Source organism: Streptomyces sp. NPDC090088 (genome assembly GCF_044747345.1).
Taxonomy (GTDB): Bacteria; Actinomycetota; Actinomycetes; order Streptomycetales; family Streptomycetaceae; genus Streptomyces.
Window position 1 is genome coordinate 841930 of the sequence record NZ_JBIVDZ010000002.1, and the last position, 113765, is coordinate 955694.

The 113765-nt window shown below is 71.6% G+C and carries 101 protein-coding genes and 2 tRNA genes (2 of these 103 only partly in view); 68 read left to right on the plus strand and 35 right to left on the minus strand.

The features are described from left to right. From ACIPSJ_RS12535 to ACIPSJ_RS12545, 3 genes are all read right to left on the minus strand, one after another. Positions 1–112 carry the start of an ABC transporter permease gene (locus ACIPSJ_RS12535; protein WP_401345439.1) on the minus strand. 869 nt of this gene lie to the left of the window's left edge, so the window shows 112 of its 981 coding nt (coding positions 1–112); it begins with the start codon at positions 110–112; its stop codon lies beyond the left edge, outside the window. Positions 113–233: 121 nt separating this feature from the next. Then, a complete protein-coding gene (locus ACIPSJ_RS12540) occupies positions 234–2000 on the minus strand; it encodes an ABC transporter substrate-binding protein (RefSeq protein ID WP_401345441.1) in 1767 nt (588 codons plus the stop codon). A gap of 81 nt (positions 2001–2081) precedes the next feature. Then, a complete protein-coding gene (locus ACIPSJ_RS12545) occupies positions 2082–3071 on the minus strand; it encodes an ABC transporter permease (RefSeq protein WP_401345443.1) in 990 nt (329 codons plus the stop codon). A 535-nt stretch (positions 3072–3606) separates the two neighbouring features. Between ACIPSJ_RS12545 and ACIPSJ_RS12550 the strand changes: the two genes are divergently transcribed. From ACIPSJ_RS12550 to ACIPSJ_RS12570, 5 genes are read left to right on the plus strand one after another with little or no spacing between them, the layout of a single operon-like run. Further along, on the plus strand, positions 3607–5235 hold the full coding sequence (locus ACIPSJ_RS12550) for an ABC transporter substrate-binding protein (RefSeq protein ID WP_401345444.1): 1629 nt from the start codon (positions 3607–3609) through the stop codon (positions 5233–5235). Positions 5236–5241: 6 nt separating this feature from the next. Further along, entirely contained in the window at positions 5242–6165 is a 924-nt protein-coding gene (locus tag ACIPSJ_RS12555; RefSeq protein WP_359222797.1) for an ABC transporter permease, read from the plus strand. Beyond that, the gene (locus tag ACIPSJ_RS12560) at positions 6158–7138 is read left to right on the plus strand and encodes an ABC transporter permease (RefSeq protein ID WP_393794918.1); all 981 of its coding nucleotides are present in this window, start codon (positions 6158–6160) and stop codon (positions 7136–7138) included. The genes ACIPSJ_RS12555 and ACIPSJ_RS12560 overlap by 8 nt, the downstream gene beginning before the upstream one ends. 8 nt (positions 7139–7146) lie before the next feature. Beyond that, complete coding sequence (locus ACIPSJ_RS12565; protein ID WP_355724718.1) at positions 7147–8121, plus strand: ABC transporter ATP-binding protein; 975 nt, start codon at positions 7147–7149, stop codon at positions 8119–8121. Next, positions 8114–9199 (plus strand): ABC transporter ATP-binding protein, encoded by a 1086-nt coding sequence (locus ACIPSJ_RS12570; RefSeq protein WP_401345447.1) that lies wholly within the window; start codon positions 8114–8116, stop codon positions 9197–9199. The genes ACIPSJ_RS12565 and ACIPSJ_RS12570 overlap by 8 nt, the downstream gene beginning before the upstream one ends. Positions 9200–9364: 165 nt before the next feature. Here ACIPSJ_RS12570 and ACIPSJ_RS12575 read toward each other — a convergent pair whose 3' ends face one another. Then, complete coding sequence (locus ACIPSJ_RS12575; RefSeq protein WP_401345449.1) at positions 9365–11488, minus strand: prolyl oligopeptidase family serine peptidase; 2124 nt, start codon at positions 11486–11488, stop codon at positions 9365–9367. A gap of 189 nt (positions 11489–11677) precedes the next feature. Between ACIPSJ_RS12575 and ACIPSJ_RS12580 the strand changes: the two genes are divergently transcribed. The 8 genes from ACIPSJ_RS12580 (at position 11678) to ACIPSJ_RS12615 (ending at position 19389) form a co-directional block, all read left to right on the plus strand. Then, positions 11678–11872 (plus strand): hypothetical protein, encoded by a 195-nt coding sequence (locus tag ACIPSJ_RS12580; RefSeq protein ID WP_351745642.1) that lies wholly within the window; start codon positions 11678–11680, stop codon positions 11870–11872. Positions 11873–11934: 62 nt separating this feature from the next. Beyond that, the gene (gene mshB, locus ACIPSJ_RS12585) at positions 11935–12801 is read left to right on the plus strand and encodes an N-acetyl-1-D-myo-inositol-2-amino-2-deoxy-alpha-D-glucopyranoside deacetylase (RefSeq protein WP_401345451.1); all 867 of its coding nucleotides are present in this window, start codon (positions 11935–11937) and stop codon (positions 12799–12801) included. Beyond that, positions 12798–13214 (plus strand): DUF6113 family protein, encoded by a 417-nt coding sequence (locus tag ACIPSJ_RS12590; RefSeq protein WP_401345453.1) that lies wholly within the window; start codon positions 12798–12800, stop codon positions 13212–13214. Before mshB ends, ACIPSJ_RS12590 begins: the two co-directional genes overlap by 4 nt. Before the next feature lie 156 nt (positions 13215–13370). Next, on the plus strand, positions 13371–15644 hold the full coding sequence (locus ACIPSJ_RS12595) for a hypothetical protein (RefSeq protein WP_401345454.1): 2274 nt from the start codon (positions 13371–13373) through the stop codon (positions 15642–15644). Positions 15645–15891: 247 nt separating this feature from the next. After that, positions 15892–16836, plus strand: coding sequence for an ABC transporter ATP-binding protein (locus tag ACIPSJ_RS12600; RefSeq protein ID WP_401345456.1), 945 nt, complete (start codon positions 15892–15894; stop codon positions 16834–16836). Beyond that, positions 16833–17573 carry an ABC transporter permease gene (locus ACIPSJ_RS12605; RefSeq protein ID WP_355722769.1) on the plus strand — a complete coding sequence of 247 codons (741 nt, stop codon included), beginning with the start codon at positions 16833–16835 and terminating at the stop codon, positions 17571–17573. The genes ACIPSJ_RS12600 and ACIPSJ_RS12605 overlap by 4 nt, the downstream gene beginning before the upstream one ends. 5 nt (positions 17574–17578) lie before the next feature. Continuing rightward, entirely contained in the window at positions 17579–18778 is a 1200-nt protein-coding gene (locus ACIPSJ_RS12610) for a sensor histidine kinase (RefSeq protein WP_401346236.1), read from the plus strand. After that, positions 18775–19389: a response regulator transcription factor gene (locus ACIPSJ_RS12615; RefSeq protein WP_359226437.1), complete on the plus strand. Its 615-nt coding sequence runs from the start codon at positions 18775–18777 to the stop codon at positions 19387–19389. Before ACIPSJ_RS12610 ends, ACIPSJ_RS12615 begins: the two co-directional genes overlap by 4 nt. A 251-nt stretch (positions 19390–19640) precedes the next feature. Here the strand turns inward: ACIPSJ_RS12615 and ACIPSJ_RS12620 are convergent, their stop codons facing one another. After that, positions 19641–20504 carry a transglutaminase-like domain-containing protein gene (locus ACIPSJ_RS12620; RefSeq protein ID WP_359226439.1) on the minus strand — a complete coding sequence of 288 codons (864 nt, stop codon included), beginning with the start codon at positions 20502–20504 and terminating at the stop codon, positions 19641–19643. A 50-nt stretch (positions 20505–20554) separates the two neighbouring features. Beyond that, positions 20555–21565, minus strand: a complete 1011-nt coding sequence (locus ACIPSJ_RS12625) for a GNAT family N-acetyltransferase (protein WP_401345458.1) — start codon at positions 21563–21565, stop codon at positions 20555–20557. 140 nt (positions 21566–21705) lie between these two features. Between ACIPSJ_RS12625 and fdxA the strand changes: the two genes are divergently transcribed. Continuing rightward, on the plus strand, positions 21706–22026 hold the full coding sequence (gene fdxA / locus ACIPSJ_RS12630) for a ferredoxin (RefSeq protein WP_079659886.1): 321 nt from the start codon (positions 21706–21708) through the stop codon (positions 22024–22026). Positions 22027–22174: 148 nt separating this feature from the next. After that, positions 22175–23269 carry a bifunctional succinyldiaminopimelate transaminase/glutamate-prephenate aminotransferase gene (locus ACIPSJ_RS12635; protein WP_401345460.1) on the plus strand — a complete coding sequence of 365 codons (1095 nt, stop codon included), beginning with the start codon at positions 22175–22177 and terminating at the stop codon, positions 23267–23269. A gap of 185 nt (positions 23270–23454) precedes the next feature. Here ACIPSJ_RS12635 and ACIPSJ_RS12640 read toward each other — a convergent pair whose 3' ends face one another. Together ACIPSJ_RS12640 and ACIPSJ_RS12645 are read right to left on the minus strand one after the other, a co-directional pair. Then, complete coding sequence (locus tag ACIPSJ_RS12640; protein ID WP_401345462.1) at positions 23455–23892, minus strand: ATP-binding protein; 438 nt, start codon at positions 23890–23892, stop codon at positions 23455–23457. A gap of 271 nt (positions 23893–24163) precedes the next feature. Beyond that, positions 24164–25174, minus strand: a complete 1011-nt coding sequence (locus ACIPSJ_RS12645; protein WP_401345464.1) for a heavy metal transporter — start codon at positions 25172–25174, stop codon at positions 24164–24166. 93 nt (positions 25175–25267) lie between these two features. On the opposite strand from ACIPSJ_RS12645, the gene dapE reads away from it, so the two are divergent. After that, positions 25268–26347 carry a succinyl-diaminopimelate desuccinylase gene (gene dapE, locus ACIPSJ_RS12650; RefSeq protein WP_401345466.1) on the plus strand — a complete coding sequence of 360 codons (1080 nt, stop codon included), beginning with the start codon at positions 25268–25270 and terminating at the stop codon, positions 26345–26347. 104 nt (positions 26348–26451) lie between these two features. Next, positions 26452–27210: a TIGR00730 family Rossman fold protein gene (locus ACIPSJ_RS12655; protein ID WP_355722791.1), complete on the plus strand. Its 759-nt coding sequence runs from the start codon at positions 26452–26454 to the stop codon at positions 27208–27210. A 45-nt stretch (positions 27211–27255) separates the two neighbouring features. Here the strand turns inward: ACIPSJ_RS12655 and folP are convergent, their stop codons facing one another. Next, positions 27256–28116, minus strand: a complete 861-nt coding sequence (gene folP / locus ACIPSJ_RS12660) for a dihydropteroate synthase (RefSeq protein WP_359226452.1) — start codon at positions 28114–28116, stop codon at positions 27256–27258. A 122-nt stretch (positions 28117–28238) separates the two neighbouring features. Here folP and ACIPSJ_RS12665 point away from each other — a divergent pair, with 122 nt between their 5' ends. Then, entirely contained in the window at positions 28239–28607 is a 369-nt protein-coding gene (locus ACIPSJ_RS12665; protein WP_393542632.1) for a DivIVA domain-containing protein, read from the plus strand. Further along, a complete protein-coding gene (locus tag ACIPSJ_RS12670) occupies positions 28604–29191 on the plus strand; it encodes a DNA-3-methyladenine glycosylase I (protein WP_359226456.1) in 588 nt (195 codons plus the stop codon). The genes ACIPSJ_RS12665 and ACIPSJ_RS12670 overlap by 4 nt, the downstream gene beginning before the upstream one ends. 99 nt (positions 29192–29290) lie before the next feature. Here ACIPSJ_RS12670 and ACIPSJ_RS12675 read toward each other — a convergent pair whose 3' ends face one another. After that, positions 29291–30094: an enoyl-CoA hydratase/isomerase family protein gene (locus ACIPSJ_RS12675; protein WP_401345469.1), complete on the minus strand. Its 804-nt coding sequence runs from the start codon at positions 30092–30094 to the stop codon at positions 29291–29293. 379 nt (positions 30095–30473) lie between these two features. On the opposite strand from ACIPSJ_RS12675, the gene ACIPSJ_RS12680 reads away from it, so the two are divergent. Next, positions 30474–30641: a DUF3117 domain-containing protein gene (locus ACIPSJ_RS12680; protein ID WP_069751535.1), complete on the plus strand. Its 168-nt coding sequence runs from the start codon at positions 30474–30476 to the stop codon at positions 30639–30641. Positions 30642–30752: 111 nt separating this feature from the next. Here ACIPSJ_RS12680 and ACIPSJ_RS12685 read toward each other — a convergent pair whose 3' ends face one another. Further along, the gene (locus tag ACIPSJ_RS12685) at positions 30753–31436 is read right to left on the minus strand and encodes an O-methyltransferase (protein WP_359226459.1); all 684 of its coding nucleotides are present in this window, start codon (positions 31434–31436) and stop codon (positions 30753–30755) included. Between the two features lie 250 nt (positions 31437–31686). Between ACIPSJ_RS12685 and sigE the strand changes: the two genes are divergently transcribed. From sigE to ACIPSJ_RS12710, 5 genes are all read left to right on the plus strand, one after another. Beyond that, a complete protein-coding gene (gene sigE / locus ACIPSJ_RS12690; protein ID WP_355722805.1) occupies positions 31687–32403 on the plus strand; it encodes an RNA polymerase sigma factor SigE in 717 nt (238 codons plus the stop codon). Then, positions 32400–33371 (plus strand): zf-HC2 domain-containing protein, encoded by a 972-nt coding sequence (locus tag ACIPSJ_RS12695; RefSeq protein WP_401345472.1) that lies wholly within the window; start codon positions 32400–32402, stop codon positions 33369–33371. Before sigE ends, ACIPSJ_RS12695 begins: the two co-directional genes overlap by 4 nt. A gap of 156 nt (positions 33372–33527) precedes the next feature. Next, positions 33528–35027 (plus strand): S1C family serine protease, encoded by a 1500-nt coding sequence (locus ACIPSJ_RS12700; RefSeq protein WP_401345474.1) that lies wholly within the window; start codon positions 33528–33530, stop codon positions 35025–35027. 201 nt (positions 35028–35228) lie between these two features. After that, a complete protein-coding gene (locus ACIPSJ_RS12705) occupies positions 35229–35654 on the plus strand; it encodes a sec-independent translocase (protein WP_359226465.1) in 426 nt (141 codons plus the stop codon). A 237-nt stretch (positions 35655–35891) separates the two neighbouring features. Then, positions 35892–36563, plus strand: a complete 672-nt coding sequence (locus ACIPSJ_RS12710; protein ID WP_359226467.1) for a hypothetical protein — start codon at positions 35892–35894, stop codon at positions 36561–36563. Between the two features lie 45 nt (positions 36564–36608). Here ACIPSJ_RS12710 and ACIPSJ_RS12715 read toward each other — a convergent pair whose 3' ends face one another. Continuing rightward, entirely contained in the window at positions 36609–39167 is a 2559-nt protein-coding gene (locus ACIPSJ_RS12715; RefSeq protein ID WP_401345477.1) for a DUF6185 family protein, read from the minus strand. 224 nt (positions 39168–39391) lie between these two features. Here ACIPSJ_RS12715 and ACIPSJ_RS12720 point away from each other — a divergent pair, with 224 nt between their 5' ends. Then, positions 39392–39772: a hypothetical protein gene (locus tag ACIPSJ_RS12720; protein ID WP_401345479.1), complete on the plus strand. Its 381-nt coding sequence runs from the start codon at positions 39392–39394 to the stop codon at positions 39770–39772. A gap of 64 nt (positions 39773–39836) precedes the next feature. Here the strand turns inward: ACIPSJ_RS12720 and ACIPSJ_RS12725 are convergent, their stop codons facing one another. The 3 genes from ACIPSJ_RS12725 to ACIPSJ_RS12735 are packed head-to-tail and all read right to left on the minus strand — an operon-like array spanning position 39837 to position 42919. Continuing rightward, on the minus strand, positions 39837–40970 hold the full coding sequence (locus tag ACIPSJ_RS12725) for an Mrp/NBP35 family ATP-binding protein (RefSeq protein WP_401345481.1): 1134 nt from the start codon (positions 40968–40970) through the stop codon (positions 39837–39839). Between the two features lie 43 nt (positions 40971–41013). Next, positions 41014–41610: a DUF1003 domain-containing protein gene (locus ACIPSJ_RS12730; RefSeq protein ID WP_359226475.1), complete on the minus strand. Its 597-nt coding sequence runs from the start codon at positions 41608–41610 to the stop codon at positions 41014–41016. Next, a complete protein-coding gene (locus tag ACIPSJ_RS12735; RefSeq protein WP_359226477.1) occupies positions 41600–42919 on the minus strand; it encodes a magnesium transporter MgtE N-terminal domain-containing protein in 1320 nt (439 codons plus the stop codon). Before ACIPSJ_RS12735 ends, ACIPSJ_RS12730 begins: the two co-directional genes overlap by 11 nt. Before the next feature lie 199 nt (positions 42920–43118). Between ACIPSJ_RS12735 and ACIPSJ_RS12740 the strand changes: the two genes are divergently transcribed. Then, complete coding sequence (locus ACIPSJ_RS12740) at positions 43119–43844, plus strand: hypothetical protein (protein WP_359226479.1); 726 nt, start codon at positions 43119–43121, stop codon at positions 43842–43844. A 288-nt stretch (positions 43845–44132) separates the two neighbouring features. Here the strand turns inward: ACIPSJ_RS12740 and ACIPSJ_RS12745 are convergent, their stop codons facing one another. Further along, on the minus strand, positions 44133–44645 hold the full coding sequence (locus ACIPSJ_RS12745) for a hypothetical protein (RefSeq protein WP_401345483.1): 513 nt from the start codon (positions 44643–44645) through the stop codon (positions 44133–44135). 10 nt (positions 44646–44655) lie between these two features. Then, on the minus strand, positions 44656–45786 hold the full coding sequence (locus tag ACIPSJ_RS12750; RefSeq protein ID WP_401345485.1) for a magnesium and cobalt transport protein CorA: 1131 nt from the start codon (positions 45784–45786) through the stop codon (positions 44656–44658). A gap of 484 nt (positions 45787–46270) precedes the next feature. Here ACIPSJ_RS12750 and ACIPSJ_RS12755 point away from each other — a divergent pair, with 484 nt between their 5' ends. After that, positions 46271–46867 (plus strand): suppressor of fused domain protein, encoded by a 597-nt coding sequence (locus ACIPSJ_RS12755; RefSeq protein ID WP_401345487.1) that lies wholly within the window; start codon positions 46271–46273, stop codon positions 46865–46867. 68 nt (positions 46868–46935) lie between these two features. Here the strand turns inward: ACIPSJ_RS12755 and ACIPSJ_RS12760 are convergent, their stop codons facing one another. Next, positions 46936–48162 (minus strand): MFS transporter, encoded by a 1227-nt coding sequence (locus tag ACIPSJ_RS12760; protein ID WP_401345489.1) that lies wholly within the window; start codon positions 48160–48162, stop codon positions 46936–46938. Positions 48163–48329: 167 nt separating this feature from the next. Here ACIPSJ_RS12760 and ACIPSJ_RS12765 point away from each other — a divergent pair, with 167 nt between their 5' ends. From ACIPSJ_RS12765 to ACIPSJ_RS12775, 3 genes are all read left to right on the plus strand, one after another. Further along, positions 48330–48971: a DUF6758 family protein gene (locus ACIPSJ_RS12765; RefSeq protein WP_189267666.1), complete on the plus strand. Its 642-nt coding sequence runs from the start codon at positions 48330–48332 to the stop codon at positions 48969–48971. A 133-nt stretch (positions 48972–49104) separates the two neighbouring features. Then, entirely contained in the window at positions 49105–49962 is an 858-nt protein-coding gene (locus tag ACIPSJ_RS12770) for a PHP domain-containing protein (protein WP_359226490.1), read from the plus strand. A 54-nt stretch (positions 49963–50016) separates the two neighbouring features. Next, positions 50017–50622 (plus strand): MarC family protein, encoded by a 606-nt coding sequence (locus tag ACIPSJ_RS12775; RefSeq protein WP_355722849.1) that lies wholly within the window; start codon positions 50017–50019, stop codon positions 50620–50622. Positions 50623–50734: 112 nt separating this feature from the next. Here ACIPSJ_RS12775 and ACIPSJ_RS12780 read toward each other — a convergent pair whose 3' ends face one another. Beyond that, positions 50735–50887 (minus strand): hypothetical protein, encoded by a 153-nt coding sequence (locus tag ACIPSJ_RS12780; RefSeq protein WP_351704745.1) that lies wholly within the window; start codon positions 50885–50887, stop codon positions 50735–50737. Positions 50888–51057: 170 nt separating this feature from the next. On the opposite strand from ACIPSJ_RS12780, the gene ACIPSJ_RS12785 reads away from it, so the two are divergent. Continuing rightward, positions 51058–51951 (plus strand): NYN domain-containing protein, encoded by an 894-nt coding sequence (locus ACIPSJ_RS12785; protein WP_355722853.1) that lies wholly within the window; start codon positions 51058–51060, stop codon positions 51949–51951. A gap of 4 nt (positions 51952–51955) precedes the next feature. On the opposite strand, the gene ACIPSJ_RS12790 is transcribed toward ACIPSJ_RS12785, so the two are convergent. Both ACIPSJ_RS12790 and ACIPSJ_RS12795 read right to left on the minus strand, forming a co-directional pair. Then, entirely contained in the window at positions 51956–52882 is a 927-nt protein-coding gene (locus tag ACIPSJ_RS12790; RefSeq protein ID WP_401345493.1) for an alpha/beta fold hydrolase, read from the minus strand. Positions 52883–53010: 128 nt separating this feature from the next. Next, a complete protein-coding gene (locus tag ACIPSJ_RS12795) occupies positions 53011–55617 on the minus strand; it encodes a DEAD/DEAH box helicase (protein WP_401345495.1) in 2607 nt (868 codons plus the stop codon). Between the two features lie 551 nt (positions 55618–56168). Between ACIPSJ_RS12795 and ACIPSJ_RS12800 the strand changes: the two genes are divergently transcribed. Beyond that, complete coding sequence (locus ACIPSJ_RS12800) at positions 56169–56915, plus strand: ferritin-like fold-containing protein (protein ID WP_401345497.1); 747 nt, start codon at positions 56169–56171, stop codon at positions 56913–56915. Between the two features lie 36 nt (positions 56916–56951). Here ACIPSJ_RS12800 and ACIPSJ_RS12805 read toward each other — a convergent pair whose 3' ends face one another. The 4 genes from ACIPSJ_RS12805 to ACIPSJ_RS12820 all read right to left on the minus strand — a co-directional run bounded on the left by ACIPSJ_RS12805 (position 56952) and on the right by ACIPSJ_RS12820 (position 58895). Beyond that, positions 56952–57224: a hypothetical protein gene (locus ACIPSJ_RS12805; protein WP_359220055.1), complete on the minus strand. Its 273-nt coding sequence runs from the start codon at positions 57222–57224 to the stop codon at positions 56952–56954. A gap of 221 nt (positions 57225–57445) precedes the next feature. Then, positions 57446–57673, minus strand: coding sequence for a DUF3107 domain-containing protein (locus ACIPSJ_RS12810; RefSeq protein WP_046730492.1), 228 nt, complete (start codon positions 57671–57673; stop codon positions 57446–57448). Positions 57674–57846: 173 nt separating this feature from the next. Further along, complete coding sequence (locus tag ACIPSJ_RS12815) at positions 57847–58491, minus strand: TetR/AcrR family transcriptional regulator (RefSeq protein WP_359220058.1); 645 nt, start codon at positions 58489–58491, stop codon at positions 57847–57849. 179 nt (positions 58492–58670) lie between these two features. Next, positions 58671–58895, minus strand: a complete 225-nt coding sequence (locus ACIPSJ_RS12820) for a hypothetical protein (RefSeq protein WP_359220060.1) — start codon at positions 58893–58895, stop codon at positions 58671–58673. Between the two features lie 199 nt (positions 58896–59094). Here ACIPSJ_RS12820 and ACIPSJ_RS12825 point away from each other — a divergent pair, with 199 nt between their 5' ends. From ACIPSJ_RS12825 to moeZ, 12 genes are all read left to right on the plus strand, one after another. Then, complete coding sequence (locus ACIPSJ_RS12825; protein WP_359220062.1) at positions 59095–60087, plus strand: alpha/beta hydrolase; 993 nt, start codon at positions 59095–59097, stop codon at positions 60085–60087. Positions 60088–60094: 7 nt separating this feature from the next. Further along, the gene (locus tag ACIPSJ_RS12830; RefSeq protein ID WP_401345501.1) at positions 60095–61681 is read left to right on the plus strand and encodes a DUF3152 domain-containing protein; all 1587 of its coding nucleotides are present in this window, start codon (positions 60095–60097) and stop codon (positions 61679–61681) included. Positions 61682–61737: 56 nt separating this feature from the next. After that, the gene (locus tag ACIPSJ_RS12835) at positions 61738–61830 is read left to right on the plus strand and encodes an Ms4533A family Cys-rich leader peptide (protein ID WP_351321593.1); all 93 of its coding nucleotides are present in this window, start codon (positions 61738–61740) and stop codon (positions 61828–61830) included. Positions 61831–61996: 166 nt separating this feature from the next. Next, entirely contained in the window at positions 61997–63715 is a 1719-nt protein-coding gene (locus ACIPSJ_RS12840) for an ABC transporter substrate-binding protein (protein WP_359220067.1), read from the plus strand. Positions 63716–63719: 4 nt separating this feature from the next. Beyond that, complete coding sequence (locus ACIPSJ_RS12845) at positions 63720–64811, plus strand: ABC transporter permease (RefSeq protein WP_401345504.1); 1092 nt, start codon at positions 63720–63722, stop codon at positions 64809–64811. Then, a complete protein-coding gene (locus tag ACIPSJ_RS12850) occupies positions 64808–65806 on the plus strand; it encodes an ABC transporter permease (RefSeq protein ID WP_359220074.1) in 999 nt (332 codons plus the stop codon). The genes ACIPSJ_RS12845 and ACIPSJ_RS12850 overlap by 4 nt, the downstream gene beginning before the upstream one ends. Next, positions 65803–67395 (plus strand): dipeptide ABC transporter ATP-binding protein, encoded by a 1593-nt coding sequence (locus ACIPSJ_RS12855; RefSeq protein WP_401345506.1) that lies wholly within the window; start codon positions 65803–65805, stop codon positions 67393–67395. The genes ACIPSJ_RS12850 and ACIPSJ_RS12855 overlap by 4 nt, the downstream gene beginning before the upstream one ends. Positions 67396–67651: 256 nt before the next feature. Continuing rightward, complete coding sequence (locus ACIPSJ_RS12860; RefSeq protein WP_401345508.1) at positions 67652–69406, plus strand: glycosyltransferase; 1755 nt, start codon at positions 67652–67654, stop codon at positions 69404–69406. Further along, a complete protein-coding gene (locus ACIPSJ_RS12865) occupies positions 69403–70737 on the plus strand; it encodes a hypothetical protein (RefSeq protein ID WP_401345510.1) in 1335 nt (444 codons plus the stop codon). The genes ACIPSJ_RS12860 and ACIPSJ_RS12865 overlap by 4 nt, the downstream gene beginning before the upstream one ends. A 181-nt stretch (positions 70738–70918) precedes the next feature. Next, on the plus strand, positions 70919–71878 hold the full coding sequence (locus ACIPSJ_RS12870; protein ID WP_355715770.1) for an NAD-dependent epimerase/dehydratase family protein: 960 nt from the start codon (positions 70919–70921) through the stop codon (positions 71876–71878). Beyond that, a complete protein-coding gene (locus ACIPSJ_RS12875; RefSeq protein WP_401345512.1) occupies positions 71866–72615 on the plus strand; it encodes a spherulation-specific family 4 protein in 750 nt (249 codons plus the stop codon). The genes ACIPSJ_RS12870 and ACIPSJ_RS12875 overlap by 13 nt, the downstream gene beginning before the upstream one ends. Before the next feature lie 63 nt (positions 72616–72678). Next, positions 72679–73857 (plus strand): adenylyltransferase/sulfurtransferase MoeZ, encoded by a 1179-nt coding sequence (gene moeZ, locus ACIPSJ_RS12880; protein ID WP_181805304.1) that lies wholly within the window; start codon positions 72679–72681, stop codon positions 73855–73857. Positions 73858–73919: 62 nt separating this feature from the next. Here moeZ and ACIPSJ_RS12885 read toward each other — a convergent pair whose 3' ends face one another. From ACIPSJ_RS12885 to ACIPSJ_RS12895, 3 genes are all read right to left on the minus strand, one after another. Next, the gene (locus ACIPSJ_RS12885) at positions 73920–75476 is read right to left on the minus strand and encodes an alpha/beta hydrolase (protein WP_401345514.1); all 1557 of its coding nucleotides are present in this window, start codon (positions 75474–75476) and stop codon (positions 73920–73922) included. A 155-nt stretch (positions 75477–75631) separates the two neighbouring features. Further along, on the minus strand, positions 75632–77173 hold the full coding sequence (locus tag ACIPSJ_RS12890) for an alpha/beta hydrolase (RefSeq protein ID WP_359220093.1): 1542 nt from the start codon (positions 77171–77173) through the stop codon (positions 75632–75634). 62 nt (positions 77174–77235) lie between these two features. Beyond that, positions 77236–79983 carry a lysylphosphatidylglycerol synthase domain-containing protein gene (locus ACIPSJ_RS12895; RefSeq protein ID WP_401345516.1) on the minus strand — a complete coding sequence of 916 codons (2748 nt, stop codon included), beginning with the start codon at positions 79981–79983 and terminating at the stop codon, positions 77236–77238. A gap of 200 nt (positions 79984–80183) precedes the next feature. Here ACIPSJ_RS12895 and ACIPSJ_RS12900 point away from each other — a divergent pair, with 200 nt between their 5' ends. The 6 genes from ACIPSJ_RS12900 (at position 80184) to ACIPSJ_RS12925 (ending at position 90892) form a co-directional block, all read left to right on the plus strand. Further along, positions 80184–80570 (plus strand): MGMT family protein, encoded by a 387-nt coding sequence (locus tag ACIPSJ_RS12900; protein ID WP_401345518.1) that lies wholly within the window; start codon positions 80184–80186, stop codon positions 80568–80570. 275 nt (positions 80571–80845) lie between these two features. Continuing rightward, positions 80846–84139 (plus strand): ATP-dependent helicase, encoded by a 3294-nt coding sequence (locus ACIPSJ_RS12905; protein ID WP_401345520.1) that lies wholly within the window; start codon positions 80846–80848, stop codon positions 84137–84139. A 46-nt stretch (positions 84140–84185) separates the two neighbouring features. Then, complete coding sequence (locus tag ACIPSJ_RS12910; RefSeq protein WP_401345522.1) at positions 84186–87764, plus strand: UvrD-helicase domain-containing protein; 3579 nt, start codon at positions 84186–84188, stop codon at positions 87762–87764. A gap of 10 nt (positions 87765–87774) precedes the next feature. After that, a complete protein-coding gene (locus ACIPSJ_RS12915) occupies positions 87775–89178 on the plus strand; it encodes a dipeptidase (RefSeq protein ID WP_401345524.1) in 1404 nt (467 codons plus the stop codon). A 155-nt stretch (positions 89179–89333) separates the two neighbouring features. After that, the gene (gene nudC / locus ACIPSJ_RS12920; protein WP_355715795.1) at positions 89334–90278 is read left to right on the plus strand and encodes an NAD(+) diphosphatase; all 945 of its coding nucleotides are present in this window, start codon (positions 89334–89336) and stop codon (positions 90276–90278) included. A gap of 11 nt (positions 90279–90289) precedes the next feature. Further along, positions 90290–90892, plus strand: a complete 603-nt coding sequence (locus tag ACIPSJ_RS12925; protein WP_401345526.1) for a class I SAM-dependent methyltransferase — start codon at positions 90290–90292, stop codon at positions 90890–90892. 65 nt (positions 90893–90957) lie between these two features. Here ACIPSJ_RS12925 and ACIPSJ_RS12930 read toward each other — a convergent pair whose 3' ends face one another. Next, positions 90958–91200: a mycoredoxin gene (locus ACIPSJ_RS12930; RefSeq protein WP_355715799.1), complete on the minus strand. Its 243-nt coding sequence runs from the start codon at positions 91198–91200 to the stop codon at positions 90958–90960. A gap of 177 nt (positions 91201–91377) precedes the next feature. Between ACIPSJ_RS12930 and ACIPSJ_RS12935 the strand changes: the two genes are divergently transcribed. From ACIPSJ_RS12935 to ACIPSJ_RS12955, 5 genes are all read left to right on the plus strand, one after another. Then, positions 91378–93576: an ATP-dependent DNA helicase UvrD2 gene (locus ACIPSJ_RS12935; protein WP_401345528.1), complete on the plus strand. Its 2199-nt coding sequence runs from the start codon at positions 91378–91380 to the stop codon at positions 93574–93576. 163 nt (positions 93577–93739) lie between these two features. Beyond that, positions 93740–94057 (plus strand): hypothetical protein, encoded by a 318-nt coding sequence (locus tag ACIPSJ_RS12940; protein WP_359220114.1) that lies wholly within the window; start codon positions 93740–93742, stop codon positions 94055–94057. Positions 94058–94230: 173 nt separating this feature from the next. Continuing rightward, positions 94231–94599, plus strand: a complete 369-nt coding sequence (locus ACIPSJ_RS12945) for a WhiB family transcriptional regulator (RefSeq protein WP_355715805.1) — start codon at positions 94231–94233, stop codon at positions 94597–94599. Next, entirely contained in the window at positions 94596–94922 is a 327-nt protein-coding gene (locus tag ACIPSJ_RS12950) for a hypothetical protein (protein WP_355715807.1), read from the plus strand. The genes ACIPSJ_RS12945 and ACIPSJ_RS12950 overlap by 4 nt, the downstream gene beginning before the upstream one ends. Positions 94923–95056: 134 nt before the next feature. After that, positions 95057–95269 carry a hypothetical protein gene (locus tag ACIPSJ_RS12955; RefSeq protein ID WP_359220117.1) on the plus strand — a complete coding sequence of 71 codons (213 nt, stop codon included), beginning with the start codon at positions 95057–95059 and terminating at the stop codon, positions 95267–95269. Between the two features lie 9 nt (positions 95270–95278). Here the strand turns inward: ACIPSJ_RS12955 and ACIPSJ_RS12960 are convergent, their stop codons facing one another. Both ACIPSJ_RS12960 and ACIPSJ_RS12965 read right to left on the minus strand, forming a co-directional pair. After that, complete coding sequence (locus ACIPSJ_RS12960; RefSeq protein WP_401345531.1) at positions 95279–96712, minus strand: ABC1 kinase family protein; 1434 nt, start codon at positions 96710–96712, stop codon at positions 95279–95281. Further along, positions 96705–97910 carry a TOMM precursor leader peptide-binding protein gene (locus tag ACIPSJ_RS12965; RefSeq protein WP_359220122.1) on the minus strand — a complete coding sequence of 402 codons (1206 nt, stop codon included), beginning with the start codon at positions 97908–97910 and terminating at the stop codon, positions 96705–96707. Before ACIPSJ_RS12965 ends, ACIPSJ_RS12960 begins: the two co-directional genes overlap by 8 nt. A 226-nt stretch (positions 97911–98136) precedes the next feature. Here ACIPSJ_RS12965 and ACIPSJ_RS12970 point away from each other — a divergent pair, with 226 nt between their 5' ends. The 4 genes from ACIPSJ_RS12970 to ACIPSJ_RS12985 all read left to right on the plus strand — a co-directional run bounded on the left by ACIPSJ_RS12970 (position 98137) and on the right by ACIPSJ_RS12985 (position 101982). Continuing rightward, positions 98137–98733 carry a M48 family metallopeptidase gene (locus tag ACIPSJ_RS12970; RefSeq protein ID WP_359220124.1) on the plus strand — a complete coding sequence of 199 codons (597 nt, stop codon included), beginning with the start codon at positions 98137–98139 and terminating at the stop codon, positions 98731–98733. 137 nt (positions 98734–98870) lie between these two features. Further along, the gene (locus ACIPSJ_RS12975; protein WP_401345533.1) at positions 98871–100517 is read left to right on the plus strand and encodes a TerD family protein; all 1647 of its coding nucleotides are present in this window, start codon (positions 98871–98873) and stop codon (positions 100515–100517) included. Positions 100518–100528: 11 nt separating this feature from the next. After that, entirely contained in the window at positions 100529–101209 is a 681-nt protein-coding gene (locus ACIPSJ_RS12980; protein ID WP_355715823.1) for an AIM24 family protein, read from the plus strand. Between the two features lie 17 nt (positions 101210–101226). Then, positions 101227–101982 carry an AIM24 family protein gene (locus ACIPSJ_RS12985; protein ID WP_355715826.1) on the plus strand — a complete coding sequence of 252 codons (756 nt, stop codon included), beginning with the start codon at positions 101227–101229 and terminating at the stop codon, positions 101980–101982. Between the two features lie 55 nt (positions 101983–102037). Here ACIPSJ_RS12985 and ACIPSJ_RS12990 read toward each other — a convergent pair whose 3' ends face one another. Together ACIPSJ_RS12990 and ACIPSJ_RS12995 are read right to left on the minus strand one after the other, a co-directional pair. Beyond that, positions 102038–102559 (minus strand): NUDIX hydrolase, encoded by a 522-nt coding sequence (locus ACIPSJ_RS12990; protein ID WP_359220130.1) that lies wholly within the window; start codon positions 102557–102559, stop codon positions 102038–102040. Then, positions 102556–103983: a zinc-dependent metalloprotease gene (locus tag ACIPSJ_RS12995; RefSeq protein ID WP_355715831.1), complete on the minus strand. Its 1428-nt coding sequence runs from the start codon at positions 103981–103983 to the stop codon at positions 102556–102558. Before ACIPSJ_RS12995 ends, ACIPSJ_RS12990 begins: the two co-directional genes overlap by 4 nt. A gap of 192 nt (positions 103984–104175) precedes the next feature. Here ACIPSJ_RS12995 and ACIPSJ_RS13000 point away from each other — a divergent pair, with 192 nt between their 5' ends. The 4 genes from ACIPSJ_RS13000 (at position 104176) to ACIPSJ_RS13015 (ending at position 107357) form a co-directional block, all read left to right on the plus strand. Beyond that, complete coding sequence (locus tag ACIPSJ_RS13000) at positions 104176–105288, plus strand: SDR family oxidoreductase (protein ID WP_401345535.1); 1113 nt, start codon at positions 104176–104178, stop codon at positions 105286–105288. A 168-nt stretch (positions 105289–105456) separates the two neighbouring features. After that, complete coding sequence (locus ACIPSJ_RS13005) at positions 105457–105918, plus strand: molybdenum cofactor biosynthesis protein MoaE (protein WP_359220134.1); 462 nt, start codon at positions 105457–105459, stop codon at positions 105916–105918. Positions 105919–106034: 116 nt separating this feature from the next. Beyond that, positions 106035–106199, plus strand: a complete 165-nt coding sequence (locus tag ACIPSJ_RS13010; protein WP_355715838.1) for a hypothetical protein — start codon at positions 106035–106037, stop codon at positions 106197–106199. A 60-nt stretch (positions 106200–106259) separates the two neighbouring features. Beyond that, a complete protein-coding gene (locus tag ACIPSJ_RS13015) occupies positions 106260–107357 on the plus strand; it encodes a PDZ domain-containing protein (protein WP_359220136.1) in 1098 nt (365 codons plus the stop codon). Between the two features lie 81 nt (positions 107358–107438). On the opposite strand, the gene ACIPSJ_RS13020 is transcribed toward ACIPSJ_RS13015, so the two are convergent. Then, complete coding sequence (locus tag ACIPSJ_RS13020) at positions 107439–107981, minus strand: PPA1309 family protein (protein ID WP_355715843.1); 543 nt, start codon at positions 107979–107981, stop codon at positions 107439–107441. Between the two features lie 189 nt (positions 107982–108170). Here ACIPSJ_RS13020 and ACIPSJ_RS13025 point away from each other — a divergent pair, with 189 nt between their 5' ends. The 4 genes from ACIPSJ_RS13025 to ACIPSJ_RS13040 all read left to right on the plus strand — a co-directional run bounded on the left by ACIPSJ_RS13025 (position 108171) and on the right by ACIPSJ_RS13040 (position 113494). Further along, positions 108171–111152 (plus strand): UPF0182 family protein, encoded by a 2982-nt coding sequence (locus tag ACIPSJ_RS13025; protein ID WP_401346239.1) that lies wholly within the window; start codon positions 108171–108173, stop codon positions 111150–111152. A 54-nt stretch (positions 111153–111206) separates the two neighbouring features. After that, positions 111207–111280 (plus strand) — tRNA-Met (locus ACIPSJ_RS13030). A 216-nt stretch (positions 111281–111496) separates the two neighbouring features. Continuing rightward, entirely contained in the window at positions 111497–113335 is a 1839-nt protein-coding gene (locus ACIPSJ_RS13035; RefSeq protein WP_401345537.1) for a sel1 repeat family protein, read from the plus strand. 85 nt (positions 113336–113420) lie between these two features. Continuing rightward, a tRNA-Met gene (locus ACIPSJ_RS13040) sits at positions 113421–113494 on the plus strand. Between the two features lie 80 nt (positions 113495–113574). Here the strand turns inward: ACIPSJ_RS13040 and ACIPSJ_RS13045 are convergent. Further along, positions 113575–113765: the 3' portion of an ABC transporter substrate-binding protein gene (locus tag ACIPSJ_RS13045; protein ID WP_401345539.1), read on the minus strand. It continues 940 nt past the right edge of the window; only the last 191 of its 1131 coding nucleotides appear in the window; its start codon lies off the right edge, out of view; its stop codon occupies positions 113575–113577.

Below are 113765 nucleotides of genomic sequence, written 5' to 3' on the forward strand. Positions count from 1 at the left end.
CGATCCGGGCCGGGTCGCGCGGCACCGCGTAGAAGAGCAGGAACGTGATCGCGCTGATGATCAGCAGCGTGATCACGGCGCCGAGGAGCCGGCGGACGAGGAAGCGAAGCATGGGGGTGGCTTTCCTGGGAGGGCCGTCGTGTGGAGCGGGCCCGACCGGGGGTGACCCGGGGGGTCCGGTGGACGAGCCGAGGGTGGGGCGGCCGGAGCCGCCCCACCTCTCAGGTGATGGATCAGGCCTTGACGTACATCTTGTAGAGCATGCAACCGTCGAAGTTCGGGTCCATCTTCACGTTGCCGAGCTTGGAGCCGTGCAGGTACAGACGGCGCATGTAGACGTCCGGGATGAACGCGCCGGTCTCGGTGACCTGCTTGTCCAGGGCGGCCCACATGGCGTTCGCCTTGTCGTTGTCGGTCTCGGCGGTGGCGGCCTTGATGGCGGCGTCCACGGCCGAGTCCTTCAGGTGCGAGTAGTTCGAGCCGCCGTCGGTGATGTTGGAGCTGTCGAACAGCGGCTGGAAGACCGAGTAACCGGTCGGCCAGTCGGAGGACCAGCCACCCCAGTAGATGTCGTACGGGTTGGCGACCTTGCCGGTCTGGTCGTACCAGGTGGTCGAGTCGATGCCCTTGGTGACGACGTCGAAGCCGGCCGCCTTGAGGGCGTTCTCGATGACGACCTTGATCTTCGCCTGGGTGTCGTCCTGCTGGTACGCGTAGACGATCTTGGCGCCGGTCTTGCCGGCCTTCTCCAGGATCTTCTTCGCGGCCGCCGGGTCGCCCGCCGGGTTCTTCAGCTTGCCCCAGACGTCCTGCGACTTGTAGCCGGCGACGAGCGGGCTCATGATGCCGGTCGCGTAGTCACCGCGGACCGAGCCACCCTGCAGCTGACGGATCGCGGCGGTCGGCCAGGCCTTGATGATGGCCTCGCGGACGTCCTTGTCGGCGACCCGGGTGGTGTTGATCCAGTACACGCTGACGCCGCTGCTCAGACCCTGGAAGATGCGGTCCTTGGCGTCGGTCTGCGCCTTCTGGACGCGCTCCTGGGGGATGGTGCGCCAGGAGACGGCGTACTGGTCGTTGCCGGAGTCGGCCAGCAGCCGGTCGATCGCGGTGAGCTGCTCGATACCGAAGGTGAAGTCGAACTCGTCCGGGTAGGCGTTGCGGATCGGGTCCGTGTCCGCGTCCCAGTGCTCGTTGCGGACGAGGACCATCGACTTGTCGGTGACGTGCGACTTGACCCGGTAGGGGCCGTTGGAGAACGGCTTCTTGTCGTAGTCCTGCTTGGTGTCGTGCTTGACCGGGGTCGGCGCGTACGTCTGCATCGCGAGGACGTAGTTGAAGTCGGGGCGGGCCTCGGCGAGGTGGAAGGTGATGGTCTTCCCGCTCGTCGTGATCGACTTCAGGTGCTTGTTCGAGTACGGGCCCGAGTAGGACTTGCGGTAGTCCGTGGAGCCGGTCAGCCACGACTGGACGTACATGGCGCCCTCGGTGATGTAGCTGGCGAAGGCGCGCTCGAAGCCGTGGCGGACGTCGTCGACGGTGACGTCGGAGCCGTCCTCCCACTTGACGCCGTCCTTCAGGGTGAAGGACCAGGTCTTGCCGCCGTCCTTCATGGTGCCCGTGTCGGTGGCGAGGTCGCCGACGAGGGTCTGGGAACCGTCGTCCGCGATCTTGTAACCGGTCAGGGTGCGGTTGATGACGATGACCGCGAGGGAGTTCCAGGCGTAGTAGACGCGCTGCGGGTCCAGGTGCGAGAAGTCGTCGTCGTTCAGGAGGGAGACCTTGCCGCCCTTCTTCGCGCCGGTGACCTCGGGAGCCGGGCCCTTGGAGTCCTCCGCCGTGCCGATCTTGACCGTCGTGGTCTGCGCCTTGGCGGCCTCCTGCTTGCCACCGCTGCTGCCACCGCTGCTGGAGTCACCGCTGCTGCACGCGGTCAGCACGGAGCCAGCCGCCGCAGCGACACCGGTGGCTATCAGGAAGTTTCTGCGCGAGAAGGACATCGCAATCCTGCCTAGGTGAGAGTTGATGAGAGAAGTCCGGCACCCGGCGTCTTTGCCGTGGTCCTGAAGAGAGCCGGACGGTCAGCGCTTGGTCTTCGGGTCGAGGGCGTCACGCACCGAGTCGCCGAGGAGGTTGAACGCCAGCACGAAGATCACCATCGCGAGGCCCGGGAAGAGCAGGAAGGTGATGTCGTCCTGGTAGTACTTGGTGGCGTTGCTGATCATGACGCCCCAGTCGGGGGTGGGGTCCTGGATGCCGACGCCGAGGAACGCGAGTCCTGCCTCCGTGGTGACCATCAGCGGCAGGTTGAGGGTCGCCTGGATGAGGATCGGGGTCCACAGGTTGGGCAGCAGTTCCTTGAAGATGATGCGTGCCGGCGACGCGCCCGTGACCTTGGCCGCCTCGACGAACTCCCGCTCGCGCAGCGCCAGTACCTGGCCGCGCAGCAGGCGGGCGATGGAGGCCCAGCCGAAGACCGTGAGCAGGCCGATGAGGCAGGCGACGATGAGCCAGGTCGGCGTGTTCTCCTCGGGCGTCACGAACAGGGCGAGCACCACGGGCGTGAAGGCCACGAAGAACAGCTGGGAGGGGAACGCCAGCAGGATGTCGATCACACGGCCGATGAACCAGTCCGTCTTGCCGCCCGCGTAACCGGCCGTGATGCCGATGACCACGCCGAGGACCACCACGAGCAGCGTGATGGCCGTGGCGATCAGCAGGGAGTTGCGGATCCCGTACAGCAGGAACGTGAAGATGTCGCGGCCGAGCTGCGGCTCGATGCCGAACCAGAAGTCGCTGCTGATGCCGCCGTTCGGCTTGATGGGGAAGCTGTTGTCCCCGAGCAGGCCGGGCGTGTTCAGCCCGTACGTCGTGTACGGATCCTTGCCGTACAGCTTGGCGATGAGCGGGGCGGCCAGCGCGATCACGAAGAAGAAGATCACGATGATCGCCGATATGACGCCCGTGCGGTCCCGCTTGAAGCGGCGCCACGCGAGCTGTCCCGGGGACCTGCTCTCGTTGCCCTTCGAGCCGTCCGAAGTGATCGACTTCTTCTCGGTCTCGTCGGTCACCTCGAGCGGGGCAGCCGCGGATGGAGTTGGGGGGGTCATGGTGCTCCTGGCCCAAGGGAGGGTCTGATGACTCCGCAGGGCACACTCCCCTACGGGCTACGCCGGACTTTTTCAACGCAATTCATTCAAGGTCAATAAATTCTCGGTCGACTTGGGCTTCTCTTTACTTTCTTTGCCTGGTCTTGACCGTTCCGTAGCTACGCGGGTAGCGCCTCGTAATCGCACCGTGCTTTAGTTCGGGCGAACTGGGCGAAACGGGCAAGGAGTTCGTTATGCGGACGCCTGGGTGCCGAAATGCGTACATGGGCGGGTCGCAATCCAACGTTTCGGCATCGTTACGCGGAGATCCATTGCGCCGCCGTTTCAAGATCCCCGGAGGGCTCCGGAGGGCCCGTCTGCAATCGGGTGACGTGTCCCTCTAAAGGTCGTCATGGGGTCCCCGGAAGGCCTCCGTTCGGCGCACCGGGTGAGCGGTATCAGCCGATTGTGTCGATATTGACCGGTAACGGATCACCCTTCACGGAGGAGGCACGCCATGCGTTCAGCCACGCCCGCCCGATGGGCGGCCTGCGCGGTGGTGACGGCGCTCGCCGCCACGGCCTGCGGGGGCGGCGGCAGCAGTGGTGGCGGAGGCGGCAGCGGTGTGCTCAGCTCCTCCTGGGGCGACCCGCAGAACCCCCTGGAGCCGGCCAACACCAACGAGGTCCAGGGCGGCAAGGTCCTCGACATGATCTTCCGCGGCCTGAAGAAGTACGACCCGAAGACCGGCCAGGCCCAGAACATGCTCGCCGACAAGATCGACACGAGCGACTCGCAGAACTTCACGATCACCCTCAAGGACGGCTGGACCTTCTCCAACGGCGAGAAGGTCACCGCCAAGTCCTTCGTCGACGCCTGGAACTACGGCGCGAGCCTCAAGAACAACCAGAAGAACGCCTACTTCTTCGGCTACATCCAGGGCTACGACAAGGTCCACCCGGACACCGGCTCCCAGACCGCCACCACGTTGAGCGGACTCAAGGTCGTCGACGACAAGACCTTCACCGTCCAGCTGAGCCAGAAGTTCTCCAGCTTCCCCGACACCCTCGGCTACGCGGCCTTCGCCCCGCTGCCCCAGTCCTTCTTCACCGACCACGCCGGCTGGCTGAAGCAACCGGTCGGTGACGGGCCGTACAGCATCGACTCGTACACCAAGGGCTCACAGATGGCCCTGAAGAAGTGGGACGGCTACCCCGGTGCCGACAAGGCGCAGAACGACGGGGTGACCCTCAAGGTCTACACGGACACCGACACCGCCTACACCGACCTGATCGCCGGCAACCTCGACCTCGTCGACGACGTGCCCGCCTCGCAGCTGAAGAACGTCAAGAACGACCTCGGTGGTCGTTACATCAACACTCCGGCCGGGATCATCCAGACGCTCGCCTTCCCCTACTACGACAGCGCCTGGAACCAGAGCGGATCGGCGAAGGTCCGCACCGGCCTCTCCATGGCCATCAACCGGAAGCAGATCACCGACACCATCTTCCAGAACACCCGCACCCCGGCCACCGACTGGACCTCGCCCGTGCTCGGCGCCGAGGGCGGCTTCAAGGAAGGGCTGTGCGGGAGCGCCTGCGACTACGACCCGGCCCAGGCCAAGAAGCTCATCCAGGAGGGCGGGGGACTGCCCGGCGGCCAGCTCAAGATCACGTACAACGCCGACACCGGCTCGCACAGGATGTGGGTGGACGCCGTGTGCAACTCCATCAACAACGCGCTCGGCAACGACAAGGCGTGCGTCGGGAACCCGGTGGGCACCTTCGCCGACTTCCGCAACCAGATCGGCCAGCACAAGATGACCGGCCCGTTCCGCGCGGGCTGGCAGATGGACTACCCGCTCATCCAGAACTTCCTCCAGCCGCTCTACTACACCAACGCCTCCTCCAACGACGGCAAGTGGTCCGACAAGGACTTCGACAAGCTCGTCGACCAGGCCAACGCCGAGACCGACACCGCCAAGGCCGTGTCCACCTTCCAGCAGGCCGAGGGGGTCGTCCGCGACAACATGGCGGCCATCCCGCTCTGGTACCAGAACGGCAGCGCGGGGTACTCGGAGCGGCTGTCCGACGTGGCGCTCAATCCGTTCAGCGTCCCCGTCTACAACGAGATCAAGGTGAGCTGAGCCGGCATGGGGCGCTATGTCGTCCGGCGGCTGCTCCAGATGATCCCGGTGTTCGTCGGGGCCACGCTGCTGATCTTCCTGATGGTCAACGTCATGGGCGACCCGATCGCCGGGCTGTGCGGCGAGCGCGCCTGCGACCCGGCGACCGCCGCCCAGCTGAAGAAGGAGTTCGGCCTCGACAAGCCGGTGTGGCAGCAATACCTCACCTATATGGGGAACGTCTTCACCGGCGACTTCGGTACGGCGTTCAACGGGCAGCCGGTCACCGAGCTGATGGCCACCGCGTTCCCCGTCACCATCCGGCTGACGATCGTGGCGATCCTCTTCGAGATCGTCATCGGCATCACGCTCGGCGTGCTCACCGGTCTCAAGCGCGGCCGGCCGGTCGACACCGGGGTGCTGCTGGCCACCCTGGTCGTCATCTCCGTACCGACCTTCGTCACCGGTCTGCTGCTGCAACTCCTGCTCGGCGTGGAGTGGGGCTGGATCAAACCGTCCGTCTCCCCGGAGGCCACCTTCGGCGAGCTGATCGTGCCGGGACTGGTGCTCGCCTCCGTGTCCCTCGCGTACGTGACGCGACTGACCCGCACCTCCATCGCGGAGAACAAGCGGAGCGACTACGTCCGTACGGCCGTCGCCAAGGGGCTGCCGCGCCACCGGGTCATCACCCGGCATCTGCTGCGCAACTCCCTCATCCCCGTGGTCACCTTCATCGGCACCGACATCGGCGCGCTGATGGGCGGTGCCATCGTCACCGAGCGGATCTTCAACATCCACGGCGTCGGCTACCAGCTCTACCAGGGGATCCTGCGGCAGAACACCCAGACGGTGGTCGGCTTCGTGACCGTCCTCGTCCTCGTCTTCCTGGTGGCCAACCTCCTCGTCGACCTCCTCTACGCCGTACTCGACCCGAGGATCCGCTATGCCTGAGCAGCCGTTCGAGCCCGACCGGGCGATCGCGGGCACCGGCGCGGGCGGGGCGATGGACCTCGCGACGAGCGAGGCCGCGACGCTGGAGAAGACCCCAGGCGGGCCGCTCGGCACGGGGCCGGCCGCCAAACCGCGCTCGCTCTGGTCCGACGCCTGGCGGGACCTGCGCCGCAACCCGGTCTTCATCGTCTCCGCGCTCGTCATCCTCTTCCTGGTCGTCATCTCCCTGTGGCCCTCGCTCATCGCCTCGGGCAGCCCCCTCAAGTGCGACCTCGCCAAGGCCCAGGAGGGCTCCCAGCCGGGCGCGCCCTTCGGATACGACGGACAGGGCTGCAACGTCTACACCCGGACCGTCTACGGGGCCCGTACGTCCGTCACGGTGGGCGTCTGCGCCACGCTCGGGGTCGCGCTGCTCGGGTCGGTGCTCGGCGGGCTCGCCGGGTTCTTCGGCGGGGGCTGGGACGCGATCCTGTCCCGGATCACCGACGTGTTCTTCGCGATCCCGGTCGTCCTCGGCGGTCTCGTCCTCCTCTCCGTGGTGACCAGCAATACGGTCTGGCCGGTCATCGGGTTCATGGTGCTGCTCGGCTGGCCGCAGATCTGCCGGATCGCCCGCGGCTCGGTGATCACCGCGAAACAGAACGACTACGTCCAGGCCGCCCGCGCCCTCGGCGCCTCCAACTCCCGGATCCTGCTGCGGCACATCGCGCCCAACGCGGTGGCCCCGGTGATCGTCGTGGCGACCATCGCGCTCGGCACCTACATCGCGCTGGAGGCGACCCTGTCGTACCTCGGCGTCGGCCTGAAGCCGCCCAGCGTCTCCTGGGGCATCGACATCTCCGCCGCCTCCCCGTACATCCGCAACGCCCCGCACGCGCTGCTGTGGCCCTCCGGGGCCCTCGCGCTCACCGTCCTGGCCTTCATCATGCTCGGCGACGCGGTGCGCGACGCCCTCGACCCGAAGCTGAGGTGAGCGCCGCCGTGCTGCTCGAAGTGCGCGACCTGCACGTGGAGTTCCGGACCCGGGACGGCGTCGCCCACGCCGTGAACGGCGTCTCCTACGCCGTCGACGAGGGGGAGACGCTGGCCGTGCTGGGCGAGTCGGGGTCCGGCAAGTCGGTGACCGCCCAGGCGGTGATGGGGATCCTGGACGTGCCGCCGGGGCGGATCGGCGGGGGCGAGATCCTCTTCCAGGGGCGGGACCTGCTGAAACTGAAGGAAGAGGAGCGACGGAGGATCCGGGGCGCCGGGATGGCGATGATCTTCCAGGACGCGCTGTCGGCGCTGAACCCGGTGCTGAGCGTGGGCGACCAGCTCGGCGAGATGTTCGTCGTGCACCGGGGGATGTCGAAGAAGGACGCCCGGGCCAGGGCCGTCGAACTGATGGAGCGGGTGCGGATCCCGGCCGCCGCCCAGCGGGTGCGGGACTATCCGCACCAGTTCTCCGGGGGCATGCGCCAGCGCATCATGATCGCCATGGCGCTGGCCCTGGAACCGGCGCTCATCATCGCCGACGAGCCGACGACGGCCCTGGACGTGACCGTCCAGGCCCAGGTCATGGACCTGCTGGCGGAGTTGCAGCGCGAGTACCGCATGGGCCTGATCCTCATCACCCACGACCTCGGCGTGGTCGCGGACGTCGCCGACCGGATCGCCGTGATGTACGCGGGACGGATCGTGGAGTCGGCACCCGTGCACGACATCTACAAGGCGCCGGCGCACCCCTACACACGCGGGCTGCTCGACTCCATCCCGCGCCTCGACCAGAAGGGCCAGGAGCTCTACGCCATCAAGGGCCTGCCGCCCAACCTCCTGCACATCCCTCCGGGGTGCGCCTTCAACCCGCGCTGCCCCATGGCCCAGGACGTGTGCCGCACCGACGAACCACCGCTGTACGAGGTGGATCAACACCGGGGCAGCGCCTGCCATTTCTGGAGGGAGTGCCTCAATGGTTGACGCCGTGGTTGAGCCGATCCTGGAAGTGAGTGGACTGGTCAAGTACTACCCGTTGACCCAGGGCATCTTGATCAAGAAACAGGTCGGTGCCGTCAAGGCCGTTGACGGTGTGGACTTCACGCTCGACAAAGGGGAGACCCTCGGCATCGTCGGGGAGTCGGGCTGCGGCAAGTCGACCGTGGCCAAGATGCTCGTCAACCTCGAACGGCCGACGGCGGGGTCGATCAGGTACAAGGGCGAGGACATCACCAAGCTGAGCGGCCGGGCGCTGAAGGCGGTCCGCCGCAACATCCAGATGGTGTTCCAGGACCCGTACACCTCGCTCAACCCCCGCATGACCGTGGGCGACATCATCGGCGAGCCGTACGAGATCCACCCGGAGGCCGCCCCCAAGGGCGACCGGCGGGGGCGGGTCCAGGACCTGCTGGACGTCGTCGGTCTCAACCCCGAGTACATCAACCGCTATCCGCACCAGTTCTCCGGCGGCCAGCGGCAACGCATCGGCATCGCACGCGGGTTGGCGCTGCGCCCCGAGGTGATCGTCGCCGACGAGCCGGTCTCCGCGCTCGACGTGTCCGTGCAGGCCCAGGTGATCAACCTGCTGGACCGGCTCCAGAAGGACTTCGAGCTGTCGTACGTCTTCATCGCGCACGACCTGTCGATCGTGCGGCACATCTCGGACCGGGTCGGGGTGATGTACCTCGGACGGATCGTGGAGATCGGCAAGGACGAGGAGATCTACGACCACCCGACCCACCCCTACACCCAGGCCCTGCTCTCCGCGGTGCCGGTACCGGACCCGGAGGCGCGGGAGCACCGGGAGCGGATCATCCTGAGCGGGGACGTGCCGTCGCCGACGAACATCCCGTCCGGGTGCCGGTTCCGGACCCGGTGCTGGAAGGCGCGGGAGCGGTGCGCCGTGGAGGTGCCGCTGCTGGCGGTCCCGGAGGAGTTCCGGCTCGCGTCGGGTCCGGCGGCCCATGACTCCGCCTGCCATTTCGCGGAGGAGAAGCAGGTGGTGCCCCCGGAGGAGCCGGCCAAGGAGGTGCCGGACGATCTTGGTGACGGGGGTGTATAACGGGGCATATCCGGGCCAATCGCGTTAACACGCAGGCAACTTCTCCGACCCGGTCTCGATATACGGACGCGGCACTCTAATGAGCGTACGGCCGTGCGGGTGCCGTAAACGGGCCGGGGCGCGCCATGTCGCCCCGGCCCGTTGCCGTACCTCTGGTCGACGCCTCTAGTCGACGAGCCCCAGGGACCTCTTCAGGAAGTCCAGCTGGAGCAGCAGAAGGTTCTCCGCCACCTGTTCCTGCGGGGTCATGTGCGTGACGCCCGAGAGGGGCAGCACCTCGTGCGCGCGGCCCGCCGCGAGCAGGGCCGAGGAGAGCCGGAGCGAGTGGGCCACCACCACGTTGTCGTCCGCCAGGCCGTGGATGATCATCATCGGGCGGTGCGGGTCGGCCGCGTCGACCAGGCCCTCGTCGTCGATCACGGAGTTGCGGCGGTAGACCTCCGGCTGCTCGCCCGGGTGGCCGAGGTAGCGCTCCTGGTAGTGGGTGTCGTACAGGCGCAGGTCGGTCACCGGGGCGCCGACCACCGCCGCGTGGAAGACGTCCGGGCGGCGCAGGGCCGCGAGGGCGGCGAGGTAGCCGCCGAAGGACCAGCCGCGGATGGCCACCTTGGTGAGGTCGAGGGGAAAGTCGGCGGCGAGCGACTGGAGCGCGTCGACCTGGTCCGCCAGGACGGTCGCCGCGACCTCGTCCTTGATGGACTTCTCCCAGGCCGGGGAGTGGCCCGGGGTGCCCCGCCCGTCGGCCACGATCACCGCGAAGCCCTGGTCGGCGAACCACTGAGAGGTGAGGTGGGCGTTGTGCGCGGCGACCACCCGCTGGCCGTGCGGACCGCCGTAGGGGTCGAGCAAAACCGGAAGGGGAGTGTTCCCGTCGTAGTCCTGTGGCATAAGCACGGCGCACGGAATTCGGCGTGCGCCCCCCTCGGTGAGCGTCACGCGCGGGGACAGACCGGGATCATCGGCGTAAGACGGGACAGTGGCGACGACTTTTCCGTCACTCAGCACCTGGACGCGGGCGCCCGGACGGTCCAGGGTGGCGGACACCAATACGGTCACGCCCCCGGCACGCACCGCCGTGTGCACGCCGGGCTCCTGCGACACGCGCTCCACGCCGAGTTCGTTGACCCGGTACACGTGCACCTCGCCGATCTCGGAGGACTCGGCCTCCTCGCCGGCGGACGCGGAAACCAGCACGTCATCGGCGGTCACGTCGAGCACCGCACGGATGTGCAACTGGGCTCCCGTGAGCGGTCGTTCACCCACCGCGAGCACCCGGGCGCCGCCCTCGTCGGCGATCCGCACCAGCTGTCCGGAGGGGCTCCAGCAGGGCACTCCACCGAACAATTCAAGCCATGTTGGATCTTCGTCGGCGTGCACCATCCGGGTCGCCCCCGAGGCCGGGTCCACGGCGAGGAACAGCTGGCTGCGCTGGTCGCGCGCCTGTACGAGCAACAGCGGTGCACCCGCCTCTGACCAGTGCACATGCGCCACATACGGATAGCGCGCCCGGTCCCAGGAGACCTCCGTGCGCTCCCCGTCGAGGCCCTGGACGAACAGCCGTACCTCCGCGTTGGCGGTGCCCGCCGCCGGGTAGGCGACATGATGTGGCTCACGCCCGGGGTGGGCGGGGTCGGCGATCCACCACCGCTGCACCGGCGTGTCGTCCACGCGCGCCACGAGCAGCCGGTCGGACCGGGGGGACCACCAGAAGCCGCGCGAACGGCCCATCTCCTCGGCCGCGATGAACTCGGCCAATCCATAGGTGACCTGTTCCGACTCCGGCTCCGCCAGCGCCCGGTCGCCCTCGCCCTCGGCGCCCACCACCCGCAGGGCGCCCTCCGCGACGTACGCGACATGGCGGCCGTCGGGGGACGGGCGGGGGTCGATCACCGGTCCTGGGACGGTGAGTTCGCGTGCGGTGCCGGCCCTGAGCTCCGCCGTGAAAAGCCGCCCTGACAAGGCGAAAGACGCCAGCTCCAGGGCCGCGTCGGTGGCGTAGCCGACGATGCCGGCACCGCCCTCGCGGCTGCGTTCACGGCGGGCCCGCTCCTGCGGCGAGAGGTGCTCCTCGGTGCCGTCGAGCAGGGCGCGGGGGTCCGCCGCGAGGCGCTCCCGGCCGCCCGGAACATCGAGAACCCACAGGGAGTTGGCCCGGTCCGTACCGGAACCCGAGCGCAGAAACGCCACGCGGGAGCCGTCGGGGGCCACGGTGAACGCGCGCGGCGCGCCGAGCGTGAAACGCTGGGTGCGGGCGTGGCGGCGGGGGAATGAGACAGCCTCGGTCGTCATCCCCCGACCATATTGGCCATGCGCCCCCTTGTGCGGCCGTGCGCCGAGCGATGCGCGAGCACGCATAGTTATGATCACTACCGCTGAGTGGGTATGAACCTGCTGGCTTGAGCATGGAATTGCTGTACCGATCTACAACCCCCATACCCGAACCCCCCGCGTCCCTGGGATCTTTGGAGGTGAGCCGCCGTGGCACTCTCGATTTCGGCGGTGGTGCTGCTGGCGATCATCGTCTTCTTGTTGATCAAGAAGTCAGGTCTGAAGGGCGGCCATGCGGTTGTCTGTGTCCTACTCGGCTTCTATCTCGCCTCGTCGACGATCGCGCCGACGATCAGCGATCTGACGACCAACGTGGCCAGCATGATCGGCAGCATCAAGTTCTGACCCCGGCCGCTCGGGCGCCGGGGCTGCGCGGCACTGTCGGTGTCGTTTCGTAGGGTGGGGTCATGACGGAAGACCCTGCCCGGCGCCTGCTGCTCGTGCACGCACACCCGGACGACGAGTCGATCAACAACGGCGCCACCATGGCCCGCTACGCGGACCAGGGCGTCCATGTGACGCTGGTCACCTGCACGCTCGGCGAGGGCGGCGAGGTCATCCCGCCCGGGCTGCGGCATCTGACCGGCCCCGCACTGGGCGAGTACCGGCTGGGCGAGCTCACCGCCGCCATGCGCGCACTCGGCGTCGGCGACTTCCGGCTGCTCGGCGGCCCCGGCCGCTACCGCGACTCCGGGATGATGGGCCTGCCCGACAACGACGTGCCCGGCTGCTTCTGGCGGGCCGACCTCGACGAGGCCGCCGGACATCTGGTCGAGGTCATCCTGGAGACCCGTCCCCAGGTTCTCGTCACCTATGACGACAACGGCGGATACGGCCACCCGGACCACATCCAGGCCCACCGGGTCGCCATGCGGGCCGTCGCCCTGGCCGCCGAGGCCGGCCACCGCGTCCCCAAGGTCTACTGGAACCGCGTGCCGCGCTCGGTCGCCGAGGCCGCCTTCGCCCGGCTCCAGGACGAACTGCCGGGGCTGCCCTTCGACAAGCCCGCCGCCGTCGAGGACGTACCGGGCGTGGTCGACGACCACCGGATCACCGCCGAGATCGACGGCACCGCGTACGCCACCGCGAAGACCGCCGCGATGGCCGCCCACGCCACCCAGATCGAGGTGGCGCCCGGCGCGGCCCCCTGGTTCGCGCTGAGCAATGAGCTGGCCCAGCCCGTATTCACCACCGAGTACTACGAGTTGGCGGTCGGCGAGCCGGGCGCGGCGCGCGAGACCGATCTCTTCGCCGGTATCGGGGAGGCGTCATGAGTTCCGCCGGACGTGGATCGATGCTCGCGCAACCGTTGCGGGCGCCCTCCGCCGGACGGGTCGCCGCCCTGATCGGGCTGACCGTGCTCGGTGCCGTGGTCGGCTTCGCCGGAGCCCTGGTGCAGGCCGGCTGGTTCCCGGGCGGGCTGCTGCTCGCCCTGGCCGGTGCCGCCGGGCTCTTCCTCGGTGGCTCCCGGGTCACGGGCAGCCGTGGCGGGGCCGTGGCGCCCGCCGCCGGCTGGGTCGTCGCCGTCATCTTCCTCACCGCCAGCCGGCCCGAAGGAGACTTCCTGTTCGGCGCGGGAGCGGGGTCGTACCTCTTCCTGCTCGGCGGCATGGCGCTGGCTGTGATCTGCGCCACAATAGGTTTGGGGCGGCAACCCGACGCCGACGACGCCCGACTTGGCAAGTGACGTACCACTTCGCCATGGGGCGCACGTGCGAGTCCGGTGTGGGTTTCCCCAGCGGTCATGGGATAAGCGCCAGATGTGGCCAGTATGGTGGTGCGCGCCGCCGAGCCGCCCTCGCAAGGTCGTCACGGGCGGTGGAGCCAACCGGGAGAACCTGCCTTGAGTCGTGAAACTGACACTCCGTCCTCCGGGCCCAACGGGCGCGGCGGAGCCGCATACCCCTCGGGCACGCCGCCGTACGGGACCCCCATGGCTTCCGACGACGGTACGGACGCGGGCCGTTCGGCCGCGCAGCCGGAGGAGCGCAAGACCGAGACCACGCTGACGACCCGGATCCGGATCAACATCCCCGGATCCCGGCCGATTCCGCCCGTGGTCGTCCGCACTCCCGTCACGGACACGGCCGAGGCCGGCGTGAGCGAGGAGACGGGCACGCACGCGATGCCGGCCGCCCCCGCCATGGCCACCGGCACCACCGAGCCGCCCGCCGCCGATCCGGCGCCCGCGCCCGCCCCCGACGAGAAGGCCAGCGACTGGTTCGCGCCCCGCAAGTCCGGCCCCGCCAAGGGCCCTCAGCGCGGCGGCGCCACCAACGGCGCCGGTACGCCCGGCGCTTCGCCCGCCGCCCCGCCGAGCGGCCCGGCGGCCCCGGGCGGTCCGGCGGCCCCGGGCGGTGCGCGTCCGGGCGGCGGCCGTCCCGGCGGTGTCGTCGGCTCCATGAGCGTGCGGCCCGGTGCCACGAACGGCGCGGGGCTGCCCACCGGCGCGACCGGCGGCCCGGTGGCCCCGGGGCACGGCGGCGGCACCGGTTCCTTCGACGTGACCGAGGCGCTCGCCGCGGGCCCGCTCGGCGGCTCCCGGGGCGGCGCGAAGGGCGGCGGCGAGACCCGCCGCGACGAACTCCCGTACTTCTCCGACAACGGCGGCCAGAACGGCGGCCCGGCCGGTCCCGGCGCGCCCGGCGGCGGCCCGGCCGGTCCCGGCGGCCCCAGCGGCTTCAACGGCCCCGGCCTGCCCGGCGGCCCCGGCGGTCCGCAGGGCCCGGCGGGCCCCACCGGCGGCCCGGTCACCGGCGACGGCCCGTTCGTCCCGCCGGTCAACGGCGGTGAGCCCTTCGGCGCGCCGAACGGCACCGGCCGCCCGGGCGCAGGCCCCGCCGCCCGCCCGGGCGCTCATGCCGGACCCGGCGCGCGCACCGCCCCCGCCGGTGCCGGCCTCGGCCCCGGCGGCGGCCTGAGCGACGACACCGCGATCCTCACCCCGCAGAAGCCCGCGCCCGAACCGGGCATGCCCGGCTACGGCGCACCGGCGGACAACGTCTCCGGCCACACCGTCACCAGCGGCATCCCGGTCGTCCCGCCGGGCTCCGGCTCCCCGTTCGCGCCGGGCACGCCCGCCGACGGGCCGCTGCCGCACACGCCCCCGAAGCTGCCCGAGCCGGTCTCGCCGCCGCCCGCCGGGTCCAAGGGGAAGGGCAAGGCCAAGGCCAAGAAGAAGCGGAGCAAGCTGCCGCTGCTCGTCGGTGTCGTGGTGGTCGCTGGTCTCGGTGTGTATGGCGCCGGGCTGCTCATGAACCACTCCGACGTGCCCAAGGGCACCACCGTGCTCGGCGTCGACATCGGCGGCGGCACCCGCGACGACGCCGTCAAGAAGCTCGACGACGCCTTCGGCAAGCGGGTCAACCAGCCGCTGAAGCTGTCCGTCGACGGCAAGACCGTCTCGCTGCCGCCGGACCAGGCGGGCCTGCAGTTCGACATGCAGAACACGGTCGAGGCCGCCGCCAAGAGCGACTACAACCCGGTCTCCGTGATCGGCTCCCTCTTCGGCCAGAAGCGGGTCGTCGCCCCCGTCATGCCGGTCGACGAGGAGAAGCTCCAGGCCGCCCTCAAGGACCTCGGCGGCAGCTCCGGCTCCGTCACCGAGGGCACCATCAAGTTCACCTCCGGCAAGGCCGTCGCGGTCTACGGCAAGGCGGGCAAGGGCATCGACGCGGCCGCGTCGATGACAGCGGTCAAACAGGCCTACGAGACGATGGTCGAGACCGACTCGGCCTCACCGGTGACGGTGTCCACGACCACCCAGCAGCCGGCGATCACCAAGGCCGAGGTCGACCGCGAGATGAAGGCGTTCGCCGAGCCGGCGATGTCGGCCTTCGTCACGGTGAAGACCGACACCGGCGTCCAGCTGCAGTTCAGCCCGCAGAACTCCCTGTGGAAGTTCCTCCGGGTCAAGGCCGTCGACGGCAAGCTGGTCGACAGCCCCGACCTGAACGCGCTCAAGGGGCTCTACGGCAACACCTTCGACAACGTCAAGATCACTCGCGCCTCCGGGGACAAGACGGCCGTCACCCCGCAGGACGTCTACGTAGCCCTGCGCCAGGCGCTGTTGAGCAAGAGCAACCGGGTCGGGGTCATCGACACCAACCCCAGCTGACGTCGCCTTCCAGAGGGGGGGGGGGGGGGGGGGGGGGGGGGGGGGGCGGCCGGCCCGGGGGGGGGGGCGCCCCCCCCGCCCGGGGGGGGGGCGGCGCGGGGGGGGGGGGGGGGCCGGCCCCCCCCCCCCCCCCCCCCCCCCCCCCCCCCCCTCTCGTCGTGTCACCCCCCGCCCATGACATCTGTCATGCCGCTCTCCGGACGGTCGGCACTGCCCCCGGCCCCGGCCCCGCCGCCAGCATGGACGCATGACAACGACAGCGGCGACGACGGGCACCGGTACCCCGGTGGTGGTCGGGTTCGAGCGAGTGAGCAAGATCTACGGGAATGTGCGGGCCGTCGACGGGCTCTCGCTGCGGCTGCACCCGGGGGAGACCGTGGCCCTGCTCGGGCCCAACGGCGCGGGCAAGTCGACCACGCTCGACCTGTTGCTCGGCCTCAAGCAGGCCGACGGCGGCACGGTCAGCGTCTTCGGCACGAGCCCGCGCGAGGCCATCGTCGCCGGACGGGTGGGCGCGATGCTGCAGAGCGGCGGCCTGATGGACGAGGTCACCGTGCGCGAACTGGTCAAGCTCGCCTGCGACCTGCACCCGAAGCCGTACAAGGTCACCGACGTCCTCGCCCGCGCGGGCATCTCGCAGATCGCCGACCGCAAGGTCAACAAGCTCTCCGGCGGCCAGTCCCAGCGCGTCCGCTTCGCCCTCGCCACCGCCGGCGACAGCGACCTGATCGTCCTGGACGAGCCGACCACCGGCATGGACGTCTCCGCCCGCCAGGCCTTCTGGGCGACCATGCGCGAGCAGGCCGACCAGGGCCGTACGGTCCTCTTCGCCACCCACTACCTCGAAGAGGCCGACGCCATCGCCGACCGGGTGCTGGTGCTGCACCGGGGCCGGCTGCTCGCCGACGGGACGGCCGCCGAGATCAAGGCCAAGGCGGGGGCCCGGCGGATCTCCTTCGACCTGGAGGGCGAGATCGACGAGACGCCGCTGCGGGCGCTGCCCTTCCTGACCGTCATGGACGTCTCCGGCCAGACCGTCCGCATGCAGTCGTCCGACGCCGACGCGACCGTCCACGCGCTGTACGGACTCGGCGTCTACCCCCGCAACCTCGAAGTCGCCGGGCTCGGCCTGGAGCAGGCGTTCGTCGCCATCACGGAGGCCGAAGAGGCCAAGGAGGCCCCGCAGTCATGAACGCGCTCATCAAGCTGGAACTCGCCCGCGCCCTGCGCAACCGCAAGTTCCTGTTCTTCTCGGTGATCTACCCGTCGATCATCTTCCTGCTGGTCGCCGGCCAGGGCGGCACCGGCGACACCGTCGACAACTCCGGCCTGTCCGTCGCCGCCTACGTCATGGTCTCCATGGCCTCCTTCGGCGCCCTCACCGCCGTCCTGATGGGCAACAGCGAGCGCATCGCCAAGGAACGCGAGAGCGGCTGGGTACGGCAGCTGCGGCTGACGACCCTGCCCGGCCGCGGCTATGTGCTGGCGAAGACGGCGAGCGCGGCCGTGGTCAGCCTGCCGTCGATCGTCGTCGTCTTCCTGGTCGCCGCGACCGTGAAGGACGTACGACTGGACGCCTGGCAGTGGCTGGCGCTCACCGGCGCGATCTGGGCCGGCAGCCTGGTCTTCGCCGCGCTCGGCGTCGCCATCGGGTACCTGGCGAGCGGCGACGCGGTCCGGCCGATCACGATGATCACCTACTTCGGCCTGTCGATCCTCGGCGGCCTGTGGTGGCCGTCCTCCTCCTTCCCGACCTGGCTCCAGGACATCGCGAAGTGGCTGCCCACGCACGCGTACGCTGCCCTGGGACGGGCCATCGAACAGAGCCAGGCCCCGAAAGCCCAGGACATCGCCATCCTCGTCGTCTTCTTCGCCCTCTTCGTCGGCGGCGCGGCCTGGCTGTACCGGAAGGACACGCTGAAGGCGTGAGCGCCATGACGGAAGACCTGCGGTCCGAGGACGAAGCCCGGGCGGACCGGCTGGTGCGGATCGGCCAGCCGCCCCGCAGCCGGAGCGAGGCGATGCGCAAACTGGTGTGGATCCTGCCCTGGCTGTTCTTCCTGGCCTCCCCGGCGCAGGACCTGGCCTCCGGCCACCACTCCACCGGGGCCACGGCGGCCGGCTGGGCGGGTCTGACGGCCTTCGTCGGGATCTACCTGACCATCGTCTTCCGCTCCATGGGCAGGCCCTTCCGGGGCGGGATCGTCACCGCCGCGATCGCCGTGGAGTGGACGCTCGCGGTCACCCTGGCCTTCAGTCTCGGCGGCTCCTGGTTCGGCCTGTTCGTGTACGTCTCCGTGATGTGCGGAGTGACCTTCCCGCTGCGGGTCGCCTACTGGACGATCCCGCTGACCACCGTCGCCATGATGGGGGCGGGCTGGTACCACCACGACATGGACGAGGCCTGGGGCCTGTTCCTCGTGGTGCTCCTGGTCGGTTTCTCCATGACCGGGGTACGGCAACTCGTGGCCACCACCATCGAGTTGCGCAAGGCCCGCGCCCGGGTCGCCCAACTGGCCGCCAACGAGGAGCGGTTGCGCCTCGCCCGCGACCTGCACGACCTGCTCGGCCACTCGCTCTCCCTCATCACCCTGAAGAGCGAGCTGGCCGGCCGGATGCTCCCCGACCACCCCGACAAGGCGGCCCAGCAGGTCTCCGACATCGAACAGGTCAGCCGCCAGGCCCTGGTGGACGTCCGGGAGGCCGTCACCGGCTACCGGCGGCCCCGGCTCGCCGCCGAACTGGCCGGTGCCCAGGTCGCCCTGACCGCCGCGGCGGTCACCGCCGAGGTCCCGGTCGACCCCGACCTCACCGGCGTACCCGAGGAGTGCGAGGCGGCGCTCGCCTGGGCGTTGCGCGAGGCGATCACCAACGTCGTACGGCACAGCGGCGCGAGCGTCTGCACGGTCGAGCTGCTGCGCCGTCAGACCCTGGACGGGCCGGTCCTCGAACTCACCGTCGAGGACAACGGATCCGGCGGTTCGGGCAAGGGTCCCGGCAACGGTCTCACCGGGCTCACCGAACGCCTGGAGAAGACGGGCGGCACGCTGGAGGCGGGCCGGGTGAAGCGCGGTTTCCGGCTGGTCGCCCGGGTGCCCCTCGGCTCCGGCCTGGCCGTAGGATCCGGTGCATGAGCAGCACGATCAAGGTCCTCCTCGCCGAGGACCAGTCGATGGTCCGCGAGGCGCTGGCGGCCCTGCTGGGACTTGAGGACGACATCGAGGTCGTGGCCCAGGTCGCGCGCGGTGACGAGGTGCTGGCCGCGGCCCGGGCGAACGACATCGACGTCGCCCTGCTCGACATCGAGATGCCGGGCTGTACCGGCATCGAGGCGGCGGCCCGGCTCCACGAGGCGCTGCCCGCGGTGAAGCTGGTCGTCCTCACCACCTTCGGCCGCCCCGGCTACCTGCGCAGCGCGATGGAAGCGGGCGCCGACGCGTTCCTCGTCAAGGACGCCCCCGCCGCCCAACTCGCCCAGGCCGTCCGCAAGGTCCTCGCCGGCGAACGCGTCATCGACCCCACCCTCGCGGCAGCGGCCCTCGCCGAGGGCGCCAACCCCTTGACCGACCGCGAGCGCGAGGTCCTCCGCGCGGCGGCCGACGGCTCCACCAACGCGGAGTTGGCAGCGGCGCTCCACCTCTCCCAGGGCACGGTACGCAACTACCTCTCGACGGCCATCCAGAAACTGGCGGTCCGCAACAGAGCCGAAGCGGTCCGCATCGCACGGGAGAAGGGCTGGCTGTAGGCCGGTTCAGAGGGTTGCGGCCGACCGGGCACCGCCGACCACGCCGTCGTGGCCGAGCGCCGTCGCGGCGGATCGAAGAGACCGGTGGAGGCCATGGTGACGGACGCGAGTGAGGCTGACAGGCAGCGGTGACATGTCGGCGCCGGGCAGTGCAGCCAACCAAGGGGCGCGGGGAACTGCGCGACCAGCCCCCACGCACCCGCAGCCGCGCACGCACCGCCACCCTCACGGCGAACAGGCCCCCAACCCCCTCAGTTGAGACGGGCCCGAGCCGCCCGGGCCTCCCCCCGCACCTTCTCCGCCGCCCCCTCGTCGACGACGTCGATCAACCCCGCGTACTGGTCCAACTCCTCGGCCCCGTCGACGAAGTCACCCCGCTCGACCAGCAACCGCGCCCGCTCGTACCGCAGTCGCGCGGGATGCGACGGCAGCAGCAGCGAGAGGTCCACCGCCCACAGCCCCACGTCCGACCGCTCGGGACGGGCCGCCGCCCAGGCCCGTACGTTGTTGAGGATCCGGCGCACGACGTCCAGGGGATCGGCCGGCTCCAGCATCGCCGGTTCCAGCGGCACCCCCGCCGCCCCCACCACCAGCATCTCCGCGTCCGCCCCGGTCAGCACTCGCCCCCCGTCGAACGGATCGGCCAGCACCTGCTCCTCCGCCGCCCCGAAGCCGACCACGAAGTGCCCCGGCAGCGCGACCCCGGACACCGGCGCCCCGGCCCGCCGGGTGACCTCCAGCCACACCACGGACAGCAGGATCGGCAGCCCGCGCCGCCGCCGCAGCACCTCGTGCAGCAGCGAGGACTCCAGCCGGCGGTAGTCCGCGGCGGCGCCGTGGAAACCGAACCGCTCGCCCAGCACCCGGTGCGCCGCCGTGGCCCAGTCGTGCGGTCCGCCCGGCCGGTACGGCAGCTGCCCGGCCAGCCGGTCCAGCTCCATCTGCGCGGCGTCGATCCCGTCCTCGTCGAGCGAGCCGTCGGCCGCCGCGCCCAGCAGCAGGCACAGCGTCGCCAGATCGGGCCGCTCCGACCGCGCCTCCTCGGCGAACCGCCCCCGTACCTCGGCGGCCCGCTCGGACGACGGCGGACATGGATGTGGTCGACGGGAGTGCATAGCTGTCTCGTGCCCCTTCGGAATGATCCGTACCGCTGTGCCGCCCGGACTCAGCGGCCGTCCGCCTCCGGTCCCCGGTAGTGGTGGTACGCGTGGTGCGCCGCGAAGCCCAGCCGCGCGTACATCGCCCGCGCCGCCTCGTTGTCCGTCTCCACCTGGAGCCAGGCGGCCGACGCGCCCTCCTCCAGCGCGCGCCGGGCGAGCGCGGCCATCACCTCGCCGGCCAGCCCCCGCCGTCGTAGCGCCGGATCCACCTCGACGGCGGCGAACCCGGCCCACCGGCCGTCCACCACCAACCGCCCGATGGCCGCCGGGGCATCCCCCTGCGCCCCCGGCACGGTCGCGAACCACACCGAGGGCCCGCTCCCGAGCACCCGCAACGCGACCTCGCTCACCCCTTTGCGCTGGTAGCGCGCCAGCCAGGCCTCGTCGGCCTCCCGGGCGAGCAGTACCCCGGCCCCCTCCGCCCGGTCCGCCACCGGCGCCAGCCCCCCGACCCACAGCTCGGCGCTGACCTCGCGTGTCCACCCGCGCCGCGCCAGCTCCGCGCAGAGCAGCTCCTGCGTGCCCGCGGCGCCGGTCGCGGTCTGCACGTACGCGGGCAGCCCCCGTACGCCGTACCACCGCCGTACGGCCTCCAGGGCCGCGTCGAGCGGCAGCCCGGGATCGCCGAGCGGCAGCACGCTGTTGGCCCGCCGGGTGAACCCTCCGGAGGCCCGCAGCTCCCACGCGCCGAGCCGCTCGCTCTCCACCGGCCGCCAGCCGCGCGCGGCGACCCGCGCGAGTTCCTCGTACGTCGCCGCGGGCCCCCGGCGGCGCGCCGGGGCGGCCGGCACCACCTTGCCCGCCACCAGCGCGGACTCCGGTATCCGGACGGTCGCCCCGTCCCGCCGTGTGATCGTCAGCACGCCGTCGTCGTCCCATGATGTGAGAACACCCACCGTGTCGGTGAACTTCTCCTCGGGGACGTCATTCCCGGTCAAACGTCGCACGGAGACCCGTTTACCCACGTCAGCAGCGGTGATGCGGACCTCGAAGCGTCCCGCGGCAGAGATTTCCACTGGTCAGTTCACCCCTCCTGTTCGGATCATGCCCAGGAACGGAGATACTAGGGGCGGGCATCGACGACGCCGCGCTCCCGCGCGCCAGGCGGCGGAGCCTACGGAGGCCCGCCAGCGCCCAATCGAGGAGGAACGACAGCGTGACCTACGTCATCGCGCAGCCTTGTGTCGACGTGAAGGACAAGGCGTGCATCGAGGAGTGCCCGGTCGACTGCATCTACGAGGGCCAGCGGTCCTTGTACATCCACCCGGACGAATGCGTCGACTGTGGTGCCTGTGAGCCGGTCTGCCCGGTCGAGGCGATCTTCTACGAGGACGACACTCCGGAGGAGTGGAAGGACTACTACAAGGCGAACGTCGAGTTCTTCGACGACCTCGGTTCCCCGGGCGGCGCCAGCAAGCTGGGCCTGATCGAGCGCGACCACCCGTTCGTCGCCGCGCTGCCCCCGCAGGCCGAGTAGTCCGCACCGGCGGCCCGCCGCATCATCGTGCCGCCTCGGTCCCGTACGCCCTGATCACGCCCGATCGGCGCCGTACGGGACCGAGGCGTTTGCCGTACCGGCCGTCGTCAGTCGTACCGGTCGTACCGAAGAAAGTGAGCCACCCACCGTGTCCGCAGTCTCCGACCGTCTGCCCACCTTCCCCTGGGACAAGCTGGAGCCGTACAAGAAGACGGCAGCGGCGCACCCGGACGGCATCGTCGACCTGTCGGTCGGCACCCCGGTGGACCCGGTCCCCGACCTGATCCAGAAGGCCCTGATCGACGCGGCCGACTCGCCCGGCTACCCCACGGTCTGGGGCACCCCGGCGCTGCGCGACGCGATCACCGGCTGGGTCGAGCGCCGCCTCGGCGCCCGTGACGTCACCCACCGCCACGTCCTGCCGATCGTCGGATCCAAGGAACTCGTCGCCTGGCTCCCCACCCAGCTGGGCCTCGGCCCCGGCGACAAGGTGGCCTACCCGCGCCTCGCGTACCCCACCTACGAGGTCGGCGCCCGCCTGGCCCGCGCCGACTACGAGGTCTACGACGACCCGCGCGACCTCGACCCGGCGCGCCTGAAGCTCCTCTGGCTGAACTCCCCGTCCAACCCGACCGGCAAGGTGCTCTCCCGGCAGGAACTCACGGAGATCGTCGCCTGGGCCCGCGCCCACGGCATCCTGCTCTTCTCCGACGAGTGCTACCTCGAACTGGGCTGGGAGGCCGACCCGGTCTCCGTCCTGCACCCGGACGTCAACGGCGGCTCCTACGACGGCATCGTCGCCGTCCACTCCCTCTCCAAGCGCTCCAACCTCGCCGGCTACCGCGCGGCCTTCCTCGCCGGCGACCCCGCGGTCCTCGGCCCGCTCCTGGAGATCCGCAAGCACGGCGGCATGATGACCTCGGCCCCCACCCAGGCGGCGGTCGTGGCGGCCCTCTCCGACGACACCCACGTCCAGGAGCAGCGCGAGCGCTACGCCTCCCGTCGTACGGTCCTCCGGGAGGCCCTCCTGTCCCACGGCTTCCGCATCGAACACAGCGAGGCCAGCCTCTACCTGTGGGCCACCAGGGACGAGTCCTGCTGGGCCACGGTGGCCCACCTGGCCGACCGGGGCATCCTGGTCGCACCGGGCGACTTCTACGGCGAGGCGGGCGAGAACTTCGTACGCGTGGCCCTGACGGCGACGGACGAGCGCGTGCGAGCGGCCGTGGAGCGGCTCTCCTGACGGACGCGGCTCTTGAAGCCGGCCCCAGCCAGAGCGCCCCGTCAGGGGCGCGGGGCTGTATCGATGTGCGGCTCCGCCGCGTGGGCGCGATCAGCCCCCACCGGCCGAAAGCCGAAGCACAACGAGAAGGGACCCAGGGAAAACCCCGGGCCCCTCCTCAACTCACCGGCGTGACCGCGTCGGCGTCAGCCACCCAGCGGCAGACCCTTCACCGGCAGCCCGCCCTTCGCGAGCCCGTCCGTCGGCAGCCCGCCACCCTTCGTCGCGGTGGACGCCGTGTCACCCAGCAGCCCACCGGCGGAGCCGGCCGCGTCACCCGCGGTGTGCTGCACCACCGGCGCCGCCTTCTTGACGGTCTTGCCGCCGGTCTTGCCCGCGGCCGGCACCGTCGACTCGACGGCCTTGCCCCCGGTGTGGCCGACGACCCCGGTGACGTGCTGCGTCGCACCGTCGGCGGTGTTGCCGACGCTCGCCCCGTCCAGCGCGGTCAGACCGCCCAGGTCGGGGGTGGCCGGCAGACTCGGGGCCGCACTGGCGGAGCCGGCCGCACCGACCCCGGCAGCCGCTCCCGCTGCGACGAGCAGCGCGGCACGGGCGATCCGGCGGGTCAGAGGGAGGGACATGATGCTCCATTCGACGGGAGGGAACGTGATCGCCGTGACTACCGCTCGAAGCCCGCGAAGGTTGCGGAGGCCCAAGGTAAAGAATTGATAACGCATCGCATTATCGGGTGTGGAGAAAAACGGGCAAACAGTGCCCCGCCGGTGCCTCCGCAGAATCCTTACGGCTGAGCGTTCCCAAGGGATTTCGGGCGTGCGGGAGTGACCGTGCGAAAACCTGAGCACGCCACCTGTGCGTTCCGCCCGGGCCGACCCGCCGGAGTGAAACCCCGAACTACTGCCCGGTGACGATCCGCACCGAGCCCGCGGACTTCTCCGCGCCGCCCGTGCTCTGCGTACCGGCCGCCGCCTGCCACCGGCTGTCCGTGCTCCCGGCGGCCCACTCCCGGCCCGCGTACGACACCCGCTGGATGTGCAGCGCCGAGGCGTTGGCCACCGCCCAGTGCGCGAGCTGCCAGCCGCGCTCGCTCTCGGTACGGCCCGTCTTGTCGGTCTTCTTCCCCTCCGGCACCGGCACGGTCACGGTCCGCCCGTGCGCCGTGGCGGTCACGCTCGGCGTCGGCGTCGGCGACTTCGCCGAACTGCCGTTGACCTCGGCGCCGGCCTCCTCGACCGCGTCCCGCCCGAAGTCCCGTACGAGGGCGGTGCGCACCGCGTCCGGACCGGTCGCCGTGGCCGCCGCCGTCTCGGTCGCGGCCGCCGGCCGCCCGTCACAGGTCAGCGTGGCCGCCGCCTGTCCGGTCAGCGCCGCCGCGAGCAGCGTGGCGTCGGTCTCGTGCTTGGCGTACGCCTCCGGGTAGCCGCTGCGCTGCACGCGCTGCGCGGCCACCGTCAGCGGCAGGCTCTCGTAGTCGGCCACCTTGGCCAGATGGGCGTAGAACATCCCCGCCGCGTACGCCGGGTCCAGGATCTGCTTCGGGGTGCCCCAGCCCTGCGAGGACCGCTGCTGGAACAGGCCGAGGGAATCCCGGTCGCCGTGCTCGATGTTGCGCAGCCCCGACTCCTGGATCGCGGTCGCCAGGGCGATGGCCACCGCCCGCTCGGGCATACCGCGCCCGGTGCCGACGGCGGCGATCGTCGCCGCGTTCACCGCCTGTTCGGGCGTGAACTGGTACGACTCGCCGTCGCTGCGGCCCGAGACGACCTTGCAGCCCTCGGCTCCGCCGCCTCCGGTCACGTACTGGACGACCAGATAGGCCGCGACGGCACACAGGATGAGCACGCCGGACACGAAACGCAGGAGGCGACCGCGGCGCTTGGGACGGTTGGGGGACGGCTCTGGCACGCGTACAACATACTGGAGAGTACGAGCCGTCCACCGCTGGGTCCGGAAGCCTGTGAATCAGCCCGGAGGACGCGGAGCGCTAGGGTCGAGGTCATGGCCGACACCTCGCTGGACCTCGCCTCGGACGCCGCCGCGCTCACCGCGCAGCTCGTCGACTTCGCCTCGGAGAGCGGTACCGAGAAGCCGCTCGCGGACGCGATCGAGAGCGCACTGCGCGCGCTGCCGCACCTGACGGTCGAGCGGTACGGCAACAACGTGATCGCCCGGACGAACCTGGGCCGGGCCGAGCGCGTGATCCTGGCCGGCCACATCGACACCGTCCCGATCGCCGACAACGTGCCGTCCCGGCTGGACGAGGACGGCGTGCTGTGGGGCTGCGGCACCTGCGACATGAAGTCCGGCGTCGCGGTCCAGCTGCGCATCGCGGCCACCGTCCCGGCCCCCAACCGCGACCTGACCTTCGTCTTCTACGACAACGAGGAGGTCGCCGCCCACCTCAACGGCCTCAAGCATGTCGCCGAGGACCGTCCGGAGTGGCTGGAGGGCGATTTCGCGGTCCTCCTGGAGCCCTCGGACGGCGAGGTCGAGGGCGGCTGCCAGGGCACCCTGCGCGTGCTGCTGAGGACGAAGGGGGAGCGCGCGCACTCGGCGCGCTCCTGGATGGGCTCCAACGCGATCCACGCGGCCGCCCCGATCCTCGCCCGCCTCGCCTCGTACGAGCCGCGCTACCCGGTCATCGACGGCCTGGAGTACCGCGAGGGCCTCAACGCGGTCGGCATCTCCGGCGGGGTGGCGGGCAACGTCATCCCCGACGAGTGCGTGGTGACCGTCAACTTCCGGTACGCCCCGGACCGGTCTGAGGCCGAGGCCCTCGCCCACGTCCACGAGGTCTTCGCCGACTGCGGGGTCGAGGAGTTCGTGGTCGACGACCACAGCCCCGGCGCCCTGCCCGGCCTCTCGCACCCGGCCGCGGCCGCCTTCATCGAGGCCGTCGGCGGCACCCCGATGCCCAAGTACGGCTGGACCGACGTCTCCCGTTTCTCGGCCCTCGGCGTCCCGGCGGTCAACTACGGTCCCGGCAACCCGCACTTGGCGCACAAGCGGGACGAAAGGGTGGAAATCGCCAAGATCCTGGCCGGTGAGGAGCGTCTGCGCACCTGGCTGACCAGCTGAGTCACACGGCGCGGCTTCGCACCGGACATGCCGACGTCCCGCGCCTGTAACCCGCGCGGATCTACGCTGAGGTGGAAACACCTGCAAGCGGAGGGAGCGCTTATATGCCTACCGGTAACCCTGAGGGGAAGAAGGTGCCGCCGGACGAGCAGCGCCTGGGACCGGTCCTCCGACGGCGCGGTCAGGTGACCGCGAGCACGACGGACCAGCGCCTGCTCGACGCGGGCGGACCCTCCGACTGGGTCCACACCGACCCCTGGCGGGTGCTGCGCATCCAGTCGGAGTTCATCGAGGGCTTCGGCACGCTCGCCGAACTCCCGGCCGCGATCAGCGTCTTCGGCTCCGCGCGGACGCCGGTGGACTCGCCGGAGTACGAGGCGGGCGTGAAGCTCGGCCGCGGCCTGGTCGAGGCCGGCTGGGCCGTGATCACGGGCGGCGGCCCGGGCGCGATGGAGGCGGCCAACAAGGGCGCCCTGGAGGCGGGCGGCGTCTCCGTCGGCCTCGGCATCGAGCTCCCCTTCGAACAGGGCCTGAACCAGTACGTCGACATCGGCCTCAACTTCCGCTACTTCTTCGTGCGGAAGATGATGTTCGTCAAGTACGCGCAGGGCTTCGTGGTCCTGCCCGGCGGCCTCGGCACCCTCGACGAACTCTTCGAGGCCCTCACCCTCGTCCAGACCCAGAAGGTCACCCGCTTCCCGATCGTCCTGTTCGGCAGCGCGTACTGGGGCGGCCTGGTCGACTGGCTGAAGAACACGCTGATCGCCCAGGGCAAGGCGTCCGAGAAGGACCTCCTCCTGTTCCACGTCACCGACGACGTGGACGAGGCGGTGGCCCTGGTCTCCAAGGAGGCGGCCCGCTAGGGGCGCCGGGGAAAGGCGGCCCGGGGGCCCGGCGCGGACGACGGACTACGCCAGGCCCCGCCGGGCCACCGCCGGCGGCCGGTGCCCGGCGATCGACGCCACCATGTCCAGCACCTGCCGGGTCTCCGCCACCTCGTGCACCCGGTACACCTGCGCCCCCAGCCACGCCGACACGGCCGTGGTCGCCAACGTACCGATCACCCGTTCCTTCACCGGCCGGTCCAGGGTCTCGCCCACGAAGTCCTTGTTGGACAGCGAGACCAGGACCGGCCATCCCGTCTCCACCATCTCGCCCAGCCGCCGCGTCGCCTCCAGGCTGTGCCGCGTGCTCTTCCCGAAGTCGTGCCCGGGATCGATCATCACCGACTCCCGGGGCACCCCCAGCGCGACGGCCCGCTCGGCCAGCCCGAGGGTCACCCGCAGGATGTCGGCCATGACGTCGTCGTACGTCACCCGGTGCGGCCGCGTCCGCGGCTCGGCCCCTCCCGCGTGCGTGCAGACCAGCCCCACCCGGTACCGCGCAGCGACCTCGGCCAGCCCCGGATCGACCCCGCCCCAGGCGTCGTTCAGCAGATCCGCCCCGGCCTCGCAGACGGCCTCCCCGACCGACGCCCGCCAGGTGTCCACGCTGATCACGACGTCCGGGAAACGCCTGCGCACCTCCGCGACGAACCCCACGGTGCGCCGCGCCTCCTCCGCCGCGGTGACCTCCTCGCCCGGCCCGGCCTTCACCCCGCCGATGTCGATGATCGCGGCCCCCTCGGCGACCGCCTGCTCCACGCGCGCGAGGGCCGGTTCGTCGCGGAAGGTCGCCCCCTGGTCGTAGAACGAGTCCGGGGTCCGGTTCACGATGGCCATGATCACCGGTTCGTGGGGCGCGAATTCCCGCCTGCCCAGCCTGAGCATCGCCTGTGACCTCTCGTAGTAAGTCCCTCGGTACGGCCGCCTGCGACCCTAACTGTCAGACTCGCATGGCACGATCGGACACAGACACATTCGACACTGAGCAAGCCCTGGGAGCCACCGCGATGGTTATGTTCCTGTTCCTGGTCGTCGCGCTCGCGGTCGTGGTCGCCGCGGTCACGCTCTCCGTGGTGAGCGGCGGCGAGAGCGGCCCGCTGCCCGAGGTGGCGCCGGAGCGGCTCCAGGACCCGCTGCCCCCGGACCGCCCGGTGAACCGCGCGGACGTGGAGAGCATCCGCTTCCCGCTCGCCCCGCGCGGCTACCGCATGGCGGACGTCGACGACGCGCTCAGCCGCCTCGGCGCCGAGCTCGCGGAGCGGGACGCCCGGATCGCCGACCTCGAGTCCGCGCTGGCCGGCGCCCAGGCCGCGCCGCACACCGCGCACACCTCCCACACCTCGCTGGACAAGCCCCAGCCGGAGGACCGGCCGTGACCGACGGCGCGGCCCTGGCGGGCCCGGACGGCGGACTGCGCTGCCCCTGGGCCCTGTCCACCGAGGACTACGTGGCCTACCACGACGAGGAGTGGGGCCGCCCGGTCCACGGCGACGACGCCCTCTACGAACGCCTCAGCCTGGAGGCCTTCCAGTCGGGCCTCTCCTGGATCACGATCCTGCGTCGCCGCCCCGGCTTCCGCGCCGCCTTCGCCGGCTTCCGCATCGAGAAGGTGGCCACGTTCACCGACGAGGACCGCGAGCGCCTCCTCGCCGACGCCGGCATCATCCGCAACCGCTCGAAGATCGACGCGACGATGGCCAACGCGAAGGTCCTCGCGGAGTGGGAGCCGGGCGAGCTGGACACCCTGATCTGGTCCTTCGCCCCCGCCCCGGGCACCTATCCGGCCCCCAGGACCCTGTCCGACGTCCAGGCGGTCACCCCGGAGTCCACAGCCCTCTCGAAGACCCTCAAGAAGCGCGGCCTCCGCTTCATCGGCCCGACAACGGCCTACGCCCTGATGCAGGCCTGCGGCCTGGTCAACGACCACCTGGAAAGCTGCGTGGCCCGTAGCGCCCCGTAAGGGGCAGCGCCCCTTTAGGGGCGCGGGGCCGAGTCGATGTGCGGCTGCCGCCGCGTGGGCGCGACCAGCCACACCACACCCGCAGTTCCCCTCGACGAGTCACCGCCCCAAATATTTGGGCTTCTCCTTGTTCACAAAAGCCTGCACGGCAATCGCGTGATCCTCGGAGGCCCCGGCCCGGGTCTGCAACTCGTCCTCCTTGTCCAGCGTCTCGTCCAGGGAGTGGTCGAGACCGAAGGCCACCGCCTCCTTCAAGGCCGCATAGGCCACCGTCGGACCGGCGGCCAGCGCCCGCGCCACCTTCTCCGCCTCGGCCCGCAGCTCGCCGGACGGCACCACCTTGTTCGCGATGCCCAGCTCGTACGCAGCCTGCGCGCTGATGCTCCGAGGGAAGAACAGCAGGTCAGCGGCCCTGCTCGGCCCCACCACCCGAGGCAGCGTCCAGGAGACCCCGGAGTCCGCGGTCAGCGCCACCCCCGCGAACGACGTGTTGAACGCGGCCGTATCGGCGACCACCCGGTAGTCCGCGGCGAGCGCGAACCCGAACCCGGCCCCGGCGGCGACCCCGTTCACCCCGGCCACCACGGGCTTCGGCGCCGACACCAGCGCCCGGACGATCGGGTTGTAGTGCTCCCGGACCGTCGTCATCGTCTGCCCGCCCCCGGTCTCCCGGTCGGACGCCAGCAGCGTGATGTGTTCCTTGAGGTCCTGCCCCACACAGAATGCCCGGTCCCCGGCCGCGGTCAGCAGGATCGCCCGGACGGCCGGGTCGGCCGCCGCCTCCTGCGCGGCGTCCCGAAGGGCGACCTTCGTCGCGATGCTGAGCGCGTTCATCGCCTCGGGGCGGTTGAGCGTGATCGTCGCGAGCCCGTCGCTCACTTCGTAGAGCACGGTGTCGGCCATGGTGCGTCCCCTCCGTCGTCATCGTCGTCGCGGCTGACGTACCGCTCAGTACGTCGATGCCCGAGAGACAGCATGGCGGAGATCGCCGTCCGGGGACCGGACCCGACGTGTGACCTGCGTCAAAGAAAACCGGGGGCGACTCGGTCGGCGTAAGGACGTGAGTCGGCGCAGTATCGCAGTCACATCGCCGAATTGAGTGGTTTTGCTCGCGTGCGTTGCCCAAGCGATGCCGACTGATGTTGGTCATCGGGTCCTGAGATGCGGGATAATGGCTTGGAAGCAATGTGTTCGATGCCGGTGTCGCGTGTCCGCTCGGGATCACGCGTGCCCTCCAGGGCCGTCGGTAGACGATGAGCTGTTGTCAGGAAGGGGAACGAGCATGGCGGCCATGAAGCCGCGGACGGGTGATGGCCCGCTCGAGGTGACCAAGGAGGGGCGGGGCATCGTCATGCGCGTTCCGCTCGAAGGCGGCGGTCGGCTCGTCGTCGAGCTGACCCCTGACGAGGCCGCGGCGCTCGCCGACGCCCTCAAGAACGTCGTCGGCTGAGGCGTCAGCGCCCAAACCCTTTCGGCCGCCCCGGTACCGCACGCGGTACCGGGGCGCAGCCGTGTCTGGGGGAGGTGCCCGGCCGTTGCCGGGGAGAGGCGCCCGCCGGGTTCAGCGCTTGACCGCGCAGAGCAGCCCGTCGCCCACCGGCAGCAGCGACGGCATCAGCTCCTGGCTCTCCCGGACCGTGCGCAGCAGTTCGCGCAGCCGCAGCACCTCGGTGGGCTGCGGACCGGAGTCGACCGTGCGGCCGTTGGCGAAGACGCCCTCGAAGACGACCAGTCCGCCCGGGCGGAGCAGGCGCAACGATTCAGCGAGGTAGTCGGAGTACTCCTGCCGGTCGCCGTCGCAGAAGACCAGGTCGTAGCCGGCGTCCGCGAGGCGGGGGAGTACGTCGAGGGCGCGGCCGGGGATGAAGCGGGCCCGGTTGCTGGCGAAGCCGCACGCGCGGAAGGCGTGCCGGGCGAACTGCTGGTGCTCCGGCTCGGGGTCGACGGTCGTCAGGACGCCGTCCGGGCGCATGCCGTGCAGCAGGTACATGCCGGACACCCCGCAGCCCGTACCGATCTCGGCGACGGCCTTGGCGTCCACGGAGGCGGCGAGCAGACGCAGCGCGGCGCCCGTGCCGGGCGACACCGAGCGCAGCCCCGCCTCGCGGGCCCGGTCCCGGGCCCAGCGCAGTGCTTCGTCCTCGGCGACAAAGGCGTCGGCGAACGCCCAGCTCGTCTGCCGGTTGCCGGTAATGACCCTCTCCTGTCCCCGTGGTTGCCTGGGCGTGACTGTATCCGTTGGCACCGGGAACCCGCAGATGGGACCAGGCGTTTATGGGGGTGGAAGAGAAGGCGGGGGGACACGAATGGATCACGATGACGAGCGGGCGGTCGAGCAACCGCTGATGCGGACGGACGAGCCGGGTCAGCACAGATCAAGTTCTTGTAAAACCGCTTATCCGGTGCTAACGGGCGAGGTGGCTATGGTAGGGGCTCCACTGGACACCACCAGAGCCGACAGGGGAGGTGCGGCCGCGCCTGGGGATCGGGGAGGAGTGCTGCGGCGCTTCCTCGGGTCGGCAGGCAGGCCGAAATCCGTGAACGACACCGCTGCTGACCCCAGCCACGCCGACGCACTCGCCATGGGCGAGGACCGGACCGCGACCTTCTCCACCGACGCGGACGGGCAGGCATGGACTCCGCCCACGTGGGAGGAGATCGTCAGCACGCACAGCGGCCGCGTCTACCGCCTGGCCTACCGCCTCACCGGTAACCAGCACGACGCCGAGGACCTCACCCAGGAGGTCTTCGTCCGCGTCTTCCGCTCGCTGTCGACCTACTCGCCGGGCACCTTCGAGGGCTGGCTGCACCGCATCACCACCAACCTGTTCCTCGACATGGTCCGGCGCAAGCAGCGCATCCGCTTCGACGCCCTCGGCGACGACGCGGCCGAGCGCCTGCCCAGCCGTGAGCCCACCCCCTCGCAGGCCTTCAACGACGCGCACTTCGACGCCGACGTCCAGCAGGCGCTGGACACCCTCGCGCCCGAGTTCCGCGCCGCCGTCGTCCTGTGCGACATCGAGGGCCTGTCCTACGAGGAGATCGCCGCGACCCTGGGCGTCAAGCTCGGCACGGTCCGCTCCCGGATCCACCGCGGCCGCTCCCAGCTGCGCAAGGCCCTCGCGCACCGCGACCCGGGGGTCCGCAAGGCCGAGCGCCGCTCCTTCGTGCCCCGTGTTCCCGCACTGGGAGGAGGGGGCGCGACCGCGTGAGTGGATCACGACCGAAACCCGCCGAGCGTGCGCTCGCCGAACAGCATCTGGGAGATCGACTCTCCGCCCTGGTGGACGGAGAACTCGGTCATGAGTCGCGCGAGCGCGTCCTCGCCCACCTGGCCACCTGTGCCCGGTGCAAGGCCGAGGCGGACGCCCAGCGCGCGTTGAAGAGCGTCTTCGCGGAGGCTGCCCCGCCGCCGCCCTCCGAGAGCTTCCTGGCCCGTCTCCAGGGCCTTCCCGGGGGCGACCCGGACGGCGGCGGCTCGCCGTTCGGCGGGGGAGGCGCCACGGGGCGCGGAGCCGCCGACGGGATCTTCGGTGTGAGCCGGGAGGACCGCTTCGAGTTCGGCTACGTCCCCGCCCGCCCGCACGATCCGGCCGCGGTCGCCGACCGGGGCTTCCGCATCCACCCCGTCGGCCGCCCGGACGGCGACCGCTCCGCCTCGCGCGGCATGCGGTTCGCGTTCGTCGCCGCCGGGGCCGTCTCGCTGGCCGCCGTCGCCCTCGGCGGGGTCACCGCGGGCATGCCCGGCTACCCGGCCGCCGACGCCCGTTCCACCGGCGGCGGCAGCGTCGCCCCGGCCGGCACGGCGGGCACCGGCACCTCCGGCGCCGCCGACTCGCAGCGCCGCCGCTCGCTCAGCCCGCTGCTGGCCTCCGGCACCCTGCTCGGCGGCACGACCGCGGTCCCCACCTCGGTCTCCGCACCGCTGCTGCCCGGGGTCCCCTCCCCGGCCGCCGGGCAGAAGGCACTGCGCGCACTCACCGCGCCGGTCATGGCCGGCGCGGCCGCGGTCTCCCCGCTGATACGACCGCTGACCGCCACCCCGCCGTTCGCCCTCACCTCGTGGAACGCCCCCGAGGCGACCGGCACCGGCCTGTTCGCCGCACCCGTCCCCGACACGACCTCCGCTCCCTCGTCCCCGTCCCCCGCTCACTCCCGCTCCTCGCGCACGGCCCACTGACCGGCCGTACCACCTGCTGAACGCTCCTGCCGGGTGGCCCGTGAACCTGGTTGAATCCTGTGAACCAGCCATGCCCGTGGCGCTGTCCCGGGCACGGATTCGACCTTTCCGCGAGCCCGCCCGTGCAGGGGGCCGCGGTCAGCCCACGAGGAGAACATGGACGAGGGGATACCGACGTCACCGGAGACAGCCGGCGACACGGTGCCTGCCACGGGGGAGCGGGCGAAGGAGGTGACACCCGCCGCGCCGAGCGAGGCGGCCGTGGACACCGACCGCGACTTCGGACTCGCGCGACCGGGGACGACCCCGGGCGCGAGGAACGTCCGAGAGGTCTCCGAGGGTTCCGAGGGCTTTACGGGCTCCGAAGGCGGTGAGCGCGGCGGCTCCGGGGGCGACGGCGAACCGGTGCGGGCGGCCGCCGCATCGCCCGAGGCCGCCCAGCAGCCACCGCCACCGCCGCTGTTCCTGCCGCTCGACGAACCCCGGGACGGGCGGGCGCCCCTCCAGCAGGCCGGTGCGGTCGCGCCCTGGGAGCGGCGCCGGACGCGGAGCCGGCGGACCCTCGTGGCGGGCGCGTTGCTGCTCGCGGTGGTCTCCGGTGCCGTCGGCGGGCTGATCGGTGCCTATCTGGAGCGCACCGGCGGGCTGGAGTCCGTACAGCTGCCCCAGCCCGGCCCGCCGCCGCCCGGGCGGCCTCCGGGCAGCGTCGCCGCGATCGCCGCGCGGGCCCTGCCGAGCGTCGTCACCCTGCGGGTCACCGGCGCCGGCGAGCAGGCCACCGGCACCGGCTTCGTCCTCGACACGCGCGGGCACATCCTGACCAACAACCACGTCGTCGCGCCCGGGGTGTCCGCCGGCGGCCGGATCACCGTCACCTTCAGCGGCGGAACCGCCGCCAGGGCGACCGTCGTCGGCCGCGACACCGGCTACGACCTCGCCGTGGTCCAGGTGCACGGCGTGCGCGGCCTCACCCCGCTGCCGCTCGGCGACTCCGACGCCGTCCGCGTCGGCGACCCGGTCGTCGCCATCGGCGCCCCCTTCGACCTGCCGGGCACCGTCACCGCCGGGATCATCAGCGCGAAGGAACGGCCCATCACCTCGGGCGGCGGGAGCGGCGACGGCAGTGACGTGTCGTACGTCGACGCCCTGCAGACCGACGCCCCGATCAACCCGGGCAACTCCGGCGGCCCCCTGCTGGACGTCCATGCCCGGGCCGTCGGGGTGAACTCCGCGATCCGGTCCGCCGACGACCAGGACGGCCCCGGCGACGGACGGGCGGGGTCGATAGGACTCGGGTTCGCCATACCCATCAACCAGGCCGAGCGGGTCGCCGAGGAACTCATCGCGACCGGGAGGGCGACCCACCCGGTCATCGGGATCACCCTGGACATGGACTACACCGGCGACGGCGCCCGGATCGACGCCAAGGCCGCCGACGGCGGACCCGCGGTCGCTGCGGACGGCCCCGGCGCCCGGGCCGGACTGGCGGCGGGCGACGTCATCACCGCGCTCGACGGGCAGCCCGTCCACTCCGGTGAGGAACTGATCGTCCGCACCCGTGCGCACCGCCCCGGCGACCGGCTGAGCCTGACCGTCGAACGCGCCGGCGCCGAGAAACGGCTCACGCTGGTCCTCGGCTCTTCGGACAGGAACTGACAGAAACCTCACAGGCGAGGCCCCGTCCGTGCCCCGACTAGGCAAACAACCCGGAAAACCGGTCGTACACACGCAGTCGGACACCTCGGGACGGTACCGGTCGGACAGGTCCGCCGGGTACCGTGGACCCGGCCCGGACCACGGAACACCCGCAACAGCGACCGGAGGGCCGAGGACCGAGGACATCGCAAGGAGCTTCAGGTGTTCAATGACATAGGACCACTCGAGCTGGTGACGATCATTGTGCTCGCCGTGCTCGTCTTCGGTCCGGACAAGCTCCCGAAGGTCATCCAGGACGTCATGCGGACCATCCGCAAGATCCGGGAGTTCTCCGAGAGCGCCAAGGCGGACATCCGCCAGGAACTGGGCCCGGAGTTCAAGGATTTCGAATTCGAGGACCTCAACCCCAAGACGTTCATCCGCAAGCACATCGACGGTGACGAACTGGGGCTCAAGGAGATCCGCAACGGCTTCGACCTGAAGAAGGAGATGGCCGAGGTCACGGACGCGGTGCACAGCCGCGAGACCGACTCGCCCTCTTCTGGGAGCGGCCGGATCGACATGACCAAGAAGCCCGAGGAGCCCGGCAAGGACGACCGTCCGCCGTTCGACGCGGACGCCACCTGAGCCTCCTCACCCACCTGGACCTGAGCGGCGTACGTGACGCGTTTCATAGCGCGTGTGCGCCGCTCAGGCGTCTTTCACGGCTTGAACCCGCCGCCCGTGCGACCCACGCACCGGGCGGTTTCGCTGCTGGTCCCGGCGAGGTGGATATGCTGCCGAGTTGTTGTGCGGACCGGACGAGTGCGCCCGAAGGGGGGCGGGCCGCCCCGGACCGACTGGAGCAAGGAGGCGTCCGGGCAGATGGAGACGACAAGTCGGGTGGGCGGACAGACACCGGTCGCGGAGAACGGACAGCAGGTCCCCTCCGCCCGTCGTACGGTCGACGGCTACCTGCTGGCGACCTTCCCCTGGTACGGCCTCGACGAGGCGTTCACGGGGCCGCGCTGGCTGATGCAGGTGGGTGCGGCGGCCGACGGCGCGGTGGAACACGGTTCGATCGGACACGGCGACGAGCCGTCCGTACGCAATGAGCACCTCGCCTCGTCGGTCGGCGAGCCGAGGGAGAAGTTCGCGGTGGTCGTGACGGTGGCGGCCAGCCCGTCCCGGCGGAGCGCCGACGGCACGGGCCTGCTGGAGGCCACGACGGTGTCGTCCGCCGCCTGGCTGGCGGGCGTCGGCCTGCTGTCCTTCACCTGGCCGGGCCAGATGGACCACAGCCTCCGGGACGACTGGCTGGAGCAGCAGACCGAGACGGCCTGGGAACTGGCCGACGACCTCGTGGGCGACGCCTGGTCGACCCTGTCCCTCCCGGTCGACGGCGTGCCCACCCCCTTCCACTACCGGGAGTCCGAGTTCGGCTGGGTCCTGGCCGGCTCCACGTCGCAAGGGGTCCACCTGGGCGCGTACGGCCGCGGGATGAGCGCGTACGGGCTCGGCTTCGCGATGATCAAGGACATCGAGGCGTACGCCTGACGGGACCGCCGCGTCCACGACCGGTGACCCGGGCCTGGGCCCGTCCTAGTGGCGGGCCTTGGCCAGGGTCGTCACGATGGTCACGATCACCGCCATCTGGGCGAAGAGCCACGCGACCTGACCCGACAGGCCGCGCAGCTGGTAGATCGACTGCAGCAGCGCGAAACGGCTCGGCCAGTACTGCTGCTCCTTGCGGAACGTCGCCAGGTCCATGGAGATGCTGGTGAGGGTCAGCACGGTGAGCATGAGCACCGAGTACAGGAGCAGCGGGACGAAGTCCGTGTCCGTGAACTGGATGAGCAGGGCGGTCAGACAGGCCGGGACGGCGTAGGCGAACGTCAGGCTCCACGCGCGCAGGGGGCTGCCGCCGCCCGGCAGCAGGCGCCAGAGCGCGCCCAGCACGAATCCGGCACCGACCCAGGCCACCTGGTAGGCGACGAAATTGGCGACGACGTTCGGAATCGCGGTGGGTTCGTAGGTGAGCGTCGTCGCGGCCCAGGCCCCGGCGGTGTTGAGATACAGCAGGGCGGCGCTGGCCGGGAGCCCGAACCAGAAGGCCAGGCGGGCCGCGCGCATGGCGTTGGACCACCAGTGAGCCTGCGGCCCCCAGGCCAGGGCGACCCCCAGGACGGAAAGGTGCTCGGGCGGCTTCTTGCCCTCGCAGCCGTCGACCAGCCACTGGCGCAGCCCGCGCAGTTTCCCCTCCAGCTCCGCACCGGTGACCGCGCCGCCCCGCCCCTGGTCCAGCAACCGCTGCTGATGGTTGACGCCGCGGTACTCGCGGGCCTTTTCCAGCAACTCGCCGCGACGCTTTCCCGTGCTCAGCCGGTTCGGGTAGAAGTGATCTCCGAGCCGGCTCAGCACCGACCACCGCCGTCCCGCGGCGAGCACCAGGAAGAGCGAGCCGATGTTCAGCACCAGCCACAAGCTCCACTGGGCGGTCGTCCCCGAGATCCTGGCGCCCCTGAGGCCCACGGTGAGGGCGAACACCGCGGCGATCAGCAGGAAGTCGGCCTGGTCCGGCCCCAGGCCCGTGTGCTCGCCCTTCTGGCCGGCGTGATGGCGCTGGGACTTGAAGCGGTGGTGCAGCAGCGCGAAGAGGGCGACCCCGGTCAGGGCCCAGCTGTAGGAGAAGATCCACATCAGGTAGCTGAAGGAGAAGTTCGCCAGGTAGTCGTTGACGTAATGGCCGTGGCTGCGCGTGCCCCTCTGGTCGGTGAGCCAGGCGACGCGCTGCCACTGGTGTTCGTTGACCCACCAGAGGCAGGCGTGCAGACAGCCGGCGATGATCCACAGCGGGATCGAGACGACCGCGACACAGCGGACGGGCGCCCTGTTCCAGGTCTTGACCCAGGCCTTCGGAAGCAGCCGCCCCTCGGACGCGAAACGCCACGCCCATGCGGCCATCGCGGCCAGCCACAGCCACAGTGTCGTCAGACCCATGAGCCCGTAGCCGATCCTGCCGAGGGCTGTCGGCATGGTCGTCTCCGGTGACAGGTCGGGCGGCAGGTCGAAGAGTTCGGGGGCCAGTACCACGAGCATGCCGAGCGCGGCGGTGACCGTGGCGACCCCGATGACCGTGCGTGCCTGGCGGCGCCGGCTCGCCTGCGCCTTGGGGCCGTCGGGCGCCGTCGGTCCCGGGCTCCAGGGACGGGCCACCAGGACCAGGGTCCATCCGGTCACTAGGCAGCCGAGGGTGCGCCATCGCGAGCTGACGTGCGGCTGCGAGAGGACCAGCACCAGGATCACGGCGACCGCCCCGCTCAGCAGCGCCCACTGCAGCAGCGCCCGCGCGGGGTTGTCCGCGCGGCCGCCGTCGGCGGTGACGGCGCCGCCGTCCTGTGCCCCCGGCACGGCGGAACGCTGGTGCCGTGCGGCCAGGGCGATCACGACGGAGGCGCACACCCACCAGGTCGCCACTCCCACCGAACTCCACCGGGAATCGTCGTAGGCCAGGACCCAGGAACGCTTCCAGGGGAGATCGCCCTCGATCGAGATCTTCTCGGGCCGCTCGTACCGCCACACCAGGGTCTTGCCGTCGGAGGAGATCGCTTGTCCGGAATGGTCGATGAAACCGAGGCCGCCCAGATCGGCCTCGACCCGGTACCACGCGATGTTCTGTAGCGCCGACGGGTGCAGGGAAGCCATCCACGTCTGTCCGTGGTCGTTGTCGATGGTCCAGGGCCCGAGCAGAATCGGCGCGTGGCTCTTGATCCAGCCGAAGCAGTCGTACTGCACCTTGACCGTGGTCGCGTCCGCGGTGACGAACGGTTCGTGGTAGAGCCATTCGTCCTTCCGCTGGGAGTTGTCCTGCCCGCGCAATAGGCAACGCATTGCCGTGCGGTAATCCTTGGATTCCTTGTCGGCAGTCAGCTTCCGTGCCAATTCCCAATCGCTTATGGGGACAATGATCGTCATGTACGAGGATACTTTGACGTAGTCCTTGCCGTGCTGGTCGAATCGGATCCGCGCATTCACGCTGCTTGAATCGAGTTCCTTCGTCAGGCAGGTGTCGTGGCCGCCCGACCGTGCAGCCGCCGGTGAAAGCCCCCACCATGTCACTGCCAGAACCACCAACGGCAGCAGTCCGAACCATCGTCTCATCGCCCCGACACCTCCTCATCGGCGAAGTTAGACAGGCGTTCTAGCAGTCACCCCGGGACACGCGACAGCGGTCCGCCCGCCCCACTCCTTCGGCCCGGTCTCCGGAATTGCAGGAAATCTGTCAGTGGCTGATAATGGAATCCGATGACCGTCAACAATTCGACCGTCAACTATTTTGGCGAGGGGTCATGACCGAGACATCGCTGTCCGCTCAGCGGAAACGTTTGCCTCGTTTTGCGGAGGCCGAAGGGCTGGGCCCCGCGGACGCGGAGTTCGTCCGGGATCTCGTGGGCGTACTGGCCAAGCACGGCAATCTCGACCGCTTCGGCCTCTGCCTTCTGCACGACCATTTCCCGCTGGCCGAGGACGAGGTCCTGGTGGAGACCAACGACCCCCGGGCCCGCACGCTGAGCGTCCACGTGGAGAAGGCGGACCGCACCGAGCACGTCAAGGCCTCGCAGTGGCGGTTCGTCCGGCACGCCGAGCGCGCCGGCGGGGGCGGCGCGGAGCCCGACGGCGGTTCCTATGAGGAGATCCTGCTCTGCACGGTGCTGGACCTCTGTCCGGGCAGCGAGGGCGACAGCGAGGGCGACCACGCCCACTGACCGGGACGGCATACGACGAGGGGGCGCCGTCCGTCACGGACGGCGCCCCCTCGTCGTAGCGGCCTCAGAACTTGTTCTTCGGGGTGATCCCCAGGGAGAGGCCCGAGAGGCCGCGCTGGCGGCCGCCCAGCTTTCCGGCGATGGCGCGCAGGGCCGCGCCGGCCGGGCTGTCGGGGTCGGTGAGGACGACCGGCTTGCCCTCGTCGCCGCCTTCGCGCAGGCGGACGTCGATCGGGATGCTGCCGAGGACGGGGACCGTCGCACCGATGGTGCGGGTGAGGCCGGCGGCGACCGTCTGCCCGCCGCCGGTGCCGAAGACGTCGACCATCTCGCCGCAGTGCGGGCAGGGCAGGCCGGACATGTTCTCGACCACGCCGACGATCTTCTGGTGGGTCTGGACCGCGATGGAGCCGGCCCGCTCGGCGACCTCGGCCGCCGCCTGCTGCGGGGTCGTGACGACCAGGATCTCCGCGTTCGGGACCAGCTGGGCGACCGAGATGGCGATGTCACCGGTGCCCGGCGGGAGGTCCAGGAGCAGGACGTCGAGGTCGCCCCAGTAGACGTCCGCGAGGAACTGCTGCAGGGCGCGGTGCAGCATCGGGCCGCGCCAGACCACCGGGGCGTTGCCCTGGATGAACATGCCGATGGAGATGACCTTCACGCCGTTCGCCGACGGCGGCATGATCATGTTCTCGACCTGGGTGGGGCGGCCGTCCGCGCCGAGCATCCGCGGGACGCTGTGGCCGTAGATGTCGGCGTCGACGACACCGACCTTGAGGCCGTCGGCGGCCATCGCCGCGGCGAGGTTGACCGTGACCGAGGACTTGCCGACACCGCCCTTGCCGGAGGCGACCGCGTAGACCCGGGTGAGGTTGCCCGGCTTGGCGAAGGGGACCTCGCGCTCGGTCTGCCCGCCGCGCAGCGCGGAGGCCAGCTCCTTGCGCTGCTCGTCGCTCATCACGTCCAGGGTGACGTCGACGCGGGTGACGCCGTCCACCCGCGAGACCGCCTCGGTCACCCGCTGGGTGATCGTGTCCCGCATGGGGCAGCCGGAGACCGTCAGGTACACGGTGACCGCGACCGCGCCGTCCTCCCCGATCTCCACCGATTTGACCATCCCCAGTTCGGTGATGGGTCGGTTGATCTCCGGGTCGTTCACCGTCGCCAGTGCCTCGCGCACCGCGTCTTCGCTAGCCATACAGACGATGGTACGGCGAGGCACAGGCGCCCTATAACGCCCCTCAGCGGTCGTCTACGTCACGCCCCGCCGACCGTTCTGCCGGGAATACGGCATGTTCGTGATGCCCGTTGCGGTGTTCGTCCATCTCTTTCAACAGGTCCTGCAGCTCGGAACGGATCCAGTCCCGGGTCGCCACCTCGCCCAGACCCATCCGCAGGGCGGCGATCTCCCGGGTCAGGTACTCGGTGTCGGCGATGGACCGTTCGTTCTGCTTGCGGTCCTGTTCCAGGTTGACCCGGTCCCGGTCGTCCTGCCGGTTCTGCGCGAGCAGGATCAGCGGGGCGGCGTAGGACGCCTGGAGGGACAGCGCCAGGGTCAGGAAGATGAACGGGTACTCGTCGAAGCGCAGCCTGCCGGGCGCCGCGATGTTCCACACCACCCAGACGACGACCACGATCGTCATCCAGACGATGAACCGCCCGGTGCCCAGGAACCGCGCGATGCGCTCGGACAGCCGCCCGAAGGCCTCCGGGTCCCACTCGGGCAGCAGCCTGCGCCGCGGCGGGCGGGGCTGGTCCAGCCGCACACCGCGCGGCCGGGTGGCGGCGGTGGCACCGGACGGCGTGCGCTCGCGGCCGCTCTCGCGTTCAGGCGCCATGGCTCCCCGCCCCCTTCTCCGCCGCCGGCTCCTGTGTCCCCTGCTCCTCCTCGTCGAGGTGGAACTCGGTCTCCCGCCAGTCGTCCGGCAGCATGTGGTCGAGGACGTCGTCCACCGTCACCGCGCCCAGCAGCGACCCCGTCTCGTCCACCACGGGCGCCGCGACCATGTCGTACGTGGCGAAGAACCCGGCGATGACCGGGAGCGTGGCCTCGGGGTCGAGCGGTTGCAGGTCGTCGTCGGCGACCAGCGAACTGACCAGGGTGTACGGGGGGTCCCGCAGCAGCCGCTGGAAGTGGACGGTGCCCAGGTACTTGCCGGTCGGGGTCTCGTCGGGCGGACGGCAGACGTAGACCTGGGCGGCGAGGGCCGGGGAGAGGTCGGGGTTGCGGACCCGGGCGAGGGCGTCGGCGACGGTGGCGTCCGGCCGCAGCACGATCGGCTCGGTCGTCATCAGCCCGCCGGCCGTGTGTTCCTCGTACGACATCAGGCGCCGCATCTCGGCCGCGTCGGCCGGCTGCATCAGGCTCAGCAGCCGTTCCTTGTCCGGCTCGGGGAGCTCGGAGAGCAGGTCGGCCGCGTCGTCCGGGTCCATGGCCTCCAGGACGTCCGCCGCCCGCTCCTCCTTCAGCTTGCCGAGGATCTCGATCTGGTCGTCCTCGGGCAGCTCTTCGAGGACGTCGGCCAGCCGGTCGTCGTCCAGCGCGGCGGCCACCTCCGCGCGGCGCTTCGCGGAGAGGTGGTGCAGCACGTTGGCGAGGTCGGCGGGGCGCAGCTGCTCGAAGGTGGCGAGCAGGCTCTCGGCGCCCTGCCCGTGCTCCTCCAGGGAGAACCCGGTGACCTGCGACCACTCGACGGTGAGCGACTCTCCCCTGGTCCGCCGGAACGTTCCCTTCCGTCCCTTGCGGACGAAGACCCGGTCGGCCTCCCACTCCCGGCGGGCCGGCCGCTGCTGCACGCCCAGGTCGAGGACGGTGACCTCTTCGCCGGTGTCGGCCAGCCGGACCCGGCGGTCGAGGAGTTCACCGAAGACCAGGCGCTCGGTGGGGCGCTGCTCGAAGCGGCGGACGTTGAGCACACCGGTGGTGATGACCTGGCCCGACTCGATGCTCGTCACCCGGGTCATGGGCAGGAAGATGCGGCGCCGGGTGGACAGTTCGACGACCAGGCCGAGCAGCCGCGGCGGCTTGCGGCCGACCCGCAGCATCACGACGAGGTCCCTGACGCGGCCCACCTGGTCGCCGTTGGGATCGAAGACGGCGATGCCGGCGAGGTGCGAGACGAAGATCCGGGGAGCGCCGGCTGCCATGGGTTCGCTTCCTTTGCCTACTGAAGTTCCACTTGCTGGATTTCCTGCCCTTTCTGCCCGCTCGATGGGCTTCAGGCTAGCCCGTACCGATCGGATACGCCCTGGTGGGCGGTCCGGACGGACCGGCTCCGCCGGGTGGGCGACACACCGGTACGCTGCGGTACGCCGAGCCGGACCCGACAGAAAGGTGGCCCTGTCCGTGACCGCGATTGCTCCGGGCCGAACCCCTCGTGCCGTGCTGGTGACGGCGGTGTGCGCACTGGCCGTCCTCACGGGATGCAGCGAGGATCCGGACGCGGGGACGAACGGGGTGGGCAAGCTGTCCGCGGACGTGATCCAGTCGAAGACCCGCGCGGCGGCGACGTCGGTGGCGACGGTGCGGATGGCGGGGACGGTGGTCACGAGCGGGCGCACGTACGAGCTGGACATGCGCCTGAACGCGGACGGCGGGACCGGGTCGGTCACCTCGAAGGGGTCGACCTTCCAGCTGGTGCGGGTCGGCAAGACGCTGTATCTGCAGGCCGACGCCGGGTTCTGGAACCACACCGACGGCAGTGACACGGCCGCCGCGGGCAAACTCGACGGCAAGTACGTCAAGGTGCCGCGGAGCGACCCCGCGTACAAGAAGTTCAGCGGCTTCACGGACAAGGACGTTCTCCTCTCGGGCCTGCTGACCCTGCACGGCTCCCTCGCGACCGACGGCCACCACGAGCAGTCCGGCACCCCCACCATCCGCATCACCGGCGACAAGGGATCCGGCGGCACCCTCGACGTCTCCCTGCACGGCAAGCCGTACCCGCTCCGCCTGGAGCGCGGCGGCGGCGCCGGCACCCTCACCTTCTCCGACTGGGGCAAGGACTTCAGCGTGGCCGAGCCGGAAAAGGGCGACACGGTGGACTACGGGAAGCAGCTGCCGACGTCCTAGGAGCGGCGGAGCCGTTCCGGTGGCCGGCCGGTGGTTTCGGCACCGCCGGTGACCGCGGCAGGGGCCGAGCGCCGTCGCGGCGGACCGATGGAACCGGGGGTTGTGAGGCCGACGGGTTTCTGGAATCGGCAGGTCTGTGGGGTCGGCGACTTTCCGGTTTCCGGGGCCGACGGGTCTGTGTGTGGGGTCTGCGGTGTGCGGTGGTGTGTCGGTCGCCTTGATCCCGCCGCGACGGTGATCAGCCGTGACGGTGGTGATCGGCGGTGCCGAACTGGGCGCGACCCTCGGCTATTTGCTCTTTCTCCGTTTGGCGAGCAGGCGCGGGAGGCCCGCCGGGATCGGGTGGCGGGTGGTCGCGGGGGACGGGACGGGTGGTTCGGCGAGGTTTCCCGGAGGTACGGGCAGGAGCGCTCCCGTCGGGGTCAGGCGGAGCACCCGGGACTCCCGGGCCCACCGCTCCGTCATCGCCTCGCCGTCGGGTGCGTTGAGACGCTTGCCCTTGAGCTCCGCGACCGCGGCGTCCCACTCCGGGGTGCCGGCGGACAGTTCCGCGACCGTCGCCGTCCAGGTGACCAGCCGGCCGCCCTTGTCCTTGCTGCGGACGGTGACCTCCGCCGTGCCCCCGTCGGCCAGCCCGGCCAGCGGCTGCTCGGCGCCGTCGCCGACCAGGCACACGCCGCCGTCGGCCCACGCGTGCCACACCGCACGCGCGGCCGGCGCCCCGGCGCCCCGGACCCAGATGAGGCCGGACTTCTTCGTGGCCTCCTCGACGAGGGCCTGGTCGAGCAGCTCGCTTGTCATGGCGCCCACCCTAGAGCCAGCCGTTGCGCTTCAGGGTGCGGTGGATGCCGAGGCAGATGCAGACCGTGATGCCCATGATCACCGGGTAGCCGTACTTCCAGTGGAGCTCCGGCATGTACTTGAAGTTCATGCCGTACACACCGCACACCATCGTCGGTACGGCGATGATCGCGGCCCACGCCGTGATCTTGCGCATGTCCTCGTTCTGCGCCACGGACGCCTGCGCGAGGTTGGCCTGGAGGATGGAGTTGAGGAGTTCGTCGAAGCCGACGACCTGCTCCTGGACGCGGGCGAGGTGGTCGGCGACGTCCCGGAAGTACTTCTGGATGTCCGGGTCGACGAGCCGCATGGGGCGTTCGCTGAGCAGCTGCATCGGGCGGAGCAGGGGCGACACCGCGCGCTTGAACTCCAGCACCTCGCGCTTGAGTTGGTAGATGCGCGCCGAGTCGACGCCTCGGGAGACCCCGCCCCTGCGGCCGGGCGTGAAGACCTCGGTCTCCACCTCGTCGATGTCGTCCTGCACGGCGTCGGCGACCGCGACATAGCCGTCGACCACATGGTCGGCGATGGCGTGCAGCACGGCCGAGGGGCCCTTGGCGAGCAGCTCGGGGTCGTCCTGGAGCCGGTGCCGCAGCGCCCGCAGCGAGCCCTGGCCGCCGTGCCGGACGGTGATGAAGAAGTCCCGGCCGGTGAAGCACATCACCTCGCCGGTCTCCACGACCTCGCTGTTGGCGGTGAGCTGGTCGTGCTCGACGTAGTGGATGGTCTTGAAGACCGTGAAGAGGGAGTCGTCGTAGCGCTCCAGCTTCGGACGCTGGTGGGCCTGGACGGCGTCCTCCACGGCCAGCGGGTGCAGCCCGAACTCGCTCGCGATACCGGCGAATTCGGCCTCGGTCGGCTCGTGCAGACCGATCCACACGAACCCGCCGTCCCGGCGCACCAGGCGCATCGCCTCGTGCGGGGTCAGCGGCTTCGCCGTCTCGACGCGCGCGCCGTCGCGGTACACGGCGCAGTCGACGACGGCCGACGGCGTACCGGGGTCGCGGGTGGTGTCGTACGCGCCGGTGTCCGGGCGCAGGCTCTTGCGGAGCGAGGGACGGGACGGGCGGACCACGGCGCGCAGGTCGCGGATCATCGACATGGGCAGGCTCCTTCGCGACAGGCAGCGAGAGTTCGCCGGCGAACGGGTGGAACTACCCGGAATGGGGACGTCCTGACTGCGGATGTTTGGCACGTCCACAAAGCGGGGAGCACCGCACCGTTGCGGTGGCGACATCGCTACTGATTCGGATCAGACGAACGGATCCAGACAGGCCCGGAGCGGACCGGTCAGAGGGATCAGGCAAGCGAAACGAAGTGCTCTTCCGAACGACAACGCGCACAAGAAGGCGGCAGCCAGCCAGAGAAGAAATCAGAGGCCGGAAGAGCGAGTGGTACTGCACGGGTGACTTCGATCCATGACAGCCCCACCTCCTCCAGCCGGTCCCTCGTAAGGGAGTCCTGTCGGCGTCGGGGGCTTACCGCGACGCTCTGCGTGCTGCCCCGACCACCGCGGCCAGACTAGCAGCAGCCCTCAGTGTCAAGGCGCCGCTTTGCCCGGTACTGACGAGTTCTATGCTCACGACATGGCTGATGTTCTTCCTCTGGTCGAGGCCCGGTTGACCACCACTCTGGGCGAACCGGACGCACGCGCGGCGGTCACCTTCCTGGGTACGGACCCCATCGAGGTGCTCCGTTTCCACGAGGATCTCCAGGGCGAGAACGTCGTCCGCTACGCCACGCTCGGCATGTCCGCGCACCCCATGACGGACCCCACCGTGATGGTCGCGGACCCCGTCGAGGGACCCCGCGCCGAGCTGGTCCTCTCGGTCCGCGCCGGGCTCGCCGAGACCGACAAGGTGCTCCGCGCGCTCGCCGTCCTGGCCGCGTCTCCGCAGGTCGAGGGCCTGGTCGTGGCGCCGGGCGCATCGCTCGACGTCGGTGAGCCGCTGTGGCCGGGGGCGCCCTTCACCTCGGTCCTGGTCGGTGAGCCGGGCGGTCTCGTCGAGGATCTGGAGCTGGACGAGCCGCTCGATCCCGTACGGTTCCTGCCGCTGCTGCCGATGACGCCGAACGAGGCCGCCTGGAAGCGGGTGCACGGCGCGCAGGCCCTCCAGGAGCGCTGGCTCGCGGGCGGGACGGATCTCCGGCACCCGAACCGGAAGTCCGTCCCGCTGGACTGACGGGGCGGGGTGAGCAAGCTCACCAAGCGCCGCCCGGAAGACGTCAGTTGGCAAAGCGTCGGCGGACGTCAGCCGGCGAAGACCGTGACGCCGTCCTCCGTGGCGTGCCGGGGTTCGAGTTCCTCGGCATCGTGGGTGAGGGCGTTCCGTCGTACGAACACCACGACCGCGCCCAGGACGGCGGTGGCCGCCGCCACCACGAACGGGATGTGGATGTCGCTCCACTCCTCGATCTTCGGCGCGAAGTAGGGAGCGGCCGCGGCGGCGAACCAGCGGACGAAGTTGTACCCCGCGCTCGCCACCGGGCGCGGCGCGTCCGACACGCCGAGGGCCAGCTCGGTGTAGACGGTGTTGTTCACGCCGATGAACGCGCCGGACAGGATCGTGCAGACGATCGCGGCGGTGTGGCTGCCGTAGCCGAGGACCAGGACGTCCGCGGCGAGCAGCACGAGCGAGCCGCCCAGCACCTTGAGCGAGCCGAAGCGCCGCTGCATGCGCGGGGCCACGAGCACGGAGAAGACCGCCAGCAGGACGCCCCAGGCGAAGAAGACCGCGCCCGAGCGGTACGGCGTCATGTTCAGCACGAACGGCGTGAAGGCCAGCACGGTGAAGAACGTGTAGTTGTAGAAGAACGCGGAGACGGCGGCGGAGGCGAGGCCGCCGTGGCCCAGCGCCCGGAGCGGATCCAGGATCGACGTCTTGCGGGCGGGCTTCGGCTGTTCCTTCAGGAACGCGGTGATGCACAGGAAGCTGACCGCCATCAGGGTGGCGGTGCCGAAGAAGGGGTAGCGCCAGCTGAGGTTGCCGAGCACCGCGCCGAGCAGGGGGCCGCAGGCCATGCCGAGGCCGAGCGCGGACTCGTAGAGCAGGATCGCGGAGGCGCTGCCGCCGGCCGCCGCGCCGACGATGACCGCGAGGGCCGTCGACACGAACAGGGCGTTGCCGAGACCCCAGCCGGCCCGAAAGCCGACCAGTTGGCCGACCGTGTCGGAGGTGCCCGCGAGTCCGGCGAAGACGACCACGAAGGCGAGGCCGAGCAGCAGGGTCCGGCGGCCGCCGATCCGGCTGGAGACGAAGCCGGTGAGCAGCATCGCCACGGCGGTGATCAGGAAGTACGAGGTGAAGAGCAGGGAGACCTGGCTGGTCGTGGCGTCCAGGCCCTTGGCTATGGAGGGCAGGATCGGGTCGACGAGTCCGATGCCCATGAAGGCGACGACGGACGCGCCGGCCGTCGCCCACACGGCCTTCGGCTGTCGCAGGATGCTGCCCGCTCCGGCGTCGAATGGGTCGTCCATGCGCTTCCTCCGCTTCTCGCTGCGCGCCGATTTGGTTGGCGTATACACATAGTAAGTTAGGGCGGCTAATTAATGCAAGATGCATCTAGTTGCGCCCGGTGAACGGGTCCGTCCGGACGGGTGATCGTCCTTGACGTGGGGGATCCGGGGTAGGACCGTGGGGCCCTATGAGGGGCGAACCCAGTTGCCCGAAGTGTGGTGGCCGGGTCAGGGCTCCCGGACTCTTCGCCGATACCTGGCAGTGCGATGTGCACGGGACCGTGCATCCGGTGCAGCCCGTGATCCCGCCCAGCGTCGAGGCCCTCGGTGTGGTGGTGCACCGCACGCAGGTCCCGGTGTGGATGCCCTGGCCGCTGCCGGTCGGCTGGCTGTTCACGGGGGTGGCGTGCGCCGGTGACGACCGCAGCGGCGGCCGTGCCACCGCCGTCGCCTGCTCCGGACCCGCGCCGCTCGGCGGGATAGGGGAGATGATCCTCGTCGCCGAGGAACTGGGGGTCGGACTCGGAGCGCGGTACGCCGGGATCGACGGACCGGATCCGGGACCGTACATGAGCGTGGAGAAGCCGCCGCAGGCGAAGGTGCTGGCCGCCGGGCGGCCCACACCGCTGTGGCATGTCTCCGGGGCACCGGACGACCGGGCCGTCTTCGCCGGTGAGGCCCGGGGGCTGTGGCTGTGGGCGGTGGTCTGGCCCGAGCAGACCGGGCTGCTGATGTACGACGAACTGGTGCTGACGGATCTGCGGGACGCGGGCGCGGAGGTGGACCTGGTGCCCTGCGGGGCGCTGTCGCCGCGCTTGCTCGAACCGTGAGGGGCTGAGGGGCGCGTTCTCCTGTGCGTCGGCTGTACGGGGTGCTCCCCGCTCCCGGGTGTGACAGGGCACCCTCTGCCGACGGCTATCCTTGACGTGTCCCTACCCGTGCCGTCCCGCTGGAGTCCGCGTCGTGCGCATCGATCTGCACTGCCACTCCACCGCGTCCGACGGTACGGACACCCCGGCCGAGCTGGTGCGCAACGCCGCCGCTGCCGGTCTGGACGTGGTCGCGCTGACCGATCACGACACCACCCGCGGGTACGCCGAGGCCATCGCCGCGCTGCCCGCCGGGCTCACCCTGGTGACCGGGGCCGAGCTGTCCTGTCGTATCGACGGCGTCTCCATGCACATGCTGGCCTACCTCTTCGACCCCGAGGAGCCCGATCTGCTCGCCGAGCGCGAGCTGGTCCGGGACGACCGGGTGCCGCGCGCGCAGGGCATGATCGCCAAGCTGAACGCGCTGGGCGTGCCGGTCACCTGGGAGCAGGTGAAGCGGATCGCCGGCGACGGTTCCGTGGGGCGGCCGCACGTCGCCTCGGCGCTCGTCGAACTCGGTGTCGTGCCGACCGTGAGCGACGCCTTCACCGAGGAGTGGCTGGCCGACGGCGGCCGGGCCTTCGTGGAGAAGCACGAGACCGATCCCTTCGAGGCGATCCGGCTGGTCAAGGGGGCCGGCGGGGTGTGCGTGTTCGCGCACCCGGCGGCCGCCAAGCGCGGGCGCACCGTGCCGGAGTCCGCGATCGCCGAGCTGGCCGCCGCCGGTCTCGACGGCATCGAGGTCGACCACATGGACCACGACGAGGACACCCGCGCACGGCTGCGGGGGTTCGCCGGGGAGCTGGGGCTGCTGGTCACGGGGTCGTCCGACTACCACGGCAGCCGCAAGACGGTGACGCTGGGCGAGTACACCACCCACCCCGAGGTGTACGGCGAGATCACGCGCCGGGCGACCGGGGCGTTCCCGGTGCCGGGGACCGGCGGAGCCTGAGGCTCGGCCCTAGCACCCCACGTCCCTTTCTCCCGCAAGGCTTGCAGCACACCCATGTTCGACGTCGCCGTCTTCGGCTCTCTCTTCCTGACCCTTTTTGTCATCATGGATCCCCCCGGGATCACCCCGATCTTCCTCGCCCTCACCTCCGGCCGGCCCGGCAAGGTGCAGCGGCGGATGGCCTTCCAGGCCGTCTGCGTGGCGGGCGGTGTGATCACCGTCTTCGGGCTGCTGGGGCACCAGATCCTCGACTACCTGCATGTCTCGGTGCCCGCGCTGATGATCGCGGGCGGGCTGCTGCTCCTGCTGATCGCCCTGGACCTGCTCACCGGCAAGAACGACGAGCCGAAGCAGACCAAGGACGTCAATGTGGCCCTGGTGCCGCTGGGCATGCCGCTGCTGGCCGGTCCCGGTGCGATCGTGTCGGTGATCCTCGCCGTGCAGAAGGCCGACAGCGTCGCCACGCAGGTGTCCGTGTGGACCGCGATCCTCGCCATCCATGTCGTGCTGTGGCTGGTGATGCGCTACTCGCTGCTGATCATCCGGCTCATCAAGGACGGCGGCGTGGTCCTGGTGACCCGGCTCGCCGGCATGATGCTCTCCGCGATCGCCGTCCAGCAGATCATCAATGGCGTCACCCAGGTGATCAAGGGGGCGTGAGCCCCGACGGCCGCGGCGGAACGCGGAACCCCCGCACGGCGTCGATGCCGTACGGGGGTTCCGAAGACTGTGCGGTGTTCCGCGCGTCGGTGTGTGGGTGGTGCGTCGCTCGTTACGAAGCCTGGTTCTCGGCCGGTCGGATCCACAGGCGCTGCCCGATGGCGGCGGCCTGCTGCACGATCCTGTTGACGGAGGCGGCGTCCACGACGGTGCAGTCCACGGTGGTGCCGTCGACTTCGTCCAGTCGCCTGATCTCGAAGCGCATCTGCCTCTCCCTTCGTCTGTGTTCCGTCCGAGTCAACGACTTGCGTGTTACAAACATTCCCTACGCTAAAGAAATTTTTCGAACGCCTAATTACCGACCGGTAAGAGTTGCTGAGGAGACTGACCGGGACCGGTTGTGTTCGCAGCGTGACCGCCGGGACAATGGAGGCGATGAACGACGACCTCGCCGCCCTCCAGGCCCGTATCGACCGCACGAACGAGCTGCTCACCCGCATGCTCGCCGAAGTGGCCAAGACGCCCTCGACGCACGCCATCTTCGTGGACGCGGGCTACCTCTACGCGGCCACGGGCCGGCTCGTCGCCGGGACGGAGGACCGCCGCGCCTTCGACCTCGACGCCGAGGGACTCATCGAGGCGCTCATCGACAAGGCCCGCCAGATCTTCGCGGACAGCCGGCTGCTGCGCGTCTACTGGTACGACGGCGCCCGCCGCCGTATCCACACCGCCGAGCAGCAGGCCATCGCCGAGCTGCCCGACGTCAAGGTCCGCCTCGGCAACCTCAACGCCAACAACCAGCAGAAGGGCGTCGACTCCCTGATCCGCACCGACCTGGAGTCACTCGCCCGGCACCGCGCCATCAGCGACGCGGCCCTGCTCGGCGGCGACGAGGACCTGGTCTCCGCGGTCGAGGCCGCCCAGGGCTACGGCGCCCGCGTCCACCTGTGGGGCATCGAGGCCCCCGAGGGCCGCAACCAGGCCGAGCCGCTGCTCTGGGAGGTCGACAGCCAGCGCACCCTCGACCTGGAGTTCTTCAAGCCGTACGTCTCCAGACGCACCGCCCCCGCCTACGAGGCGGGGGCGACCAGGCCCACCCGCGAGAACGTCCGCTTCGTCGGCGCGCAGATCGCCGCGAAGTGGCTCTCCGCGCGCGGCCGTGAGGCCCTCATGGAGCTGCTGCCCGGCCATCCCTATCTGCCCGGCTCCGTCGACCAGGACCTCCTCGTCGAGGCCGAGGGCATGCTCCAGTACTCCCTGCGCGGCCAGGCCGACCTGCGCCGCGCCCTGCGGGACGGCTTCTGGGAGCACCTCCAGACGCAGTACTAGTCCCCTAGTCCTTGTCTGTTTCCGTGTCCGTGTCCGTGCCTGTGTCCGTGCCTGTGTCGTCCCAGAAGGCGGCGAGCGCCTCGGCGGTGGGGGCCGGCTGCTCGGTGTTGGGGGAGTGCTCCGCCCCCTCGACGACCGTCCTGCGCGCCCCCAGCCGTAGCGCCATCTCGTCCAGCAGCGGTACCGGCCAGGTGTCGTCCCGCGCGCCCGACAGGACGTGGAACGGCAGCGGTACGGCGGCGAGTTCGGCGACGCGGTCCGGCTCGGCGCACAACTGGCGGCCGGTGGCGATGAGCTGGGCCGGCTTGTTGCCCAGCCAGCGGCGCCGCAGATCCTCGGCGTCCTCCAGGTCCCGCGCCAGGTCCTCGTCCAGCTCCTCCGGAGCCTCCGGCGCCTCCATGGCCTGCATGGCGTCCCACACCTCGGCCATCGACATCACGGCGAGCGCGTCCCGCAGCAGCTTCACCCGCTGCTGCTGGGAGGTCGAGATCTGCGCCGGGCCCGAGGCCATCAGGGTCAGCGAGCCAAACGGCGTGTGGTCGAGCAGCACGGCCGCGCGCGCGATCTGGCCGCCGAGGGAGTGGCCCAGCAGATGCACCGGCCGGCCGTCGCCGACCGCCGCCGCCTGCGCGAGCACATCCCGCGCCAACTCCTCCTGGGCGTAGGCCGATTCGTCGGTCTCCGGACCGTCCGACTCGAACTGCCCGCGCCCGTCCACGGCGACGGTCCGGTACCCGCGCGCGCCCAGTGCCCCGAGCAGCGGACTGAAGTCCTCCTTGCTGCCGGTGAATCCGGGCAGCAGCAGCGCGATCCCCTTGGGCTCGGCCCCGGCGGCGACGGGCGCGTCGAAGACGGCGAACTCACCTCGCGCGGTGGCGAGCGCGTAGGCGCGGGCACCGGCGGGCGGGACAAAAGTACGAGGCCTGCTCATGGGGAGAGGTTATCCGGAGGCCGGCGACGGCCCGGAGGACGGTGGGTGAACCCCGTGGCCCCGGGTGCGCGAACGCCGACGGCCCGGCCCACACGAGGTGGGCCGGGCCGTCGTGGCGCGTGACGCGATCAGGCCTCGGGAGCCGCGGCGGCGGCCTTCCGGGTCCGGCGGACCTTCGGCTTCGCCTCCGCGTCGGCGTCGGCCGCCGTCGCGACGGCCTCGGTGGCCTCGGCGGCCTTGCGCGTCGTACGACGCCTCGGCTTGGCCTCCGGCTCCGCGCTGGCCTGCGCCGGAATCTCCGCGGGGGCGGCGGCTGCCGTCTTGCGGGTCCGGCGGGGCTTGGCCTCGGCACCTTCGGCGGTGTCGACGGCGGCCTCGGCGGTCTTGCGGGTGCGGCGCGGCTTGGGCGCGGCTTCGGCCTCGGCGGTCTCCGGGGCGGCGGCTGCCGTCTTCCGGGTGCGACGGGGCTTGGCCTCGACGGCCTCGGCCGTGTCCACGGCGGCTTCGGCGGCGGCTGCCGTCTTGCGCGTGCGACGCGGCTTGGCCTCGGCACCTTCGGCGGTGTCGACGGCGGCCTCGGCGGTCTTGCGGGTGCGGCGCGGCTTGGGCGCGGCTTCGGCCTCGGCGGTCTCCGGGGCGGCGGCTGCCGTCTTCCGGGTGCGACGGGGCTTGGCCTCGACGGCCTCGGCCGTGTCCACCGCGGCTTCGGCGGCGGCTGCCGTCTTGCGCGTGCGACGCGGCTTGGGCTCCTCGGCGGCCTCCGGCTCCGGCGCGGTCGCCACCGGCTCGGCCGGCGCGGCGGCCTTGCGGGTGCGACGGCGGACCGGCGCCACCGGGGCCTCGACGGCTTCCTGCGCGGCCTCCGCGACCTCGGCCACGGTCTCGACGGCCTCGGCGGTCTTCCGGGTGCGACGGCGCGGCTTGGCCTCGACGGCCTCGGCCGTGTCCACGGCGGTCTCGGCGGCGGCCGCCGTCTTGCGGGTGCGGCGCGGCTTCGGCTCCGCGACGACGGTCTCGACCGCCTCGACGGCTGCCACCGGGGCAACCTCGGGGGCCTCGGCCACCTTGCGGGTACGACGACGGGCGGGGGCCGCCGGTGCCTCCTCGGCGACCGGTGCCTCGGTCACCGGCGTCGCCTCCGCCACCGGCGCGCTCTCCGCGGACCTGCGGGTGCGGCGGCGGCGCGGCTTCTCCGGCTCGGCGATCTCCACCACGGCCTCGACCGTCTCGACGACGGCCTCCGGCGTCACCGCCACCGGGGCGACGGCCGCCACCGGCTCCTGCGACGCCCCGGCACGCGTACGGCGACGGCGGCGCGGGGTCCGGCCGGCCGCGGGCTCCGACGCGGCGACGGCGTCGGCGGCGGGGGAGGCGGACTCGGCGGCCGGCGCCGTGGACGTCGTACCGTCGGCCGATTCCAGTGTCGAACCGCCACGCGTACGGCGACGGCGGCGCGGGGTGCGGGCCGGGCGCTCGCGCTCCTCGGAGCGCGGGGCCTCGTTACGGCCGCCCCGGCCACCGCGACCGCGGCCACCACGGCCACCGGTCTCGCCCAGGTCCTCCAGCTCCTCCGCGTCGAGACCGGCGCGGGTGCGCTCCGCGCGCGGCAGAACACCCTTGGTGCCCGCGGGGATCTTGAGGTCCTCGAAGAAGTGCGGGGAGGTGGAGTAAGTCTCCACCGGGTCCGGGAACTTGAGGTCCAGCGCCTTGTTGATGAGCTGCCAGCGCGGGATGTCGTCCCAGTCGACGAACGTGATCGCCGTACCCGAGGCGCCCGCGCGGCCGGTCCGGCCGACCCGGTGCAGGTAGGTCTTCTCGTCCTCGGGGGACTGGTAGTTGATGACGTGGGTGACGCCCTCGACGTCGATACCGCGCGCGGCGACGTCGGTGCAGACGAGGACGTCCACCTTGCCGTTGCGGAACGCGCGCAGCGCCTGCTCGCGGGCGCCCTGGCCGAGGTCGCCGTGGACGGCGCCGGAGGCGAAGCCGCGGCGCTCGAGCTGCTCGGCGATGTCGGCGGCGGTGCGCTTGGTGCGGCAGAAGATCATCGCGAGCCCGCGGCCGTCGGCCTGCAGTATGCGCGCGATCATCTCCGGCTTGTCCATGGAGTGCGCGCGGTAGACGAACTGCGCGATGTTCGCGACGGTCGCGCCCTCGTCGTCCGGCGCGGTGGCGCGGATGTGGGTGGGCTGGCTCATGTACCGGCGCGCGAGGCCGATGACCGCGCCCGGCATGGTGGCCGAGAACAGCATGGTCTGGCGCTTGGCCGGAAGCATGGCGATGATCTTCTCGACGTCGGGCAGGAAGCCCAGGTCGAGCATCTCGTCGGCCTCGTCGAGGACGAGCGACTTGATGTGCTTGAGGTCGAGCTTGCGCTGGCCCGCGAGGTCCAGGAGCCGGCCCGGGGTGCCGACGACCACGTCGACGCCCTTCTTCAGGGCCTCGACCTGCGGCTCGTAGGCGCGGCCGCCGTAGATGGCGAGAACGCGTACGTTGCGGACCTTGCCGGCCGTCAGGAGGTCGTTGGTGACCTGGGTGCAGAGCTCGCGCGTGGGGACGACGACGAGCGCCTGCGGGGCGTTGGTGAGGGCCTCGGGGGCGGCGCGGCCGGCCTCGACGTCGGCGGGGACGGTCACGCGCTCCAGGAGCGGCAGACCGAAGCCGAGGGTCTTGCCCGTGCCGGTCTTGGCCTGGCCGATGACGTCGGTGCCGGACAGGGCGACCGGGAGCGTCATCTCCTGGATGGGGAAGGGGTTGATGATGCCGACGGCTTCCAGGGCCTCGGCGGTCTCGGGAAGGATTCCGAGTTCACGAAACGTCGTAGTCAGGGTTTTGCCTCTTCTGTGTGGCGCGGCGCGAGGCGAGCGCGGGGGTCTTTGACGGACCGTGCCGGGGACGTCGGCTGCCTTACGGGCGGGCCGTGGGGGCACGCCGTAGTGCACGGGACCTCTGCCGACGCTCTAGCGCTCGTACCGCTGAGGGTGTGTCCCTCCGGTCGTCGTACGCACAGTGCCGTACGAGCCGGGAGGGCTGTCGGGTCGGAGCCGATCGGGCCACCGACCGGGCATCCTCATACGTGCGGCCTGTCGAGGTACGTCCGAATACGTCGGCGTACCAGCAGGCGCATTACCACCATACCCCGGAATCGTGCACATGTGATGGCCGATTTGGTCACGTCGTGGTAGTCACAGTGGATGACCAGGGGCTTCCCTGGGACTTCTCCGGGACTTGCCCGGGTTTCCTCGGGGCTTCCCCGGGACTTCCCCGAGGCTGCGGGCGGGCTATTGTGCGCTTCATGACGAGCTCTGACAAGCCTGAGAACGCCTCCGCCGAACCGACCGGTGTCGCCGCCCAGGACTGGGCCAAGGCCGCCGCCGATCCGCAGTACCGTGCCGCGGTCGTGGACCTGCTCGGCGCGCTCGCGTACGGCGAGCTCGCGGCGTTCGAGCGGCTCGCCGAGGACGCCAAGCTGGCGCCCACGCTGGTGGACAAGGCCGAGCTGGCCAAGATGGCGTCCGCGGAGTTCCACCACTTCGAGCGGCTGCGGGACCGGCTGACGGAGATCGGCTCGGACGCGACGCAGGCGATGGAGCCGTTCGTCGCGGCCCTCGACGGCTTCCACCGGCAGACGGCGCCGTCGGACTGGCTGGAGGGCCTGGTCAAGGCGTACGTCGGCGACTCGATCGCCAGTGACTTCTACCGGGAGGTCGCGGCGCGGCTCGACTCCGACACGCGTGAGCTGGTGCTGGCCGTCCTCGACGACACGGGGCACGCCGGGTTCGCGGTGGAGAAGGTACGGGCCGCCATCGACGCCGACCCGCGGGTGGGCGGCCGCCTCGCGCTGTGGGCGCGGCGGTTGATGGGGGAGGCGCTGTCGCAGTCGCAGCGCGTCGTCGCCGACCGGGACGCGCTGTCGACCATGTTGGTGGGCGGGGTGGCCGACGGGTTCGATCTCGCCGAGGTGGGGCGGATGTTCTCGCGGATCACCGAGGCGCACACCAAGCGGATGGCCGCGCTGGGGCTGGCCGCGTGACGGTCTGAGGGCGCGTCAGGTCCCGGCGTACGACGGCTACGCCGGGATCGATCGTCGGCGCAGGTGCCGGCCGGCCGGGCGCAGGAGCAGGGAGAGGGAGGCGGCCGAGACGATCGCCGCGCCCAGCAGGCTCACGAGGACCGTGCCGGGGCCGAGCGCGCTGTGGGTGACGAAGTCGCCGAACAGGGCTCCCGCGACGCCCGTGCAGAACACCAGGGGGCGGGCCGGGAGTCGGTGGGCCAGGCGGCTGCTCGCGGCCCATGACAGGACCACGCCGAGCAGTGCGGATCCAAGGACTTCCAGGAGCATCACGAGGGGTCCCTCCCACGGCCGGCCCGTGCTTCACGGTCGTAGCCGGTCATACCCGTGACCTGCGGAATGCAATCCTCCTCTGTGGGCGACTTGTGCGCTGAATGTGGAGGGGCGACACAGCGGTGCGCCGACAGGGGGAGTGGGGGCAGGAGAGCGCGCGGACATGGCGGAGGGGCCGGGCGGACACAGGTCCGCCCGGCCCCTCCGCGCTGCTGTGGTCAGACCGCGCTGAAGCCGACCTTGCGCACGGTCGGCTCACCGAGCTCGATGTACGCCAGGCGGTCCGTCGGGACCAGGACCTTACGGCCGCGCTCGTCCTCCAGGGACAGCACCTGCGACTTGCCGGCCAGCGCGTCGGCGACGAGGCGCTCGACCTCCTCGGCGTTCAGACCGCTCTCCAGCACGATCTCGCGGGGCGCGTGCTGCACGCCGATCTTGACCTCCACGGCTATGTCCCTCCGACGGTCAGTGAAGTGCGCGACCTTCCGCGCCGTACGCTGCACACATTAGCCCGGTGAGGGGACGTACACGCTGCGCGCCTGCACGCCAAGAGCGAACAGCGGACGGGAATGCGCCGCGCGGAGGGCGGCGCACGGCGGCGGACGCCAGGGGGCGGACGTCAGTGGTGGCCGTCGATCCCGTGCAGCGGGAAACCGGCGATGCCCCGCCAGGCGAGCGAGGTCAGCAGCTGTACCGCCTGGTCGCGCGGCACGGTGCGGTCGCTGTGCAGCCAGGAACGCGCCACCACCTGGGCGAGGCCGCCGAGGCCGGAGGCCAGCAGCATCGACTCCGCGCGCGGCAGGCCGGTGTCCTCGGCGATCACCTCGCAGATCGCCTCGGCGCACTCGGTGGTGACCTTGTCGACCCGCTCGCGCACGGCGGGCTCGTTCGTCAGGTCGGACTCGAAGACGAGACGGAAGGCGCCGCCGTCGTCCTCGACGTACGCGAAATACGCGTCCATGGTCGCCCACACGCGCTGCTTGTTGTCCGTCGTCGACGCGAGCGCGCCGCGCACCGCCTGGATCAGGGCCTCGCAGTGCTGGTCCAGCAGGGCCAGGTAGAGGTCGAGCTTGCCCGGGAAGTGCTGGTAGAGCACCGGCTTGCTGACCCCGGCGCGCTCGGCGATGTCGTCCATCGCGGCCGCGTGGTATCCCTGCGCGACAAAAACTTCCTGGGCGGCGCCCAGCAGCTGGTTCCGTCGGGCACGGCGCGGCAGGCGGGTGCCCCGCGGGCGCGCCGCCTCTGTCTGCTCGATGGCTGTCACGCCGCCTCCCAAAGTCGTCCACATGCGGATTGCGCCGCGCGGCCATCGTACTTTTCGGTAACCGTGTTGTGCGCGGTGCGAGCGCAGAATTTCACGTACCGGACGGCCGCGAAAGCCGCACAGGGAAAGCACCGGGAAATACGGACAGCCCAGGTGGGCCCGTCGGCGGCCGCTACCGGTCAGCGATAGTCGTCCTCGTCCAGGGAGACGACGCGTGCCTGTTCGATCAGATCGGCCTCGTTCGCGCGGTCCGGGTCCACTCCGGTGAGCGGGTCGTCGTGGGACGGTGCGATGTCCGTGTGCTGCTCGGCTGTGTCGCCCTCCGGGGCCTCGACGTCGATCTCCGGGGCGTCCTCCGCCTCCAGATCGTCGAGCACGTCGGGGTCGGTGGGGTCATAGGTCATCGTGGGCTCCCTTCCTTCGAACGTCCCTGCCGGAAGCAGGGGGCCACAAACGGGTGCCCTGACTACGAGCGTAGGAGACAGCGGATGCGGACGCTATGCCATCCGCGGTCGGGTGCCCGGCCCCGTGGGCGGCTCGCCCGGGCGAATCTGTGATGGCGAACACACGAACCACTGTGTGATCGTCTCGTAACATTGGCCCATGTCTTCGACCGAGCTGCCATCCGTGCCGCCCACCAGCGTGCTCCCGAAGGCGGCGGCCGTCAGGGTCGCGGAGGGCGAGCGGCTGCGGTCGGTGGGGCTGCCCGGCGTCACTCTCACGATCCGTTCGCGCCCGCCCGCGCGCGAGGGACTGCCGCCCGCGTTGTTCATCCACGGGCTCGGCGGCTCCTCGCAGAACTGGTCGGAGCTGATGGAGCGGCTCGAAGGCGTCGTGGACGGCGAGGCGGTCGACCTGCCCGGCTTCGGCGACTCGCCGCCGCCGGACGACGGCGACTACTCGGTCACCGGGCACGCGCGCGCGGTCATCCGCTATCTCGACACGACCGGCCGCGGTCCGGTCCACGTCTTCGGCAACTCGCTGGGCGGCGCGGTCGCCACCCGCGTCGCCGCCGTCCGCCCCGACCTCGTCCGCACCCTCACGCTCGTCTCGCCGGCCCTGCCCGAGCTGCGCGTACAGCGCACGGCCGTGCCGACGGTGCTGCTGGGCCTGCCCGGCGTCGCCGGACTGCTCACCCGTACGACCGGCAAGTGGACCGCGGAGCAGCGCGTACGGGGCGTCCTGGGCCTCTGCTACGGCGATCCCGGCCGGGTCACGCCCGAGGCGTTCGAGCACGCGGTGGAGGAGCTGGAGCGGCGGCTGCGGCTGCCGTACTTCTGGGACGCGATGGCGCGGTCCGCGCGCGGCATCGTCAACGCGTACACGCTGGGCGGCCAGCACGGGCTCTGGCGTCAGGCCGAGCGCGTCCTCGCCCCCACCCTGCTGATCTACGGCGGCCGCGACCAGCTCGTCGGCTACCGCATGGCCCAGAAGGCCGCGCGCAGCTTCCGCCGCTCACGGCTGCTGTCCATGCCGGACGCCGGACACGTGGCGATGATGGAGTACCCGGGGGCGGTGGCCGCGGCGTTCTGCGAACTCCTCGCCGACGCCGACGACTTGGGCGGCGAACCGGCCGCGTCGGGCGCGGGGGGCTGAGGAGCGCGTGGGACGCCACAGCCGCCGCGGGCCGGCACCCAAAGGTGACGACGCGGACATAGCGCGCCAGGGCCGCAAGAAGGCCCCGAGGAACGGGGAACCCGGCACTCCGGGCCCGACCGTGCCCCGCCCGTCCGACGGCACGCCCGCGCGGGGGGTGCCGCGCCTGCCGGACGGGACACCGATGATGCGCGGGACGCCCCGGTTCGCGGACGGTACACCGGCCCACGGGATGCCTCGGACGGCCGACGGCACGCCCGCCCAGGGGGCGCCACGACTGCCCGACGGCACGCCCGCGCGGGGGGTGCCGCGCTTTGCCGACGGTACGCCCGCCCGCGGCGTCCCTCGTTTCCTGGACGGGACGCCTGCCCATGGTGTTCCGCGGTTCCCGGACGGGACGCCTGCACGCGGTGTTCCGCGGTTCTCGGACGGGACGCCCGCGCAGGGTGTTCCCCGGGTGCGTGGTGGTCATCCGCAGCAGCGTGAGGCGGGTGGTGGCTGGGGTGAGGTGGGCGGACCGGCGGTCGGTTCCGCGTCGCCCGGGGTGTCGGTACCACGGCAGCGGCAGGGTGCTCCCGGCGCGCCCCGGCAGGACTACGTCGACGCCTTCGACGAGGACGTCGACGTCTTCGCGCGCCGCCCCGGCATCGGCGCCCAGCGCACGGAAACGTATCCGCAGGTCCCGGACCCGCAGACCTCCGCGCTCCCGTCGGACAGCGGCGACGGCGACGGCGCCGACGGTACCCCCGCCGTCGGCGTACCGGCGCAGCCCAAGGGCGGCAAGGGGCGGGCCTTCACCGGGGTCGCGGCCGCCGCCGTCACCACGGTGCTCGCGGTGATCGTCGCCGGGCAGGTGGCCGACGGCCGCGACGGCGGTGCCACGCGGTCGGAGTCGGCCGCCGGCGAGACACGGGCCACCGACGGCCCCGCCTCGCGCGGCAACAGCCGTACGACGCCGTCCGCCTCCGCGTCCGCCTCGCCGAGGGTCGCGACGCTGTCGTACGAGCAGGCGATGGGCACGAAGTACCCGCTCAGCGCCAAGCTGGCCGGGTCCGGGAAGTTCGACACCGTGCCCGGGGCCGCCAAGGCGCCCGGCAAGGGGCGGAAGTACACCTACCGCGTCGACGTGGAGCAGGGCCTTGGGCTGGACGGGGAACTGTTCGCCCAGGCCGTGCAGAAGACGCTGAACGACGACCGCAGCTGGGCCCACGACGGCGCCCGCACCTTCGAGCGCGTCTCCTCCGGCAAGCCCGACTTCGTGATCACGCTCGCCAGTCCCGGGACCACCGCCAAGTGGTGCGCGAAGTCCGGTCTCGACACGACCGAGGACAACGTGTCCTGTGACTCGGCGTCCACCGAACGCGTCATGATCAACGCGTACCGGTGGGCGCAGGGCAGCAAGACGTACGGGGACAAGATCCACGCCTACCGGCAGATGCTGATCAACCACGAGGTCGGCCACCGGCTCGGCTACGGCCATGTGACCTGCGACAAGGACGGCGAGCTCGCGCCGGTCATGCAGCAGCAGACGAAGTTCCTCGACCATGACGGAATCCACTGTCTGCCCAACTCCTGGCCCTATCCCAAGGGTTGACAGGTGGCTCATACATCACATTGACATGCGCAGAAAGTTCGTACATATTTCTGGGCATGTCGTCCCTTCACGCCTCCGCGCGCGCCGCCATCGAGCTGGCGCTCATCGGCGTGACCGCGCTCTGCGTGGCCGACATTCACTGTCGCTGACGCCCGCCTTCGGGCGTTCGCGTCGCGATCCCTCTGTGCCGCCGTGACCTGGGTCACGGCTCTTTCGACGACCTGACGCCCGGGCAGACGTCTGTTCACTTTCGTCTCACTCCTCGTCAATCTGTCTCGCTTGTCGAGACGCGCCTTCCGAGAGGTCGTCATTCCGATGCGTCAACCGTCCGTTAACAGCGCCCGCGCGGCGTACGTTTCGCTCGCCCTGGTCGTGGCGGCGGGCGCAGCCGCCTGCGGGCCGAAGGACAACGATGCCAACGGCTCCAGTGGCGACTCCGCGCCGCACAAGGGCGGCACGCTGAGCGTCCTGAACTCCGACCCCCAGTCGGACTTCGACCCGGCCCGCCTGTACACCTCCGGCGGCGGCAACGTGCCCTCCCTGGTCTTCCGTACGCTCACCACCCGCAACCGCGCGAACGGCGCCGCCGGCACCAAGGTCGTCCCCGACCTGGCCACCGACACCGGCCGCCCCAGCGAGAACGCGACCGTGTGGACGTACACGCTGAAGAAGGGCCTGAAGTACGAGGACGGGACCGCGATCACGTCCGCCGACATCAAGTACGGCATCGAGCGCTCCTTCGCCCCCGAACTCTCCGGCGGCGCGCCCTACCTGCGGGACTGGCTGGTCGGGGCGGCCGACTACCAGGGGCCGTACAAGGACAAGAAGGGGCTCTCGGCGATCGAGACGCCGGACGACCGCACGATCGTCTTCCACCTGAACAAGCCCGAGGGCGAGTTCCCGTACCTGGCCACCCAGACGCAGTTCACGCCCGTCCCGAAGGCCAAGGACACCGGCACGAAGTACGAGGAGCACCCGATCTCGTCCGGCCCGTACAAGGTCGTGAAGAACGAGAACGACGGTGAGCACCTGGTGCTGGAGCGGAACACGTACTGGTCCGCCGCCGTCGACGACCAGCGCAAGGCCTACCCGGACAAGATCGACGTCAAGTCCGGTCTCGACTCGTCCGTGATCAACCAGCGGCTGTCGGCGTCCCAGGGAACGGACTCGGCGGCCGTGACGACGGACACCAACCTCGGTCCGGCGGAGCTCGCCAAGGTCACCGGCGACAAGGAACTCGCCTCGCGCGTCGGCACCGGCCACTTCGGCTACACGAACTACATAGCCTTCAACCCGAAGGTCAAGCCGTTCGACAACCCGAAGGTGCGGCAGGCGATCTCCTACGCCGTCGACCGGTCGTCCGTGGTCAACGCGGCGGGCGGCAGCGCGCTCGCCGAGGCCGCCACCACCTTCCTGCCAAACCAGAAGTCCTTCGGCTACACGCCGTACGACCTCTTCCCGGCCGGTGCCACCGGCAACGCGGCCAAGGCCAAGGAACTGCTGAAGGAGGCGGGCTACCCGAACGGGCTCACGGTCACGCTGACCCACGACAACGCCCAGAACTTCAAGACCAGCCCCGAGATCGCGACCGCGATCCAGGACGCGCTGAAGAAGGCCGGCATCACGGTCAAGCTCCAGGGCCTGGAGGACAACAACTACTCGGACACGGTCCACAGCGTGAAGACCGAGCCGGGCTTCTTCCTCTCCGCGTGGGGTGCCGACTGGCCCTCCGGCGGTCCCTTCCTCGCCCCGATCTTCGACGGTCGGCAGATCGTCAAGGACGGCGCGAACTTCAACTCGGCCCAGCTCAACGATGCATCGGTCAATGCCGAGATTGACGCGATCAACAAGTTGACCGATCTTGACGCGGCCGCCAAGCGGTGGGGCGCGCTGGACCAGAAGATCGGCGCGCAGGCGCTGACCGTGCCGCTGTTCCACCCCGTCTACAAGCGACTGGTCGGCAAGGACATCAGGAACGTCGTGATCAGCGACTGGACCGGTGTCCTGGACATCTCCCAGGTCGCGGTGAAGTAGCGCCGTGAGCGAGGCACTTGTCGCCTCCCGGGCCCCCGAGGCAGCCGCCTCGGGGGCTTCGGGGGCTCGTCGTTTCTGGCAGCGGCTGCGCACGCAGCGCGCCGCCCTCGTCGCGGCGGCCGTCGTCGCGCTGCTCGTCCTGGTCGCGCTCGCGGCGCCGCTGCTCACCGCGCTGGAGGGCCAGGACCCGACCACGTACCACCCCGGCCTGGTGGACTCGGCGCGCGGCGGCGTGCCCATCGGCTCCCTGGGCGGCATCAGCGGCGACCACTGGCTCGGCGTCGAACCGCAGACCGGCCGGGACCTGTTCGCGCGGCTGGTCTACGGCGCCCGGGTCTCCCTGGGCGTCGCGCTGGCGGCGACCACCGTGCAGGTCGTCCTCGGTGTCGTCGTGGGTGTCACGGCCGCGCTCGGCAATCGATGGGTTGATCAACTGTTGAGCAGGATCACCGACATCATCGTGGCCATGCCGCTGATCATCATGGCGCTGGCGCTGCTGGCCGTCGTGCCCAGCAGCTTCCCGAGGCCGGTCCTGGTCTCCCTCATCATCGGCTTCGTCGCCTGGGGCACCATCGGGAAGATCGCGCGCGCCGCGACGCTCTCCCTCAAGAACCTCGACTACGTGGCCGCCGCCCGGCTCAGCGGCTGGAGCACCTGGCGGATCGCCCGCCGGGAACTGCTGCCCGGCCTCGCCGCGCCCGTCATCACCTACGCCGCGCTCATGGTGCCGGCCAACATCTCCATCGAGGCCTCGCTGTCCTTCCTCGGCGTCGGTGTGAAGCCCCCGACCCCGTCCTGGGGACAGATGCTCACCTCCGCCAACATCTGGTACCAGGCGGCCCCGCAGTACCTGCTGCTGCCCGCCGGCGCCCTGTTCGTGACCGTGCTCGCCCTCACCGTGCTCGGCGACGGCGTGCGCACCGCCCTCGACCCGCGCTCGGCCTCCCGGCTGCGCGTCGGCACGGGCCGCAGGCAGGAGGCGAAGGCGGACGCTGCGGCAGAGACGACGAAGGCGAACGCTGTGGCAGAGACAGCGAAGGCGGACACCGCGCCGGGGACGGCGGAGACCACCGTCGCGAAGGAGGCGCGGTCATGAGCGGCTTCGCCGGATTCGCCGTGCGCCGCGCGGTCGGCGCGCTGATCACTCTGCTCGCCATCTCGGTGATCGTGTACGTCGTCTTCTACGTCACCCCCGGCAACGTCGCCCAGATCACCTGCGGCCCGCGCTGTTCGCCGGAGCAGGTGCACCAGGTCACCCAGCAACTCCGCCTCGACGACCCGCTGTACCTGCGGTACTGGCACTTCCTGGTGGGCATCGTCGCCGGCCAGGACTACTCGACCGGAACCTCCGTCGCGCACTGCTCGGCGCCCTGCCTCGGACTCTCGTACCAGAGCGACCAGCAGGTCACCCAGATCATCCTGAACAAGCTGCCGGTCAGCCTGTCGCTGGTGATCGGCGCGATGGTGCTCTGGCTGCTGCTGGGCGTCGGCACCGGCATCCTCTCCGCCTGGCGGCGCGGCCGGTTCACCGAACGCGCGCTGACCGGCCTCACCCTGGCCGGCATCTCCACGCCGGTCTTCGTCATCGGCCTCGTCCTGATGATCGTGGTCTGCGGGCAGCTGGAGCTGCTGCCGTTCCCGGAGTACGTCTCCTTCTCGGACGACCCCGAGCAGTGGGCCTGGAACCTGCTGCTGCCCTGGCTCACCCTCGCGATCGCCGAGGCGGCCTACTTCGCCCGGCTGACCCGGGCGTCGATGCTGGAGACGCTCGCCGAGGACCACATCCGCACCTTCCGGGCCTACGGCGTCGGCGAACGGTCGATCGTCGGCCGGCACGCGCTGCGCGGGGCGCTGGCGCCGATCATCGCCCTGAACGCCAACGACTTCGGCAGTGCCGTGGGCGGCGCGGTCCTCATCGAGACCCTCTTCGGCCTTCCCGGCATCGGCCAGGAGCTCGTCCACGCCGTGACCGTGGTCGACCTGCCCGTCGTGGTCGGCATGGTCCTGGTCATCGGCTTCTTCGTGGTCCTCGCCAACGCCCTCGCGGACGTGCTGTACGCGGTGGCCGACCGACGGGTGGTACTGACGTGAGTCTCGTCCGAGTCACTGATCTGACCGTCGAGTTCGGCGACCTGCGGGCCGTGGACGGGCTCTTCTTCCAGCTGGAGCGGGGCGCCGCCCTCGCCCTGGTCGGCGAGTCCGGCTCCGGCAAGTCCACGGTCGCCTCGGCCCTGCTGGGCCTGCACCACGGCACGGGCGCGCGGGTCGGCGGTTCCGTCGAGGTCGCCGGCGTCGACGTCCAGCAGGCCTCCGACGACGAACTGCGGCGGCTGCGCGGCGCGAAGGCGGCGATGGTCTTCCAGGACCCGTTGTCCTCCCTCGACCCGTACTACGCGATCGGCGACCAGATCGCCGAGGTCCACCGTGTGCACACGCGCGTGTCGCGGCGAGCGGCACGCGCGCGTGCCGTGGCGGTCCTGGACCGGGTCGGCATCCCGGACGCGGCGCGCCGGTCCCGGTCCCGCCCGCACGAGTTCAGCGGCGGCATGCGCCAGCGCGCGCTGATCGCCATGGCGCTCTCCTGCGAACCCGACCTGCTGATCGCCGACGAGCCCACCACCGCCCTCGACGTGACCGTCCAGGCCCAGATCCTCGATCTGCTGCACACCCTGCGCGAGGAGACCGGCATGGGCCTGCTGCTCGTCACGCACGACGTGGGCGTCGCCGCCGAGAGCGTCGACCAGGTGCTCGTCATGCGGCACGGGCGGGTGGTCGAGCAGGGGCCGGTCACCGCCGTGCTCGGGGCGCCCGCACAGCCGTACACCCGCGAACTGCTCTCCGCCGTACCGCGCGTGGACGCTGTCCGCGCCCCCTCGGCGGCCTCCGACGGGGTCGTCCTGGAGGCGACCGGTCTGCGGCGCGAGTTCGGCCGCGGCAAGCGGGCCGTCACGGCCGTGGACGACGTGTCGCTGACCGTCCGCCGGGGCGAGACCCTCGGCATCGTCGGCGAGAGCGGCAGCGGCAAGACCACGCTCGGCCGGATGCTGGTCGGGCTGCTGGAGCCGACGGCGGGGGAGGTCCGTTACGACGGGCACGCGCGCGTGGGCGTGAACCCGGCCGTCCAGATGGTCTTCCAGGACCCGGTGTCCTCCCTCAACCCCCGGCGCAGCGTGGGCGAGTCGATCGCGGACCCGCTGCGGGCGCGCGGCGAGCACGACGAGGGGCGCATCCGGGAGCGCGTGACCGAACTGCTGGAGCGTGTGGGGCTCGAAGGGGCGCACTACGACCGCTATCCGCACGAGTTCAGCGGCGGTCAGCGCCAGCGCGTGGGCATCGCGCGGGCGCTCGCGGCCGACCCGCGCGTCATCGTCTGCGACGAGCCGGTCTCCGCGCTGGACGTCACCACCCAGGCCCAGGTCGTCGCCCTGCTCGGCGAACTCCAGCGGGAACTCGGCCTCGCGCTCGTCTTCGTCGCCCACGACCTCGCCGTCGTACGGCAGGTCAGCGACCGGGTCGCGGTCATGCGCCGCGGGCGGATCGTGGAGAGCGGGCCCGCCGACGAGGTCTACGACCACGCCCAGGACCCGTACACCCGGCAACTCCTGGCCGCCGTACCCGCGCTCGACCCCGAGGCGGCGGCCCGGCGGCGGGCGGCGCGGCGGGAGCCCGTGACAGCGTGACGTTCCTGCAGTTCCGGGCGTGACGTTCCGCCGCCGTCCGATCGCCTAGCGCGACCGAACGCCACCCGCACGCGAAAGTTACGACCGTTCACCCCTTTTGGTGGCGCGATGGACAACCGTCCATCGCGCCACCGCCTTGTCCGCATACGTTCGTCCCGCTGCGAGCCGCCGGAGCAACGGCGGCTCCCCATACGGGAGATCGATCGGGGGTGCACACGTGCGCATCGGACTGCTTACGGAGGGTGGTTATCCGTATGTGAGCGGTGACGCCAGGCTCTGGTGCGACCGGCTCGTGCGCGGGCTCGGGCAGCACCAGTTCGACGTCTACGCGCTCAGCCGCAGCAGGCGCCAGGAGGACGAGGGCTGGCTGGAGCTGCCACCGCACGTCAGCCGGGTGCGTACGGCTCCCCTGTGGACCGCCGAGGAGGACGGGGTCGCGTACGGGCGGCGCGCACGCCGGCGCTTCGTCGAGAGCTACGCGGAACTGGCCGGGGTGCTGTGCGCCGGACCGGGCGCGGAGGGCCCAGGCGGCACGGAGGGCGCAGGCGGCACGGACGGCCCAGGTGGCGCGGAGGGCGTAGGCGGCGCGGACGGCCCCGGCGCCGTCCCCGGTCATCTGGCGGACCGTTTCGGCAACGCGCTCTACGGGCTCGCCGAACTCGCCCGCGACGAGGGCGGACTGGTCGGCGCACTCCGCTCCGACGCCGCCGTGCGCACGCTGGAGCGCGCCTGTCGCGCACCCGGCGCACTCGGTACGGCGCGCGAGGCGCGCGTGCCCGATCTGCTCGCCGTCGCCGCCCACCTCGAACGCGCCCTGCGCCCCCTCTCCCTCGACTGGTACGGCGACGACGGCCTCGGCGCCACCGACCTCTGCCACGCCACCGCGGGCGGCCCGGCCGCCCTGCCCGGCCTGCTCGCCGCGCACTTCTCCGACGTACCGCTGCTGGTCACCGAGTACGGCGTGCAACTGCGCTCGCACTACCTCGCCTCCGGCCCGGACGCGGCCACCCCGGCCGTCCGCGCCCTGCTCGCCGCCTTCCACGGCCGGCTCGCCACCGAGGTCTACGGCCGCGCCGCGATCATCACCCCCGGCAACGCCCACGCCCGCCGCTGGCAGGAGCGCTGCGGGGCCGACCGCGCCCGCATCCGTACCGTCCACCCCGGCATGGAGGCCTCCCGGTTCACCGAGGTGGGCGAGGCCCCGGACCGCGCCGACCCGGACACCCTCGTGTGGGTCGGCCGGATCGAGCCGTCCAAGGACCTGGTGTCGCTGCTGCACGCCTTCGCGGAGGTCCGCAGGGAGGAACCCAAGGCGCGGCTGCGGGTGGTGGGGGCCCCGGCCGGCGCGGAGGGCGACGCCTACCTGGGCCACTGCAGGGCGCTCGCCGCACAGCTCTTCCCCGACGAGGCCGAGGGCGTGCACGCCGTCGGTGACAACCCGGTCGCCTTCGAGGAGATCGGCGGACCGGAGGCGCCGACCCTCGCCGACGCCTACGCGTCCGGCACGGTCGTCGTCCTCTCCAGCGTCGTCGAGGGGTTCCCGGCCGGACTGGTGGAGGCGATGTTCTGCGGCCGCGCGACCGTCTCCACCGACGTCGGCGCCGTGGTGGAGGCCATCGGCGGCACCGGGCTCGTCGTACCCCCGCGCAATCCGCGGGCGCTCGCCGAGGCGTGCGTGGCGCTGCTGCGCGACCCCGAGCGCCGTGAGCGCCTCGGGGCCGCCGCGCGCGCCAGGGCGCTCGAACTGTTCACCGTCGAGCAGAACATCGCGGCATTTCGCGCCATTTACCTGGAGATCGTCTCGCACTGCCCGGTGCGCCGGGTCGTCCTCGACGCGGCCGGCGAGCCCCTGCCGTTCGGCGTCCCGGCCGAGGCCCATGTCCCGGGCCGCTGGACCGGTCCCACCGCCCGCGTGGTGAGCCGGGGCGGACCCGGCTGGGCCCTGGGCGCCCCGGCCCGCCCCGCCCCGGTCCGGGCGACGCCGCTCGCGGCCCCCGAGGGGGCGCTGTGAACGGCGACGAAGGCGGCACGGCCAACGGCGGCCTGGGCGAGCTGGACCGGCCCGGACGGCCCGGCGCGGCGGACGCCTGGGACGCGCGGTCGGGGGAGTGGCTGCCGGGCACCGAGGAGGGCGGTGCGGCGGACACCTTCGCGGGGAGCCGGCCGCCGGCGGCCGGCGGGGGCTCCGCACGGAGCCGGGCCGCCGCTCCGCACCCCGTCGGCAGCCGTACGCCCACCCCCCGCCGAGGCGTCGCCGACCCCGTGAAGGCGCTGCTGCACCGCCATCGCGACCTGTGCGAACGGGCCGTCGACCCGCTGGAGATCGCCGCCGGCCTCGAAGCGCACGGGGTCACCGACCGGACCGCCGCCCGCTTCCGGCACCGTGACGTCTTCTCGCTCGCCGAGGAGCTCTACGCACGCGTGCCCCGCGACGGCGAACCCCGCCCGCGCCCCGAGCCGGCGCCCGCGCCCGGCGTGCGCGCCGACCGGGTGCTGCTCACACTTCTCCCGGGCGCCGTGTGTGCGGCCGTCGTGACCGGCGTACGGCTCACCGAGGGCCGGCCACGCCTCCTGGTGGCAGCCGCCGGGGCCCTCGCCGTCGCCCTGGCCGTCCGCCTGGCGCTGCGCCGCGGCCCCCTGGCCGTGCCGGACCGCACCCTCGCCCGGCACACCGCCACCGGCCCGCGGGCGTGGACCTGCTGGCTCCTCGCCTACGCCCTCTTCGGCAACGGCCTGCTGCGTGCCGTCGTGGACGGCGGCCCCGACGGCCTGCCGACCGGCGCCGCACACGGCCCCTGGCCGGTGACCACCGCCCCCGTCCTCGCCCTCACCCTGGCCTGCGCCCCGGCGGCCTGGAGCGCCCACCTGCTCGGCGTCGGCGCGCGCCGCAGGCTCGCGGGCAGCCGGGGCCTGGAGGAGTTCACCGGGGCCGTACAGCCGTTGCTGCTCGGCGCGTTCGCGCTCTTCCTGGGCGCCCTCACCGCCCTGCTCGCGCTGTGCGGCGCCGCCCTGGGAGAACCCGCCGGCTACCCGGAGGCCCTCACCCTCGGCGCCCTCCTCCTGCTGGCCCGCCTCCTCACCGTCCACAACGTCCCGCAGGGCCCCGGCCCGGCCCTCGCCGCCGCTGCCCTGGCACAAGCGGCGGCCGTGGCCCTGGTCCTGGCCGGCCGGCTGCCCGGCTGCGCCTTCCTGGCGGTCCCCGTCAACGCCCTGACCGACGCGTGGGGCGCGGGCGGCGTCCCGGCGCTCGTCTGCGGCGCCGCCGCGCTGGCACTGCTGCTCCAGGCCACCCGCACCCTCACCCGGGCCTCGGCCCACGCGCCCACGGGAGACCCCGAGTGAGCCGAGCCGCCGCTTCCCCCGCAGGCCTCGCCGAGCCGTCCCGGCGGCCGACCCCCGGCATCCCGCCGAAGGCGACCGCACCATCCTCAGAAGGAGACCACCAGATGACCACCTCCCGACCCGGACCCGGAGCGTCCGGAACCGCCGGAGTCGCCGGAGCGCACACCCCGGGAGCCGCACGATGAGGGTTCTGCTGATCGGAGCCAACGGATACCTCGGCCGCTTCGTCGCCGACCGGCTGCTCGCCGACCCGGCCGTCCAGCTCACCGCGCTCGGCCGCGGCGACGACGCCGACGTCCGCTTCGACCTCGCCACCGGCAGCCCCGGCGCGCTCACCCGCTTCCTCGACGCGGTCCACCCGGGCGTCATCGTGAACTGCGCCGGCGCCACCCGCGGCGGCGCCCGCGAACTCACCCGGCACAACACCGTCGCCGTCGCCACCATCTGCGAGGCCCTGCGCCGCAGCGGCTGCGGCGCCCGCCTGGTGCAGGTCGGCTGCAGCGCCGAGTACGGCCCGAGCCAGCCCGGCTCCTCCACGGCCGAGGACGCCGTACCGCGCCCCGGCGGCCCGTACGGCGTCAGCAAGCTCGCCGCCACCGAACTGGTCCTCGGCTCCGGCCTGGACGCCGTCGTCCTGCGCGTCTTCTCACCCGCCGGGCCCGGCACCCCGGCCGGGTCCCCGCTCGGCCGGCTCGCCGAGGCCATGCGCCGCGCCATGCAGTCCGGCGACGGCGAACTCAAACTCGGCGGCCTGGGCGCCCAGCGCGACTTCGTCGACGTCCGTGACGTCGCCCGTGCCGTCCACGCGGCCTCGCTCTCCGCAGCCCAGGGCGTCATCAACATCGGCTCCGGCCGCGCCGTGCGGCTCCGCGACGCCGCCGCTGTCCTCGCCCGGGTCGCCGGATACGGCGGCGCCCTGCACGAACTCGACGGCCCCCCGGGACCGCTGCGCAGCCCCATCGGCCACCCCCGCCTGGACCCCGACCACGCGGCCCCGGTCGCGTACCCGTACCCGGACGGCTGCGGCAGCTGGCAGCAGGCCGATGTGCGCTGCGCCCGCGACCGGCTCGGCTGGCGGCCCCGCATCAACCTGGAGGAGTCCCTCGCGGACATCTGGATGGAGGCGGCGTGCCGCATCTGACCAGCACCCGGACGGGCCCCGCGACCACCGGCTTCCGCACCGCCTTCGGCATCCCCGGCTACGCCCACCCGCTGCTCGCTCCCGCCCAGTGGGCCGAACTCACCCGCCCCGGCACGCCCTTGCACTGGGTCGTCCTCGACGTGGCGAACGGCCCCGGCAGCCGCCCCGACCCGCACTGCCTGGAGGCGGCCGGCCGGCTCCGCAACGCGGGCATCCGCGTCCTCGGTCACCTGGACACCGGCTATGGCGCCCGCCCCCGGGCCGACCTGCTCACCGACGCCCGGCACTTCCACGACTGGTACCGCGTCGACGGCTTCCTGCTGGACCGCTGCCCCACCGAGCGCACCGCGCTCCCCGGGATCCGCCGGGCCGTCGCCGCGCTCCGCGCCCTCGGTGACGATCCCCACATCGTCCTCGGCCACGGCACCCACCCGCACCCGGGCTACGCCGAGAACGCCGACCAGTTGGTGACCTTCGCGGGCCCCTGGGGCGACTACCGCTGGTCCCAGGTCGCCGAGTGGACCGCCGACTACCCGCCGGACCGCTTCTGCCACTTCGTCCACGGCGTGCCCCTCGGCCACCTCGACGAGGCGCTGCGCATCGCCCGCTGGCAGGGCGCGTCGACCATCTACTTCACCGACCGCACGGACCACGGCGGCAGAGCCGACCCCTGGGAGGCCATGCCCGGTTACTGGGACGAAATCGTCTCGCGGATCGGAACAGGTGTCTCGGAATGAAGAAGCCCGTGGCAGTGTTACAGGGAGAACAAACGTAGTGATTGACCGATCAACGGAGTCTCCGTGTCGCTGCCACCCCTGGTCGAGCCAGCTTCTGAGCTCACCGTAGACGAGGTCCGCAGGTACTCCCGCCACCTGATCATCCCGGACGTCGGGATGGACGGGCAGAAGCGGCTGAAGAACGCCAAGGTGCTCTGTGTCGGCGCCGGCGGCCTGGGCTCGCCGGCGCTGATGTACCTGGCCGCCGCGGGTGTCGGCACCCTCGGCATCGTGGAGTTCGACGAGGTCGACGAGTCGAACCTGCAGCGCCAGATCATCCACAGCCAGGCCGACATCGGCCGCTCCAAGGCGGAGTCCGCCCGTGACTCCGTCCTCGGCATCAACCCGTACGTGAACGTGGTCCTGCACGAAGAGCGGCTCGAGGCCGAGAACGTGATGGACATCTTCAGCCAGTACGACCTGATCGTCGACGGCACGGACAACTTCGCCACCCGCTACCTGGTCAACGACGCGTGCGTGCTGCTGAACAAGCCGTACGTCTGGGGCTCGATCTACCGCTTCGACGGCCAGGCCTCGGTCTTCTGGTCCGAGTACGGTCCCTGCTACCGCTGCCTCTACCCGGAGCCCCCGCCGCCGGGCATGGTCCCCTCCTGCGCCGAGGGCGGCGTGCTGGGCGTGCTGTGCGCGTCCATCGGCTCCATCCAGGTCACCGAGGCCATCAAGGTCCTCACCGGCACCGGTGAGCCCCTGGTCGGCCGTCTGATGATCTACGACGCCCTGGAGATGCAGTACCGCCAGGTCAAGGTCCGCAAGGACCCGAACTGCGCGGTCTGCGGCGAGAACCCGACCGTCACCGAGCTCATCGACTACGAGGCCTTCTGCGGCGTCGTCTCCGAGGAGGCCCAGCAGGCGGCCGCTGGCTCGACGATCACTCCCAAGCAGCTCAAGGAGTGGATCGACGACGGCGAGAACATCGAGATCATCGACGTCCGCGAGCCGAACGAGTACGAGATCGTCTCCATCCCGGGCGCCAAGCTGATCCCGAAGAACGAGTTCCTCCTCGGCACCGCCCTGGAGGGCCTGCCACAGGACAAGAAGATCGTTCTGCACTGCAAGACGGGTGTCCGCAGTGCGGAGGTCCTCGCGGTCCTGAAGTCCGCGGGCTTCGCGGACGCCGTCCACGTGGGCGGCGGCGTCATCGGATGGGTCAACCAGATCGAGCCGTCGAAGCCGGTCTACTGAGTACAGGCTCCGCCGAGGGCGGGGGCCTCGGGCACGACAGGTGCCCGGAGCCCCCGCCTTCGTCATGAGCAGACCTTGCCGTCCTTCGGGACCGTGCCGCTGAGCAGATAGGCGTCTACCGTCGAGTCCACGCAGTCGCTCCCGCTGCCGTACGCCCCGTGGCCCTCGCCCTTCCAGGTCAGCTCGACCCCGACGCCCTTGCCCAGCTCGTCCGCCATCCGCCGGGCGCCCTCGTACGGCGTCGCCGGGTCGCCGGTGTTGCCGACCAGCAGGATCGGGGCCGCCCCCGGGGCGCTCACCTCCGGAGTGTCGTACTCCCCGGCCACCGGCCAGTCGTGGCACCAGCCGGCCGTGTCCCAGCCCAGGAAGTCCCCGAACACGGGCGAGATCTTCTCGAACTGAGGCAGCAGCTTCTTCGTCTGGGCGAGCGTCGGCCGCTGCTTGTCGTCCAGGCACGATATGACCCGCTGGGAGTGCGTGGTCGTGCCGTAGTGCCCCGAGGAGTCCCGGTCGTTGTACTGGTCCGCGAGTGAGAGCAGCTCCGAGCCGTCGCCCTCCCCGGCCGCCCGCAGCGCGCTGGTCAGCGTCGGCCAGCTGTCCTGGCTGTACAGCGGCAGGACGATGCCGGTGACCGCGAGCGTCTGGGTCAGCTTCCGCCCGGAGGACGTCGGAAGCGGCTTCGCGTCGAGCCGGGTCAGCAGGTCCGCGATCTTCTGCGAACCCTGCTCCGGGTCCTGCCCGGTGGACTTCAGATAGTCGTCCAGCGCCCGCTGGAAGCCCTGGGCCTGGTTCTTCGCGTGACCGACCGAGTCCGCGGTCGGGTCGACCACCGCGTCCAGGATCAGCCGCCCCACGTTCTTCGGGAACAAGTGGGCGTACACACCGCCCAGTTCGGTGCCGTAGGAGATGCCGAAGTAGTGCATCTTCGAGTCCCCGAGCACCCGGCGCATCAGGTCCATGTCGCGGGCCGTGTCGGTCGTCGAGACATGCGCGATCAGCTGCCCGGCGGCCTTCTGGCAGCCCTTGCCGAAGTCGGCGGCGTCCTGGAAGTACGCCGTCTCCTCCGCCGGCGTGTCCGGTGTCGCGTCGATCGGCTCGGCGGCCTGGATGGCCTTGTCGCTGCGGCAGCGGATCCCCTCGCTGGCGCCCACTCCGCGCGGATCCCAGCTCACCAGGTCGTACCGCTCACGCAGCGCGGAGACGGTGGTCGCGTAGTACGGCATCGTCGAGACGCCGGAGCCGCCGGGACCGCCGAAGTTGAACAGCAGCGAGCCGATCCGCCGGCCCGATCCGCCGCTCGCCTGCGCCCGGATCAGCGCCAGCCCGATGGTCTCCCCGTCCGGCTTCGCCCAGTCCAACGGGACCTTGAGCGTCGCGCACCGCCACTCGTCACCGGGCGCGGCCGAGTCGGAAGTGGCCTTGCAGCGGCTCCAGTCGAGCTTCTGGGAGGTGAGGGAGGAGGGCAGTGCGGCCGAGCCCGTGGTGCTGGACGTGGCGGCCGACGGCTGCCCGGACGAGGCCTTCCCCTCCTCGGTGCCCCCACCCGACGACCCACTGCTGCACCCGGCCATGAGCAGCCCCGCGGCGACAGCGGCCGCCCACCGTACAGATCGCAACATGCGCGCACACCCCCCACACAGGCTCTCCGCTCATTCGCCGCGGAAAGCGGTCTGGTCATAGTAGGCGGCGTGGGCGACGGCCGTCGCAGCCTGTGGATAACCTTTTGACCTGCGGTTTTGCGGCGCCTCGGGATCGAGGGGTGGTCAACCGGGGGTCAGCTGCAGACCGTTCCGGCCTTCGGTACCGTCCCCTCCAGCAAGTAGCCGTTCACGGCGCCCTGTACGCACTTGTTCTTGCTGTCGTACGCCCCGTGCCCCTGCCCCTTGTACGTCAGTTCCACCCCGACGCCCTTCCCGAGCGCCTCCACCATCTTCCTCGCCCCCTCGTACGGGGTGGCCGGATCCCCGGTGTTGCCCACGACCAGGATCGGCGCCGAGCCGGGCGCGCTGACGTCGGGGTGGTCGGCCGCGCCGGGCACCGCCCAGTCGGTGCAGCTGACCATGCCCCAGGCGAGGTAGTCGCCGAACAGCGGGGACGCGGCGCGGAACGTGGGCAGGCGCTGCTGGACGTAGTCGGCGGTGTACCGCGGCTTCTCGTCGGCGCAGTTGATGGCGATGTTCGCCGCCGTGATGTTGCTGTACTCGCCGTTCTGGCTGCGGCCGTTCATCGAGTCGGACAGCAGCATCAGGATCTTCCCGTCGCCGTCGTACGCCTCCTCCAGACCCTCGGTGAGGTACTCCCAGAAGTCCTTGGAGTACAGGGACTGGGCGATGCCGTTGGTGGCGGCGGTCTGGGTCAGCATGCGGGGGAGGATGCCGGGGATCGGCTTCTTGTCGAGGTCCGCGAGGAGCCCTGCGATGCGGTCCTTCACGTCCTGCGGGGTGTCGCCGATCGGGCACTCGGTGGTCTTCGAGGTGCAGTCCTGGGCGAAGTTGTCGAGCGCGAGCTGGAAGCCCTTGGCCTGCCCGAGCGAGCTCTCCTCCGGGTTCTGGGTGGGGTCGACGACGGCGTCGAGAACGGCCCGGCCCACGTTCTTCGGGAAGAGGTGGGCGTAGACGCCGCCGAGTTCGGTGCCGTAGGAGATGCCGAAGTAGTGCAGCTGTCTGTCCCCGAGCACCTGGCGCATCAGGTCCATGTCGCGGGCGGCGTCGGTGGTGCGCACGTGCGGCAGGATCGTCTTGGAGTTCTTCTCGCAGGCGGCGTTGAACTGCTTGGTGCGGTTGATGAGCTGGGTGCGCTCGGCGCTGGTGTCGGGCGTTCCGTCCTGCTGGAAGAAGTCGTCGAGCTGGGCGTCGTTCTCGCACTCCACGGGGTCGCTGCGGCCGACTCCGCGCGGGTCGAAGCTGACCAGGTCGTAGCGGGTGCGCAGGGCGGCGTAGTCCTCGCCGAAGGCGGGGAGGGTGGTGACGCCGCTGCCGCCGGGTCCGCCGAAGTTGAAGATCAGGGAGCCGATCCGCTTGTCCGCGGCGCCGCTGGCCCTGGCGCGGATCAGCGCGAGACCGATCGTGGCGCCCTTCGGTTTCGACCAGTCCAGGGGCGCCCTCATGGTGGCGCACTGCCAGTTGCCGCCGCCGGGCAGCGGTGACGGGGTGTCGCCACCGCCCTCGGCCTCGTCGGGGGCCGGGCAGTCCTTCCAGTCCAGCTTCTGTGCCGTCAGATCCCCGTCCTTGGAACCGTCGCTGCACCCGGTCAGCACGGAGGACAGCACCAGGGCGGTGGTCAGGGCGGCGACACGGATCCGGAAGGGGTTCGGCATGATCCCATCCTGGGGTCGCCCACGGTCCCGCGCGCGGGGCGCGAGCCGTACGAGGTACGGCCCTAGAGCGCGCCCTTGCGTGTGAGGTGGTTGAAGGCCAGCCAGCCCGGCAGGACCGGCAGCCACAGGGTCAGCAGCCGGTAGAGCAGGACCGCGGGGGCCGCGACCTCCTTGGGGAGGCCGACGGCGATCAGGCCGACGGTCAGGGTCGCCTCGACCGCGCCGACACCGCCCGGGGTGGGCGCCGCGGAGCCGAGCGCGTTTCCGGCCAGGAAGACGACGGCGACACTGGCGATGCTCAGCGAGGTCGACTCGTCGCCGAACGCGCGGATGGAGGCGTCCAGGCACATCACGAAGCAGGCGGTCAGCAGCAGCATGCCGCCGATGCCGGTGACGAGTTTCTGCGGCCGCTGCAGCACGTCCAGCATGCGCGGCACGACACCCGCGAAGAGCGACCGCACGCGCGTGACGAGGAACTTCCGCAGGAACGGCACCGAGGTCACCACGAGGACCAGGACGGCGACGGTCAGCAGGCCCGCGATGACCGTGCGGGACGGGGACAGGGAGGGGGTCTTCTCGGTACCGGTGAGATAGCCGAAGGACAGCAGCATCAGGATGTGGCAGCCCAGTCCGAACAGCTGGGAGGCGCCGACGCTCGCGACCGCCAGTCCGGGGCGCACGCCGGCGCGCTGCAGGAAGCGCGTGTTCAGAGCCACACCGCCGACGGCGGCCGGTGCCACGATCTTCACGAAGGAGCCGGCCACCTGCGCCGCCACGGTCCGCACGAACGGCACCCGCTCGGGCACGAACCCGAGGAGCGCCATCGCGGCGGCGACGTAGCTGAGCGCCGAGAACGCCACGGCGGCGAGCACCCAGCCCCACTGGGCCTGCGCGAACAGGGTGTCGAACTCGATGTGGGTGAGCTGGGTGAGCAGGTAGTACGCGCCGACCGCACCGGCCATGAAACTGATCAGCGTGCGCGGCCGGACCCGCTCCAGCCGCGCCGGCTCCACGGGGGCCTGCGGTCTGATCCGCAACACCTGGTGCCGGATCTGGGTGAGCAGGTCCTCCTCGCGCGCCTCGTCCAGGGCCTCGTCCAGGGCCCGCTTCTCGGCCCGCTGCTCGGCGCGCACCGTCTTCTTGTCGGGCTTCTCGACCGACTCCTCCAGACGGGCCTGCTTGGCCTGCCTGGACGCCTCCAGGACGGCGTCGCGCTCGCGCTGGGCGCGCTCCCTGGCGAGTCTGCGCAGCGTCGCGCGCGTGGACCGGGTGAGCGCGATCGGCTGGAGCATCGGCAGACAGTCGGCGACGGCGTCGGGGCCGAGGACACCGACCGCCGAGGCCACCGCCCGCTCGGCACCCACCCGCAGACCGAGCGTGGTGACCAGCTGGGCGACGTCCATGCGCAGCAGCAGCTCGCCGGCGGCGATCTCACCGCCGCGCAGGTCGGTGAGGATCACCGTGCCGGAACGGTCCACGAGGATGGCGTCTCCGGCGAGCCTGCGGTGCGCGATCCGGCGCGACTGCAGCGCCGCCACCTGGTGCCAGGTGTTGCGCAGCAGTTCGTCGGTGATCTCCTCGTCGGCCAGCGAGTCCAGGGTGCGGCCGCCGGTGTGCTCGTAGACGAGCATCACCGCGTCGGGACCCAGCTCGGAGGTGGCGATCAGCTTCGGGGCGTTGGCGCCGGCCGCGATCGCCGCGTACGCCAGCAGTGCCTCCTGCTCCAGGGCCTGGCGCAGGGACTGCAGGCTGGAGCGGGTGGCGAAGCCGCGCAGGGTCAGATTGCGCCACGCGCGGTAGAAGAATCCCTGGGCCTGCTGCTCCCGGTCGACGACCGTGACGTCCAGCGGCGGGCCGTCCTCCAGGGTGACGAAGTAGCGCCGTCCCCGGTCGCCGTTCTCGCTGTCGAGGGCCTCCTCGCGGGCCGCGCCGACCGGGTGGAAGCCGACGTGCCTGAGGCCCGCCAGCAGGGTCCGCCCGGTGGGGCGGACGTTGGGCGAGCCGACCGCGTACAGCGTGCCGTAGGCGACGGTCCAGCCGATCAGCACCGTGAGGATGATCGAGAACGGTGTGGTGTACCCGGTGACCAGCATGGAGAACGCGTCGAGCAGCAGCACGATCCACAGGACCGAGCGCCATCTCGGCCGCCGGGACATGCCGACGGCCGTCATATAGGCGATGACGGGCGCGAGATAGCCGTGCACGGGGTCGGTGAGGGCGTGGATGTCACCGGGGGAGGGCTGGGTGAGCGCCTCCTGGATGGAGCCCGGGGCGGCTCTCGCCACCCACAGGTCGGTGGCGAGGGTCACTCCGTGCGCGAGGACGGCGGCGAGCACGCCGTCGGCGATGCGCAGCCCGTCCCGCTTGATCAGCCGCTCGATCGCGAACGCGACCGGCACCAGCAGGATCGCGATGCTGGAGGCCAGCCCCGCGAACCTGATCAGCAGGTCGGGGGCCTGTCCGGTGCCCTTGTTGATGTCCTGTTCGAGGCCGGAGGTCGTGCCGTGCGCGAACGCGGCGATCCCGAGCAGCACGGCCACGGCGAGCACGCCGACCAGCAGACGCATGAGGTCGGAGGGGCGGTGCACGCGCGCGGGGAGCAGCGGTTCGTCGCCCTCCACCTCGTCGGTGTGCAGTTCGTCCGGCACGTGTTCCGCCTCGGAGACGTCCTCGGAGACATCGGGTTCGGCGGCGGTGCCGGGGTGCGTGCTGTCGTCCTGGCCCACGGAGTCCCGGTTCTCGGCGTTCGAGCGGGCGGCGTCCGGGCGTGCGGCGGCGTCAGAGGTGCCCGCCGCTCTGTCGGGGTGCACGCCCTGCTGCTCGGTCGTCTCTTCTTGATCTCGTATCACCAGTCACCGCCCGCACGATGGTGGCATGCCCCACCGACACCGGAGGGCATCAGGGTGCAGATGCGGGGGCGCACAGTCTGCCCCAAGCGCCGCGAGAGGGCGAGACGGAGGCCGCACGCGCACCGCACGGGTTGTCGGTGGGGTGCGGCAGGATGGGGCGAATGAGCGAGCAGAGCCTTCCCGAGGACACCCGAGAGGGGTACGCGGACGAACTTCCCGAGTATGCCGAGCGGGTCCTGGAGGTCGCCGAGCGGATCCCGCCCGGGCGCGTGATGACCTACGGCGACGTCGCGGAGTGGCTGGAGGAGGGAGGGCCGCGCCAGGTCGGGCGTGTGATGTCGCTCTACGGCGGTGCCGTCCCGTGGTGGCGTGTGGTGCGCGCCGACGGGGTCCTGCTCCCGGGGCACGAGCTGCGTGCGCTGGATCACTACCGCGCGGAGGGCACGCCGCTGAAGGAGGCGAGCAGGGCCGCGCAGGGCCATCTGCCGCGGCTCGACATGAGGCGGGCGCGGTGGGACGGCGGCGCGGACACGGAGGCTCACACCTGACAGCTTCCGCCATCCGAGGCCTTCGGGGGGAACCGGTGGCCCGTACGAGGGACAGCGGGGACGTCCGTGGCATGACGTACGTTCGTGAGATGAGGGGCGCGGGTGCCGCGGGGGGCGTAGGTGCCGCCCGAGGCGGACGGGAAGAATCGGAAGCCCTGCTTCCGTCCGGTTCGTCGGCGTAGCGTCGGCTGCGCGTGTCCCGCTCACCCCGCGGCCACCACTCCGCACGCGCGACCGCGCACCGACCAGCACACCCACCAGGACCGGCGAACCACGTGAGCTCCTCTTCCTCCACCAAGCGCCTGCCGCACCTCCCGGTGCGGCAGGGGAGCCGTGGCGCTTACCGACTGGTCCGTACCCCGCCGGCCGGCATGGATCCCCCTCCTCTGGACGCGGCACAGCGCGCAGTGGTTGACCACGGATCAGGCCCGCTGCTCGTCCTCGCGGGCCCCGGCACCGGAAAGACCACCACCCTGGTCGAGTCGGTGGCCGCGCGGATCGCCCGGGGCGACGACCCCGAGCGGATCCTGGTGCTGACCTTCAGCCGCAAGGCCGCCGTAGAGCTGCGCGACCGCATGGCCCTGCGGGTGGGTGCCGCCCGCGCGCCCCGGGCGACCACCTTCCACTCGTACTGCTACGCCCTGATCCGCGCGCACCAGGACAGCGGCCTGTTCGTGGACCCGCTGCGGCTGCTGTCCGGCCCCGAGCAGGACGTCACCGTCCGCGAGCTGCTGGCCGGCCAGCCCGACCTGGAACGGCTCGGGCTCGACCATGTCCGCTGGCCGGACGAACTGCGCGCCTGCCTGACCACCCGGGGCTTCGCCGACGAGGTCCGCGCGGTCCTCGCCCGCAGCCGCGAACTGGGCCTCGACCCGGCCGCCCTGGACGCCTTCGCCCGCCGGATCGGCCGCCCCGACTGGCGGGCCGCGGCCGCCTTCCTCGCCGAGTACCTCGACGTCCTCGACCTGCAGGGCGTCCTCGACTACGCCGAACTCGTCCACCGCGCGGTGCTGCTCGCCCACCGCCCCGAGGTCGCCCTGGACCTCGCGGGGCGGTACGACGCCGTGTACGTCGACGAGTACCAGGACACCGACCCCGCCCAGGTGCGCCTGCTGCAGGCACTGGCCGGCGGCGGCCGCACCCTGGTCGCGTTCGGCGACCCGGACCAGTCGATCTACACGTTCCGGGGCGCCGACGTGAACGGCATCCTGGACTTCCCGTCGGCCTTCGCGCGCGTGGACGGCCGCCCCGCCCCCGTCGAGGTGCTCCGCACCTCCCGCCGGGCCGGTGCCGGCCTGCTGGCCGCGACCCGCCTGCTGACCCGGCGGATGCCGCTGACCCGGCTGCCCGCCGCCCAGGTGCGCGCCCACCGCGAGCCGGCTGCCGCGCGGGACGACGGCCGGGTCGAGGTGTACACGTACCCGACGTCCGGCACCGAGCTGGACAACATCGCCGACATCCTGCGCCGCGCCCACCTGGAGGACGGTGTCCGCTGGAGCGACATGGCCGTCCTGGTCCGCGCGGGATCCGCCACCATCCCCACGGTCCGCCGCGCCCTCACCGCGGCCGGCGTGCCCCTGGACATCGACGGCGAGGACGTACCGCTGCGCCACGAGCCGGCGGTGGCGCCCCTGCTGACGGCGCTCCGCGCGGTGGCGGAGGCCGAAGCGGCGCAGGACGCGGACGAGGATGCCTGCTGGCTCGACACCGAGACCGCGCTCACCCTGCTCACCTCCCCGCTCGCCGGCATGGACGCGGCCGACCTGCGCCGCCTCGGCCGCGCCCTGCGCGACGAGGAGCGGGCGGCCGGCAACGCGCTCCCGCCACCCTCGGACGAACTGCTCGCGCGGGCGCTCGCCGAACCCGAGCGCCTCGCCGTCCACGACCCCGGGTACGCGCGCGGTGCGCAGCGGCTCGGCGCCCTGCTCGGCAGGGCCCGGGAGCGCCTGGCGGGCGGCGGTACGGCCGAGGAGGCGCTGTGGGTCCTGTGGAACGGCACACCCTGGCCCTCCCGTCTGGAACGCTCCGCCCGGCGCGGCGGCGCGGCCGGCCGCAACGCCGACCGTGACCTGGACGCCGTGTGCGCCCTGTTCGCCACCGCCGCCCGCGCGGAGGAGCGCAGCGGCGGCCGGGGCGCGCTGAACTTCCTGGCCGAGATCGAGGCCGAGGACATCGCCGCCGACACCCTCGCCGGGCGCGCGGTGCGCCCCGACGCCGTACGCCTGATGACCGCGCACCGCTCCAAGGGCCTGGAATGGCGCCTGGTCGTCGTCGCCGGCGTCCAGGAGGGCCTCTGGCCGGACCTGCGCCGCCGCGGCTCGCTCCTGGAGGCCGACCGCATCGGCCGCGACGGACTCGCCGAACCGCTCACCCCCGGCGCACTGCTCGCCGAGGAGCGCCGGCTGTTCTACGTCGCCGCCACGCGCGCGCGAGAACGCCTCGTCGTCACCGCCGTGAAGGCCCCCGCGGACGACGGCGACCAGCCCTCCCGGTTCCTCACCGAGCTGGGCGTCGAACCCCAGGACGTCACCGGACGGCCCCGCCGCCCGCTCTCCGTGGCCGCCCTGGTCGCCGAGCTGCGCGCGACCACGGTCGACCCGCGCGCGTCCGACGCCCTCCGGGAGGCCGCCGCCCGCCGCCTGGCCCGGCTGGCCGCGCTCGCCGACGAGGACGGCCGCCCCCTGGTGCCGTCCGCCCACCCCTACCGCTGGTGGGGCATGTTCGAGCCCACCGAGAGCAAGGTGCCGCTGCGCGACCGGGACCAGCCCGTCGTGCTGTCCGGCAGCGCCCTCGACCAGCTCGCCAACACCTGTTCCCTCCAGTGGTTCCTGGGCCGCGAGGTGAAGGCCGACGCGCCCGCCACCACCGCCCAGGGCTTCGGCAACGTCGTGCACGTCCTCGCCGACGAGGTCGCCTCCGGACGCACCCCCGCCGACCTCGCCGTCCTCATGGAGCGCCTGGAGTCGGTGTGGAACGCGCTCGCCTTCGACGCCCCCTGGAAGTCGGCCCAGGAGAAGGACAACGCGCGCGTGGCACTCGAACGCTTCCTGAAGTGGCACGTCCTGGACCGCACCGCACGCACCCCGGTCGCCAGCGAGCAGGACTTCGACGTCACCCTCGGGACGGGCGACTACGAGGTCCGCATCCGCGGCCAGATGGACCGGGTGGAGGCGGACGGCGAGGGCCGCGCGTACGTCGTCGACTTCAAGACCGGCAAGCAGGCGCCCAGCGCCGCGGAGGTGGCCCGGCACCCGCAGCTCGCCGTCTACCAGCTCGCGGTCCGCGAGGGCGCCGTGGACGAGGCCTTCGGCGGTGTACGGCCCGAACCCGGCGGCGCCGAACTGGTCCACCTCAGACAGGGCGCCCCCCAGCGCGACGGCGGCGAGACCCTGCCCAAGGTGCAGGCGCAGGAGCCGCTGGAGGGGGAGTGGGTCGGCGAGCTGCTGGCCACCGCCGCCGGCAAGGTCCTCGACGAACGGTTCACCCCGACCACCGGCCAGCACTGCACGCACTGCGCCTTCCGGGCCTCGTGCAGCGCGCGGCCGGAGGGGCGGCACGTGGTGGAGTGAGCGCTGGTTCCTCGATTGTCAGTGCCCGCCGCTAGCCTTTTTCCTCATGCCCGCCCTCATCACCGACCCCGAGCAGCTCAAGGAGCTCCTCGGTATCCCGTTCACCCCGGAGCAGACGGCCTGCATCACCGCGCCGCCCGCCCCGCAGGTGATCGTGGCCGGAGCCGGGTCGGGCAAGACGACGGTGATGGCGGCCCGCGTGGTCTGGCTGGTCGGCACCGGGCAGGTCGCCCCGGAACAGGTCCTCGGCCTGACCTTCACCAACAAGGCGGCCGGCGAACTCGCCGAACGCGTCCGCAAGGCACTCGTCAAGGCGGGCGTCACCGACCCCGACGCGATCGACCCGGACAACCCGCCCGGCGAGCCCGCCATCTCCACGTACCACGCCTTCGCGGGCCGGCTGCTGACCGACCACGGCCTGCGCATCGGCCTGGAGCCGACCTCCCGGCTGCTCGCCGACGCCACCCGCTTCCAGCTGGCCGCACGCGTGCTGCGCGAGGCCCCCGGCCCCTACCCGGCCCTCACCCGCTCCTTCGCCGACCTGGTCAGCGACCTGCTCACCCTCGACTCCGAACTCGCCGAGCACCTGGTGCGCCCCGAGGACCTGCGCACCTGGGACGCCGGACTCCTGAACACCCTCGCGGGCGTCCGGCTCGGCAACGCCGACCTGCGCAAGGTGCCCGAGACGGCCGCCGCCCGCCGTGAACTGGCCGAACTGGTCCACCGCTACCGGTCCGCCAAGCGCGAGCGGGACCTGCTCGACTTCGGCGACCAGATCGCGCTGTCCGCGGCACTGGCCGGCCTCCCCGAGGTGGGCCGGCTGCTGCGCGAGGAGTTCCGGGTCGTCCTCCTCGACGAGTACCAGGACACCTCGGTCGCCCAACGCGTGCTCCTGTCGGGCCTGTTCGGCGGCGGCACCGGCCACCCCGTGACCGCGGTCGGCGACCCCTGCCAGGCCATCTACGGCTGGCGCGGCGCCTCCGTCGCCAACCTCGACGACTTCCCCGAGCACTTCGCCCACGCCGACGGCAGCCCCGCCACCCGCCGGGCGCTCAGCGAGAACCGCCGCAGCGGCGGCCGCCTCCTCGACCTCGCCAACGGCCTCGCCGAGCCGCTGCGCGCCCTGCACGCGGGCGTGGAGGCCCTCCGCCCCGCCCCGGGAGCGGAACGCGACGGCACGGTCCGCTGCGCCCTGCTGCGCACCCACGCCGAGGAGATGGCCTGGATCGCCGACTCGGTCGCCCACCTCGTCCGCACCGGCACGGCACCCGGCGAGATCGCGGTCCTGTGCCGGACGGCCACCGACTTCGCGGAGATCCAGGGCGCCCTCGTCGCCCGGGACGTCCCCGTGGAGGTCGTCGGCCTGTCCGGGCTGCTGCACCTGCCCGAGGTGGCCGACCTCGTCGCCGTCTGCGAGGTCCTCCAGGACCCCGGGGCCAACGCCTCCCTGGTCCGGCTGCTCACCGGCCCGCGCTGGCGCATCGGCCCCCGCGACCTCGCCCTCCTCGGCCGCCGTGCCCGACTGCTGGTCGCCCACGCGCGCGTGGGCGACGCCGACGACCCGGACCGCCGGCTCGCCGAGGCCGTCGAGGGGGTCGACCCCGCCGAGGTGATATCGCTCGCGGACGCCCTCGACACCTTCCTGGAGCTGCCGCTCGACATCGAGCAGGCGGACGACGGGCTGCCGTTCTCGCCGGACGCGCGCGTGCGCTTCGCCCGCCTGGCCACCGAACTGCGCGAGCTGCGCCGCTCGCTGTCCGACCCGCTGATGGACGTCCTGTACCGGGTCCTCGCGGTCACCGGCCTGGAGGTGGAGCTGTCGGCGTCCCCGCACGCGCTGGCCGCCCGTCGCCGCGAGACGCTGTCCAACTTCCTGGACGTCGCCGCCTCCTTCGCGGCCGGAGACCAGGAGGCGACCCTGCTCGCCTTCCTCGGCTTCCTGCGCACCGCCGCCCAGTACGAGAAGGGGCTGGACAACGCCCTGCCCGGCGGCGAGAACACCGTCAAGGTGCTCACCGCGCACAAGTCCAAGGGCCTGGAGTGGGACGTCGTCGCCGTCCCCGGACTGGTCAAGGGCACCTTCCCGAGCAGCCAGGGCCGCGAGAAGTGGACCGCCCAGGCCAAGGTGCTCCCGCACGCCCTGCGCGGCGACGGGGACACCCTGCCCGACGTCGAGGCCTGGGACTCGCGCGGCATGAAGGCCTTCCACGAGGCCATGAAGGACCACCAGCACACCGAGGAACTCCGCCTCGGCTACGTGACCTTCACCCGCCCCCGCTCCCTGCTCCTCGGCTCCGGCCACTGGTGGGGCCCCAACCAGAAGAAGCCGCGCGGCCCCTCCGACTTCCTCCGGGCCCTGTACGAGCACAGTGCCGCCGGACACGGCGAGATCGAGGCCTGGGCCGACGAACCGGAGGAGGACGAGGAGAACCCGGCCCTGCACGAGGCGAGCGCCGACCAGGTGTGGCCGCTGCCTCTGGACGCCGCCGCCCTGGCCCGCCGCCGCGCGGCCGCCGAGACCGTCCTCGCCCACCTGGACGCGCTCACGGCGGAAACCGACGGAGGAGCCCCCGCCGACCACGACCCCACCGCCCACGAGGACCCGGACTGGCCCCCGCCGCCCGAGGACGAGGACGTCCCCTACGGCGATGACCTCTCCTACGGCGATGACGTCCCCCATGGCGAAGCCGCCCCCTACGAGGACGGCCTCCCGGACGAGGACTCCGCCGACTGGGACTCCTGGAGCACCGACCGCCCCACGGTCCCGCACCAGGCGGCGCCCGCCGAGCCCACGCCCCCGCGCGCGCCGGAGCACGAGCGCGCCCTCCCCACCGCCGAGGCCGTCCCCGCCCCCGCGGCCCGCTTCACCTCCGAGGCCGTCCCCGCGGCCCGCTTCACCCCCGAGGAGGCCCGCGCCATCGCCTCCTGGGACCGTGACCTCGACGCGCTCGCCGGTGAGCTGCTGCGCGCCCGCCGGAGCGTCACGGACGTCCCGCTGCCGGCCGCGCTCTCCGCGACCCAGTTGATGCGGCTGGCGGAGGACCCGGACGGGCTCGCGCAGGAACTCGCGCGCCCCATGCCGCACGCTCCGCAACCGGCCGCGCGCCGGGGCACCCGGTTCCACGCCTGGGTGGAGGCGCGCTTCGAAGAACTCACGCTGCCCATGCTCGACCCCGACGAGCTGCCCGGCAGCGACGCGGAGATCGCCGACGAGCGGGACCTCGAAGCCCTGAAGGAGGCCTTCGAACGCACCGAGTACGCCCACCGCACGCCCTACCGCGTCGAGGCCCCCTTCCAGCTCTCCCTCGCCGGCCGGGTCGTCCGGGGCCGTATCGACGCGGTCTACCGGACAGGAGAGGGCGACGGGGCGACGTACGAGATCGTCGACTGGAAGACCAGCCGCACCCGGCCCGCCGACCCGCTCCAGCTGGCGATCTACCGGATCGGCTGGGCCGAGCAGCAGGGCGTGCCGCCCGAGTCGGTCACGGCCGCGTTCGTGCATGTCCGTACCGGCGAGATCGAACGACCGGAGGGGCTGCCGGACCGGGCCGGACTGGAAAGGCTGATCGTCGGACAAGCTGAGTGTGACGAACAGCCCGCCGAGGATGTCGGTCCGGGCCGATAGGCTCGTGACCATGAGCCAGACCCCGGACAGCGCTGTCCGTACGTACATCGAGCAGCATCGGGCCGCCTTCCTCGCCGACCTCGCCGAATGGCTGCGCATCCCGTCCGTGTCGGCCCAGCCCGACCACGCCCCCGATGTACGCCGCAGCGCCGACTGGCTCGCCGCCAAGCTTACGGAGACCGGCTTCCCGACCGCCGAGGTCTGGGAGACACCGGGCGCCCCGGCCGTCTTCGCCGAATGGCCCGCGGGCGACCCCGGGGCACCCACGGTCCTCGTCTACGGCCACCACGACGTGCAGCCCGCCGCCCGCGAGGACGGCTGGGACAGCGACCCCTTCGAGCCGGTCGTCCGGGAGGACCGCCTCTACGCGCGCGGGGCGGCCGACGACAAGGGCCAGGTGTTCTTCCACACACTCGGCGTCCGCGCCCACCTCGCCGCCACCGGCCGCACCGCCCCCGCGGTCAACCTGAAGCTGCTGATCGAGGGCGAGGAGGAGTCCGGCTCCCCGCACTTCCGGGCGCTGGTCGAGCAGCACGCCGAGCGGCTCGCCGCCGACGCCGTGATCGTCTCGGACACCGGCATGTGGTCCGAGGACACCCCCACGGTGTGCACCGGCATGCGCGGGCTCGCCGAGTGCCAGATCGTCCTGCACGGCCCCGACCAGGACATCCACTCCGGTGCCTTCGGCGGTGCCGTCCCCAACCCGGCCACCGTCGCCGCCCGCCTGGTCGCCGCCCTGCACGACGAGCACGCGCGCGTGGCGATCCCCGGCTTCTACGACGGCATCGTCGAGCTCGGCGACCGGGAGCGGCAGCTCTGGGCCGAGCTGCCCTTCGACGAGTCGGGCTGGCTGCGCGAGGCGCACTCGTACGCCACCGAGGGCGAGGCCGGGCACACCACCCTGGAGCGCATCTGGGCCCGCCCCACCGCCGAGGTCAACGGCATCGGCGGCGGCTACCAGGGCCCCGGCAGCAAGACGATCATCCCGTCCTCGGCCCTGCTGAAGCTGTCGTTCCGGCTGGTCGCCGGGCAGGAGCCCGACCACATCGAGAAGATCGTCCGCGCCTGGGCCGCCGACCGGATCCCGGCCGGGATCCGCGCCGAGATCACCTTCCTGCCCGCCACCCGCCCGTGCCTGACCCCGCTCGACCACCCCGGCCTCCAGTCACTGGCCCGCGCCATGGGCCGCGCCTTCGAGAGCCCCATTCGATTCACCCGTTCGGGTGGCTCCGGTCCCGCCGCGGATCTGCAGGACGTCCTCGCCGCCCCCGTCCTCTTCCTGGGCATCTCCGTCCCCTCCGACGGCTGGCACGCCCCGAACGAGAAGGTCGACCTGGGCCTTCTCCTCAAGGGCGTCGAGACCAGCGCCTACCTGTGGGGTGACCTCGCGGAGAACTGGCGCCATGCCCCCTGAGCCGTCGGCGCCGTCCGGAGCGGCACCGCGCGCGGGGCACACTGGGAGAACCGCCCCGCCCGCACCGCCCCCGCCCGACCCGGTCTCCTCCCGCCCATCGTCCCGCTGAACCGCCCGCTGAAACAACCGTTGCACTGGGGGAGTTGGAAGCACCCGTGACCACCTGGACCGACCACACCGCCGACCGACCCATCTCGCTCACCGCCCCGAGCGGCATCGACCGCGCCGCCCACCACCGGCTCGACGAGGCCTGGCTCGCGGCGGCGTGGAGCCACCCCGACACCCGCTGCTTCGTGGTCTCCGGCGGCCAGGTCCTGATCGACGAGACGCCCGACGGGCGCACCGAACTCGTCATGACCCCCTCCTTCGAGGCCCCCCTCACCGAGGCACACCGCTACTTCCTCGGCACCGACGAGGACGGCGTCAGCTACTTCGCGCTCCAGAAGGACGCCCTGCCCGGTCGTATCGACCAGTCCGCGCGGCCCGCGGGCCTGCGCGAGGCCGGGCTGCTGCTGTCACCCCGTGACGTCGGCCTGATGGTGCACGCGGTCGGCCTGGAGAACTGGCAGCGCACCCACCGGTTCTGCTCCCGCTGCGGCGAGCGCACGGTCATCGCCGCCGCCGGCCACATCCGCCGCTGCCCCGCCTGCGGTGCCGAGCACTACCCGCGCACCGACCCCGCCGTGATCATGGCCGTCACCGACGAGGACGACCGCATCCTGCTCGGCCGCCAGGTCCACTGGCCGGAGGGCCGCTTCTCCACGCTCGCCGGTTTCGTCGAGCCCGGCGAGTCCATCGAGCAGGCGGTGCGCCGCGAGGTCTCCGAGGAGGTCGGCGTCACCGTCGGCCCGGTCGAGTACGTCGCCAGCCAGCCCTGGCCGTTCCCGTCCAGCCTCATGCTCGGTTTCATGGCCCGCGCGACCACGACCGACATCGACGTCGACGGCGACGAGATCCACGAGGCCCGCTGGTTCTCCCGCGACGAACTCGGCGCCGCCTTCGACTCCGGTGACGTCCTGCCGCCGTACGGCATCTCCATCGCGGCCCGCCTGATCGAGATGTGGTACGGCAAGCCGCTGCCGACGAGGAGCTTCGTCTGAGACGGCCCGCGATGACCGCCGAGACCTACTGGAACCACAACGTCCACTACCACCCCGTGGTGCTGGACGCCGTACCCGACGGCTGCCGTGCCGCCCTGGACGTCGGCTGCGGCGACGGCCTGCTGGCCGCCGGGCTCGCGGCCAGGGCGGAGACGGTGACCGGCGTGGACCGGTCGGCCGAGATGATCCGGCAGGCATGCAAGCGGGACATCGGGAACGCCACCTTCGTGGAGGGCGACTACCTCCGCGGCGCCTCCCTCGACGAGGGCGGGTACGACTTCGTCAGCGCGGTCGCCGTCATCCACCACTCCCCGTTCGACGACGCGATCGACCGGCTGGTGGAACTGCTCGCGCCCGGCGGCCGACTGGTCCTCGTCGGACTGGCCGACAACCACACCACCCTGGACTGGGTGATCAGCGGCTGCGGGATCCCCGCGAACCTGCTGGCCAGGGCCCGGCACGGCGGCGCGGAGAATCCGGCCGACATGCCCGTCGAGGACCCGATCATGAACTGGGGCGAGGTCAAGCGGTCCACCGCCCATCGCCTCCCCGGACGCCACTACCGGCGTCGGCTGCTGTGGCGCTACACGGTGGTGTGGGACAAACCACGCTGACGACGCGCTGAGACGCGCGAAGGCGGTCCCCGATCAAGCCAGGGACCGCCTTGTCGCAGGAAAACCTACGCGTTGACCTTCTGCTTCACCTGGGCCAGCGAAGGGTTCGTCAGCGTCGAGCCGTCGGCGAAGAGCACCGTGGGGACCGTCTGGTTTCCGCCATTCGCCTTCTCCACGAACGCGGCCGACTCGGGGTCCTGCTCGATGTTGATCTCGGTGTACGCGATGCCCTCGCGGTCCAGCTGGCTCTTCAGCCGGCGGCAGTAGCCGCACCACGTGGTGCTGTACATCGTCACAGTGCCCTGCATCTCGCTCGCGCTCCTTCGGCAGGTCGGGGAAGCTCGTCCAGGAGAGGAACGTACGCGACCCGTCCGCCATTCCCGCAGCACCGGCCCCGAGTGACGCCTGCCGCATTAGTACGACTGCGAGGGGCTGCCTGTGGACAACCGGCGCAGCCGTCTCCGGCGACCTGGCAGCATGGCGGTGTGACAGCAGCAACGCACTCCTCCCTCTTCCCGCAGGCACCGGAGTCGGCCGACGCGGTGCTCGAAGGGCTCGACCCCGAGCAGCGCGAGGTCGCCACCGCCCTGCACGGACCGGTGTGTGTGCTGGCCGGAGCCGGTACGGGCAAGACCCGCGCGATCACCCACCGGATCGCCTACGGGGTGCGGGCCGGCATCCTCCAGCCGTCCAGCGTGCTCGCCGTCACGTTCACCAACCGCGCCGCCGGGGAGATGCGCGGCCGGCTGCGCCAGCTCGGCGCCCAGGGAGTCCAAGCCCGCACCTTCCACTCGGCCGCGCTCCGTCAGCTCCAGTTCTTCTGGCCGAAAGCGATCGGTGGCTCCCTGCCCCGACTGGTCGACCGCAAGATCCAGCTCGTCGCCGACGCGGCCGCCGCCTGCCGTATCCGCCTCGACCGCGGCGAGCTGCGGGACGTCACCGCCGAGATCGAGTGGTCCAAGGTCACCCAGACCGTCCCCGCCGACTATGCGCCGGCCGTCGCGAAGGCCGGCCGCGAGTCCCCCCGGGACCCGGCCGAGATCGCCCAGATCTACTCGGTCTACGAGGACCTCAAGCGCGACCGCGCGGTGATCGACTTCGAGGACGTCCTCTTGTTGACCGTCGCCGTCCTGCAGGACCGGCACGACATCGCCGACCAGGTCCGCGCCCAGTACCAGCACTTCGTCGTCGACGAGTACCAGGACGTCAGCCCGCTCCAGCAGCGGCTGCTGGAACTGTGGCTCGGCGACCGCGACAGCCTGTGCGTCGTCGGCGACGCCAGCCAGACCATCTACTCGTTCACAGGAGCAACCCCCGACCATCTGCTCGACTTCCGTACCCGTCACCCCGGGGCCACCGTCGTCAAACTGGTCCGCGACTACCGCTCCACACCCCAGGTCGTCCACCTGGCCAACGGGCTGCTGGCCCAGGCCCGCGGCCGCGCCGCCGACCACCGCCTGGAGCTGGTCTCCCAGCGCCCCGCCGGACCCGAGCCCGTGCACACCGAGTACACCGACGAGCCCGCCGAGGCCGAGGGCGCCGCCCGCCGCATCCGGGAACTCGTCGACTCCGGGGTCCCGGCCGCCGAGATCGCCGTGCTCTTCCGGACCAACGCCCAGTCCGAGACCTACGAGCAGGCGCTGGCCGACGCCGGAGTGCCCTACCAACTGCGCGGCGCCGAGCGGTTCTTCGACCGGCCCGAGGTGCGCAAGGCCGGTGTCGCCCTGCGCGCCGCGGCCCGCTTCGGCGGCAACGACGCACTGCTCGACGACACCGTGGACCTGCCCTCCCAGGTACGCGCGGTCCTCTCCGGGGAGGGCTGGAACACCACGCCCCCGGCCGGTTCCGGCGCGGTCAGGGAACGCTGGGAGTCGCTCGCCGCCCTGGTCAACCTCGCCCAGGACGTCGCCGCCGCCCGGCCGGCCGCCACCCTCGCCGACTTCGTCGCGGAACTCGACGAACGGGCCAACGCCCAGCACGCCCCGACCGTCCAGGGCGTCACCCTCGCGTCGCTGCACTCGGCGAAGGGTCTGGAGTGGGACGCCGTCTTCCTGGTCGGGGTCGCCGAGGGCATGATGCCGATCACCTATGCGAAGACCGACGAACAGATCGAGGAGGAACGCCGTCTCCTCTACGTCGGCGTGACCCGCGCGAGGGAACGGCTGTATGTGTCCTGGTCCCTCTCCCGCACCCCCGGCGGCCGGCCCAACCGCAGGCCCAGCCGGTTCCTGGACGGCCTGCGGCCCGGCTCCACCGGCACCGTCGGCCGCGGTGGCGGCGCCGGCACCGGGGGCGTCGAACGCGGCTTCTCCGGCGGCCCCGGTCACGTCGCGCCCCGGCGCACCCAACGCACCCCGGCCCGCTGCCGGGTGTGCGGGCGCACCCTCACCGACGCCGGTGAGATGAAGCTGATGCGCTGCGACGGCTGTCCGTCCGACATGGACGAGGGGCTCTACGAGCGGCTGCGCGAATGGCGTGCCGACCAGGCGCGGCTCAGTGGTCAGCCCGCCTTCTGCGTCTTCACCGACCGGACGTTGATGGCCATCGCCGAGAGCGCTCCGGACGACGATCGCGAACTGGCCCGCATCCCCGGCGTCGGCATGCGCAAGCTCAACCGTTACGGCGCCGATGTTCTGGCCATCTGCGCAGGCCAGGAGCCCGGGGGAGACCCGGCGGACGACTGATGAGAACTCGTCGAAAAAATAGTTTGCGCATGCCCCAGCAATCCCCATAGGTTCTAGGCACGGAAGCGGCGGCCTTCTCGAAGGCCCGGTTCCGTGATGTACTTGCATATCCGAAGGACTGGCTCAACCCCAGTCCCTTAGACGCCGAGAGGAGGCGAGTCCAGTGATCAGCATCAAGACCAACATCAGCGCGGCCAAAATGACCGATCTCTCGGCCGTCTCCGTGTGCATGCTCGGCGTCTCGAACCTGGGCACCGGTCTGTCCGGCATCTCTGCCGTGCGTCCGGCGTCCTCCGTTTCTCTCGCGGGTCTTCCTGTCAGTGAGCGGGATGAGCGACCGACCGAGGCACTGGAAGCAGTAGCGGCACAGGCCAAGGCCTATGCCTTTACGGCAGCCGGTGCCGGAAGCCGGAAGCAGACGACGCAGCACCACCTGATGTGGGCCTTCCGTGGGCCAGAACCCTGGAGTGATCCAGCCTGATCGATCAGGCCGGCGCCTTCAGGGCCGCGGAACCCCATCCGGGATCCGCGGCCCTTCTGTTTTTCCCCGAACGGGGAGAGCGGAGCGAAGGGGCCTCGGGGCAAGAGCAGAACCCGGTACCAGCCGCCAACCGGTCCAACCCGACCGGCACGACCAGACGAGGAAGAACAACCGTGCAACTCGAAGCGCACGCCCCGTCCGTACCGCCTTCCGAAACGATCCCCCCGCCCGGCCTCACGGAGGACTCCACCTTGATCCCGCTCACCGCGCTCACCGCGCTCGACGACGCCATCGAGAACCTCGGCGTACCCGTCCCCTGCCGGTCCTACGACCCGGAGGTCTTCTTCGCCGAGACGCCGGCGGACGTCGAGTACGCCAAGTCCCTCTGCCGTACCTGCCCGCTGATCGAGGCCTGCCTCGCCGGTGCCAAGGAGCGGCGTGAGCCCTGGGGCGTCTGGGGTGGCGAGCTGTTCGTCCAGGGTGTCGTCGTCGCCCGCAAGCGGCCCCGTGGCCGTCCGCGCAAGAACCCGGTCACGGCATGAACATCCTCGGAACGATCGACCGCCCCCTCACGCACGACCCCAAGAAGCAGGCCCCGATGAAGCCGTCCACCAGCGAGCCCGCGGGCTCCGCGACTCCAGACTTCACCTCCGCCGGTATCACCACCGGCTCGCGTCAGAACAGGACCCGAGAGATGCAACTCATCCCAGAAGCCTTGGCTCGTGCGCATATGCACGAGCGACTGCACGAGGCCGAGCGGGAACGCCGGGCGGTTCGCCTGGTGACCGCTCGCCGGATGCAGCGCAGGGCCGAGCGCGCCTCGATGCGTGCCCGCCGTGCGCTCGCCATGGCCGTCATGCAGTGACCCAGCACACCTGAAGCGGTGGCCTCCCGATCCCGGGAGGCGAAAGCTCCCCGCGGGGGCCGGTCCGGCCGAACGGACCGGCCCCCGCGGTGCGTTGTCCGCTCGGATCCGCGCCGCGGAGTTATCGTCGCCTGGTGACGAGTCTTCCCGGAGGCAGTGATCACGGCGGCTCCGCCACGGAGCCCCACCCGCTCGTGTGCGCCCGCTGCGGCACCCCGGCCGACGGCCCCCAGCCCACCACCTGGACCTGCTCCGTGGAGAACGGCGTCCGCCAGTTCTTCTGCGACACCTGCTCCAGGGAGAACCTCCGCGCGATCGAGGGCCGGCTCGACTCGCCCTGGTGGTGACCCCCGCCCCTACTGCGCTTCCAGGGCCGCCCCCGCCGTCCCCGCCGCGTCGGCCGCCTCTGCTTCCTCGGCCTCCGCGAACTCCTCGTACTCGTCGTACGCGTCGAGGTCCTCGGGCACGAAGCCGGGCAGCCATACCTCCAGTTCCTCCCGCAGCCGTACCGTCGCCCCCAGCTGGCAGAGCACGCCGATGGTGCTCAGGGTCACCCGGTGTATCAGCAGGTAGGCCGGCGGCAGGTTGAGCTGTTTGCCCAGCTGGTGGGCGGGGTTGCGAGGGTCGGCGATACGGGCCGCCTGGCTGCGCATCCAGTTCCGGGTGAACGTGAACTCGTCGACCTGGGCCGGTTCGATGATCGGCAGCAGATAGTCGAGGACGGCGTCCGGGTCCAGCTCTATGGACTCCTTGACGAACCCCTCCGTGCACAGCAGCTCGTAGACGGCCTCGGCGTCGCCGTCCAGCGTCATCCGCAGGGAGTCGCCGATCGGGGCGGGCAGCCCGCCGGCGAGGCGGTCGACCGTGCCGAAGTCCAGCACGCCCAGACGCCACTCCTCCTCGTCCTCCGGCTCGGCCGGCAGCAGACGGAAGTTGCCCGGGTGGGGGTCGGCGTGCAGCAGGCCGGTGCGAGCGGGGCCCGAGAACAGGAACCGGGCCAGCAGCTGACCGGCCCGGTCGCGCTGCTCCTGGGTGCCCCCCGAGATGATCTCGGAGAGCGGTATCCCGTCCATCCACTCCGTGACCAGGATCTGCTCGCACTGGTGCACCACCGCCGGGACGACCACGTCGGGGTCGTCCTCGAACTCCTCCGCGTGTGCCGTCTGGGCCTGCGCCTCCAGGGCGTAGTCCAGTTCCTCGGAGACCCGGTCGCGCAGCTCCGCGATCAGCGGCTTGATGTCCATCCCGGGGATCAGCGGACCCAACAAGCGGGCAAAACGGCTCAATTGTCCCAGGTCGGACAGGAGGGCCTCGCCCGCTCCCGGGTATTGCACCTTGACCGCGACCTCACGGCCGTCGTGCCACACCGCACGGTGCACCTGGCCGATCGAGGCCGCCGCCGCGGGCTTCTCCTCGAACTCCACGAACAGCTCCCGCCAGTCCTCCCCGAGCCGTTCGGCGAGCACCGCGTGCACGGTGCGGGTCGGCATCGGCGGCGCGGCGTCCTGGAGCTTGGTGAGGGCCGCCCGGTAGGGGCCGGCGATCTCCTCCGGGAGGGCGGACTCGAAGACGGACATGGCCTGCCCGAACTTCATCGCCCCTCCCTTCAACTCCCCGAGGACCTTGAAGAGTTGTTCCGCCGTGCGCTGTTGCAGCTCGCGGCCGACGATCTCCGCGGACTCGCCCACGATGCGCTTGCCCAGACCCCAGGTGGCCCGGCCGGCGAAGCCGAGCGGGAGCGCGGCGAGCTTGGCGGTCCGGGTGACCGCCTTCCGGGGAAGATCAGACATGCGCCCTCCAAGTCCCAGTCGGCCGCGCCGCGTCCGTGTGCTCTCGTCGCTCCGCCGACGGCCGTTGCACCACCATTGTCTCGTGTCGGTCCCCGTTGGTTGAGGAGTGTTCCCCCTTAGCTTTCTCCGCCGCGCCGCACGGGCATGCGGGATGCGGCCATACCGGTCGGGCGTGCCAGTGCAGCGTGGGCACGGACGCCTCCCAGCGCACTCCTGTACCGGCCGGCGACTCCCCGTCGAGGAAGGCCAGGGCATGTGCGGCGGCCAGCCCGGCCACGGCCGTCGCCAGCGTCAGATCGCAGGCGCCCACCCGGCGGGCCTGACCGGAACGCCACTGGGCGACCAGGCGCGGCCAGGCCGGGTCCCGGTCCGTGCGGTGCTCGTGCAGACAGCGGGCGCAGCCCGTCCCGCCGGGCAGGACGAGCGGCCCGACGACACCCGTGCCCTCCACCACGCCCGTGTAGAGGTGAGGAGTCCCCGCGTCCATGAGCGGCTCGGCGGCGCGCGCGTCCGGGGCGTGCACCAGGACGTCGTCGCGCGGGGCGACGACCACCAGGGAGAGGCCGGGTTCCTCGGCCGCCGGGTCCGGGCGGCGCGGCGGGCGGTCCGGGGCCGCCCGGCGGACGACCCGGCGCGCGGCCTCGTCCCGGCGCTCGCCGATCGCCTCCGCGGGGAGTCCGCCCGGTGCCACGTCCCACGGCTGGACCCGGCCCACGTCACGCACGTCGACCTCCCCGACCCCCGCGCCCGACAGCAGCGCGGCCAGCGTGACCCCGACCCGGCCCGCACCCCGCACCTGCACCCGCAGCGCACGCCGGGCCGCCAGCCGGCCGAGCGCACCGCCCGGCTCCGGAGTGGTCAGCGAGAGCGAGGCCAGATCGGGGCCCAGCCGGTCCAGGACCTCCTTCTTCGCGCGCAGCGCCTGCGCCGCCGGCCCGCCGCCGTGCGGGTCGTCGACGAGACCGGCCCGCGACAGCCGCTCCACCAGCGCGTCGACCTGCCCGTCCGGCAGGTCCATGCGCCGCCCCTCCGCGCGCAGCAGCGCCAGCCCCCGGGCGCCGTCGAGCAGGTCCAGGAAGCTGCCGGTCGCCGTGTCCATCGGCCCGAGGGTCATCGCGTGCGCCGGGGTCATCCCGAACTGCACGGTGTTGAGATCACGCCAGCCGCGCCGGAGCGCGGGCTTCACCAACGGATGCATGACAGGCCCCCGTAACTGTCGAAAGGTCATGGAACGTCCCCGTCTGCCGGTGGAGCCGGTCACGCCCCGCCGACGAGTGCCAGCATGCCCGGGCCGCCCGGCGGGTGCCGAAAGTTGTCCACAGGCGGTGGGTATTCGTCGTACAAATCAAACGCATGGTGGGGGATCGGCATCGAACCGTCCCGGACCCGGGACTTCCCGCATGTGCAGCGGGTAACGTCGGGGCGTGCCCGCCGACCCACTGCACCGCGCCGGACAGCCACAGCGCAGCACGACGAGCCAGCCGCCCAGCGGCCCGGGGGTGAGCGCGATCGAGGTACGCAGGAGCGCCCGCCGCCGCCGGACCGTTTCTGCGTACCGCGAGGGCGATCGCACCGTCGTGCTGATCCCCGCCCGGATGTCCGAGGCGGAGGAGAAACGCTGGGTGACCGTCATGCTCAACAAACTCGCCGCCCAGGAGAGCAGGCGAGTGCTGGGCGACGCCGAACTGGCCGAGCGCGCCCAGCGGCTGTCGGAACAGTACTTCGACGGCCGGGCCCGCCCCGCCTCGGTGCGCTGGGTCACCAACCAGAACACCCGCTGGGGTTCGTGCACCCCGGCCGAGGGCAGCATCCGGCTCTCGCACCGGCTCCAGGGCATGCCCGAGTACGTCGTCGACTACGTCCTCTGTCATGAACTGGCGCATCTGCTGGTGCCGGGGCACGGGCCCCGGTTCTGGCGGCTCCTGGAGGCGTATCCGCGGACCGAGCGGGCCCGGGGCTATCTCGAAGGGGTGGTCGCCGCCGACCGGTTGCCCCCGGTGCCCGGCGGGCGCGATGAGTGACACGCCCCGGGAGCGCTCCCTCCTGGGTCGCTGAGCGCGGTTGTGTACCGGGTCTGTACCGACTTCTTCCGATGTCCGAGTTAGCCGTTAGCCTGACGCGACGCACTCACATTCGGGATGGGGGACGGTCGTAACGCATGGCCAGGGAATTCCAACGCGGCCACAAGGCCAGGATCAGTGACCTCACGGCCGGCACGGATCTGTACGTAGGGGTGCAGATCTCCGGGCCCGGTCTGACGTTCGACATCAGCTGCTTCGGCCTCGACGCCGACGAACGGCTCTCGGACGACCGCTACTTCGTCTTCTTCAACCAGCCGAAGTCCCCCGAGGAGTCCATCCAGCTGCTGGGCGCGCAGGCGGGCGACACGGAGTCCTTCCGGATCACGCTGGACAGGATCCCGCCGCAGATCCAGAAGCTGGCGTTCACGGCGACCCTCGACGGCGCCGGCCAGATGTCGCAGGTCGCTCCCGGATACATCCGGATCGTCGCGGGCGGCGAGGAGGTGGCCCGGTACTCCTTCACCGGCGCGGAGTTCTCCACCGAACGCGCCGTGATGCTGGGCGACTTCTACCTGAAGGACGTGTGGCGCTTCGCCGCCGTCGGCCAGGGTTTCGACGGCGGTCTGGAGGCGCTGCTGAAGAACTTCGGCGGCGAGGTGATGGAGGAGGAGGCGCCCGCCGCGCCGGAGCCGCAGCAGCCGCAGAGCGGGGCCGCGCCCGGCTTCGCGCCGCCCGCGTTCGGAGCTCCGTCCGCGCCCGCGCAGGCCCCCGCGCCCACGCCGCCGCCTGCGCCCGCCCCCCAGGGCTTCACCCCGCCGCCGGCCCCCGGCCCGGTGCCGGCCTCGAACGTGCACCATGCGCCCACCGTCATCGCCCCGTTGACCCCGCCCGCGCCCGGCATGGTGCCGCCACCGTCCCCGGCCCCCGCGCCCTACGGCCAGCCGCCCGCCCCGCCCGGCTACGGCCAGCCCCCGGCGCCCCCGCAGACTCCGGGCCCGCCGCCCGGTTACCCGCAGGCGCCCCAGGCCCCGACCCCGCCCCCGGGCTACGGCCAGCAGCCGCCGTTCGGGCAGGTTCCCGGCCAGCAGAGCTACGCGGTCCCGCAGGGCGCTCCGCAGGGCGGTGCCGGTGTCGGTGCCGCGCTCCAGAAGTTCAAGGAGACGCCCACCGGGCAGCGCTGGACCCCGCAGAACAGCAAGCTCATCCGCGTCGACCTCGGGATGGGCGGGCAGCCGGTGCTGGCCCGGCAGGGCAGCATGGTGCTCTACCAGGGCAAGGTCGACTTCAGCTACAAGGGTGCCGGATTCGCCGGCCGGCTCGTGGGCAACGCCACCGGCCAGGAGATGCAGCTGATGCGCTGCACCGGCCACGGCCAGGTCTTCCTCGCCGAGAACTCCGCGCACCTGCACCCGATCGAGCTCCAGGGCGACGCGATCTGCGTCTCCGCCGAGAGCGTCCTCGCCTTCGACGAGAGCCTCCAGTACGAGGTCCGCCGGGTCGAGGGCCACGGCATCCCCGGCGGCGCGCTGTTCACGATGCAGTTCCAGGGCACCGGCACGATCGTCGTCAAGACGCACGGCACGCCCGTCGTGCTGCCCGTGACCCCGACGACCTTCGCGGACTGCAACGCGATCGTCGCCTGGTCGGCGGCCTCCCAGGTGATCGTCTCCAGCCAGGTCCGGATGCGCCGCAACGCCTACCCGGGCGACACCGGCGAGAGCGTCAACCTGCAGTTCCGGGGCGCGCCCGGGAACTTCATCGTCGTCCAGCCGTACGAGGTCTGAGGGAGCCCGTCATGAACCAGCCGCTCGCGGGCTACGCTCCCGCACCCGTCACCGCCCGTATGGACAACCATGGCGACCACATGCTGAAGGTCGCCATGCAGACCGGGAACGACCTCCTCGCGCGCGTGGGGTCGATGGTCGCCTACGAGGGCTTCGTCCAGTACGAGCCCAATCCGCCGGCCGTGCGCCAGATCGCCCGGGACTGGGTGACCGGCGAGGGGGCGCCCCTGATGAAGTGCTCCGGCGACGGCCTGCTCTACCTCGCCGACTACGGTGCGAACGTCGTCGTCATCAACCTCAACGGCGACGGCATCTCGGTCAACGCCACCAACCTGCTCGCCTTCGACGCCCACCTCACCTGGGGCGTGGAGCGGGTCAAGGGGCTGGCGAAGTTCGCCGGCCAGGGCCTGTGGAACACCAAGATCTCCGGGCAGGGCTGGGTCGCGCTGACCTCCCGGGGCAAGCCGATCGTCGTCGACTGCGGCGGCGGCGAGGACGAGACGTACGTCGACCCGGACGCGCTGGTGGCCTGGTCGCCGAACCTCAAGGTGAAGGGCAAGCGCAGCTTCAAGGCGCAGTCGCTGATCGGCCGGGGCAGCGGCGAGGCCTACCAGATGGCCTTCTCGGGCCAGGGCATCGTCGTCGTCCAGCCCAGCGAGGACAGCACCGACCGGCTCCGGTTCCGGGGCTGAGGGGGAGTCAGAGAACCATGCAGAGCCCGCTTTTCGCCTTCAACGACTCCCAGGCCCGGGACCGCTACAGCCTCCAGAACAAGCAGATGCTGCGGGTCGTCCTGGAGGGCCACGACGACATCCTCGCCCGCAAGGGCACCATGGTCGCCTACCAGGGGCTCGTCGAGTTCGACGCCGAGTACCAGGGCCACAACCAGGCACGCGCGCGTGCGTACACCGGTGAGGGCCTGGACCTGATGCGCTGCCACGGGCAGGGCACGGTGTACTTCGCCAACCTGGCCCAGCACATCCACGTCCTGGACGTCGAGCAGGACGGCCTGACCGTGGACAGCTCCTACGTCCTCGCCATGGACTCCTCGCTGCACCACGAGGTCGTCGCCGTCGACAGCCTCTACGGCATCTCCGGGTCCGGGAAGTACCAGCTCAACATCACCGGGCGCGGCAAGGTCGCCCTGATGACCTCCGGTGCGCCGCTGCTGATGCAGGTCACGCCCGACAAGTACGTCAACTGCGACGCCGACGCGATCGTGGCCTGGTCCACCGGGCTGCGTGTCCAGATGCAGGCCCAGACGCATTCCTCGGGCGTGTGGCGGCGCCGGGGCAACACCGGTGAGGGCTGGGAGCTGAGCTTCATGGGAAGTGGCTTCGCGTTGGTCCAGCCGAGTGAACTGCTGCCTCCGCAGAGTGCCCAGATCGGTCAGGGCCTCGCCGCCCAGTTCGGCATGGGCCAGCAGGGCGCGCGCGGGATGAACCAGGGCAACGTCTGGAGCTGAGCGCCCGGGTAAGGGGCGACCGCCTAGGCGGTCGCCCCTTACCCATGGGTCGATCTCAGAGCCGGGCGCGGGTCGCCTCCAGCAGCGCTACGACCGAGTCGTCGGCGACCGCCGGGACCTCGTCGTAGGCGAACCAGCGCAGGTCGAGGGACTCGTCGCTGATCGCGTGGGCGGCGCCGGGCGGGGCCAGGGCCGCGTACTGGACGTCGAAGTGCCAGTGGCAGGGCGCCGGGATCGCATGCCGGTCCAGGCGGACCGGGCCGCCCGGCAGCAGGGTCAGCCCTGGGATGCCGGACTCCTCGGTCGCCTCCCGAAGGGCCGCGGCGGCCACGTCGGCGTCGCCCGGCTCGCAGTGGCCGCCCATCTGCAGCCACATCCGCAGCTTCCTGTGCAGGGTCAGCAGCACCCGGCCGCGCCCCGGGTCCACGACCAGGGCGCTCGCCGTCACATGGCCCGCGTGACAGGCCTTCCACATGCCGTCGGGGTGGGCCGCGAGATGGTCCAGGTAGGCCTGGCGCAGCTCTTCCTGGCCCTCGTACCCCTTGAGGACGAGGACCGCGTCGTCGTACAGGCTCACTCGGTGTCGTCGCCCTCGGCCCGGTCGTCCTTCTTGCGCAGGTCGGGCTTCTGGGCCGCCTCGCCGAGCATCTTGTCCAGCTCGGAGAAGTCCAGCTGCTCGCGGTGCACGAAGCCGTCCGGGTCGTCCAGGTCGGAGGCCGTCGGCAGCATGTCCGGGTGGGCCCACAGGGCGTCCCGGCCGTCGACACCGCGCGCGTCCGTGAGCGAGGCCCACAGGCGGGAGGCGTCGCGCAGCCGGCGCGGGCGCAGCTCCAGGCCGATCAGCGTGGCGAAGGTCTGCTCCGCGGGGCCGCCCGTGGCACGACGGCGGCGCAGGGTCTCGCGCAGCGCGTCGGCGGACGACAGACGCGGTTTCGCGGCCGCGTGGACCACCGCGTCCACCCAGCCCTCCACGAGCGCCAGAGCGGTCTCCAGACGGGCCAGGGCCGCCTTCTGCTCGGGGGTGTCCTCCGGCTGGAACATGCCCTGCTGAAGGGCGTCCTGCAGCTGCTCGGGGTTCTGCGGGTCGAACTGGCCGACCACGTCCTCCAGCTTGGCCGTGTCGACCTTGATCCCGCGCGCGTACCCGTCGACCGCGCCGAACAGGTGGGAGCGCAGCCACGGCACATGCGCGAACAGACGCTGGTGGGCCGCCTCGCGCAGCGCGAGGTACAGCCGCACCTCCTCCTTCGGCACGCCGAGGTCCTTGCCGAACGCCTCGATGTTCACCGGCAGCAGCGCGGCCTTGCCGGCCGGGCTCAGCGGCAGGCCGATGTCGGTCGAGCCGACCACCTCGCCCGCGAGCACGCCGACGGCCTGCCCGATCTGGGTGCCGAACATGGCGCCGCCCATCGAGCGCATCATGCCGATCAGCGGGCCCGCCATGGCCTGCATCTCCTCCGGCAGCACGTCGCCCATCGCGGCGCCGACCCGCTCGGCCACCGGGTCGACCAGCTCCTGCCAGGCGGGCAGCGTCGCCTCGACCCACTCCGCGCGCGACCAGGCCACGGCCGAGCCGGAACCGGACGGCAGCGACGTCGCGTCGTCCAGCCACAGGTCGGCCAGCCGTACGGCCTCCTGGACCGCAGTGCGCTCGGCGGGGCCCACGCTCGCGTCCTTGACGCCGTCCGACGTGCCCTGGGAGACCGTCTGGCGGGCGATCTGCTTGGCCATGTCCCAGTTCACCGGGCCGCCCTCGTACGAGAGCATCTGGCCCAGCTGCTGGAAGGCCGCGCCCAGGTCGGTGGGGTTCAGTGAACCGAACATGGCAGCGAACGGATTGTCGGCGCCGGGGCCGCCGAAGCCGCCGGCTCCGGGTGTGCCGAAACCGAACGGGTTGGCCGGTCCCTGCCCACCACCGCTCTGCTGGTCCTTCTTCTTGCCCTCGTCGCCGTCTTCCGGCTCCTCCGGCGGAAGGCCGAAACCGAATGGGGTGTCACTCACGGGAATCCTCGGCTGGTAAGGCCACCGGTTCTCTCCGGCGGCGCGGCTGCCCGACAACACCACCCAGCGTAGACACCCGAGCCCGATCGGGCCTCGGTGCTTCGCCGACAGTCGGCCTGCGGCAGGATGGATGCCACCTGGTACGTACGCGTCACTCACGCTCGTACTGAAGACAACCGCTGGAGACGCCCGGTGAGTTCCCCAGATCCGCAGGTTCGCGCAGCGCGAAACCACTCAACCCCTCCCGCCCTGCGCGGGCCCGTCGTCGCCGTGACCGGCGCCGCGACCGGGGTCGGCGCGCTGCTCACCGAGCGGCTGGCCGCGTCCGAGGAGATCAAGCAGGTCATCGCCATCGACGAGCGGCGCGGGGAGTGCGCGGACGCCCAGTGGCACATCCTCGACGTACGGGATCCGGCCATCGCCGAGAAGCTCCGCGGGGCCGACGTGGTGGTGCATCTCGCGCTCGACCTCGACCTGGAGACCGATCCGGCGGCGCGCACGGCGTACAACGTGCGCGGCACGCAGACCGTGCTGACGGCCGCGGCCGCCGCCGGTGTGCACCGCGTGGTGCTGTGCACCTCCGCGATGGTCTACGGCGCGCTGCCGGACAACGAGCTGCCGCTCTCCGAGGACGCCGAGCTGCGGGCGACCGCGGAGGCCACGGGCGTGGGTGATCTGCTGGAGATCGAGCGGCTCGCGCGCCGGGCGCCCCGCGCGCACCCCGGGCTCAATGTCACCGTCGTGCGCCCCGCGGTGCTCGTGGGCGGCACCGACACCGCGCTGACCCGGTATTTCGAGTCGCCCCGGCTGCTCGTCGTCGCCGGATCGCGGCCCGCCTGGCAGTTCTGCCATGTCGAGGACCTGTGCGGTGCGCTCGAGTACGCCGTCCTGGAGAAGGTCGACGGGGAACTCGCCGTCGGGTGCGACGGATGGCTGGAGCAGGAGGAGGTCGAGGAGCTCAGCGGGATCCGGCGGATGGAGCTGCCGTCGGCGGTCGCGCTCGGCGCGGCGGCCCGGCTGCACCGGATCGGGCTCACCCCGTCGCCGGCCGGGGACCTCGCGTACACGATGTATCCGTGGGTGGTGAGCGGGAGCCGGCTGCACGACGCCGGGTGGCGGCCCGGGTGGACGAACGAGGAGGTGCTCGCCGAGTTGCTGGAGGAGGTGTCCGGCCGGCACACCGTCGTCGGACGGCGGCTCGGGCGGAAGGACGCGACGGCCGCGGGCGCGGCGGGAGCGACGGTCGCGCTGCTGGGCGCGGCGGCCGTGGTGCGGCGGGCCCGCAAGGCGCGGCGGCGGATCTGAGCCCTCCCGGACCCTGGCGAGAAAGGCTTCGGCCCTGGCGAGGAAGACGTCGGCCCTGTCGGGAGGACCGGCGTTCGGCAGAGCTGTAGGAGTCTCCAAAGCCGTACGCGCCCGTGCCTGGTGTTGGGCGTATTCCGTGTGGTCCCGGGCTTGCGGCACGATGGGGGTATGGCTGCTATGAACGATCATCCCGGTGAGCAGGGTGCCGAAGACCCCGTCAAGCTGATCGGGATCCGGGAGACCGCGCTCTCCGTGGACGAGGTCTTCGCGGCCGTCGGGGACGACGCGGCCGGCGGGATCGCGCTGTTCGTGGGGACCGTGCGGAACCACGACGGCGGCGCCGACGTGGACGCGCTCGGGTATTCGTGTCATCCCAGCGCCGAGCGCGAGATGCGGCGGATCGCCGAGAAGGTCGTCGCGGAGTACCCGGTGCGGGCGCTGGCCGCCGTGCACCGGGTGGGGGACCTGCGGGTGGGTGATCTCGCCGTGGTCGTCGGCGTGTCGTGCCCGCATCGGGGGGACGCCTTTGAAGCCTGTCGGAAGCTGATCGACGATCTCAAGCACGAGGTGCCCATCTGGAAGCACCAGACGTTCTCCGACGGCACCGAGGAATGGGTCGGGGCCTGCTGAAGGAGCCCGTCCGGTTTCCGGTTGCGTAACCGTACCCCCCGCGTGAGCGTTGTCACTGCGGATGTTTAATCTGCTGATCAGTCAGTCGCGGACGCTCAAGGGGTTGGGAGGTCGGCATGGCGGCGCTCGTCTGGTTGCTGATTCCGCTTGTGGCGGCGGTCGGTGCCGGTCTGTGGGGCAGCTGGGCCAATCGGACCAGGAGAGCGCGCGGCGACGGGCCGGAACTCGACGGGTACGCGCGGTTCCGCGAGGCCATGGAGAAGTCCCACACCGGCAGCTGAGACGCGTGCGACGGGTGGCCCTGACGGTGCGCTGACAGACGCGTCCCGTACTGTCTTCGCATGCCACGCCGCACCGCGACGATGCTCGCCTCGACTCTGATGCTGATCGCGCTCCTGTGCGCCGGAGTCCTCATCAACGTGCCGTACTCGGAGATGTCCCCCGGCCCGACCGTGAACACGCTCGGGGACCACGACGGCGAGCCGGTGCTGCAGATCTCCGGGCACAAGACCTATGCCACGTCCGGGCATCTGAACATGACCACGGTGAGGGTCACCAGCGCCGACTACAAGATGAACCTCGTGGAGGCGGTCTACGGGTGGCTCTCGCACGACACCAAGGTCGTGCCGCACGACACGCTGTACCCGAACGGCAAGACGGAGCAGCAGTCCACCCAGGAGAACGCCGAGGAGTTCAGCGAGTCCCAGGAGAGCGCCAAGGTCGCCGCCCTGAAGGAACTCGGCGTCCCGGTGAAGTCCTGGGTGATCGTCTCCACGGTGCTCAAGGACTCGCCCGCCGAGGGCAGGCTGCACGCCGGTGACGTGATCAAGGCCGTCGACGGCACGGCGGTCAAGCAGCCGGAGGACGTCGCCACGCTGGTGACCAAGCACAAGCCCGGCCAGGACGTCGTCTTCACCGTGGTGCCGGCCAAGGAGCAGGCCGCCGCCGTGAAGGCGAACAAGACGGCCACCAAGACGACGGACGTCACCATCAAGACCGCCACGTCCGACGACAGCGGCGAGAAGCGGGCCATCGTCGGGATCTCCGCCGGGACCGATCACACGTTCCCGTTCTCCATCGACATCAAGCTCGCCGACGTCGGGGGGCCCAGCGCGGGACTCATGTTCTCGCTCGGCATCTACGACAAGCTCACCCCGGGCAGCCTCACCGGCGGCAAGTTCGTCGCCGGTACCGGCACCATCGACGACGACGGCACGGTCGGCCCGATCGGCGGCATCTCGCTGAAGACCATCGGCGCGCGCAGCAAGGGCGCCCAGTACTTCCTGACCCCGGCCGACAACTGCGCCGAGGCCGCCAAGGACACCCCGAGCGGGCTCACCCTGGTCAAGGTCAAGACCATCGGCAACGCCCTGGACGCCCTCAAGGACATCCGCGGCGGGGACACCGCCGACCTGCCGAAGTGCAGCACCAAGGGCTGACACACGGACCCGGACACGGCCGGGGGCGCCCTTCCTGACGAAGGGCGCCCCCGGTGCCGTGGCCGACCGTGGCCGAGGGGCTCAGTCCTCGAAGGTCGCCTTCAGAGCGTCCGCCAGACCCGGGACCAGGTCGGGGCCGGTGAGAACCTCCGTCGGCGAGTCCTTCTCGCGCAGGCGTACGGCCGAGTCGCGGCTGCCGTCGCGCAGCACGCCGACCGTCATCCGGACCTCCTGGCGCTCGGGGTGCTGGGCCACCCACCTGGCCAGCTTGGCCTCGCTCAGCCCCTCGGGGACCTGGGACTCGGCGGACGGCGGCAGCATCAGGCGTTCCACCGTGAGCGCGCAGCCCACCACCGCGTCCGGCCAGGCGATGGTGCCCAGGAACTCGTCCAGCGCCTTGTCCGTTGGCACTTCGTCCTGCTCGATCGGGGTGAGACCGGTGGTCGCGGACTCCTCCTCCAGACCGAGCTGGGCGGCGAGGGCCGGTTCCTGGGTCCGCAGCCGTGCGGTGTCGACGAGGGCGAAGAGGCGAGCGGGCTGGTCCCAGCCGAGGCCGGAGGTGTACTCGTCGATCTCGAGCACGGCCCGGGTGAGCGGGTTCGCTGCCATGGGAGTGTTGGACATGGTCACAATCCTGCCTCGTTCATGGCCGGAATCGGGAACCGAGTAAGCCGTGAGTAAGTTGCATAGGTGTGGCACCGCGATCACAGGGGGCCACGGAAGGCCCACCGACACCGGGGCCTGACGGAACAAAAGCGGATCAACAGCGGATCAATCAACAGCGACTTCGAGGTGCGCACCTTGGCTTTCCAGATGCCGGACCGCGGCGGAGGCCCGACGGGGCCACGGATCAGGGCGACGGGACGTCCGTCCCGGCGCGTCCGGACCCTGCTCATGACCCTGGGCGTCCTTGCCGTGCTCGGCATGACGTTCACCATGTTCGCGGGCTTCTGGACGGACTGGCTCTGGTACCGGTCGGTGCACTACTCCTCGGTGTTCACCACCACGCTGTGGACCAAGATCGGGCTGTTCTCCGTCTTCGGCCTGCTGATGGCGGCCGGGGTGGGCTTCAACATCTGGCTCGCGCACCGACTGCGGCCGCCGCTGAGCGCCATGTCCATGGAGCAGCAGAGCCTCGACCGGTACCGGATGGGCATCGCGCCGTACAAGAAGTGGCTGCTGCTCGCGGTCACCGCGCTGGTCGGGCTGATCGCCGGCGCGTCCGCGGCCGGCCAGTGGCGCACCTGGCTGATGTGGGTCAACGGCGTGCCCTTCCACCAGAAGGACCCGCAGTTCCACCTCGACGTCTCCTTCTACGCCTTCGACCTGCCCTGGTACCGCTTCCTGCTGGGCTTCGGCTTCGCCACCGCGATCCTCTCCCTGATCGCCGCCGCGCTCACCCACTACCTGTACGGCGGGCTGCGCGTCACCAGCCCGGGCGCGCGCGCCACCGGTGCGGCGACCGGCCACCTCTCGGTGCTGCTCGGTTTCTTCGTCGCCCTCAAGGCGGTCGCCTACTGGCTCGACCGGTACGGACTGGCCGTCAAGTCCAGCGACTTCAAGGCCACCGGCAACTGGACGGGCCTCAGATACGTCGACGCGAACGCGTATCTGCCGGCCAAGACGATCCTGTTCTGCATCGCCGTCATCTGCGCGCTGCTGTTCTTCGCCACCCTGTGGCGGCGCACCTGGCAGCTGCCCGTCATCGGCTTCGGCCTGATGGTCCTGTCGGCCATCCTCATCGGCGGTCTCTACCCGGCGATCGTCCAGAAGTTCCAGGTCCAGCCGAACGAGCAGGCCAAGGAAGCCCCGTACGTCCAGAAGAACCTCAAGGCGACCCGCGAGGCCTACGGCATCGACGACACCAAGGTCACCGAGTACACGGGCAAGAGCACCACCACGGACAAGAGCAAGCTCCGGGACGACGTCGACGCCACGGCGAGCATCCGGATCATGGACCCGAACATCGTCTCGCCCACGTTCCAGCAGCTCCAGCAGATGCGGAACTACTACGCGTTCCCGACCAACCTGGACGTGGACCGCTACACCAAGGACGGCAAGGCCCAGGACACCGTCATCGGGCTGCGCGAGCTGAACCTCGCCGGCATCCCGAAGAACAACTGGATCAACGACCACTTCCGCTACACCCACGGCTACGGCGTGGTCGCCGCCAAGGGCACCGAGGCCGACAGCCAGGGCCAGCCGGTCTTCACCGAGTCCGACCTGCCGTCCCAGGGCGACCTGGGCACGTACCAGCAGCGGATCTACTATGGCGAGAAGACCAACACCTACTCGATCGTCGGCGGTCCCCAGAAGGAGATCGACTACTCCGACGACAGCGGTGAGAAGACCACCAGCTACGAGGGCAAGAGCGGGGTCAGCCTCTCCAGCCCGATCAACCGGGCCGCGTACGCGGTGGCGTTCAACGAGCCGCAGATCCTGTACTCGGGCGCGATCGGCGAGGGCTCGCGGATCCTGTACAACCGCACGCCCAAGGAGCGGGTCGAGGCGGTCGCCCCGTGGCTGACCATCGACGGCGACGCGTACCCGGCGGTCGTGGACGGCCGTATCCAGTGGATCGTCGACGCGTACACGACGACGAACGGCTATCCGTACGCCTCCCGTACGACCCTCGGCGACACCACCGCCGACTCACTGACCGCGACCAACAACTCCCGCGCGGTGGTGGCCCAGCAGAACCAGGTCAACTACATCCGCAACTCGGTGAAGGCGACGGTCGACGCGTACACCGGCGCCGTCAAGCTCTACCAGTGGGACACCGAGGACCCCGTCCTGAAGACCTGGATGAAGGCCTTCCCGGGCACGGTGGAGCCCCGGACCGCCATCCCGCAGTCCCTGATGGACCATCTCCGGTACCCGCAGGACCTGTTCAAGGTGCAGCGCGAGCTGCTCACCCGCTACCACGTGACGGACGCCCAGACGTTCCTGACCGGCAGCGAGGTGTGGCAGGTGCCCGACGACCCGACCAACAAGTCGGGCGACGCCGTGCCGCCGTACTACCTGAGCATGAAGATGCCCGACCAGAGCGCGCAGACGTTCTCGCTGTCGACGACGTTCACGCCCAACGGCCGGGACAACCTCAGCGCGTTCATGTCGGTGGACTCGGAGGCCGGTTCGAAGGACTACGGCAAGATCAGAATCCTGAAACTGCCGACCAGTACGACCGTCGACGGACCCAAACAGGTCCAGAGCCAGTTCAACTCCGAACAGGACATCGCCGCCGCGATCAAGCTCCTCAAGGGCGGCGACTCCGAGGTGGAGTACGGCAATCTGCTGACCGTGCCACTGGACGGTGGCCTGCTCTACGCGGAGCCCGTCTACGTCCGCGGTGCCGGCGTCAAGTACCCATTGCTGCGCAAGGTGCTGGTCACCTACGAGGGCAAGACCGCCTTCGAGAACACCCTCGACGAGGCGCTCAACAAGGTCTTCGGGACCGAGGGTTCGGACACCGGATCCTCGGACACCGGGACGACCACGCCGCCGACATCCTCCAACCCCACGGTCCAGGAGGCGCTGAACGACGCCCAGAAGGCCTTCGACGCGGGCCAGGAGGCCCTGAAGAAGGGCGACTGGACGGCGTACGGCAAGGCGCAGGACGAGCTGCAGGACGCGCTGAAGCGGGCCGAGGACGCACAGTCCAAGGCCGACAAGGCGAGCGGCGGCGGTACGAAGGCGAGCGGCAGCCCGAGTCCGAGCAGCAGTCCCGGCAGCAGTGCCAGTCCCGCTGCCGGCAGCAGTCCCAGTCCGGGCGCGAGCGCCAGTCCGAGCGGGTAGCCCGGGCCGATGATCGAACCAGCCCCGCGCCGTGATACGGTTGGAACACAACGGCGCGGGGTGGAGCAGCTCGGTAGCTCGCTGGGCTCATAACCCAGAGGTCGCAGGTTCAAATCCTGTCCCCGCTACTGAAATCGAAGGCCCGGATCCTCTTGGGATCCGGGCCTTCGTGCTGTCCGGACGGGCGGCGAACGCATGTACCGGTGCGCTGGGGCGCCGTGCCGCTGTGGGGAGTTGAGGGAGATGTGTTTGACTTGTCGTTCTGTGGGCATGTCGACAAAACGCTGAAGTGACCTCACGGTCTGCGGTATACGTGGTGTACCCAGGTTGCAGGTGGTGCGACGATGAACGTTATGGGGGACAAGGCAACTCTGTTCGAGACAGGGCGATTTGTGCAGCCTTCGGGCGAGGAGCCGACCCGCGACGAGGCCGCCGAGGCCGCTGAGGAGGCACGTCACCGGCTCCAGGCCGAGGCCGGTGACGTCGAGTCGATGAGTGTCCTCGGCGCCCTGCTGCTGCGCCGTGGCGACCTCGACGGCGCCGAACCCCAGCTGCGTGCCGCCACCTCCGCCGGTGACCGGGCCGCCGCCAACAACCTCGGTGTCCTGCTGCACCAGCGCGGTTACCCCGACGAGGCCGCCGGATGGTGGCGGATCGCCGCCGTCGCCGGCTCCGCGGCCGCCGCCCACGCGCTGGGCCGCTACCACCGTGAGCGCGGGGACGAGCCCGCCGCCGAGTACTGGCTGCGCCAGTCCGCCGAGCAGGGGCACGCGCTCGGCGCCTACGCGCTGGCCGACCTGCTGGAGCACCGCGGGGACCCGGGCGCCGGCCGGTGGATGCGGGCCGCCGCCGAGCGGGGGCACCGGGAGGCCGCGTACCGGCTGGCCCGTGCCCTCGACCGCAGGTCGACGGGGCCCGAGGGAGAGGCCGGGGGCGACAACGGTGTCGCCGCCGGCATGGAAGCGGAGACGGAGACCGAAGAGGCGGAGCAGTGGTACCGGCAGGCCGCCGCCCGCGGCCACCGCCGGGCCGCGCTGCACCTCGGCGCGATCCTGGAGAAGCGTGGCGCGCTCAAGGAGGCCGGGCGCTGGTACCTGACCTCCGCCAAGGACGGTGAGGCCCGGGCCGCCTGCGCGCTGGGCTTCCTGCTGCGCGACGCCGGGGACACCGAGAGCGCGGCCGTGTGGTGGCTGCGGGCCGCGCAGGACGGTGACGGCAACGCGGCGAACGCGCTCGGCGCGCTGCACGCCGAGCGCGGCGAGACCCAGACCGCCGAGCGCTGGTACCGGGCGGCGCTGGACGCCGGGGACGACAACGGGGCGTACAACCTCGGGCTGCTCTGCGCCGAGCAGGGGCGGACCGCGCAGGCCGAGCAGTGGTACCGGCGAGCCGCCTACGCCGGGCACCGGGAGGCGGCGAACGCGCTGGCCATCCTGCTGCTCCAGGTCGGCGACACGAGCGGTGCCGAGCCGTGGTTCTCCAAGGCCGCCGAGGCCGGCAGCGTGGACGCCGCGTTCAACCTCGGCATCCTCTACGCGGGGCGCGGCGAGGACCGGGTCGCGCTGCGCTGCTACGAGCGGGCGGCCGCCGCCGGGCACACCGAGGCGGCGCTGCAGGTCGGCATCGCCCGGCTGCGCGAGGGCGACGAGGCCGCCGCCGAGCGGCATCTGCGGTGCGCGGCGGGCGGGGGCAGCGCCGAGGCCGCCTACCGGCTCGCCGCCGTGCTCGACGCGCGCCGTCCCGCGGTCTCCGAGCACGAGCTCGGGGAGTCCTCCCTGAACGTGAAGACCGAGTGCGAGGAGTGGTACGAGCGGGCCGCCTCGCAGGGCCACCGGCGCGCCCAGGTGCGGGTCGGGATGCTCGCCGCGGCCCGCGGGGACGTGGTGGAGGCGGCGCGCTGGTACCGGGCGGCCGCCGAGGCCGGGTCGCGCAACGGCGCGTTCAACCTCGGGCTGCTGCTGGCCCGCGAGGGCAGCGAGCCGGAGGCGGCCGTCTGGTGGGAGCGGGCCGCCGACGCGGGGCATGGGCGGGCGGCGTTGCGCCTCGCCCTCGTCTACGCGCGTCGGGGCGAGCTGGCCGTGGGGCAGCAGTGGGCCGACCGCGCGGTGGCCCTGGGACCGGCCGAGGTGACCGAGCGGGCCGAGCGGCTGCGGGACGCCCTGCGGGAGGAGCTGTCGGCGTAGGCCGAGGCATTTCCGCAGGTCAGGCGTGGGCACCGGTATGGATTTGCCTCTGCCCGCGTCCCTCACGTAATGTTCAGTTCACCGACGCGGGGTGGAGCAGCTCGGTAGCTCGCTGGGCTCATAACCCAGAGGTCGCAGGTTCAAATCCTGTCCCCGCTACTCAAGGCCATGGGCCGGAATCCGGAAACGGACTCCGGCCCTCGGTGTTTCCACGATCGGTGCTTCTGCGGTCGGCGTTTCTACGGGGTGTGCCCCACCGCTTCCTCGTACAGGGCACGGTCCACCGTCCGGGACTCCGCCAGGGGCGCGCCCGAGGTGACGCCTTGGGCCCGGTACGCCGACTGGAGCCGCGTCGTCGTACCCGCCCGGATCTCCCAGTCCATGCGCAGGGGCGGGGTCGAGCGCAGGATCGCGGCGTCGGTCTTCAGGA

Excerpts from the sequence above, each read along its gene's own strand:
- ACIPSJ_RS12965 (WP_359220122.1), bottom strand. The coding sequence starts at position 97,910 with ATGCATCCGTTGGTGAAGCCCGCGCTCCGGCGCGGCTGGCGTGATCTC.
- ACIPSJ_RS12655 (WP_355722791.1), top strand. The coding sequence starts at position 26,452 with ATGCCTACCGGTAACCCTGAGGGGAAGAAGGTGCCGCCGGACGAGCAG.
- ACIPSJ_RS12960 (WP_401345531.1), bottom strand. The coding sequence starts at position 96,712 with ATGTCTGATCTTCCCCGGAAGGCGGTCACCCGGACCGCCAAGCTCGCC.
- ACIPSJ_RS12745 (WP_401345483.1), bottom strand. The coding sequence starts at position 44,645 with ATGACAAGCGAGCTGCTCGACCAGGCCCTCGTCGAGGAGGCCACGAAG.
- ACIPSJ_RS12765 (WP_189267666.1), top strand. The coding sequence starts at position 48,330 with ATGAGGGGCGAACCCAGTTGCCCGAAGTGTGGTGGCCGGGTCAGGGCT.
- ACIPSJ_RS12710 (WP_359226467.1), top strand. The coding sequence starts at position 35,892 with ATGGAGACGACAAGTCGGGTGGGCGGACAGACACCGGTCGCGGAGAAC.
- ACIPSJ_RS13025 (WP_401346239.1), top strand. The coding sequence starts at position 108,171 with ATGCCGGACCGCGGCGGAGGCCCGACGGGGCCACGGATCAGGGCGACG.
- ACIPSJ_RS12725 (WP_401345481.1), bottom strand. The coding sequence starts at position 40,970 with ATGGCTAGCGAAGACGCGGTGCGCGAGGCACTGGCGACGGTGAACGAC.
- ACIPSJ_RS12890 (WP_359220093.1), bottom strand. The coding sequence starts at position 77,173 with ATGCCGAACCCCTTCCGGATCCGTGTCGCCGCCCTGACCACCGCCCTG.
- ACIPSJ_RS12915 (WP_401345524.1), top strand. The coding sequence starts at position 87,775 with ATGAGCCAGACCCCGGACAGCGCTGTCCGTACGTACATCGAGCAGCAT.
- ACIPSJ_RS12975 (WP_401345533.1), top strand. The coding sequence starts at position 98,871 with ATGGCCAGGGAATTCCAACGCGGCCACAAGGCCAGGATCAGTGACCTC.
- ACIPSJ_RS12840 (WP_359220067.1), top strand. The coding sequence starts at position 61,997 with ATGCGTCAACCGTCCGTTAACAGCGCCCGCGCGGCGTACGTTTCGCTC.
- ACIPSJ_RS12575 (WP_401345449.1), bottom strand. The coding sequence starts at position 11,488 with ATGACGACCGAGGCTGTCTCATTCCCCCGCCGCCACGCCCGCACCCAG.
- mshB (WP_401345451.1), top strand. The coding sequence starts at position 11,935 with ATGACGGAAGACCCTGCCCGGCGCCTGCTGCTCGTGCACGCACACCCG.
- ACIPSJ_RS12870 (WP_355715770.1), top strand. The coding sequence starts at position 70,919 with ATGAGGGTTCTGCTGATCGGAGCCAACGGATACCTCGGCCGCTTCGTC.
- ACIPSJ_RS12560 (WP_393794918.1), top strand. The coding sequence starts at position 6,158 with ATGCCTGAGCAGCCGTTCGAGCCCGACCGGGCGATCGCGGGCACCGGC.
- ACIPSJ_RS12775 (WP_355722849.1), top strand. The coding sequence starts at position 50,017 with ATGTTCGACGTCGCCGTCTTCGGCTCTCTCTTCCTGACCCTTTTTGTC.
- ACIPSJ_RS12805 (WP_359220055.1), bottom strand. The coding sequence starts at position 57,224 with ATGCTCCTGGAAGTCCTTGGATCCGCACTGCTCGGCGTGGTCCTGTCA.
- ACIPSJ_RS12825 (WP_359220062.1), top strand. The coding sequence starts at position 59,095 with ATGTCTTCGACCGAGCTGCCATCCGTGCCGCCCACCAGCGTGCTCCCG.
- ACIPSJ_RS12980 (WP_355715823.1), top strand. The coding sequence starts at position 100,529 with ATGAACCAGCCGCTCGCGGGCTACGCTCCCGCACCCGTCACCGCCCGT.
- ACIPSJ_RS13005 (WP_359220134.1), top strand. The coding sequence starts at position 105,457 with ATGGCTGCTATGAACGATCATCCCGGTGAGCAGGGTGCCGAAGACCCC.
- ACIPSJ_RS12730 (WP_359226475.1), bottom strand. The coding sequence starts at position 41,610 with ATGGCGCCTGAACGCGAGAGCGGCCGCGAGCGCACGCCGTCCGGTGCC.
- ACIPSJ_RS12620 (WP_359226439.1), bottom strand. The coding sequence starts at position 20,504 with ATGCACTCCCGTCGACCACATCCATGTCCGCCGTCGTCCGAGCGGGCC.
- ACIPSJ_RS12550 (WP_401345444.1), top strand. The coding sequence starts at position 3,607 with ATGCGTTCAGCCACGCCCGCCCGATGGGCGGCCTGCGCGGTGGTGACG.
- ACIPSJ_RS12540 (WP_401345441.1), bottom strand. The coding sequence starts at position 2,000 with ATGTCCTTCTCGCGCAGAAACTTCCTGATAGCCACCGGTGTCGCTGCG.
- ACIPSJ_RS12795 (WP_401345495.1), bottom strand. The coding sequence starts at position 55,617 with ATGACGCTCCCGGTCGCCCTGTCCGGCACCGACGTCATCGGCCAGGCC.
- ACIPSJ_RS12605 (WP_355722769.1), top strand. The coding sequence starts at position 16,833 with ATGAACGCGCTCATCAAGCTGGAACTCGCCCGCGCCCTGCGCAACCGC.
- ACIPSJ_RS12925 (WP_401345526.1), top strand. The coding sequence starts at position 90,290 with ATGACCGCCGAGACCTACTGGAACCACAACGTCCACTACCACCCCGTG.
- ACIPSJ_RS12590 (WP_401345453.1), top strand. The coding sequence starts at position 12,798 with ATGAGTTCCGCCGGACGTGGATCGATGCTCGCGCAACCGTTGCGGGCG.
- ACIPSJ_RS12640 (WP_401345462.1), bottom strand. The coding sequence starts at position 23,892 with ATGTCCCTCCCTCTGACCCGCCGGATCGCCCGTGCCGCGCTGCTCGTC.
- ACIPSJ_RS12610 (WP_401346236.1), top strand. The coding sequence starts at position 17,579 with ATGACGGAAGACCTGCGGTCCGAGGACGAAGCCCGGGCGGACCGGCTG.
- ACIPSJ_RS12850 (WP_359220074.1), top strand. The coding sequence starts at position 64,808 with ATGAGCGGCTTCGCCGGATTCGCCGTGCGCCGCGCGGTCGGCGCGCTG.
- ACIPSJ_RS12835 (WP_351321593.1), top strand. The coding sequence starts at position 61,738 with ATGTCGTCCCTTCACGCCTCCGCGCGCGCCGCCATCGAGCTGGCGCTC.
- ACIPSJ_RS13010 (WP_355715838.1), top strand. The coding sequence starts at position 106,035 with ATGGCGGCGCTCGTCTGGTTGCTGATTCCGCTTGTGGCGGCGGTCGGT.
- ACIPSJ_RS12820 (WP_359220060.1), bottom strand. The coding sequence starts at position 58,895 with ATGACCTATGACCCCACCGACCCCGACGTGCTCGACGATCTGGAGGCG.
- ACIPSJ_RS13015 (WP_359220136.1), top strand. The coding sequence starts at position 106,260 with ATGCCACGCCGCACCGCGACGATGCTCGCCTCGACTCTGATGCTGATC.
- ACIPSJ_RS12675 (WP_401345469.1), bottom strand. The coding sequence starts at position 30,094 with ATGGCCGACACCGTGCTCTACGAAGTGAGCGACGGGCTCGCGACGATC.
- ACIPSJ_RS12900 (WP_401345518.1), top strand. The coding sequence starts at position 80,184 with ATGAGCGAGCAGAGCCTTCCCGAGGACACCCGAGAGGGGTACGCGGAC.
- ACIPSJ_RS12600 (WP_401345456.1), top strand. The coding sequence starts at position 15,892 with ATGACAACGACAGCGGCGACGACGGGCACCGGTACCCCGGTGGTGGTC.
- ACIPSJ_RS12785 (WP_355722853.1), top strand. The coding sequence starts at position 51,058 with ATGAACGACGACCTCGCCGCCCTCCAGGCCCGTATCGACCGCACGAAC.
- ACIPSJ_RS13035 (WP_401345537.1), top strand. The coding sequence starts at position 111,497 with ATGAACGTTATGGGGGACAAGGCAACTCTGTTCGAGACAGGGCGATTT.
- ACIPSJ_RS12570 (WP_401345447.1), top strand. The coding sequence starts at position 8,114 with ATGGTTGACGCCGTGGTTGAGCCGATCCTGGAAGTGAGTGGACTGGTC.
- ACIPSJ_RS12950 (WP_355715807.1), top strand. The coding sequence starts at position 94,596 with ATGAACATCCTCGGAACGATCGACCGCCCCCTCACGCACGACCCCAAG.
- folP (WP_359226452.1), bottom strand. The coding sequence starts at position 28,116 with ATGCTCAGGCTGGGCAGGCGGGAATTCGCGCCCCACGAACCGGTGATC.
- ACIPSJ_RS12555 (WP_359222797.1), top strand. The coding sequence starts at position 5,242 with ATGGGGCGCTATGTCGTCCGGCGGCTGCTCCAGATGATCCCGGTGTTC.
- ACIPSJ_RS12680 (WP_069751535.1), top strand. The coding sequence starts at position 30,474 with ATGGCGGCCATGAAGCCGCGGACGGGTGATGGCCCGCTCGAGGTGACC.
- dapE (WP_401345466.1), top strand. The coding sequence starts at position 25,268 with ATGGCCGACACCTCGCTGGACCTCGCCTCGGACGCCGCCGCGCTCACC.
- ACIPSJ_RS12910 (WP_401345522.1), top strand. The coding sequence starts at position 84,186 with ATGCCCGCCCTCATCACCGACCCCGAGCAGCTCAAGGAGCTCCTCGGT.
- ACIPSJ_RS12665 (WP_393542632.1), top strand. The coding sequence starts at position 28,239 with ATGGTTATGTTCCTGTTCCTGGTCGTCGCGCTCGCGGTCGTGGTCGCC.
- ACIPSJ_RS12930 (WP_355715799.1), bottom strand. The coding sequence starts at position 91,200 with ATGCAGGGCACTGTGACGATGTACAGCACCACGTGGTGCGGCTACTGC.
- ACIPSJ_RS13020 (WP_355715843.1), bottom strand. The coding sequence starts at position 107,981 with ATGTCCAACACTCCCATGGCAGCGAACCCGCTCACCCGGGCCGTGCTC.
- ACIPSJ_RS12790 (WP_401345493.1), bottom strand. The coding sequence starts at position 52,882 with ATGAGCAGGCCTCGTACTTTTGTCCCGCCCGCCGGTGCCCGCGCCTAC.
- ACIPSJ_RS12735 (WP_359226477.1), bottom strand. The coding sequence starts at position 42,919 with ATGGCAGCCGGCGCTCCCCGGATCTTCGTCTCGCACCTCGCCGGCATC.
- ACIPSJ_RS12750 (WP_401345485.1), bottom strand. The coding sequence starts at position 45,786 with ATGTCGATGATCCGCGACCTGCGCGCCGTGGTCCGCCCGTCCCGTCCC.
- ACIPSJ_RS12615 (WP_359226437.1), top strand. The coding sequence starts at position 18,775 with ATGAGCAGCACGATCAAGGTCCTCCTCGCCGAGGACCAGTCGATGGTC.
- ACIPSJ_RS12700 (WP_401345474.1), top strand. The coding sequence starts at position 33,528 with ATGGACGAGGGGATACCGACGTCACCGGAGACAGCCGGCGACACGGTG.
- ACIPSJ_RS12885 (WP_401345514.1), bottom strand. The coding sequence starts at position 75,476 with ATGTTGCGATCTGTACGGTGGGCGGCCGCTGTCGCCGCGGGGCTGCTC.
- ACIPSJ_RS12760 (WP_401345489.1), bottom strand. The coding sequence starts at position 48,162 with ATGGACGACCCATTCGACGCCGGAGCGGGCAGCATCCTGCGACAGCCG.
- ACIPSJ_RS12715 (WP_401345477.1), bottom strand. The coding sequence starts at position 39,167 with ATGAGACGATGGTTCGGACTGCTGCCGTTGGTGGTTCTGGCAGTGACA.
- ACIPSJ_RS12755 (WP_401345487.1), top strand. The coding sequence starts at position 46,271 with ATGGCTGATGTTCTTCCTCTGGTCGAGGCCCGGTTGACCACCACTCTG.
- ACIPSJ_RS12780 (WP_351704745.1), bottom strand. The coding sequence starts at position 50,887 with ATGCGCTTCGAGATCAGGCGACTGGACGAAGTCGACGGCACCACCGTG.
- ACIPSJ_RS12985 (WP_355715826.1), top strand. The coding sequence starts at position 101,227 with ATGCAGAGCCCGCTTTTCGCCTTCAACGACTCCCAGGCCCGGGACCGC.